This window comes from Klebsiella spallanzanii, from assembly GCF_902158555.1.
GTDB classification, from domain to species: Bacteria; Pseudomonadota; Gammaproteobacteria; order Enterobacterales; family Enterobacteriaceae; genus Klebsiella; species Klebsiella spallanzanii.
In genome coordinates, this window is sequence record NZ_CABGGS010000006.1 from 1 (window position 1) to 115343 (window position 115343).

A 115343-nucleotide genomic window follows, 5' to 3' on the forward strand; every position below is an offset into this window, starting at 1 on the left:
ACCGTTGCGAGGTCCCGTATAATACGTTTTCCTCATTCAGAGTCAAGCGTTTATTTTCGCTTTTCTCTGCCGGCGTTCATCGCTGAACCCCGCTAACCCGGCGGCCTGTAAGCCGTTGTTCCGTGTCAGTGGAGGCGCATTATAGGGAGTTCTGAGACGTTGACAAGCCCTGTTTTCAAAAAATATTTCAACCGTCTCTTTTTTGTGCAAAACGCCCTTAAAGCGGCAGTTTTTCCAGTGATTCGAATCCGTAACGCTGTAAAACAGGCAAAAGTTGTTCAGTTACTGCCGTCAACGCCATGCAGTACGCAATATTCGCATCGCCAGATTTTGCATCAGGTGCTTCGTGTTCCAACAACCAGGCCGTTCGGCGCGCAATCGCCGCGCCGGAATCAATGAGCCGTGTCCCTTCCGGCAGCACCAACTGCAGCTCTTCTTGTAATAGAGGGAAGTGCGTACAGCCCAGCACAACGGTATCTGGAGGTTCCTGCATCCTCAGCCAGGGACGCAGGATACGACGTAGTTCATCCAGAGGGACTGGTTCACCGTGTAGCTTAGCTTCCGCTAATTCCACTAGCTCAGCGGAACCGAGCATTTCAATGCGGCATTCATTGGCAAAGCGATCGATGAGTTCACGGGTATAAGGACGCTTGACGGTTCCACGCGTCGCCAGCAGGCCGACGATACCGTTCGCTGTTAAGCGAGCAGCCGGTTTAATCGCTGGTACTACGCCAACCACCGGGAAGGCGAACTTTTCGCGCAGCGCTGGCAATGAAACGGTACTGGCGGTATTGCAGGCAATGACGGCCAGCGCCAGCGGATAACGCTGCTGAACGGCAGTAACGATTTCCAAAACACGCTCAACAATAAACTCTTCACTTTTCTCACCGTATGGAAAAGCAACGTTATCAAAAGCGTAGATGTAATGTAGATTCGGCAAAAGATGCCGAATCTCATTGTAAACCGACAGCCCACCGACGCCAGAGTCAAACACCAGCACGGTGGGACGTGGATCAGAAGGTGTAGCTGCCAGACAAGGTGTATTCCCGTCCTGCAGTTGGGTAGCCATATGCTGTCTCGTAATCTTTATCGAACAGGTTGGCGATTTTACCACGAACTGTCAGGTGTGAGGTGACCGGATATGACAATCCGACATCCCATAGGCTTACGCCACCCAGTTTAACGCGACTAGAGGAGCTTGTTGTCTCATCATAGTCGTTGTCATAGCGCTGACCCAGATATTGGTAAGCGATATTCCAGCCGAGGTCATAAACCTGCCCGGTGACTTCATACTTCACCTGCTGTTTCGCTCGGCGAGCAAGAACCTGGTTGGTTTCATCGTCACGAGGATCAGTATATTGCAGCGTCAGGTGATGCTCTACCGGGCCAGTCGTGATGTTCCCTGTCCACTCCAGACCTTTAATGGTGGCCGACTTCACGTTGATATACTGGTTGACGTTGTTCGCGCTTTTATAATCAATCAGGTTTTGAATTTCATAGTGGTATGCTGATATTTTCCAATCCAGTGGCCCCGTAATCCCATCAATTCCCGCTTCCCACTGTTTAGACTCTTCCGGTTTTAGATCCGGGTTTGCTGCAATACCTGAATAATATTGCGATGCATAACGCGTCGCGCCGAATTGCTGCCCTAAAGATGGCGCCAGGAAGCTGGTACCATAAGAAAGCGTTGCGCGATAACCATCAACAAATTCCCAGCCCACCGCAGTTTGCCACGTGCCGTGCCAGCCGAACTGCTCATCGTGATCTTCACGACCCGAGGCTTCCAGCGTGACGGTATCGATCTGTTGCTGCCCGGTCAAATAAAGCCCTGTGGTGTCGCGTTTGTAGATATCAGATTTCGTCGTACTGCTGGAAGTCAGCTTTTCCTGTTTCCAGTCAACACCACCGCTCACTGAACCATGTCCTACTTCAAAGTTGTTACCCCACTGAATATAACGCTGTTCCATGTCATCCAGCGTAGCATCACCCGCATAGCGGCCAAGGTTGCTACTGTAGTTATAATTTTTAAGGTGCTGATAGTTCGCAATTAGCTGAGAGGAATAGATGCCCGAGTTATAACGCAGTCCAGTGTCCCAGGATTGGTTATAGTTCCGACCCTCGTCGTTACCAGCAGGAGAACCATACATCGTATCCTGATCGTAATCGTTGTTAGTCGTGTATCCATAACCACGGAAGAAACCCGAAAAACTCTCGTCAAACTTGTGCTGTACGGCACCCCAGAACAGTTTGTTGCGATAACCATCGCGGTCGCTATCGCCGCTGTAAGGGGAATCTGGTTTGACGTTAAAGCCCTTGGTCGTCTGATAGGCACCTGCCGCCGTCACCATCGTGTCGCCAAAACGTTTATTTACCGCTCCATCATAAGTCTGGTAGCCATTCGACCCCATCCCGGCATTGATCTGCGCGTGTTCATCGTCACTCATGGTAATGATGTTGACCACACCGCCAATCGCCCCGGAACCGTAAACAGCAGAACGCGGCCCGCGGATGTATTCGATACGCTGCACCAGGGATACCGGAATCTGGCCAATGTCAATGGCGTTACCAATACCTGCCCGCGCCATTGGGATCCCATCAATCAGCACCAGCACATGACGTGCTTCCGTGCCGCGAACGTAGAGAGAAGAACTGCTCCCCATCCCGCCGGTCTGCGAAATATCCACGCCCGGCAGGCGACGCATCACATCATTAAGATCTTTTGACTGCCAGCGCTGAATATCTTCCCGCGTAACAACATCGGTCGGCGCAAGGACCGTATTCACCGGCTGTTGAAAACGGTTTGCTGTCACCACTAACGTGTCTGAATTGCTGTCCTGCGCCCAGCCGGAAAATGCCGTGACGGAGAGCGCCGTCATCAGCGAAGCTTTTTTAATCATTTTAAAAGCATCCATAATATGCAAAGGATGCCGCCGGCTCTATCAGTAGCACGCGATGATAGAGGCCAAATGCGACGTATTCCGGCAGGTCTTCGGGCTTGGGGTGTTTAATAGATGAGGACTTCCCGCGAAAAACCGCAGTGTCTGCACAATGCGCTCATCCCACTTATCCTTACCGCTGCGCGTCAGCTCCAGATTTACACTGGATTCCCTATTAACTCATAGGACCGGTAACACGATGCTATAATTAGAAACATATAGATGTCCAGACTTCTACCGTTATATTTCCTTATATCATCAGGGCTGGACATCCCCGGCGCTTTCCCTACAATCCCCGCGTACTTATTTTATTCAGGATGCATCATGACCCCCGAACACCTTCCTACCGAACAATATGAAGCGCAGCTGGCAGAAAAAGTCGTCCGTTTGCAGAAAATGATGGCGCCTTTCGCCGCCCCGGTTCCGGAAGTGTTTCGTTCACCGGTCAGCCACTATCGCATGCGCGCAGAATTTCGCCTGTGGCACGACGGCGATGACCTGTACCACATTATGTTTGATCAGCAGACAAAATCCCGGATCCGCGTCGATACCTTCCCGGCCGCCAGCGAGCTGATTAATCAGCTGATGAGCGCCGTGATTGAAGGCGTACGCGATAACCCGGTGCTGCGCCATAAACTGTTTCAGGTCGATTATCTGACCACGCTGAGCAACCAGGCCGTTATCTCTCTGCTGTATCACAAAAAGCTTGATGATGAGTGGCGTCAGCAGGCGGAACGCTTGCGCGATACGCTACGGGCGCAAAACCTGAATGTGCACCTGATTGGCCGCGCAACGAAGACTAAAATCGAGCTGGATCAGGATTATATCGATGAGCGCTTACCGGTTGGCGGGCGTGAGATGGTCTATCGCCAGGTTGAGAATAGCTTCACCCAGCCGAACGCAGCGATGAACATCCAGATGCTGGAGTGGGCCATTGATACCACGAAAGGCGCAACCGGCGACCTGCTTGAGCTGTATTGCGGCAACGGCAACTTTTCGCTGGCGCTGGCGCGTAATTTCGATCGCGTGCTGGCAACAGAGATTGCTAAACCATCCGTCGCGGCGGCGCAATACAACATTGCAGCGAACCATATTGATAACGTGCAGATTATCCGCATGTCGGCGGAAGAGTTTACTCAGGCGATGAACGGCGTGCGGGAGTTTAACCGCCTGCAGGGAATCGATCTGAAGGGCTATAAGTGCGAGACGATTTTTGTCGATCCGCCGCGCAGCGGGCTGGATAGCGAAACGGAAAAAATGGTGCAGACGTACCCGCGCATTCTCTACATCTCCTGCAACCCGGAGACGCTGTGTCAGAATCTGGACACGCTAAGTAAAACGCACGACGTTACTCGCCTGGCGCTGTTCGATCAGTTCCCGTATACCCATCATATGGAATGCGGTGTGCTTTTAACGAGGAAGTAAAGCGGCGGAAGAAAGCCCGGCAACACTGCTATTGCCGGGCGATAGATTATTCGGCGATCGCGCTCTTGCGATTGCGCACTTTATAGCCAATCCAGAACACCATAATCACCGACAGAACCGCCGGGAAGAAGTTAGAGCCGATGTCCGGATATTCCGCGCGCACGACGGTGCTATAAACCAGCACGCCCAGGATAAAACAGGCTGCGGCCAGCCCCGGTAAACCCACCGGCATACTGCGATTCTGATAGCGCTGATGCAGGCAGTAAACCGTAAGCACCAACGACAAAATAGGGAAGATGGAAAAGGGGACAATTGAACTGAACAGCGCGGCGAAGGTTCCATTGATGGATAGACCTGCGATCAGCGCCAGCAGCAGCGTACCTCTATCTTGTACTGAGTGTTTCATTGCTCGTCCTTCACGTTATTCGGAATGATTTGATATTTTTTCTTGTTCACGGCGATACCAGTAATACGCGCCTTTCGAGATCATTCTGAGCTGCAGCACCAGTCGCTCCTCCAGCTGTCGGCGTTGCTCAGGACTCACATCCAGGGCCTCAGCGCCAGCGCTAAAAACGATGGTGACCATAGCTTCAGCCTGCGCTTCGGTAAAGGCGCGCGGCATATGGTTTTCGATTTCTAAATAGTCGGCAAGTTCCGCGATGAAATGCTGAATTTCACGCGCCACAGCGGCACGAAACGCCGCAGAGGTACCGGAACGTTCACGCAACAGCAGGCGAAAGGCGTTTGGGTTGTTACCAATGAACTCCATAAAGGTGGAAACAGAGGTACGAATGACGCTGCCGCCTTTAGCGATACGCTGACGCGCCTGACGCATCAGTTGGCGAAGCATCAGGCCGCTTTCATCAACCATGGTCAGACCAAGTTCATCGACATCGCGAAAATGCCGGTAGAAGGACGTTGGGGCGATCCCCGCTTCCCGCGCGACTTCACGCAGGCTCAAGCTGGCAAAACTCCGTTCAGCACTTAGCTGGCTAAATGCTGCTTCCACCAGCGAACGCCGGGTTTTTTCTTTTTGTTGCGCTCTTACGCCCATCACGTTGTCTGAATCCTTCCATAAGCCCTTCTGGCACTATACCAGAGATTAGAACTAATCGGTTTACACTGGATTGTGAATGATTGTTTACGAGCCGTTTCTGCTTTTATGCCGCAAAAAAGCACAACGATAATTGGGTTAAAGCGCGCCGAATGTTATCATCGTGTTTATTTTATGTATAAAACAGGTGAGTAATGCCATGTCACACTCTTGGGATTATGATGCAATTGTGATTGGTTCCGGTCCGGGCGGAGAAGGTGCTGCCATGGGGCTGGTGAAACAGGGAGCACGCGTTGCCGTCATTGAGCGCTACCATAACGTCGGCGGCGGTTGTACCCACTGGGGTACCATCCCGTCCAAAGCCCTCCGCCATGCCGTCAGCCGTATTATCGAGTTCAACCAAAACCCTCTCTACAGCGACCATTCCCGTCTTCTTCGTTCTTCCTTCGCCGACATCCTGAACCATGCCGACAGCGTCATTAACCAGCAAACCCATATGCGTCAGGGTTTCTATGAGCGTAACCACTGCGAAATCCTGCAGGGCAATGCCCATTTTGTTGATGAACATACTATCGCGCTGGAATGCCACGACGGCACAGTGGAAACGGTAACAGCGGAAAAGTTCGTGATTGCCTGCGGTTCACGCCCGTACCATCCAGCAGACGTCGATTTTCATCACCCACGTATTTATGACAGCGACTCCATTCTTAGCCTGCACCACGAACCACGTCATGTGATCATCTACGGCGCCGGGGTGATCGGCTGCGAATATGCGTCGATCTTCCGCGGGATGGAGGTGAAGGTTGATCTGATCAACACCCGCGATCGCCTGCTGGCGTTTCTCGATCAGGAGATGTCCGACTCGCTCTCCTACCACTTCTGGAACAGCGGCGTCGTCATTCGTCACAATGAAGAATACGAAAAGATTGAGGGCGTTGATGACGGCGTCATTATGCATCTGAAGTCTGGCAAAAAGCTAAAAGCGGACTGCCTGCTGTACGCCAACGGCCGCACCGGTAATACCGATTCTCTGGCGCTGGAAAATATCGGCCTGCAAACGGACAGTCGCGGCCAGCTGAAGGTCAACAGCATGTATCAAACCGCCTTGCCGCATGTTTATGCCGTCGGCGATGTAATTGGCTATCCGAGCCTGGCCTCCGCCGCCTACGACCAGGGGCGTATCGCTGCTCAGGCGCTAGTTAAAGGCGAAGCATCAGCGCATCTGATTGAAGATATCCCTACCGGGATTTACACCATTCCGGAAATCAGCTCCGTCGGCAAAACTGAGCAGCAGCTGACGGCAATGAAGGTGCCTTATGAAGTGGGACGCGCGCAGTTCAAACATCTGGCGCGAGCGCAGATTGTCGGTATGAGCGTCGGGACGCTGAAGATCCTGTTTCATCGCGAAACGAAAGAGATCCTGGGGATTCACTGCTTTGGCGAGCGCGCGGCCGAAATTATTCACATCGGCCAGGCGATAATGGAGCAGAAAGGTGGCGGTAACACTATTGAGTACTTCGTTAACACCACCTTTAACTACCCGACAATGGCGGAAGCCTATCGGGTAGCGGCATTAAATGGCTTAAACCGCCTGTTTTAACGCTTTGTCGAAATGGCCATCCATGGTTCCGCGGATGGCCTCCGCCAGATGTTCATAACGGCTGCGCAGCGGTGAGCCCGGGCGATACACCAGCCCGACGGTACGTCTCGGCTCCGGCTTGATGCATGGCACATAAACCACGCCATCGCGCTTTCTCTCTTGCGGTACGGCTAAGGCTGGCAGCAGCGTAATACCGCTACCGGCGGCCACCATGTTACGCAGCGTTTCAAGGCTGGTTGCCCGGAAATGCGTATCTTCATCAGCGCCCGCTTCAAAGCAAAAGCCCATCGCCTGATCGCGCAGGCAGTGGCCATCTTCCAGCATCAACAGCTTTTCACCGGCTAAATCCGACATCGGTACGCACTCGCGATTCGCCCACGGGTGATCTTCGTAGATAGCCAGCATCATTGGCTCATCAAACAGCGGCACCTCAATAAAGGCTTCGCTCTCTTTGACCAGCGCCAGAATCGCGCAGTCGAGCTTACCGCTATCAAGCTGCGCCAGCAGCTGATGGGTTTGCGCTTCATGCAGATACATTTCCAGCTTCGGAAAGGTCTGGTGCAGCATCGGGATAATCAGCGGCAGCAGATAAGGGCCAATCGTCGGGATTAGGCCGATATGCAGCGGCCCGGACATGGTCTCCCCCTGCTGGCTTGCCATTTCTTTAAGCACTTTGACTTCGCGTAACACGGTACGCGCTTGATCCACCAACAGCAGCCCTGCCTGGGTGAACAGAACCTTACGGCTGGTGCGCTCCAGCAACATCACGCCGAGTTCATCCTCCAGCTTGCGGATTTGCCCGCTGAGCGTCGGTTGGCTGACGTGACAAGAATCCGCCGCCCGGCGGAAGTGGCGGTGTTCGGCTAGCGCTACCAGATATTCAAGATCGCGAATATTCATTATTCATCCTCCATCGCCACGATAGTCCATGGCGATAGATAGAATAGCAACGAACGATTATCCCTATCAAGGTTTCTGTTCAATAATAAACCCATAAATGAGGAAAACTTCATAAAATCATTGAGCTTCCTCATCAATTCTCTACCCGAATAACTAAAGCCAACGTGAACTTTTGCGGACCTTGTGTCCGCTTTTTTTTTGCATAAAAAAGCCCGGAATTAACCGAGCTTCCTTTATTTGCCGCGCAAAGACAGCCTGACAGGAAATTTAAACCAAGCGCTGTTTGGCGTCAGCAATGGCCTGAGCTACCTGCTGCGGAGAAACGCCGCCTTTAGCCGCTCGCTTATCAAGACATGACTGCAGTGACAGAATCGGATAGACATCATCGGTGATAACGGGGCTAAACTTCTGCAAATCAGCCAGAGGCAGATCTTCCAGCGGCTTGCCTTGAGCAATAGCCTCAACCACCGCTTCGCCGACAATATGGTGCGCTTCACGGAACGGTACGCCTTTAGCCACCAGATAATCCGCCAGCTCGGTCGCATTCGCGTAACCCTGCTGCGCCGCTTCTTCACAACGCGGGCGCTTCACTTGAATACCGTCAAGCACCAGCGCCGCCATATGCAGGCAATCGAGCCAGGTATCGAGCGCATCAAACAGCCCTTCCTTATCTTCCTGCATATCTTTGTTGTAGGCCAATGGCAGACCTTTGAGGGTCATCATCATGCCGGTCAGCGCGCCCTGCACGCGGCCGCATTTACCGCGGATCAGCTCCAGCGCGTCCGGATTTTTCTTCTGCGGCATCAGGGATGAACCGGAAGTCACGCGGTCAGAAAGCTCAACGAAGCCCGCTTCGCCGGTATTAAAGAAGATCAGATCTTCGGCAAAGCGCGACAGGTGGACCATGCCGATTGAGGCATCGGACAACAACTCCAGCACGTGATCGCGGTCAGAGACGCTATCCAGACTGTTGCGAGTGGCTGAAGCAAAGCCCAGCCAGCCAGCCAGCTGTTCACGATCGATTTCATAGGCGGTACCCGCCAGCGCGCCGCAGCCCAGCGGGCTGACGTCCAGGCGCTTCAGCGCGTCCTGCAGGCGGCTTTCATCGCGAGCCAGCATTTCGACATAAGCCAGACACCAGTGAGCGAAAGTTACCGGCTGCGCGCGCTGCAGATGGGTATAGCCCGGCATGACCGCGTCCTGGTTGTTCTGTGCAGTCTCAACCAGCGCGCTTTGCAGCTGACGATTCGCCGACAGTAGCTCCACGACGGTATCTTTGCACCACAACTTCAGGTCAGTCGCGACCTGGTCATTACGGCTGCGCCCGGTATGCAGCTTTTTCCCCAGTTGACCCACTTTGTCAATCAGCTTGCCTTCCACCCAGCTATGAATATCTTCCGCATCGCTTTCGAGGATCTGCTGCGGATTGGCCCGCACTTCTTCCAGCAGAATATTCAGCGCCTCTTCCAGTTGCTGCTGTTCATCAGCGGTCAATACGCCAACCGTCACCAGCGCTTTGGACCAGGCGACAGAGCCAACGATATCCTGCTCCGCCAGGCGGTAATCAAAGCGCAAAGAGTCGTTGAACTGTTTGAACCGCTGATCCGCTGCCTGAGTAAAACGCCCACCCCAAAGTGCCATAACTTGCTTCCTTTATTCGTTAGTTCCGCCGGGTGGCGCTACGCCAACCCGGCCTATGGTCATTCAATTAAAACTTATGCCAGAATACGCGTGCCGATCGGCGTGCCGTTAAACAGCGCAGGCAGCTGCTCAGCATGACGCCAGGAGGCGATATCGACCGGGCGGCCTAGCGTGCGCGCGGCGTCCAGAGCAGCGTTCACTTTGACGATCATCCCGTCGGTGATAATACCCTGCTCAATCAGCTGTTCTGCCTTCGCCGCAGTCATTTCAGCAATGCGCTGACCTTTACCGTCGAGAATACCGCTCACGTCAGACAGCAGAATCAGGTCTGCGCCGAGCGTTGCCGCCAGCGCGGTAGCAGCCTGGTCAGCATTCACGTTCATCAGCTGTCCTTCATCAGTCACGCCGATAGAGCTGACAACCGGCAAATAGCCGCCCGCCAGCAACGTGTGAATCAGCGCCGGAGAGCCCGGCTGAGCGAAGCCGACATGGCCGAGTTCTTTATCAAGCTGAGTCACCTTAACGCTGTCACCATCACCAAGGAATAGTCCTACGGAAGCCAGACCGTGCTTTTTCGCCCACGCCAGCAGCGTCTTATTGGCAGTACCCGCCAGGGCGCCGGTAATAATGTCGATCTGATCTGCCGGCGTAACCCGCAGACCATTTTTCTTGTTCACCGGCAGGTTGAGCTGCTTCATCAGCTCATCCACCACGCAGCCGCCGCCGTGCACAATAATCAGCGGGCGCTGATGCGACTCGCGGTAGTTCACCAGCGCGGTAAACAGGCGCTCCAGCGCTTCTTCGCTATCCAGCAGGACGCCGCCGAGTTTGATAATTAAAGGATTCATCATCACACCTTAAATAAGAGACTGCGTCTCAGCGAAGCCGAAACGAATATTTGCGCACTGAACGGCCTGCGCTGCCGCGCCTTTCAGCAGGTTATCTTCCGCTGCCACAACGATGATGTGTTCATCCTGGACCGCAAAACCGATATCACAGAATGGCAGACCCACGACATTTTTCAATGCGGGCATGCCCTTATCATATAAACGCACCAGCGGTTTTTTCGCATAGGCCTGCTGGAACGCTGCTGCGACCTGTTCTTTGCTCACGCCAGGCTTCAGGCGGCAGGTGATGGTTTCCAGAATCCCACGCTTAAAATTGCCCAGATGCGGGGTAAAAATAACGTCCGCACCCAGATGAGTGGATATTTCAGGGTGATGGCGATGGTTGAAAACACCATAGGGCTGCAGGCTAACTTCGCAGAAGCTATTACCAATAGAGGCTTTACGCCCGGCCCCGCTAACGCCGCTGGTCGCGTTGATCACCGGCCACTGGTTTAGATCCAGCAGGCCCGCGTCGATCAGCGGTTTTAACGACAGCTGAGCCGCCGTCGGGTAGCAGCCCGGTACGGCAATCAGATTCGCCTCTTTAAGCTTATCGACGCTCCACTCGGCCAGGCCATAAACCGCCTGCTCCAGCAGATCAGGGTGCTGATGGGTGAAACCGTAATATTTTTCGTAGAAGGCGCCATCGTTAACGCGGAACGCCCCGGAAAGATCGAACACCACGCAGCCTGCCGCGAGAAACTGCGGTGCCAGATCGTGGCTCACTTCATGCGCGGTGGCGAGGAAAACCACGTCCACCCCGGCGCTAAACTCGCTGATATCGGACATCGGGTGCAGCGGCAGGTCGACAATGCCTTTCAACTGCGGATGCAAATCGGAAACTAATTTTCCCGCATCATTGCTTTGCGCGGAGACCGTCAAAGCGGTTATGGTCATATGAGGATGGCGATTTACATAGGCCACTAGCTCTGCGCCGGCATAACCGCTGGCGCCCACAATCAGCGTGTTCAACATTGGGGCTCTTCACCTTCTTACTTACGTCTATTTGCCCTGGAAGGCCGTTGCCTTCCCCACCCAATTGAGCCGTAAGAGCATCATCCTTACATTCGATGGGTTTTCTTACGCTCAACGATAATGTATTTTTATTCACAAATAATGCATGAATATTGATACTATCACGACCCGAGGTGTGTCAACAATGAAAAACAATTTACCGCCCTTTATCGAGATTTATCGCGCGTTGATCGCCACACCTTCCATCAGCGCAACCGAAGAGGCGCTGGATCAAAGCAATGAGTCTTTAATCAATTTACTGGCAGGCTGGTTCCACGATATTGGCTTTAACGTTGAAGTTCAGCCGGTGCCCGATACGCGCAATAAATTCAACCTGCTGGCCAGTACCGGTCAAGGTGCTGGCGGCCTACTGCTTGCCGGGCATACCGATACCGTCCCGTTTGATGATGGTCGCTGGACTCGCGACCCCTTCACCCTGACCGAGCACGACAACAAACTTTACGGCCTTGGTACCGCGGATATGAAAGGCTTCTTTGCTTTTATTCTCGACGCCCTGCGCGATGTTGACGTGACTCAGCTGAAAAAACCGCTCTATATTCTGGCGACCGCCGATGAAGAGACCAGCATGGCCGGTGCCCGCTACTTCGCCGAAACCACCCAGTTGCGACCGGACTGCGCCATTATCGGCGAACCGACTTCGCTGCAACCGGTACGTGCGCACAAAGGCCATATCTCCACCGCAGTTCGCGTCCAGGGGCAATCTGGCCACTCCAGCGACCCGGCGCGCGGCGTCAACGCCATTGAACTGATGCACGATGCCATTGGCCGTATTATGCAGCTGCGCGACGACTTAAAAGAGCGTTATCACTACGCTGCATTTACTGTCCCGTACCCCACGCTTAACCTCGGAGCCATTCACGGCGGCGATGCCTCAAACCGCATCTGCGCCTGCTGTGAACTGCATATGGATATTCGCCCGCTGCCTGGAATGACGCTCAACGATCTCAATGGATTGCTGAACGAAGCGCTGGCCCCGGTGAGCGAGCGTTGGCCTGGACGGCTGACCGTTTCCGAGCTGCATCCGCCGATCCCTGGCTATGAATGCCCGCCGGACCATAAGCTGGTTGAGGTGGTGGAGAAACTGCTCGGCGCGCAAACCGAAGTGGTGAACTACTGTACCGAAGCACCGTTTATTCAGACCCTCTGCCCAACGCTGGTATTAGGCCCAGGCTCTATCAACCAGGCCCACCAGCCAGATGAATACCTGGAAACGCGCTTTATTAAGCCGACTCGTGAGCTTATCACTCAGGTGGTCCACCATTTCTGCTGGCATTAAAAACACGCATTCTTCCGCTCTTTTTCATCGGCGCGGGAGAGTGACAATTATCACATTTTCATAAGCAACACTTATCAAGCGACCTCTGAGTTAAATTTCGCAAATTGCCGCGATTTATTCGTTTGCTGAAGCGATTTCGCAACAATTGACGTGGGGGTTTTTACGTGGCTTTATAAAAGACGGTTGCTTATCCACTGCTCAAATTATCGAGCGCCGGATATAACAAAATAAAATGAGATGGGGTGTCTGGGGTAACATGAACGAACAATATTCCGCTTTGCGTAGTAATGTCAGTATGCTCGGTAAGGTGCTGGGCGACACCATCAAGGATGCGCTAGGAGAAAACATTCTTGATCGTGTCGAAACTATCCGTAAGTTGTCCAAATCTTCTCGCGCAGGCAATGAAGCCAACCGCCAGGAACTGCTCACCACGCTGCAAAACTTGTCCAACGACGAGCTGCTGCCGGTGGCGCGCGCCTTTAGCCAGTTTCTGAACCTGGCGAATACCGCAGAGCAATACCACAGCATTTCGCCAAAAGGCGAAGCGGCCAGTAATCCTGAAGTGATTGCCCGCACCCTGAGAAAGCTCAAAGACCAACCCAATCTCAACGAAACAATTATTAAACAAGCAGTTGAATCCCTGTCTCTGGAACTGGTGCTAACTGCGCACCCGACCGAGATCACGCGTCGTACGCTGATCCACAAGATGGGTGAAATCAACAACTGCCTGAAGCAGCTCGATAACAACGATATTGCTGACTATGAACGCCATCAGTTCATGCGCCGCCTGCGCCAGCTGATTGCCCAGTCGTGGCATACCGATGAAATCCGTAAGCACCGCCCCTCCCCGGTGGATGAAGCCAAATGGGGCTTCGCGGTCGTTGAAAATAGCCTGTGGGAAGGCGTGCCGAACTACCTGCGCGAACTGAACGAACAGCTGGAAGCCAACCTCAACTATCGGTTACCGGTCGATTTTGTCCCGGTTCGCTTTACCTCCTGGATGGGCGGCGACCGCGACGGCAACCCGAACGTCACTGCCGATATCACCCGCCACGTGCTGCTGCTCAGCCGCTGGAAAGCGACCGATCTGTTCCTGAAAGACGTCCAGTTGCTGATTTCCGAGCTGTCGATGGTCGAGTGTACCGACGAGCTGCGTGAACTGGCAGGCGCGGAAGGCGCACAGGAACCCTATCGTTACCTGATGAAAAAGCTGCGTACGCAGTTGATGGAAACCCAGGCCTGGCTGGAAGCGCGTCTGAAAGGACAAAGACTGCCGAAACCGGCTGGCCTTATCACGCAAAACGAGCAGCTATGGGAACCGCTTTATGCCTGTTACCAGTCGCTGCAAGCCTGCGGCATGGGCATTATCGCCAACGGCGAACTGCTCGACACCCTGCGTCGCGTAAAAGCCTTTGGCGTACCGCTGGTGCGTATCGATATCCGCCAGGAAAGCACCCGTCATACCGAAGCCCTGGGCGAGATGACCCGCTATCTCGGCATCGGCGATTATGAAAGCTGGTCGGAAGCCGACAAACAGGCCTTCCTGATCCGCGAACTGAACTCCAAACGTCCTCTGCTGCCGCGTCAGTGGGAGCCGAGCGAAGAAACTCGCGAAGTGCTTGAAACCTGCAAAGTGATCGCCGAAGCGCCGCGCGGCTCTATTGCGGCCTATGTTATCTCAATGGCGAAAACGCCGTCTGACGTACTGGCGGTACATCTGCTGCTCAAAGAGGCCGGTATCGGCTTCGCGCTGCCGGTCGCCCCGCTGTTCGAAACCCTGGATGACCTGAATAACGCCGACGACGTCATGACCCAGTTGTTGAATATCGACTGGTATCGCGGCTTTATCCAGGGCAAGCAGATGGTCATGATTGGCTATTCTGACTCAGCGAAAGATGCAGGCGTGATGGCCGCGTCCTGGGCGCAGTATCAGGCACAGGACGCCTTAATTAAGACCTGCGAAAAGGCTGGCATTGAGCTCACGTTGTTCCACGGTCGCGGCGGTTCTATCGGTCGCGGCGGCGCACCGGCGCATGCGGCTCTGCTCTCTCAGCCTCCAGGAAGCCTGAAAGGCGGCCTGCGCGTCACCGAACAGGGTGAGATGATCCGCTTTAAATACGGTCTGCCGGAAGTCACCATCAGCAGCCTGTCGCTCTACACCAGCGCAATTCTGGAAGCCAACCTACTGCCGCCGCCGGAGCCAAAACCGCAATGGCGCGACATCATGGCCGAACTGTCAGACGTCTCCTGCGATATGTACCGCGGTTACGTGCGTGAAAATAAAGACTTTGTTCCTTACTTCCGTTCCGCTACGCCGGAGCAGGAGCTGGGTAAACTGCCGCTGGGTTCGCGTCCGGCGAAACGTCGCCCGACCGGCGGCGTCGAGTCACTGCGTGCGATTCCATGGATCTTCGCGTGGACGCAAAACCGCCTGATGCTGCCAGCCTGGCTGGGTGCGGGCGCCGCGCTGCAAAAAGTGGTGGAAGGCGGCAAACAGAGTGAGCTGGAAAGCATGTGCCGCGACTGGCCATTCTTCTCTACTCGCCTCGGCATGCTGGAGATGGTCTATTCAAAAGCTGACCTGTGGCTGGCGGAATATTACGATCAGCGTCTGGTGAAACCAGAGTTGTGGAAACTGGGTGAAGAGCTGCGCGAGCTGCTGTCTGCCGATATCAACGTGGTGCTGGCAATCGCCAACGACTCCCACCTGATGGCCGACCTGCCGTGGATCGCCGAGTCTATCCAGTTACGTAATATCTATACCGACCCGCTGAACGTACTGCAGGCCGAGCTGCTGCATCGTTCACGTCTGGCGGAAGAGAAAGGTGAAAAACCAGATCCGCGCGTTGAGCAGGCGCTGATGGTCACTATTGCAGGCGTTGCGGCAGGTATGCGTAACACCGGCTAATTTGCCGGAAGCGGTATCCCCGGAGGCGGCGCGTTGCGCCTGTCCGGGCTACCCGTCCGCAAACGGCAGTGAACCTGTAGCCCGGTCAGCGCAGCGCCACCGGGAAAAAACTGTAGCTCCGGCAAGCATCACGTTTACCGGAGCTATTTTTATTAATGGTGCAGCATCTCGTCAACGATCTGCTCTTTATGCAGCGCATGAGGATAATAGGTCGGCCAGTTATCCATCTCTTTCAGCAGCGCTTCTTGCGACTCATTCCCCATAAAGATATGGAAATGCTGAGACTTACGCGGCGCGATAGTGTGATCGCTGAACTGGACAAATTTCGGCGCTTTTGAATCCGCCTGCGAGCATTCGAACAGGTAGCGTACGCCTTTTTTACCGGATGCATAGGTCAGAATTTTGTAACCAGAATAAGTGTATTTGCAGGCGTTGACGGCTTTTCCGACGTGAAACTCCATAACGTTATCTTCAATATCAATCTGCTCCACATCCGTGGCATAGCCCTTCTTATAATATTCCCGGTACTCCGCCACGCTTTTACCGGCTTTTTTAGCTTTCTGCTCCAGTACCGGATCCAAATCGCCGTTCAGCAGATAGGGGTTAACCGACTGCCAGATACCATCCCAATCGCTTAACGCTCTGTCTTTTACATCCTGATCGGCAAAAATACCTTCACTCGCCTTTTGCTCCGCCTCGGTCAACGCCGGGCCATGGCTATGATGGCCGTGAGCAAAAACCTGGCTGCTCGCCATTACCAGGCCAATACCAAGCGCAAGGGCGGAAATCTTTTTGGTCATCACTCTCTCCTGAGTTTTCGTTTGCAATAATATGTTACGATATAACATATCAATTAAATCTTACAATACCCTTCGCAGAAAAACCGCTCGGCTTTTCCCTCTGTCAATTTGTTAGGTATGATGAAAAGAGAGCGCGCGATGCGGAGCAAGAATGGATATCGACATCAATCAGGCCATTGATTCCTTTATTAAAGGTCCAGCAATTATCGGAAAGATCCGCTTTTCCACGGAGTCCAGACCCGCTTCTGAGAAAGCCGTAAGCGTCGATTTTCCGCGCCTCGAAATCATGCTGGAGGGGCAGTTGCGCGATCCGGCGATTAAAGTCGACTCCACCCAGCTCATGCCGCACGATGTGCTGTACGTTCCGGCAGGCGGATGGAATGACCCGCAGTGGCTGATCCCCTCCACTCTGTTAACCATCTTATTTGGTAAGCAGCAGTTGGAATTCGTCCTGCGCCACTGGGACGGCAACGCGCTTAACGTGCTGGATAAACAACAGGTACCTCGTCGCGGCCCGCGGGTCGGTTCTTTCCTGCTGCAGGCGCTCAATGAAATGCAAATGCAGCCGCAGGAGCAGCACACGGCCCGCTATATTGTCACTAGCCTTCTCAGCCACTGTGCCGACCTGCTGGGTAGCCAGGTGCAAACGTCATCGCGCAGCCAGGCGCTTTTTGAAGCAATTCGTAAATATATCGATGCCCGCTTTGCCGACCCTTTAACCCGGGAATCGGTGGCGCAGGAGTTTTATCTCTCGCCAAACTATCTTTCACATCTGTTCCAGAAATGCGGGCCAATGGGTTTTAACGAATACCTGAATCACATCCGCCTGGAGCAGGCCAGAATGCTGCTGAAGGGCCATGATATGAAAGTCAAAGATATCGCCCACGCCTGCGGTTTCGCCGACAGTAACTACTTCTGCCGTCTATTCCGCAAAAACACCGAGCGCTCACCATCTGAATATCGCCGCCAGTATCATAGCCAGCTCACGGAAAAAACATCGCCCATAAAAAGCTAGATTTTTGTGTGTTAAGCCTGACTTTTGTACGCTCTTTTATCTCTGTATTAGCCCGTATATCCGGATAAACGTGATCTAAATCACTCTTAATCGTAATGCGTACATTTATCCAGTTTTTGGCAAATTTGTCATCTGGCAACCCTTCGAGTGAAAGCCGTATTCTTACCTCAACGACACTACCGAATTAAGCATTGAGGAAAGTACTATGGAACTCTATCTGGACACCGCAAACGTAGCAGAAGTTGAACGCCTGGCACGTATCTACCCGCTGGCTGGCGTCACCACCAACCCGAGCATTATCGCCGCCGGTAAAACTCCGCTTTGGGACGTCCTGCCGCGTCTGCAAAAAGCCGTTGGACCAGAAGGCATTTTGTTCGCCCAGACCATGAGCCGCGACGCTCAGGGCATGGTTGAAGAAGCCAAACGTCTGAGCAACGCCGTTCCCGGCATCGTGGTCAAAATCCCAGTGACTGCCGAAGGTCTGGCCGCTATCAAACTGTTGAAAAAAGAAGGAATTACCACGCTGGGTACCGCCGTGTACAGCGCGTCTCAGGGCCTGCTTGCCGCACTGGCTGGGGCAAAATACGTCGCTCCTTACGTGAACCGCGTCGACGCCCAGGGCGGTGACGGCATTCGCACGGTGCAGGAGCTGCAATCTCTGCTGGAAATGCACGCGCCGGAAAGCAAAGTGCTGGCCGCCAGCTTTAAGACTCCGCGCCAGGCGCTGGATTGCCTGTTAGCCGGTTGCGAAGCAATCACCCTCCCGTTAGACGTAGCGCAACAAATGCTCGGTACCCCTGCGGTAGAGTCAGCTATTGAGAAGTTTGAGCAGGACTGGAATAACGCTTTTGGAACTCTGAACCTGTAACCCGATCGGCGAGCCGCCCAAGGGGGCGGCATCACGGTCACCCAGGAGGAATAGAAATGGATCGCATTATTCAATCACCCGGTAAGTACATCCAGGGCGCAGACGCAGTAACTCGCCTTGGCGGATACCTCAAACCGCTGGCTGAACGCTGGCTCATCGTTGGCGATAAATTCGTACTCGGTTTTGCCGAAGAAAAACTACGTAAAAGCCTGGCGGATGCCGGCCTGGTGGCCGAAATCGCGCCGTTTGGCGGTGAATGCTCACATAATGAAATCAATCGGTTACGTGATATCGCCGGTTCAGCTCAGTGTACCGCCGTACTGGGTATCGGCGGCGGTAAGACGCTGGATACCGCAAAAGCATTAGCACATTTTATGAATTTGCCGGTAGTTATTGCTCCGACGATTGCCTCCACCGATGCGCCATGCAGCGCGCTCTCGGTTATTTATACGGATGATGGCGAATTTGATAGCTACCTGATGCTGCCGCGTAACCCAAACATGGTTATTGTTGATACGCAAATCGTTGCCGGAGCTCCGGCACGCCTGCTGGCCGCGGGCATCGGCGATGCGCTGGCAACCTGGTTTGAAGCGCGTGCCTGCTCACGCAGCGGCGCAACCACCATGGCGGGCGGCAAATGTACTCAGGCGGCGCTGGCGCTGGCTGAACTGTGCTACAACACGCTGATCGAAGAAGGTGAAAAAGCGATGCTGGCAGCGGAGCAGCACGTCGTTACTCCGGCTCTGGAACGCGTCATTGAAGCCAACACCTACCTGAGCGGCGTCGGTTTTGAAAGCGGCGGCCTGGCGGCTGCGCACGCTATCCACAACGGTATGACGGCGATTCCGGACGCTCACCACTACTATCATGGTGAAAAAGTGGCTTTCGGCACGCTCACGCAGCTGGTACTGGAAAACGCCCCGGTTGAAGAAATTGAAACCGTCGCGGCGCTGTGCCACAGCGTTGGGTTGCCTATCACCCTGGCGCAGCTGGATATTAAAGAAGATATTCCGGCCAAAATGCGTCTGGTGGCGGAAGCCGCCTGCGCTGAAGGCGAAACTATCCACAATATGCCTGGCGGCGCAACGCCGGATCAGGTCTATGCTGCGCTGCTTGTCGCTGACCAGTACGGTCAACGTTTCCTGCAAGAGTGGGAATAATCCCTCCTTACACCCGCCCTCCGGCGGGTGTGTTCTTTCATGTTCTTTTCACGCCCCATTGCCAGCCAGAATGATGTGCTTTATAGTGCGATTTTCCTTTGGGTGAATCGTAGATATGCAGTCATCAGATCGAAGAATGAGCATTTACGCCATTCTGCAACAGGACAAAAAAGTCGTTGTCAATGAACTCGCCGAAAAGTTCGGCGTCACCAAAATGACCATCCGCCGCGACCTCTCTTTCTTTGAAAAACAAGGTATTATAAAAACGACCTACGGCGGGGCCTATTTGACCAGCGGCGCCAGCGTTGAGCCAAGCTTTCAACTGAAATCGATACAAATGGTTGATGATAAGCACCTGATTGGCCAAAAAGCCGCCGAGTTGGTCGAAGATGGCGACACCATTATTATCGACTGCGGGACCACGCCGCTGGCCCTCGCTCAGTTTATTTTCGATAAGAAAATCATGGTGATAACCAACTCCATCCCGGTCGTTAATCTGCTGAAAGGGAGAAAAAACATTAAGCTGATCGTGGCACCCGGCGAGTATGAAGACGATACCCAGGGGATGATCTCTTTCAGCACCGCCGACTTTTTTCGCAATATCCACGCCGATAAGGTCTTCCTCAGCACTCAGGGCATCAACGAACTCGGCGAGCTGACGGTACCCAAAATGACCGACGCCCACGTCAAGCAAGCACTGATGCGGGCCGGGCGGCAAAAAATTCTGCTGGCGGATAGAAGTAAATTTGGCCAAACGTTCCTGGCAGGCCACGCGCGCCTGACAGACCTCGACCTCGTCATCAGCCAAACCGGCCTGCCCGCCGATACCCTCTCTCTGATCAATTCGCAAAACGTACAACTGCTGTTGGCTGATACTCATCTCTGATCGCTCAGACGTCTGGCAACAGGCGTCTGTGTTTTATTGTGTTCTGTTAATGTTCTTTTTAGATTTATTGATATCGAAAGAAACAAAATAGATCATTTTTAGATTGACAAAAACACACCTCAGGCGTGGAATAGGGATACCCACTCCAGAATTGAGGTCTTTATGAACGGATTACTGAGCTACAAACCCACCAACAACGATTGTGACTTTGATCGTATCGCCAAAAAACAAGATCAGATGTTTCATCGCGTGGCAACCATTTGCCCGGAACGCGCCGAGATCATCACCGAATCCTTCAAACGCTCCGAAGGCAAATCCATTGTGATTCGCCGGGCGCTTGCGATGGCCGATATTCTGGAAAAAATGACCATCTATATCGAACCGGACATGCTGATCGTCGGTAACCAGGCAAGCGCCAACTTTGCCGCACCGGTCTTCCCGGAATACTCCTTCAACTGGGTTATTGATGAGCTGGACGAATTCGACAAACGTTCAGGCGATAGTTTCCAGGTGTCTGAAGAGACCAAAGCTCGTCTGCGCGTACTGCAGGATTACTGGCAGGGCAAAACGCACCAGGATGAAGTGCTGACTAACCTGCCGCAAATTAACCGCCTGGCGGAAAAACAGGGCGTTCTGCACCGCGGCGGCATCAGTATGTCCGGCGACGGTCACATCATCCCGAACCATGATTTCGTGCTGGAAGTCGGCTACGGCGGCATGCGTGATATCGCGAAACAGCATCTGGCAGAAGACAAAGACCTGACCGAAGAACAAACTGATTTCTATCGGGCCGTCATTATCACCATGGATGCGGCGCTGAATTACTGCAAACGTTTCTCGCTGCTGGCTAAAGAAGAAGCCGGAAAAACCACCGATGCTAAACGCCGCGATGAGCTGCTGGCGATGAGCGATATGTTCGCCCACCTGATGGAAGGTAAAGCACAGAGTTTCTATGAAGCCGTCGAAACCGTCTACCTGACCCACCTGCTGATGATGATCGAAAGTAACGGTCACTCCTTCTCCTTCGGTCGTTTTGACCAGTACGTCTGGCCGTTCTACGAAGCCGATATCAACTCCGGAAAAATCAGCAAAGAGAAAGCGCTGGAGATCCTGACCCACTTCTTCATCATGACCAACAGCCTGAACAAAGTGCGTCCGTGGGGCCACACCCAATATAGCGGCGGCTATCCGCTCTACTCCAACCTGATGGTTGGCGGTATGAAGCCGGACGGCACGGACGGCACCAACGACCTTTCCTACCTGTCTCTGGAAGCGATGGCGTTGACCGGCCTGCCGGAGCCAAACCTGAGCGTGCGCTTCTCCAAAGATACTCCGCACTCGCTGATGCAGGACTCCGCTAAGCTTATCCGCAAAGGATTCGGTATGCCGTCCATCTTCTGTGACGAAGTGGTGATCCCGGCGATGATGACCCTCGGTCTGACGGAAGAAGTCGCTCGCGAATATGCCTCAATGGGCTGCGTGGAAACCGCTATTCCGGGCCGCTGGGGACACCGCGCTACCGGTATGACCTACGTGAACTTCGGTAAAATCCTTGAACTGGTGATGAACAACGGCTGCGATCCAGCGACCGGCGTACAGCTGGTGAAAGTGAACGGTAAAGAAGGTCGTGAGATCAATTATGAATCTTATGATGAAGTGTGGGCCGCGTGGAACCAGCTGCTGGAGTTCTATTCCGACCTGGCGGTGGATTGCGACCTGGTGTGCGACCGCGCGCTGAAATATCACGATGCCGATGCCTTTGCCTCCGCCACCATTAACTGTTCGCTGGATCGCGGTAAAACATTGAAAAACGGTGGCGCTGAGTATGACTTCGTCAGCTCCTCGAACATCGGCCCTTCCGTGGTGGGCGATAGCCTGGCTGCGGTGAGAAAACTGGTCTTTGATGACAAGGTGCTGACGCTCAAGCAGCTGCGCGACGCCATGGACTGCAACTTTGAAGGCATCGAAGGTGCCCGCGTACGCAAACTGTGCCGCAACGCGCCGAAGTTTGGTAACGATATCGATTATGTCGACCACATCGTCGCCGACGTGTTCGAGTCCTATCTGAAGCTGCTGCCGAAGTACAAAACCGACCGCTATGGTAAGGGTCCGAAGGGTTGTGGATACACCATGTCCACCTCCAACATCACCTCTTACGTGCCAAATGGTTTTGACGTTGGCGCGACCCCGGACGGTCGTCTGGCGACCCTGCCGCTGAACGAAGGCGCCTCACCGTGCCTTGGCGCAGACAAAGAAGGGCCAACGGCGGTGATCAACTCCGTGGCCAAGCTGCCGAACCAGAAAATCGCCGGTGGCCAGTTGCTGAATATGAAGTTCACCCCGAGCGCGCTGGAAGGCGATGACAACCTGGAGAAATTCACCAACTTCATGGAAGCCAGCCGTGAGAAGAACATCTTCCACAACCAGTTCAACATCATCGACTCGAATATCCTGCGCGCCGCCAAAGAGCACCCGGAAGATTATCCGAACCTGATGGTCCGCGTAGCCGGCTATTGCGCCCTGTTCTCGACGCTGATGCCGGAAGCGCAGGACGCGATTATCGCCCGTACAGAACTGGCCTGGTAAAAAGCCAGGGTATATATGGAGATAATATGAGAACTGGCCTGATTTCCCGCATTCAACGCTACTCGACCAAGGACGGTCCGGGGATACGCAGTACCGTATTTATGCAGCAGTGTAATTTGCGCTGCCAGTGGTGTGCGAATCCGGAGACGATCAGGCCAGGTTTCAACGTGTTCTGGTTTAAAGAGCGCTGCCGCCAGTGCGGCACCTGCGCTCAGGCCGCAGTCAATAACACAATTACCATGGCCGAGCCGGGCAATGGCGTCAATATCGACCGAAAAAACTGTACCAACCTGCTGGATATGGTCGATATGTGCCCCTATGACGGCTACGAAAAAGTGGGCAAAGAGATGACCTCCCGCGAGCTGGCCGTTCTGCTGCTGCGCGATAAGTCTTTTTACGATTCCAGCCACGGCGGTGTGACCTTTTCCGGCGGCGAACCGGCGCTCCAGGCTGAGTTCGTCAGGGAAACCGCCCTGCTGTTAAAAGAAGCAGGCGTTCATGTTTGCCTTGATACCGCAGGGCATATCCGTTGGGAGAAATTACGCCCGCTGATTGAAACGGTCGATTTGGTCTCTTACGACTTTAAAGCCTTTGATGCCGAGACGCATCTCGCCTGTACCGGCGTAGATAATCGGTTGATCCTTGAAAATGCTAAAGCGATTGCCGCGACGGGCACACCGATGCTTGCCCGGATGGTCATCGTTCCAACGCGCAATGATGACCCGGAAGATATCCGTAAACGCCTCGATTTTATCCGCAAGCTTGGCAGTGCCGTACTGCAGGTCGATATTCTGGAATATCACATCTACGGCGTTGGGAAGTATCAAAAACTTGGCATGCCCTATCTCCTCAACAATATTCCGGCATGTCAGCGAGAAATGACGGAACAAATAAAACATTACGCCGAAGAAATTGGTCTCAAAGCCACCATAGGCGGATAAAGGATGAACATGTTAAATTTTATTATTACCGAAACCTACAAAGAAATGAGTGAACTGGCGGCGAATAGAATAGCGATTGCGCTAGCGAAAAAGCCGGATTTAGTCATGGCTCTGCCAACCGGGGGAACCCCTGTTGGTCTTCTGGAAGAGATGTCCCGAATGGCAAAAAGTGGTGAAGCTGATTTTTCTCAGTCCAAATCATTTAACATTGATGAATATATTCCGCTAAAAAAAGACGATCCACAGAGCTATTATTGGTTTTTAGAACACTATTTTTATCAACCCGCCAATATTCCATCCGAAAACACCTTTGTACCCAACGTGCTGGCCGATGATTTAACCGCAGAATGCGCGCGCTATGAGCATGAAATACAGTCACACGGCGATTTTGATATCACCATTCTGGGAATTGGTCACGACGGGCATATCGGTTTTAACGAGCCTCATGCTACTCATAGCCCCGTCTGTCATATCATCAATCTCAATAAAGAGACGATCGAAGCAAATTCTCGCTTTTTCTCACGCAAAGAAGATGTCCCGCTGCAGGCCATTACCCTCGGCATGGGGACTATCCTGAGAAGTAAAGAGATAGTCCTGATTGCTAACGGAAAATCGAAGGCGGCGGTGATGAAACAGCTTCACGACTGCACCCGCATCGACCCGTTATTCCCGGCATCATTCTTACTGATGCATCCAGACGTCACTATTATTTGCGATCGTGAGGCAGCATCGCTTATCAACGCGTAAGGGGGAGATATGAAAATCCAGAGTGAGCGCGTCTGGCTAGCCGGTGGTTTCTTTCCGGCCCAGCTGACGCTGGAAAATGGAATTATCAGCGATATCACGCTGGGACTTAGCCCAAATGTTGACCACGACTATGGCAACCGGCGTATCATCCCCGGCCTGATCGATACCCACGCCCACGGCGCCTGGGATTACGATACCAATGAAAATGACCCTGAAGGGCTGCGGCGCTGGACATCCCGCTTACCGGAAGAAGGCGTTACCGCATTTTGCCCCACGACGGTGACCGATGAAGATACCACCCTGCTGGCCGCGCTGGAAAATATCTCGCGCGTAATGGATGACGGCTACCGGGGTGCCGAAATTCTCGGCGTCCATCTGGAAGGGCCATTCCTCAGCCACCTGTACCGCGGCGCGCAGCCGGAAAAACAGATCCGACCGGCCAGCATCAGCGCATTTCAGGCTTTCGAACATGCTGCTCGTGGACGAATTATCGCCATCAGCCTGGCGCCGGAAGAAGATGCTGGGTTTGCGCTAACGCGTTACTGCACGCAGAAAGGGATCGTGGTCAATATGGGCCATTCGGATGCTTCCTTTGAGCAGGCGCTGGAAGCCGTAGCCAACGGTGCCAAAAATGTTACCCATGTATTCAATGGGATGGCGAAATATGTCAACCGGGAACCGGGGCTTTTGGGCGCCGCGCTCCGCCTTGATGGCCTGTATGGCGAAGTCATCGCTGACGGCATTTTTGTCAGCCTGGTCTCCGCGGCTAATCTGTATCGCATAAAAAATGATGATGAAGTCATTATGATTAGTGATTCAATGAAATCAAAAGGTTGCCCGCCAGGCCGCTACATGTTCGGCGGAGAACCGATGATTCTGGGCGAAGATGGCGCAACCCGACGGGAAAACGGCGTGCTGGTCGGCAGTACTTTGAAGCTTAACCGTGGGCTCTATAATATGGTTGAAGGTGCAATGGTGCCGTTTGCTTCCGCATTAAAATCCTGCACCACTAATCCAGCACGACTTTTAGGATTAGACCATCGCAAAGGAAAATTACAGCGCGGCTTTGATGCTGACATTGTTATATTAGAAGATGATTACCAGGTTAATACAACATATTGCAAAGGGGTCATCGCTTATTCAGCAAATTAACTAAAGCTTTTATTTGCTGAGTGAAGAACAATTAAGCGATTATTGAGAAATAGCCGCCGTTTTTCTACGTCTTAAATTTATCTAAGATTAAGTATTATAAAGGATTTAATAAAATGCGACAGAGATAACATTAACCTTTTCGTTATTCCCTTAAAAATAAAACCACAAAAATAAAGCGGTTACTAATACCGTAATACCCATCGCAGGGTCAGCCAGTATAAATTCATGCTGGTTTCAGGATTTTATTTTATAAGGAACAACGATGAACATATTGGGTTATCTCCAAAAGGTGGGACGTGCGCTAATGGTGCCGGTCGCCACATTGCCCGCTGCAGCAATTTTAATGGGTATCGGATATTGGATTGACCCCAATGGTTGGGGAAGTTCTAACGCCCTTGCAGCGCTATGTATTCAGTCCGGCGCCGCCATTATCGATAATATGGGCGTACTCTTTGCCGTAGGCGTGGCATATGGCATGTCAAAAGATAAGGACGGTGCAGCAGCGCTGGCAGGTTTTGTGGGTTTTCTCGTCTTAACCACGCTTTGTTCTCCCGCAGCCGTGGCGATGATCCAGAAGATTCCAGCAGATCAGGTTCCTGCCGCCTTCGGCAAAATTAAAAACCAGTTCATCGGCATCATGGTGGGTATTATTGCCGCCGAACTTTATAACCGCTTCAGCAGCGTCGAATTGCCAAAAGCGCTCTCCTTCTTCAGCGGTCGCCGCCTGGTACCTATTATCACCTCTTTTGCCATGATCATCGTCGCCTTTATCCTGATGTTTATCTGGCCGGTGGTATTCAGCGGACTGGTGAGCTTTGGCGAGCATATTCAGAAGCTCGGCTCCCTGGGTGCTGGTGTCTATGCCTTCTTCAACCGCTTGTTAATTCCGGTCGGTTTACACCACGCGCTCAACTCGGTGTTCTGGTTTGATGTGGCCGGGATTAATGATATCCCCAACTTCCTTGGCGGCGCGCAGTCGCTGGCTTCAGGCAAAGCGGTGCTCGGCATTACCGGCCGCTATCAGGCAGGCTTCTTCCCGATCATGATGTTCGGCCTGCCGGGAGCAGCGCTGGCGATTTATCAGTGCGCGCGCCCGGAAAACAAAGCTAAAGTCATGGGTATCATGATGGCCGGCGCCTTTGCTGCCTTCTTTACCGGGATCACCGAACCGCTGGAGTTTTCCTTCATGTTCGTTGCGCCGGTACTGTACCTGATTCACGCTTTCCTGACTGGCCTCTCAGTATTCATCGCGGCCAGCATGCACTGGATTGCGGGTTTTGGCTTTAGCGCCGGTCTGGTTGATATGGTACTCGCCTCCCGTAACCCGCTGGCGACGCAATGGTATTTGCTGATCCCAATGGGTCTGGTGTTCTTTGTTATCTACTACCTGGTCTTCCGCTTCACTATCACCAAATTTAACCTGATGACGCCGGGTCGTGAGTTAGCCGTTGCCGGCAGCAGTGCTGACGGTGAAGACATCAATATTAGCGACAACAAAGAGCAAAGCGCCGCGACATTGGCCCGTCAGTACATTGCGGCTATTGGCGGTTCCGATAACCTGACCGCTATCGATGCTTGTATCACCCGCCTGCGTTTAGGCGTGAAAGACGCCTCTCTTGTTAACGACGCGCTGGCAAGGCGCTTAGGCGCCAGCGGCGTCATCCGCCTGAATAATGCCAACGTGCAGATTATCGTCGGATTTGTCGCAGAGAAAATCGCCAATGAGATGAAAACCACCGGTCACGTCGATGCTGCCGAAGCTCTGCCGCTCACCGTCGCGCCTGCACCGGCCAAACCGCGCGCAACCACCGGCTCCGCGATTATTGCCGAATTGCTTTCTCCGGTAAGCGGCGAGGTTGTCGCGCTGGAACAGGTACCAGATGAAGCCTTTGCCAGCAAAGCGGTGGGTGACGGCATCGCCATCAAGCCCACCAGCAACATCGTCGTCTCTCCTGCTGCAGGCACAATAGTCAAAATCTTCAACACCAATCACGCGTTCTGCCTTGAAACGGAAAAAGGTGCCGAGATTGTAGTCCATATGGGGCTGGATACCGTCGCGCTGGATGGTCAGGGCTTTAAGCGACTCATTGAAGAAGGTGCTGAAGTGACTGCGGGGCAACCGATCCTCGAGATGGATCTCGATTTCCTCAACGCGAATGTGCGTTCGATGATAAGCCCGGTGGTGTGTAGCAACATTGAAGACTTCAGCAGCCTGGAAATTAAGGCGCTGGGTCAGGTTATCGCTGGTCAAACGCCGTTGTATGAGATTAAGGGATAAACTTACAGACAAAATGAGACTGATGACAAACGTGGTTTAGCCAGGGGGCTGCATTCTTGTCGGGTGACAGCTGACGCCTTACCCGACCTACAAAACCATCAATATCATCAGGTTATGCACTCTCTGTAGGCCCGGTAAGGCACTAGCCGCCACCGGGCAATTCCTGAGATGCACACTTCGTCAGCAATCTGAGACTCTCGGTATCCGAACCTCACGTTTCTTCAGGCTGATTATCGTCAGCGCCAGGGCAATCAGCACAATACCTGCGCCTTCCACCAGGCCCGGGTTTTCCCCTAATAGCCACCAGGAAAACAGGACTCCACAGACCGGCACCGCCAGGGTACTCAGCCCCGCGACGCTGGCGGGCAAATTACGCAATACAAAAAGCCAGAGACACCAGGCCAGCGCAGTCGCCAGAATCGCGCTATATCCTAACGCCCAAAAAACGCCGGGCTGCCAGTCAATGCTGCGCTGCGGCACCAACCACGCCACCGCGCTCATCGCCAGCGCGCCATACAGCATCTGCCAGGTGGTCAAGGCCAGCAAATCGACGCGCGGATAGCGGGCGTACATTCGCTTCACCACAATCGCGCTGGCTCCCCAGCTTATGCCGGAGAGGATCGCCAGCAGGGCGCTTTTCATCGATGAAAAATCGAGCTGCCACGGCTGCAGCACCAGCAATAAACCGCAAGCCGCTAACCCAATGGCGGCATACTGTAGCCGTCGCATACGCTCGCCTAAAAACAGCGCCGCCATAATCACCACCCAAAACGGCATGGTATAGCTCAGAATAGCGACCTTGCCGGCCCCGCCGCTGACCAAAGCCCACTGAGCCAGCCCAACCATCCCGCAGGTCTGCAACAGGGCAATCGCCAACGTATAACCAAACGGCGTTGGCCGCATTCCGCGTCCGCGCAGCAGCAAAACGATAAGCAGCAGCACCGCCCCCAAAATACAGCGCAGCGCGGTGAAATCGAACGCGCCGATATAGAGCGTCACCTGCTTCATCGCAATCCAGCTGTAGCTCCAGATAAGCGTCAGAACAATCAGGCCGCCGAAGGCCAACGGGCTGTTTTTCCCTGCCATAGTTATCATCAATCCATCATGAATATTTTGCGGGCACTATACTCGCTTTGCTGACGGGGCGATAAACCAAAAGCGGCGACGAAGGGTGTTTTCGTCGCCGCAGAGCAGATGAGGAGGGAAATCTGAATCCAGATTAAGCCGGGCGCACGCCCAGGGTGTGGCAAATCGCGTAGCTCATTTCCGCACGGTTAAGCGTGTAGAAGTGGAAATCCTTGACCCCTTCGCGGCTTAAAATCTTCACCATATCCATCGCGATATTGGCGCCCACCAGCTGACGGGTTTCGGCGTCATTGTCCAGACCCTCGAACATTTTCGCCATCCAGGTCGGGATCCGCACGTTGGTCATATCGGCAAATTTTTTCGCCTGCTTAAAGTTGGAAACCGGCAGAATGCCCGGAATAATCTCTACATCGATACCCGCAGAAACACAACGATCGCGAAAACGCAGGTAGCTTTCCACATCAAAGAAAAACTGGGTAATCGCGCGATTCGCACCCGCGTCGACCTTACGCTTCAGGTTGAGCAGGTCCGCCTGCGCGCTTTTGGCTTCCGGGTGGACTTCCGGATAGGCCGCGACGGAAATATCAAAGTCCCCAACCTCTTTCAGCAGAGTGACCAGGTCGGCTGCATACATATCCGGCTTACCGCTGCCCGGCGGCAGATCGCCACGCAGCGCAACGATATGGCGAATCCCGCTGTCCCAGTAATCCTGGGCGATGGTACGCAGTTCATCACGGCTGGCGTCGATACAGGTCAGATGCGGCGCAGCCTCCAGACCGGTACGCTCCTTAATACCTTTGATAATGCTATGAGTACGGTCACGTTCACCAGAGTTGGCGCCGTAGGTCACGGAAACAAACTTCGGCTTCAGGCTGCTCAGGCGATCGATGGATTTCCAGAGGGTTTGCTCCATTTCACTGGTGCGCGGCGGAAAGAATTCAAAGGACACATTAATCTGACCCTGCACTTCCGCCAGGCTCTGATTCAGGGCTTCCCGCTGATTGGCGTGAAAAAAGCTCATACCTTACCTCATCAATCGCATTTTATTGTTTGTTGTGTCGCGAACTTCTATACGTTTAGACGTCCAGATGTAAAAATGACGGAAAAGAGCACAGACGTCAATAGAAAAATCTGCGCAAAGAGTGAGGAATATTCAGACAAGATGAAAAAATCTCATCTGCGTTTCGCTCCTTTCTCCCCGGTTGTCCACGAACAGCAGCAAAAAACCGACAAATTAGGATTTTGTGTCCGCACAATTTTGAAGCACTTCAAATAATCACAATTTCCCCCAATCCGATGATGAAAATGAGGTTGCGATGCCACCTACCTTGTTTCACGATAAGTAGAACGTTCTACTACAACGTTCTACCTAACAAAAATAACGCTATGTTGCGTCTTTATTCGGGGAAATCAGCATGAGTCTGATATCAGGGTTCATTAAGTCATTATCAAAACTGTCGATGATTGGTCGGGCGTTAATGCTGCCAATTTCACTTCTGCCTGCGGCAGGCTTACTGCTGGCTTTCGGCGATAAATTCCATCTACCGCTAATGATGAACGCGGGCGGGATTATCTTCGATAACCTGCCAATGCTGTTCGCTATCGGCTCGGCGGTAGGCCTGGCGTCGGAATCCGGCATCGCCGCGCTTTCCGCCGCCGTTTCCGTTTTCGTTACCAATATCACCATCGGTACGGTGCTGAACATTACGCCGGAGATGGCCTCCCAGGGCGGGAAATATGCCATGGTCGTCGGCATCCCGACGCTACAAATGGGGGTCTTTGGCGGATTGATTTGCGGTATCCTCGCCGCCTGGTGCTATAACCGCTTCCATTCAATGCAGTTGCCCGAATTCCTGGGCTTCTTTTCCGGTAAGCGTTTTGTGGCGATCGCCACGGCCTTTCTGTCATTTATTCTCGGCTTGCTGCTGCCGTATATCTGGGAACATATCCAGTCAGGAATCGATGCGTTATCGGTGGTTATCAACGGCAATAACCAGGCCGCCTCGACCTTTATTTTCGGCCTTGTTGAACGTGCGTTAATCCCGCTGGGCCTGCACCATATCTGGTATCCCTCTTTCTGGTACTCTTTCGGCGACTTTACGACCCAGAGCGGCCAGATGATTCACGGCGACCAGACTATCTGGTTCAAAATGCTGGAAGAAGGCGTGAAATCATTTAGCAGCGATAGCTACCAAAACGCCGGTAAATTCATGCAGGGTGAGTTCCCGCTGATGCTGTTCGCGCTGCCTGCGGCCTGCCTGGCGATGTACCACGAAGCGCATACCAAGAATAAGAAAATCGCCGCCGGTATACTCTTCTCCGCCGCCCTAACCTGCTTCCTGACGGGTATTACCGAGCCGGTTGAATTTACCTTTATTTTCGTCGCGCCGATTTTGTACGTCTTCAACGCGATCATGGCGGGCCTGTCCTATATGGCCATGTATCTGCTGCACGCGCATATTGCTAAGTCATTTTCCGCGGGGCTTATCGACTACATCTCCTTTGGTATTCTGCCATCGCTAAACGGCTACCAGACCAACTTCCTGAGCGCGGTGTTTGTTGGCGTGCCGATGGCGCTGATTTATTATTTCACCTTCCGTTTCGTTATCCGTCGCTTTGATGTTAAAACACCGGGCCGGACGGAAGTGACCGTAACCGCTGATGATAAGACCGATGCCGAACTGGCAACCGAGATCATCAGCTTGTTAGGCGGCGCGAAAAATATCGATTCTGTCGGTTCCTGTATTACCCGACTTCGCCTGGAAGTTGCCCAGCGAGACGCTGTCGACAAAGATGGCCTGAACGGAATTGGCGCACGCGGGGTGGTCTTTGTCGGCGATAATGGTATCCAGGTTATTTTTGGCGCCAGAGCGCAATTTATCGCACAAACCATGTCGGGGATGATTGGCAAATAATCAGAAGCTGTTATGGTGTGGAGATCGCTTGTCCCTGGCAGGCGATCTTTTTCTATCTGACTGTCATAAAAGCGTTTTCAGGGAGAGATTTTGAAGAAAGTCAGCATCATTGATGTCGCTAAAATGGCGGGCGTTTCCGTTTCTACGGTATCGCTGGTACTCCGTCAGAAAGGGAAGATTTCCGAAGCCACCATTGAAAAAGTCAATGCTGTTATCAACGAGCTGGGCTACGTCCATAACGTTGCCGCTGCCAACCTGCGTTCGAATACCTCCAACCTTATCGGCCTGATATTGCGCGATTTTAGCGACAGTTTCTCCATTAAAGTGATGGCCAGCATCGTGCAGGAACTGGAAACGCAAGGCTATATGGTTTTCCTCGGCCAGCCGCGCGACGATGGCGAATACCTCGAACGTTGTTTACTCTCCTTCAAGCAGCAGGGCGTCGCGGGGGTGATTTATCTGGCCTCCAATACCGCCACCTTGCCCGGCCCGCTGCTTCAATATCCGCTTCCGCTGGTTATCGTTTCCCAGACGCCGCTGGCGGAAAGTTGCAACCAGGTTATTCGCGACAACCGTCAGGCAGCAAGCCTTGCCACGCGCTATTTAATCGAGCGCGGCCACCGCTATATTGCCTATATCGGCGGACAGGAGAACGATCTTATTCGCCAGCAGCGCCTGCTTGGTTTTCGCTCCGTGCTGGAGAAATACGGTATGGCGATGCGCGATGAATTCATTCCCGCATGCAGTAACGATACTCAGGCCGTCAGCGTTGCCACGCGCCAGCTACTGGAGAAAAACAACGCCATCACCGCGTTACTCTGCCACTCTCCGGACGCCATGATCGGCTGCCTCAGCGGGATTAATCAGGTAGGGAGAACCGTCGGTAAAGATGTCTTCCTCACCCAGCAGGTTGCGCTGGTCGGCTTTGAAGACATGATGCACGTAAATCTGACCTCTCCATCTTTTACCTACGTCTCTTCCGCCAGCGAAGAGACCGGACGCCAGGCGGCAACGCTGATAACGCGCAAGATCAAAGAGCCCGCGCTGCAAACACAAAGTATTACCCTTTCCGGGCAGCTGGTGACCAGAGAGTCAGCCTGACGCTAAGTGGTTCTCCAGCAAAGGAAGCCATTCTTGAACGGATTTATCATTGTGCGGCGCGTATATAACACCGATGCTTAACGGCATTCGTTCCCCTTCATCCAGCGGGCAAAAAACCACCCCCTGACGCTGAATGGCGGAAAATGATGCCGGCAGCAGGATCATCCCTTCTCCACGCGCAATCCGTGCCAGCAGGACGTCATGCTCGGCAGGTTCCTCCACGTATGCGGGCGCATATCCTGCCCGGTCAAAAATGCGTCGCGTATAGTCAAAAAAGTCTGGATTGCGTTCGCGCTTAAACCAAAAAAGCGGCCGATGGTTAAGCGCGCTTAGCGTAAGATTTGCCGCACTGGCCTCTGGCCAGGATGCGGGTAATGCAGCAATTAGCGGCTCGTGATACGGCAAAGGATGCAGACTCAGCCCTTCGGTATTCAGCGGCAGCGCCACCAGCGCCGCATCGAGTTTGCCTTTGCGCACCAGTTGGGCCAACGCTGGTGATGATTGCCGGGTGATATGCAAAGCGCTCGAATAATCACTCAGAGCAGACTCTACGGCGGCAAAAATACCCTGCTCAAAAGCCGTCGTCAGCCCCAGACGCAGAGGATGTTGCGAATATTCAGAAAGCTGGCTCAGCGCGGCAAGCGTCCGGTCCTGAAGCTCCAGCAGCGGCCGAATGATGTCCAGCACCTGCCTTCCCTTATCGGTAAGAATCAGGCCTTTGGTATGGCGCAAAAATAGCGTCACTCCCAGCTGCGCTTCCAGATGGCGGATATGACGGCTTAGCGGCGGCTGCGAAATAAATAGCCGCTGCGCCGCCCGGCTGATGTTATTTTCCTCCGCGACCACGGCAAAATAGCGCAGCCAACAAAGAGGCAGCTTGAAGGATGAAGTGTATAAACGTGAATTTGTCATACTGAAAAGGTATCACGAAAAGGGTATTACTCAAGCCCGGCAAACTCCCCTAACCTTCCTCACAACGCATAATCACCATGAGGAAAAAGTTATGACCAGCGTTCGTTTTACCACCGGACAGGAAATGCTGCAGCGCGTGGATGGCAAAGGCGGCGATGCCGTCATCAATAGCCTGAAAGATATCGCCCCCGATTTTGCCCGCTATCTGATTGAGTTCCCCTTCGGCGATATCTACGCCAGACCGGGGCTTGATTTACGTAGCCGGGAAATCGCCACCATCGCGGCGTTAACGGCCCTCGGCAACGCCGCCCCGCAGCTAAAAGTGCATATCGCCGCGGGACTCAATGTCGGCCTGACGCAAGAAGAAATTACGGAGGTCATCATGCAGATGGCGGTCTATGCCGGGTTCCCGGCGGCCCTGAACGGCCTGTTTGCCGCCAAAGAGGTCTTCGCGACGCACTGATTATTTCAGGCCAGGCTAACCGCCCGGCCTGAGGTGCTTATTTCTTCACATCGATGACGCGCATGCCGTTAAGCTGTTCATCCATTATCTTATTCCCGGCCTTAAAGTAGTCTACTACCGCATTTGAAACGTAGTAGCCGCCGGAAGTGTTACGCGCCTGCCCTTGGGTAAACGCGGCAAACCCATCACCGCCATCGGCAAGGAAGCTATTGGTGGCAATATGATAAACCGCCGCATCTTCAACTGGTTTACCGTTCAGCATAAATGACACGACGCGCTGGCCCAGCGGTTTGCTGCTGTCATACTGCATCTCCAGGCCTTTGGAGACCTGCAGCACGCCGTTGCTCAGCCCTGCGCCGTGTTCCATCAGGCTGCGCAACTGCTTGCCGCTCAGATCCATGGTGACCAGCTCGTTCGGGAACGGGAAAGTACTGATAACAGCTCCCATGCTTACCGCCCCGGCAGGGATTTCATTACGGATACCGCCCGAGTTGGTTAACGCCAGCTGCGTCTCCTTACCTGCCGCCAGCATCAATGCATCCGCGGCAAGATTGCCCAGCGGCGAAGAGACGCCATAAGCGCGGGTCAGTTCAACAGGCGATTGAGTAATAACCTGCTGCACCACCTGATCCAGTTTCTTATTCCAGCCATCAATGACCTGCTTCGTTTGCGAGTCGGCCTGCCACTCATCGGCATAAATAGTTTTCAGCTCGAAGCTCTTCACCGCAAACTGATGCGGCTTCTCCTGATAATCCAGCACCAGTTTCCCCACATCGATGCCGCCGCTATCGGTGGAAAGAATCAGCGTATTGCCCACTTTAATGGGCTCCGGCGTCCCGACATGGGCGTGGCCGGTAATCAAAACGTCCAGCCCTTTGACTTGGCCTGCGGTCTGAATATCTTTATCCAGCGCGCGACGTACATCGGTTCCGCCCTGGCTTGACTGGCGCGCCGGGACGCCTTCATGAATCAGGGCAACGGTCAGATCCACTTTGCCCTTAAGCTCATCAATATAGTGCTGTAGCCATTTAACCTCATCACGTGCTTCGATACCGACCCGCGTCGCGGCGGAAACCGTATCGTCAAAAGCAAACACGCCGTGCAGGCCAATCACGCCGATTTTCACGCCGTCTTTTTCGATAATGGTATACGGCTTATCCCAGAACGCTTTATCGCTGTTCTGGTAGAAAATATTGCCCTGCACAATCGGGAATTTCGCCTGGCTAAGCTGGAGCAACGTATTGTCCCAGCCGTGATCAAACTCATGATTACCGATGGTTACCGCGTCGTAGGGCATGGTGTTCATAATATCGATGATCGCTTTGCCCTTGGTCAGGCTGCTGATATAGGGGCCGGTAAAATAATCACCGGCATCAAAAAACCAGGTCGCGCTATTTTTCGCTTTTTCCTGTTTCACCATCGTCGTGATATTCGCCCAGCCGCCGATATCCCGCTTACCGTCGGCAATCCACGGCACTTTATAGGGTTCGACATGGGCATGAAGATCGTTGGTGTAAATGATGGTGACATCTTTGGCGCATGCCCAGAAAGGCAAGGTCAGCAGGATAACGGCGCTCATTGTTTTTAATTTCATCGGAGTTCCTTTCAGAGAGGTAAAGAAGCGCTAAGTTACGTTCTGAAAGACTTTTTTATGTGAGAGCATTCACATTTGTATGCAACTTGAGCAAGGCAAAATTAACGACCTGCAAAAATCGTTGGTATTGGCCTGTAAATGGATAACCTTTTTACCCTTAACGCCTGCAAAACCTACGGCTGTCGCAATTTAGGCTTACCGTCTGCGGCCGACTACCATTCCCCGGACTATCGGCTGGGCTATCCCGCGCTGCACTGTTCAGCCTGCGGCAGCTATCCGCCCCTATTTAATGATGAGGAGTTCCGGCCCTGGCTGGCCGCTTATCTGACCGATTACGCCCAACGCGAGGGCTATTTTTGCCCGGCCTGTTACCAGCGGGACATTATTCGCTACGGCTACAATCCGAAGGGAACCCAGCGCCTTCAGTGCCGCCGCTGCGAAAAAGTCTGGACGCCGAAACTCCCGCGCCCCGCCGCGATTGCACTTCCGCGGCATATTTGCAGCGTGCCGCTGATCGTGCCATTCCAGGGAACTCATGAGGGGCAAAAGCTCTATGTTTTGCTGACTTTCGACGCCGTTCGCGGCAATGTGCTCCATCTGTCGACCAACTTTACCCCTTTTTCGGCTGGCGCATCATTACGTTATCGCTGGCGGGGAACGCCAGCGACGCAGGGCGCGGCTGGCGATATCGTTCAGCGAGTTTCGCAGACCGAAGCGGGCTTTTTGCAACGCAGTCAGTTCGATGAAATACAGTACGGCAGCGCCGCGCCAAAGCGAAATTCCCGCGGCAGTATTCTGCGTCCGGTTATCGCCGCGCACGGTCACTTCAAGCTGCTCAGCCATCGGTTTCCTGAGGTGAAAACGCACGTGATTGCCCATGAATGTTTTTTACGCGGCGCGGTAATCGTTGCCTGGGCTAAGGTGTTTCGCCAGCGGCAGGGAGAGTTGTGGTATGTGGAAGAAGAAATAAACAATCCTGCCAGCTCAGCCCCATGGCGGCTACAGGGAAAAACGCATCATGGTTGGTGGCAAAATCCGTGGCAGCTCTGGACACAGGAAGAAAACCAGAAAATGACCTGCCTGCTTGCCGGTGCTTCGAGTAAAAACGACTTCACGCCGGACCTCACGGCCAGCCGATGTTTCACTACGTGGCTAGAGCAGAGACCAGAGTTCGCGCAGAGCGCCCTGTTTTCAGCAGGGCGCGTGGCACAAATACTGGCCTCTCTGGCTAAGCAATATAATGCTCAGCTTACAGCAGCTGCGCCAGACGGTTGATATCGGACTGAATCGCCCCGGCGGTCACATCACGACCCGCACCCGGTCCGCGGATCACCAGCGGGTTATCGCGATACCAGCGACTCTCGATGGCAAAGACGTTATCGCACGGCAGCAGGGCAGCCAGCGGATGCTCTTCGCGCACCGCTTCAACGCCAACGCGGGCTTTACCGTTGGCGTCAAACCGCGCCACGTAGCGCAGTACCAGGCCCATTTCGCGCGCCGCCTCCAGACGCTGTAGCATCTGGTCATTCAGCTCTTCGCCGTTTTCAAAGAAGTAATCGACCGAACCTTCTTCACAGTGGGCAGGCACCAACGACTCAACGCGCACCTGATCCGGTTCGATGTCATAACCCGCTTCACGCGCCAGGATCACCAGCTTACGCATGACGTCTTTCCCGGAGAGATCGACGCGCGGGTCCGGCTCGGTCAGCCCCTGCTGCCAGGCCTGATCGACCAGGTCAGTAAACGGCACGGTACCGTCAAACTGCAGGAACAGCCAGGAGAGCGTGCCGGAGAAAATGCCGCTCAGCGCCAGAATGGTATCGCCGCTATCAATCAGATCGCGCACCGTGTGGTTAACCGGCAAGCCGGCGCCAACGGTGGCATTGTACAACCAGTGACGCCCGGTCTTCTCAAACGCGTCGTGGATCTGGCGATATTTGCTGCTACTACTGGCCCCCGCCAGCTTATTCGCGCTGATAACATGGAAACCATGGCTGGCGAAATCAAGATACTGATCGGCCAACTGCTCGCTGGCGGTCACGTCCAGTACCACTAAATCATCGTACGGATGCGCACGCATCCACAGGAACAGCGACTCTTCATCCTGCTCAACGGCTTCATCATTAAAGAAAGCGAGCGCGCGACTGGCGTCTAGCCCTTCATAATTGAGCAGACTGCGGCGGCTATCCACGACGCCGGCAAGGATGAATTCAAACCCGGTGCGGGCGGAAAGCGTGGTCTGCTCGCGAGCAAACAGCTCCAGCCAGCGGGAACCGATATTACCTTTACCAAACAGCACCAGGCCAATGCGCTTTTCCGCGCGAAACAGCGACTGATGCAGACCCTGAATCAGGCTTTCGGTCGGCCCGGCGCGCAGCACCGCGACCAGGCTGATGCCCTCTTCCGATTGCCAGGTAAACTCCACCGGCTGGCCTTTTAGCTGCTGCCAGAAACGGTGGCAGTGCAGCGGATTACGGGTCACGCCAGCGCCAACCATCGCCACCAGCGCCAGCTTCTGACGCAGGCGCAGCTCACCCGGCAGCCCTGCTTCATCCAGCAGCTTAAGCGCGCTATCGGCCACTTCCGAGGTGTAGCAGAACTGCAGCAGCTTACGGTCAGCATGTACGCCAACCGCCAGCGGACGCAACTGGGCGCGTTTTAAAATGGCATCCAGCTCTTTATGCGCCAGTTTGAAATCCTGACCGCCGGGCACCTGGAACTCAATCAGGCAGACATCATCATGACTGGTGACAATCCGCGCCCCGGTGCCGGAAGCCAGCACGCGCTCGATACGCGTCGACCCCTGATCCGGCGTATAGCTACAGCGTAATTGTAAATCGATATCGCTGCCGGATACCGGCTGCAATGTACGGGCATGCAGTACCGGAGCCGCCAGACGGGCCAGTTCGCTGGCTTCATCAAGACGCAGCAGCGGCAGCAGGCAGGCATCTTTTACTTTGCGCGGATCCGCGCTGTAAACCCCGGCCACATCGCTCCAGATAGTGACACGAGACGCCCCGGCCAGCGCGCCAATTTGGGTCGCGGAGTAGTCAGAACCATTACGTCCCAGCAGTACGGTTTCTCCGGCATTGTTGCGCGAGATAAAACCGGTCACCACCAGACGTTTATTTGGATGCTGCGCCATCAACTGCTGTAAAAGCGGGTAGGATAAACCCTCATCCACCTGCGGCTGTGCGGAGCGCTCGGCGCGTAAGAAGCTACGCGCGTCCAGCCAGGCGGCTTCTACGCCCAGATGATTGAGCACCGCCGCCATCAGGCGGGCTGACCAGACTTCGCCGTGGCCGACAACTTCAGCGTATACCGCGTCAGTCACTCCACTATCAAGCAGCCCGGCCAGACGTTCAAGATCCTGAATAAACGTGGTAATCAGCGTATCGGCAGCGTCTGCCGACAGCAGCCCGGAAATCAGCTCCGTCTGGTAACGACGGAGCGACTGTTGCACCTGATGCGCAGAGAGACGATCGGTCTGGCTGAGCTTAAGCCAGCTGATCAACTGGTTGGTGGTGCTGCCTGCGGCGGAAACGACCATCATATCGCCCGCCTGCGAATACTCCGTCATGATCCCCGCAACGCGCAGGTAACATTTTGCATCCGCTAAACTACTCCCACCAAACTTGTGCAGCTGACGACCTTTCGCCCCTGCCTGCGCAATCACACTCATGTTTATTCCTCGTTTGCTGCCCGGAAGCCATTTTCCAGGTCGGCAATTAAATCTTCACCATCTTCAATACCGGTCGAAATACGCAGAAGCGTTTCTGAGATTCCTGCCGCCGCACGCGCTTCCGGCGCCATGCCCGCGTGGGTCATCGTCGCGGCGTGGGAAATCAGACTTTCAACGCCCCCCAGCGATTCCGCCAGCGTAAACAGCGACAATCCGCTCAGGAAACGACGCAGCGTTTGCTCATCGCCATCCAGCTCGAAACTTAACATCGCGCCAAAACCTTTTTGCTGACGCGCCGCAATCTCATGCCCCTGGTTTTCCGGCAGAGACGGATGGTACAGTTTTTTCACCAGCGGCTGGGTTTTCAGATAATCGACAATCGCCAGCGCGTTACGCTGAGCCACTTCCATACGCGGAGAGAGCGTACGTAAACCGCGCAGCAGCAGATAGCTATCAAATGCCCCACCGGTGACGCCGATATTATTCGCCCACCATGCCAGTTCGGTGACAGTCGCCGGATCTTTGGCGATAACCACCCCGGCCACCACATCAGAGTGGCCGTTTAAATATTTGGTGCATGAATGCAACACCAGATCGGCGCCCAGCGCCAGCGGATTCTGCAAAGCCGGGCTCAGGAAGGTGTTATCGACCACGCTCACCGCTCCAGCCTCACGCGCCAGACCGCAGATTTTCGCAATATCCACAACTCTCAGCAATGGATTACTTGGACTTTCGACCAGAACCAGCTTCGGTTTTTCCGCCAGAGCAGCACTCAGCGCCTTCTCATCATTCTGATCGACAAACAGCACGCGATAGCAGCCGCGCTTCGCCAGACTATCAAACAGACGATAGCTGCCGCCGTAGCAGTCATGCGGCGCCACCAGCAGGTCGCCCGGTTTCAGGAACACGGTGGTGACAAGCAGAATCGCCGACATACCGGTATTGGTCAGAACCGCCCCCGCACCGCCCTCCAGCTCCGCCAGCGCACGCTGAACGACATCGCGAGTCGGGTTACCGCGACGAGAGTAGTCGTGGGCGCGTGGTTCGTTAAATCCGGTGAAGTTATAGGTGCTGGAGAGATGAATCGGCGGGACAACGCAACCGTACTGCTCGTCGTCATTTAAACCGCTACGCACTGCGATGGTGGCCTGTTTACGCGTCATGTTGGGGAGTTCCTGGGCTGAATCGGTGAAAAGTCAGGCTCAAGAGTAATCATTGTTATAATAGACGTCAATACATCTGGACATCTAAACTTCTTTGCGTATAGATTGAGCAAACTGGAAATAGCCGTTAAAATTATATGCATTAGCGCACATCCGTAGCGGCTTGTTGGGTGCCAGAAGCGCCCCTCTACGGTAAACTACGCGCAATTATGGCCAGGATTCGCGTTCAGGCCCTTAACTAATGAAATAGAGGATTAAAGGTAACTCATGGCTGAATGGAGCGGCGAATATATCAGCCCATACGCTGAGCACGGTAAGAAGAGTGAGCAAGTAAAAAAAATTACGGTATCCATTCCTCTGAAGGTGTTAAAAATCCTCACCGATGAACGCACGCGTCGTCAGGTGAACAACCTGCGTCACGCCACTAACAGTGAACTGCTGTGTGAAGCGTTTCTGCATGCCTTTACTGGTCAACCGTTGCCTAATGATGAAGACCTGCGTAAAGAGCGCAGCGATGAAATCCCGGAAGCGGCAAAAGAGATTATGCGTGAGCTGGGCATCGACCCGGATACGTGGGAATACTAAATCACTGAGAGCGGCCCAGCCGCTCTTTTTAGTTGCGTTTACCCTAAATAATTCGAGTTGCAAGACAAAACTGTTAACCGTTTTGAACAGCGCTTGCGCTGGCCCCGCCAGGGGCGAGGCCGCAGGCCGAGTAACGCGGCAACGCAGGGAATCTCCAGGAGCTTACTGAAGTAAGTGACTGGGGTGAGCGACAAATCTGTCCGGAACAGATTTGAACGCCGTGTAACGGCGGCCCGTCAGGGCGAGGCTCATGGATGAGCCGAGTAATAAAGCCAACGCGCATGCAACTTGAAGTATGACGGGTATAACAAGGATGTTATGCCATGAAGTATTGTGTTCTGGCCCTTAGCCTGGCGTTGACCTTCTCCGCGCATGCCTGGGAGCCGCAGACCGGCGATATCGTTTTTCAAATCTCCCGTTCATCGCAAAGCAAAGCAATCCAGCTGGCGACGCATTCTGATTACAGCCACACCGGCATGATCGTGATTCGCGATAAAAAACCCTACGTCTTCGAAGCCATTGGACCCGTGGTTTACACGCCGCTGCAAAAATGGGTCGCGCAGGGTGAGGACGGTAAATATATTGTCCGGCGGGTACGCGGCGGCCTTTCGATTGAGCAACGCAAGCAGCTGGCGCAAACTGCAAAGCGCTACCTCGGTAAACCTTACGACCTCTTCTTTTCATGGAACGACGAGCGTCAGTACTGCTCCGAGGTCGTGTGGAAGGTATATCACCGCGCCCTGAATCTACAGCCAGGTAAGTTACAAAAGCTGAGGGAGTTTGACCTCAGTTCCCCAATCGTGCGCGCCAAACTCAAAGAGCGTTACGGCCAGAAGATCCCGCTGGACGAAACCGTCATCTCGCCGCAGGCGGTGTTTGAGGCGCAACAGCTGGAAACCGTTGAGAAAAACTGGCCTCTACTCTCCTGGTAACAAATCATGAAAAACCTATTCATCGCATGGGTGTGCTTTCTACTTTACGGCTGCGCCACCTACCCGCAGGCCATCAAACCGACGTTAAATCAATCATCGTCCGGGTCGGAAATCTACATCGTCAGTCACGGCTGGCACACCGGGATCATCTTGTCTGCCGACGATATAAATACGGTTCTACCGCAACTTAAAGCGCGCTTCCCTCAAGAGGGACAGTGGTATGAAATCGGCTGGGGTGATAAAGGCTTTTATCAATCTCAGGAGATAACCACAAATCTTACGCTCCAGGCGATGTTCTGGTCATCCGGCGCGGTGATGCACGTTGTCGCCTTTTCCGACACCCCAACGCATTATTTTTCTGGCAGTGAGATAACCGCATTAAGCCTGAATGCAAGTCAGAACAGCAGCCTGCTTCGCTATATTGGCCGCAGCTTTGCCCGCGATGAAGCGGGTAGACTCATCCCGTTAAAAAATGGTATCTACGGCGACAGCCAGTTTTACGCAGCGAATGGTCGCTATGGAATACTCAATACCTGTAATAAATGGACGGCAAAGGGGCTGGAAAGCGCGGGAATGACGATTAACTCTTCGTTGAAGCTAACGGCGGGAAGCGTGATGACAGCAGTGGAAAAGAATAAAGCCTGTCTGAATGGGTACTGCTATCCTCTGTGAAACAGAGACAAAAAAGCCGCCCTGAGGCGGCTTCTTCAGCAAATTACTTGCTGGTACCCGGTACGCTGAAGCGCTTGTTGAAGCGGTCAACGCGGCCACCGGTAGCAACATCACGCTGTTTGCCGGTGTAGAACGGGTGGCATTTACCGCACACGTCGAGGTTCAGGTCGTGACCTACGGTAGAACGGATTTTCATGACGTTACCGCAAGAGCAGTTTGCAGTAACTTCTTCGTATTTCGGATGAATATCTTTTTTCATGGGAGAACCTCAGTTAAGGCCGCGTCGCTCTTCCAGCCCTAACGCCAGACACCACGCGATGTTAATAATTTCCCGGCGCAATCCCGGGTAATAGATTTTGATGCTATACAAAGCACATCAAAGGCGGCGAATCATACAGAATTTGACCAGCATATGCAAACTGATCCGCGAGCCCTTATCACAATGTGTATACTAACCCGCCAGATTTCAAGCCAGGAAGATTAAATGCCCGTCGCCCACGTTGCCCTGCCCGTTCCGCTGCCCCGCACCTTTGACTATTTGCTGCCTGATGGTATGCCGGTCAAAGCGGGCTGTCGCGTACGCGTCCCGTTCGGCAAACAGGAGCGGATAGGTGTTGTGGTGTCGGTCAGCGAGCGTAGCGAGTTACCTCTTAATGAACTCAAGCCGGTGGCTGAAGTCCTCGACGCCGACCCGGTATTCTCCTCTTCGGTCTGGCGGCTGCTGCTGTGGGCAGCGGACTACTACCATCACCCCATCGGCGATGTGTTGTTTCACGCGCTACCGATCATGCTGCGCCAGGGGAAACCCGCCAGCGCAACGCCAATGTGGTTCTGGTTTGCCACCGAACAAGGGCAAGCGGTTGATATCAGTAGCCTTAAGCGTTCGCCCAAACAACAGCAGGCGCTGGCGGCGCTGCGCCAGGGGAGGATCTGGCGTCATCAGGTTGCCGAACTGGAGTTTAACGATGCGGCCCTACAGGCGCTGCGCAGTAAAGGGCTAGCCGAACTGGCCAGCGAGGCGCCAGCCCTGACCGACTGGCGAACAAGCTTCTCGGTACCCGGCGAACGTCTGCGGCTCAACACCGAACAAGCGACCGCCGTTGGCGCGATTCACAGCGCCTCGGACAGTTTTTCTGCCTGGCTGCTGGCCGGGATCACCGGCTCCGGGAAAACAGAAGTTTATCTGAGCGTCCTCGAAAACGTGCTAGCACAAGGCCGCCAGGCGCTGGTGATGGTGCCAGAAATCGGCCTGACGCCGCAGACTATCGCCCGCTTCCGCCACCGTTTTAACGCTCCGGTAGAAGTGTTGCATTCCGGGCTGAACGACAGCGAACGCCTTTCCGCGTGGCTAAAAGCCAAAAACGGCGAAGCGGCAATTGTTATCGGTACCCGCTCATCGCTGTTTACCCCCTTCAAAAATCTTGGGGTTATCGTTATCGACGAAGAGCATGACAGCTCTTACAAGCAGCAGGAAGGCTGGCGCTATCACGCCCGCGACCTGGCCGTCTGGCGCGCCCACAGCGAGCAAATCCCGATTATTCTTGGTTCAGCGACCCCGGCCCTTGAGACACTCCATAACGTCCGCCAGGGTAAATATCGTCAGTTGAAGCTAACCAAACGCGCGGGCAATGCGCGCCCGGCGCAACAGCATGTTCTGGATTTAAAAGGTCAACAGCTTCAGGCTGGACTATCCCCTGCGCTGATTGGCCGTATGCGGCAACATTTGCAGGCCGATAATCAGGTCATTCTGTTTTTGAACCGCCGCGGCTTCGCGCCCGCACTGCTGTGCCATGACTGCGGATGGATAGCGGAATGCCCGCGCTGCGACAGCTACTACACGCTGCACCAGGCCCAGCATCATCTGCGCTGCCACCACTGCGACAGCCAGCGTCCGATTCCGCGCCAGTGCCCCTCCTGCGGCTCGACGCATCTGGTACCGGTCGGTTTGGGAACGGAACAGCTTGAGCAGGCGCTGGGGCCGCTGTTTCCCGATATCCCGATTTCCCGTATCGACAGAGATACCACCAGCCGCAAAGGCGCGCTTGAGCAATATCTTGCCGACGTTAATCGCGGCGGCGCGCGCATTCTTATCGGTACCCAAATGCTGGCGAAGGGCCATCACTTCCCGGATGTCACCCTGGTCTCTCTGCTGGACGTTGACGGCGCGCTTTTTTCCGCTGATTTCCGCTCAGCGGAGCGATTTGCTCAGCTCTATACGCAGGTTTCGGGCCGCGCAGGTCGTGCGGGCAAGCAGGGCGAGGTGATCCTGCAGACCCACCATCCGGAGCATCCGCTGCTGCAAACGCTGCTCTATAAAGGATACGACGCGTTTGCCGAACAAGCGCTGGCAGAACGGCAAAGTATGCAGCTGCCGCCATGGACCAGCCATGTGCTCATTCGCGCCGAAGATCATAACAACCAGCAGGCTCCGCTCTTTTTGCAGCAGCTGCGCAATCTGCTGCAGGCCAGCCCGCTGGCTGACAGCAAGCTCTGGGTGCTCGGCCCGGTTCCGGCGCTGGCACCAAAGCGCGGCGGTCGCTGGCGTTGGCAAATTCTCCTCCAGCATCCGTCGCGCACTCATCTGCAGCATATCGTCAGCGGAACGCTGGCGTTGATTAACACGCTGCCGGAAGCGCGCAAAGTAAAATGGGTTCTGGATGTCGATCCTATTGAAGGTTAAGGCTTCTCTTGCGAGGTGGATCGAAAAATTCAACCGCCATCACGTTTTTCATGAAAATTCTGTAACTCTCTGGATGTACTATCTGTTAAAAATGTTGCTGATGTCAGAACGCTAGGGATGTGTCTGCGCCAGTCAGCGAGGAGAAAACAGGTGAAGCCCAAAAAACAGGTCGTTGCCGCCACTATGAAAGACGTTGCCCTGAAGGCAAACGTCTCTACGGCAACCGTATCCCGAGCGTTAATGAACCCAGATAAGGTTTCGCAAAGTACCCGCCATCGGGTTGAGCAGGCCGCGCTTGAAGTCGGCTATTTACCGCAATCACTCGGGCGCAATATGAAGCGCAACGAGTCGAGCACCATTCTGGTCATTGTGCCGGATATTTGCGATCCCTTCTTCAGTGAGGTTATTCGCGGTATTGAAGTTACCGCAGCGGAACAAGGATACCTGGTATTAATCGGCGATTGCGCCCATCAGAACCAGAAAGAAAAAACGTTTATTGATCTTATCATCACCAAACAGATAGATGGCATGGTACTGCTCAGTTCACGCCTGCCGTTTGACGCCAGCGTGGAAGAGCAACGCAATTTGCCGCCAATGGTCATGTCCAACGAATTCGCTCCCGAACTGGAGCTGCCAACGGTACATATCGATAACCTGACTGCCGCATTCAATGCGGTGAATTATCTACAAGAACTGGGACACCGTCGTATTGGTTGTATCGCTGGCCCGGAAGACATGCCATTGTGTCATTATCGCCTACAGGGCTACGTCCAGGCGCTGCGCCGCAGTGGTATTACCGTTGACCCGCACTATATTGCTCGCGGCAATTTCACCTTTGAAGCCGGTGCCAACGCGCTGGAGCAGCTGTTAGCGCAGCCCGTTCCACCTACCGCCATCTTTTGTCATAGCGATGTCATGGCGCTGGGCGCGCTATCGCTGGCGAAGCGCCGCGGTCTGAAAGTTCCTGAAGATCTGTCGATTGTTGGTTTTGATAACATCTCTTTGTCTGAATTTTGCGATCCGCCATTGACGACCGTTGCGCAACCACGCTTTGATATTGGCCGCGAGGCAATGCTGCTTTTACTGGATCAGCTACATGGACACAGCGTTAGCAGCGGCTCCCGGTTACTCGACTGCGAGCTTATCGTTCGCGGCAGTACGCGCAAAATCCGAACATAACCATCAGGCTTTCGGGCCTGCTCTTCTGGTCAAAGGCCCGCCGCTTAAGTAACATAGCGGGCTGAAAAACGAATAAGACAGCGAAACGATAGTGGCACAACGAGATTATGTACGCCGCAGCCAACCGGCTTCTTCGCGGCGCAAAAAGAGCAATACCCGAAGCTCAAGGAATAAGCCAGGCGGCCTTTCGGCGGTTTCTCCCACTATGGTCGCGATCGCGGCGGCGGTGCTGGTGGCCTTTATCGGTGGACTGTATTTCATTACGCACCATAAGAAAGAAGAAGCTGAAGCGCTGCAAAATCGTCAGGCGGCGGGTAACGGTTTGCCGCCGAAACCGGAAGAGCGCTGGCGCTATATTAAAGAGCTGGAGAGCCGCCAGCCCGGCGTTCGTGCGCCTACTGAACCAACTGCCGGCGGTGAAGTCATGAAGCCGGAGCAACTGACCAACGAACAGCGCCAACTGTTGGCGCAAATGCAGGCAGATATGCGTCAGCAGCCCACGCAGTTGACCGAAGTGCCGTGGAATGAACAAACCCCGGCGCAGCGCCAGCAAACCCTACAGCGCCAGCGCTTAGCCCAGCAGCAGGTGCAGCAACAGCAGTTAGCACAGACCCAACAGCAAACTCAGGTTCAGCAGCCGCGAACTCAACCACGAGTTGTCGAGCAACCCAAACAGGTACAGCAGCCGAAGCAAACCGCTTCAACCCAACAGCCGTATCAGGATCTGCTGCAAACGCCAGCGCATACCAGCACCACGCAGCCTAAAACGCAGGCCGCCGCACCGGTAGCCCGCGTTGAGGAAGCGCCGAAAACCGCCGCGACGGAGAAAAAAGACGATCGTAACTGGATGATTCAGTGCGGGTCCTTTAAAGGCGCAGAGCAGGCGGAAACCGTTCGCGCGCAGCTGGCGTTTGAAGGCTTTGCTTCGCACATCACCACCAATAACGGCTGGAACCGCGTTGTGATTGGGCCGCTAAAAGGCAAAGAAAACGCTGGCAATATGATTGAGCGGCTGAAAATGGCCGGACACGCAAACTGCATTCGTCTCGCCGCCAGGGGTTGAAACCCTCAAAATCCCCCCCATTTATAATTGCATTCTGCCCCGCGTAAACCGCGGGGCCCCTATTCCGCTTTTGCAACCAAGGGGTCTGCTCGTGACTACAATTGTAAGTGTTCGCCGTAACGGCCATGTCGTTATTGCCGGTGATGGCCAGGCCACGCTGGGCAATACGGTAATGAAAGGCAACGTGAAAAAAGTGCGCCGTCTGTACAACGACAAAGTGATCGCAGGCTTTGCGGGCGGCACCGCCGACGCCTTCACGCTGTTCGAACTATTTGAACGTAAGCTGGAAATGCATCAGGGCCACCTGGTGAAAGCCGCCGTCGAACTGGCGAAAGACTGGCGTACCGACCGCATGCTGCGCAAGCTGGAAGCATTGCTGGCCGTGGCTGACGAAAACGCATCGCTTATCATCACCGGTAACGGTGACGTGGTGCAGCCAGAAAACGATTTGATTGCTATCGGCTCCGGCGGTCCTTACGCCCAGGCCGCGGCTCGTGCCCTATTGGAAAATACCGATATGGGCGCACGCGATATCGCAGAGAAAGCGTTGAATATTGCAGGTGATATCTGCATTTATACCAACCATTTCCATACCATCGAAGAATTGACCTCCAAAGCGTAAGGATCTCCCATGTCTGAAATGACCCCACGCGAAATTGTCAGCGAACTGGACAAACATATTATCGGCCAGGACGCAGCCAAGCGCTCCGTCGCTATCGCTCTGCGTAACCGCTGGCGTCGTATGCAGCTCAACGAAGAGCTGCGTCACGAAGTCACGCCGAAAAACATTCTGATGATCGGTCCAACCGGCGTCGGTAAAACTGAAATCGCCCGTCGTCTGGCCAAGCTTGCCAACGCGCCGTTTATTAAAGTCGAAGCAACTAAGTTCACCGAAGTGGGCTATGTTGGTAAAGAAGTGGACTCGATTATCCGCGATCTGACCGATGCGGCGATCAAAATGGTTCGCATGCAGTCCATCGATAAAAACCGTTACCGTGCGGAAGAACTGGCGGAGGAGCGCATCCTTGACGTGCTGATCCCTCCGGCGAAAAACAACTGGGGCCAGGCTGAACAGCCTCAGGAACCGTCCGCCGCGCGCCAGTCTTTCCGTAAAAAACTGCGTGAAGGCCAGCTCGACGACAAAGAGATTGAGATTGATCTCGCAGCCGCGCCGATGGGCGTTGAAATCATGTCCCCTCCGGGCATGGAAGAGATGACCAGCCAGCTGCAGTCTATGTTCCAGAATCTGGGCGGCCAGAAGCAAAAACCGCGTAAGCTGAAAATCAAAGATGCGATGAAGCTGTTGATTGAAGAAGAAGCGGCGAAGCTGGTCAACCCGGAAGAGCTGAAGCAGGATGCTATCGATGCGGTTGAGCAGCACGGTATCGTGTTTATCGACGAAATCGACAAAATCTGTAAGCGCGGCGGCAACTCTTCAGGCCCTGACGTCTCGCGTGAAGGCGTACAGCGCGACCTGCTGCCGCTGGTTGAAGGCTGCACCGTCTCCACCAAGCACGGGATGGTGAAAACTGACCACATTCTGTTTATCGCCTCCGGCGCGTTCCAGGTGGCCAGCCCGTCAGACCTGATCCCGGAACTGCAGGGTCGTCTGCCGATTCGCGTTGAGCTGAAAGCGCTGACCACGCACGACTTCGAGCGCATCCTGACCGAGCCGAACGCCTCCATCACCGTGCAGTATAAAGCGCTGATGGCGACTGAAGGCGTTAATATCGAGTTTACGGAAGATGGCATCAAACGCATTGCTCAGGCCGCCTGGCAGGTCAACGAAACCACCGAGAACATCGGTGCGCGTCGCCTGCATACCGTACTGGAGCGTCTGATCGAAGACATCTCCTACGATGCCAGCGAAATGAACGGCCAAACCGTCACCATCGATGCGGAATATGTTGGTAAACATCTGGATGTTCTGGTGGCAGATGAAGATCTGAGTCGTTTTATCCTATAATCCGGTTCAATATATTTTCATCACTATAGATGGGGCTATAGATACCCAAAATAATTCGAGTTGCAGAAAGGCAAATCCCCAGTCACTTACCGAACTAAGTGACTGGGGAGAATGACAAATCTGCCGGGAGCAGATTTGAACGTCGCTTGCGACGGCCCGTGAGGGCGAGGCCCATGGATGGGCCGAGTCGTCCGTAGCCAACGTACCTGCAGCTTGAAGTATGAAGGGTAGAGCCCCATTTTTATTGGCCGGAACCTATGACTGAACAAACGATAACCAAAACCCAGGCCTGGCTGGAAAGCCTGCGCCCTAAAACGTTACCTCTGGCCTTTGCCGCGATTATTGTCGGCTCCGCTCTTGCCTGGCATCAGGGCAGTTTCGACCCCTGGGTTGCCCTGCTGGCAATCATTACCGCCGGCCTACTGCAAATTCTCTCCAACCTCGCCAACGATTATGGCGATGCGGTGAAAGGCAGCGACAAGCCCGACCGTATTGGCCCCCTGCGCGGCATGCAGAAAGGAGCTATCACCCAGGCGCAGATGAAACGTGCGTTAATTCTGACCGTGGCGCTGATTTGTCTCTCCGGCCTGGCGCTACTGTTTTCTGCCTGGCAAACCATGGCCGACTTTATCGGTTTTCTGGTACTTGGCGTGCTGGCAATTGTTGCTGCCATCACCTACACCGTCGGTACCCGACCTTATGGCTATATTGGTCTTGGTGATATCTCCGTGCTGGTTTTCTTCGGCTGGCTTAGCGTCGTCGGGAGCTGGTACCTTCAGGCGCACAGCGTTGAAGCAGTCATTTTCTTACCTGCCACTGCCTGCGGACTGCTGGCTGCGGCGGTATTGAATATTAACAACCTGCGCGATATCGACAGCGATCGCGACAACGGCAAAAACACCCTCGCCGTACGCCTGGGGCCAGTTAACGCTCGTCGCTACCATGCCTGCCTGCTGATTGGCGCTCTGCTGTGCCTAGCGCTGTTTAACCTTATCTCGCTGCATAATCCGTGGGGTTGGCTATTCCTGCTGGCAGCGCCTCTGCTGATCAAGCAAGCACGTTACGTTTCACGTGAGCGCGATCCCATCGCCATGCGGCCGATGCTGGAAAGAACGGTCAAAGGAGCGCTGCTGACCAACCTCCTGTTTGTTATCGGAATTGTTTGCAGCAAGCTCGCAGGTTAACTGACAAATATCAATTAACAATTGATGATTTTGCCAACAACACGATTCACGAGATATACTGAAAATTCTCGCAGCAACTAAACGTTAAGCCTATGAAATACGATACTTCCGAGCTTTGTGACATCTACCAGGAGGATGTCAACGTCGTGGAACCGCTGTTCTCCAACTTTGGGGGGCGGTCGTCGTTTGGTGGACAAATTATCACGGTGAAATGTTTCGAGGATAACGGGTTGCTCTACGATATGCTCGAACAGAATGGCCGAGGTCATGTCCTGCTGGTTGACGGCGGTGGTTCCGTTCGGCGCGCATTAATTGACGCTGACCTGGCGCGCCTGGCCGTGCAAAACGAGTGGGAAGGACTGGTCGTCTATGGTGCCGTGCGCCAGGTTGACGACCTTGAAGAGCTGGATATCGGCATTCAGGCGCTGGCCGCCATTCCAGTAGGAGCCGCAGGCGAAGGCATCGGCGAAAGCGACGTTCGCGTTAACTTCGGCGGCGTCACCTTCTTCTCCGGCGACCATCTCTACGCCGATAATACCGGGATCATCCTCTCCGAAGATCCACTGGATATTGAGTAGCTTCCTCCGCCCATAAAAAAAGCCTTCTCTCTGAGAAGGCTTTTTTGTTTGCGTCGGAAAACTTAGTACAGCTTTTTAGCGCAATCCAGCCAGTCGCTTTTGAACGGACGCTTCATATTTTCGATAGCGTCGATAATGTCGTGGTGCACTAGCTTCTCGTTCTGAATACCAACGCAGCGGCCACCGAAGCCCTGCAGCAGCAGGTCAATGGCGTACGCGCCCATGCGGGATGCCAGAATGCGGTCATAAGGAACCGGAGAACCGCCGCGCTGAATGTGACCCAGTACGGTTGCGCGAGTTTCACGGCCAGTCTCTTTCTCAATGTAGTGCGCCAGTTCATCGACGTCGCACATATGCTCGGTGATCGCCACAATCGCGTGTTTTTTGCCTTTGGCGATACCAGCTTTGATTTCGGAAACCAGGTCGTCGCGAGTGTATTCAACTTCAGGAACCATGATGAACTCACAGCCGCCAGAGATTGCCGCAGCCAGGGTCAGGTCACCGCAGTAACGGCCCATCACTTCAACGACGGAAATACGCTGGTGGGAAGAGGAGGTATCACGCAGGCGGTCAATTGCCTCTACAACGGTGCTCAGTGCGGTAAAGAAACCGATGGTGTAGTCGGTGCCTTTAATATCGTTGTCGATGGTACCCGGCAGACCGATGCAAGGGAAACCCATCTCTGTCAGGCGCACGGCCCCCATATAAGAACCATCCCCACCGATAACGACCAGCGCATCCAGACCGCGCTTTCTCATATTTTCGATCGCAACTGCGCGAATATGCTCTTCACGGAATTCAGGAAAACGCGCTGATCCCAGGAAGGTGCCGCCGCGGTTGATCATGTCGGAAACGCTGTAGCGGTCAAGCTGAACCATGCGATCTTCATATAGCCCGAGGTAACCGTCATAGATTCCAAAAACTTCCAGACCTTCCGTTAATGCCGCGCGCACAACGCCACGAATTGCTGCGTTCATGCCCGGGGCATCACCGCCACTTGTCAACACACCGATTTTCTTAATCATGACTACCTCTGAACTTAGGAAGCAAAAAATAATCCTGTTGCCTGAAGCGCCCCTCACCAGGAGTGCACATCGATAATTGCAATAGTATATCAAACGCTTCTGGCTGAATTGATTCAGGTCAGACCAAATGGCGGTAATTTATACAAAAAATGCCGATCCGCCCCACACTTTTACATCGAGTTTACAGACTATAACCTAAAGCTCATAAAACACCCTGCTGCCCCAGCGGCACTACAGAGCATGGATCCTGATGGATAATCACATCGGAACCCGGAAAACGGAGCAGAATCGCCTGCTCTACCTGGTCGGCAATCACATGCGCCTGCACCAGCGGTAGGTTATCTTCCATTTCCAAATGAATCTGAATAAAGCGAGTCGGCCCTGACTGCCGCGTACGTAGATCGTGTGCCCCTCTGACGCCTGGCCATGCGGTCACGATATTGATAATTTCCTGGCGTTCCTCATCAGGAAGCGCGCGGTCTAACAACGACTGAACGGCGTCATAAGCCATGCGCAGCGCGCTATATAAAATATAGACGCCAATGCCTAATGCAAACAGCGCATCGGCACGATGCCAGCCATACCAGGAGAGGGCCAGCGCCAGCAGAATTGCGCCGTTCATCATAACATCAGACTGATAATGAAGCATATCCGCCCGCACCGCCTGACTCTGGGTTTTTCGCACGACCCAGCGCTGGAATGTCACCAGCACCAGAGTGCTTATCAGCGCAATGAGAGTCACAATCATACCGACCCCCGCCGCCTGCATCGGTTCAGGGCGCACCAGATGCTGAATACCGGTCAAAAACAGGAATAATGCCGACCCGGAAATAAACATACTTTGCGCCAGCGCGGCCAGCGATTCCGCCTTACCGTGGCCAAAAGTATGTTCTTCATCGGCAGGCTGCAGCGAATAACGCACGACCAGCAGGTTGGTTAACGAGGCGGCAATATCCACCAGCGAATCAACCAGCGCCGCCAGAATACTCACTGAGCCGGTATACCACCACGCAAAAATCTTGATCAAAAGTAACGCAGAGGCCATCACCGTCGCCGCAATCGCTGCGCGGCTGACTAACTGCCCATAGGATTGATTCATAAACGCTCCTTACTTCGCGATGCGCTTAGTATAACCCGATCTTTTACCGGGACGGGGAGCAGGAAGGAGTTGAATAACAGGCAAAAAAAACCCCCACATCATGTGGGGGAAGACAGGGATGGTGTCTATGGCAAGGAAAACAGGGTTTGTTACTGGGGTTGCAGGGTGTTGCTACTACTGGAAAGCATCATCGCTGAGCCTTTTTGCATCCTTGCAACCTCACGCAACTGATCCATTCGTTGCTGGTGCTTAGCGTTTAAAACCGCTTGCTGCTCTGGCGTTAACAGGTGGTACATCTGGTTGCGAACTTTTGCCATTTCAACCTGGCGGGCAACCTGTTCCTGCGCCATCTTATCTGCCTGAGCGCGTACAGCGTTTTCATCAAAATTTTCTGCGGTGACAAGGCGATGCATTGTCTCCATTTCGCTAACATTAACAGGTGGCCTGTCGTGGCGTGCCCGTTGCATAAGATCTCGTAACTGCTGCCGTTGGTGTTCAGTTAAACTTATGCCGTCAAACATATGGCTCTGGCTGCTGCGCTGGACCCCGTCGTCTCCGGGAAGCCAGTTAACGCTGGTGACGACTTCAGCGGCTTGGCTATATGCACTTAGCGCCAGCGTTGAGGCCATGACGGCAGCGATAACATTGCGCATCACATACTCCCAAAACGTTTGTGTCGCGATTCAACGAGAGAGAGTTTACGATGCAGGCTGCAAACATGCGTCAGGGGGTGTAAAACAACGTAAAGTCATGGATTAGCGAGCCTTGATGACGTAATTTCTGCCTCGGAGGTATTTAAACGATGAATAAAATCCTGTTAGTAGATGATGACCGGGAGCTCACCTCCCTGTTAAAAGAGCTGCTCGATATGGAAGGTTTTAATGTGCTCGTGGCCCATGATGGGGAACAGGCGCTGGCCCTTCTGGACGACAGCATCGATTTACTTTTGCTTGATGTGATGATGCCGAAGAAAAACGGTATCGATACACTCAAAGAGTTGCGTCAGACGCACCAGACACCGGTTATCATGCTAACGGCCCGCGGCAGCGAGTTGGATCGCGTTCTCGGCCTTGAGCTGGGCGCGGACGACTATTTGCCTAAGCCATTCAACGATCGTGAGCTGGTGGCGCGTATACGCGCTATTCTGCGCCGTTCGCACTGGAGCGAGCAGCAGCAAACAACCGAAGCCGGTTCGCCAACGCTGGAAGTGGATGCGCTAAGCCTTAACCCTGGTCGCCAGGAAGCCAGCTTTGATGGCCAGACGCTGGAACTGACCGGTACTGAGTTCACCCTGCTTTATCTTCTGGCGCAACATCTTGGCCAGGTGGTATCGCGTGAGCATCTTAGCCAGGAAGTATTAGGTAAACGCCTGACGCCGTTCGATCGCGCGATCGATATGCACATCTCCAACCTGCGGCGTAAGCTACCGGAGCGCAAAGACGGTCATCCGTGGTTTAAAACCCTGCGCGGACGCGGCTATCTGATGGTATCGGCTTCATGATTGGAAGTTTAACCGCACGCATCTTCGCTATTTTCTGGCTCACGCTGGCATTGGTGTTGATGCTGGTTCTGATGCTGCCCAAGCTGGACTCGCGCCAGATGACCGAGCTGCTGGAGAGCGAGCAACGTCAGGGCATCATGATTGAACAACACGTCGAGGCCGAGCTGGCGAACGATCCGCCGAACGACCTGATGTGGTGGCGTCGTCTGTTTCGCGCCATCGATAAGTGGGCTCCGCCGGGCCAGCGCTTGCTGCTGGTCACCAGCGAAGGTCGCGTTATCGGCGCCGAACGCAACGAAATGCAGATTATCCGCAACTTTATCGGCCAGGCGGATAACGCCGATCATCCGCAGAAAAAGCGCTATGGTCGTCTGGAAATGGTCGGGCCTTTTTCCGTCAGGGATGGGGAAGATAACTATCAACTCTATCTGATCCGCCCTGCCAGCACGTCGCAATCAGACTTTATCAACCTGCTCTTCGACCGCCCATTATTGCTGCTGATCGTCACGATGCTCGTCAGCGCCCCGCTGCTGTTGTGGCTGGCGTGGAGCCTGGCAAAACCCGCACGTAAGCTGAAAAATGCCGCCGATGAAGTCGCCCAGGGCAACCTGCGTCAGCATCCGGAGCTGGAAGCCGGTCCGCAGGAGTTTTTAGCCGCCGGGACCAGTTTTAACCAGATGGTCACCGCGCTGGAACGCATGATGTCCAGCCAGCATCGTCTGCTGTCCGATATCTCTCACGAGCTGCGCACGCCGCTTACCCGCCTGCAACTAGGTACCGCATTGCTGCGCCGCCGCAGCGGGGAAAGCAAAGAGCTGGAGCGTATTGAGATGGAGGCGCACCGGCTGGATAGCATGATCAACGACCTGCTGGTGATGTCGCGCAATCAGGCGAAAACCGCGCTGGTCAGCGAAACGGTGAAAGCTAACCAGCTGTGGGGCGAGGTGCTGGACAACGCCGCCTTTGAAGCCGAACAGGTGGGTAAATCGTTCACCGTGGAATATCCGCCGGGGCCGTGGCCGCTATACGGTAACCCCAATGCGCTGGAGAGCGCGCTGGAGAACATCGTGCGCAATGCGCTGCGCTACTCGCATACCAAAATTTCGGTGAGCTTCTCGGTGGATAAAGACGGGATTACGGTTAACGTCGATGACGACGGTCCGGGCGTGAGTCCAGAGGATCGCGAGCAGATTTTCCGTCCGTTTTATCGTACCGATGAGGCGCGCGATCGCGAGTCTGGCGGCACCGGCCTGGGGCTGGCGATTGTCGAAGCTGCGGTTCAACAGCATCGCGGTTGGGTGAAAGCCGACGACAGCCCGCTGGGCGGTTTACGCTTAACCATCTGGCTGCCGCTGTACAAACGCACTTGATAAGTTTCTCCCGGCGGTAGCCCGGACAGGTGCGCCAGCACCGCCTCCGGGAAATGCGCCGGGCGATGCATTGCATTGTTGCGGCTTCTTCCCGGCTCGCGCTGCGCTCAGTCGGGCTACGGGTTCACAGCCGCCTGCAATCGGGTAGCCCGGATAAGTCGCAGCGCGACGCCATCCGGGGGAATCATTTCCCCCACAACCTCCGGGAGTTGTCTTCTATCTGCCCGCTTAAACGCCGTTTCTGCATGGTACGACTCCAGCTCACCGATAGCCCCGCCGCCGAGAGCAGGCGGTGATACTGCTCGTCATCGAACGGCATATTCCACGCTATCGCACCCGCCTCATGGACGCTGACGTCGCTTAGGCGGGAAACCAGCTCCAGCGGCGCATCGCCGGATACCTGCCCGCCCGCGACGATCCGATACAGCCAGCCGGTTTTACCGCTGTTTTGCATCAGCTGCGCCATATCGCTGACGCCAAAGTGATAGTTGAGCTTAAAGCACGGTGAACGCGGCTGCGTTACCTGAATCAGCGCCTCTCCCCAACGGAAGATATCGCCAATATAGACGTTTTTTTCCGTCAGCCCTTCAGTCGAGAGGTTCTCGCCAAACGCCGGAGCGCAGAAAAGGTCTGCCTGCTCAGGCAGCTCGCGAGCCCAGTGGGCATAATGTTCACGCGGATAGTGGCACAGCGCGCGATCCGGCCCGCCGTGAATTTTCTTCTCCGCCTGCTCATCGCCTTCCAGCCCCAAATCGCCGAGGGTCAATTCACCATCGACCTGAATTTTACCGATAGCGCTTGGACGGCTGCCGTCGTAATCCCTTACCTTGCCCACAAAGACATTCACCGGATAGTGCATCGCTGCTCCTTTACTGCACATATAAAAAAAGCGAGCCATCAGACTCGCTTCTCGCTCAGCACAATGCAACCTTATTTTTTGGCGGCAAAACGCGCTGCGGCTTCGTCCCAGTTAACCACGTCCCAGAATGCTTTGATGTAGTCCGGGCGACGGTTCTGGAATTTCAGGTAGTAAGCGTGTTCCCACACGTCCAGACCGACAATCGGGAAACCGGAAGCGCCGGAGATAGCTTCGCCCATCAGCGGGGAATCCTGGTTAGCAGTAGAAACTACAGCCAGTTTATCGCCTTTCAGCACCAGCCATGCCCAGCCGGAGCCGAAACGGGTAGCAGCCGCTTTTTCAAATTCCGCTTTGAAGTTGTCAACGGAACCGAAATCGCGCTCGATAGCCGCTTTCAGGTCGCCCTGCAGCGTAGTACCGGTTTTCAGGCCTTTCCAGAACAGGCTGTGGTTCGCGTGGCCGCCTGCGTTGTTACGCAGAACGGTTTTTTTGTCTGCCGGCAGTTGATCCAGTTTGGTGATCAGCTCTTCAGCGGACAGGCTAGCGAATTCCGGCAGGCTTTCCAGCGCAGCGTTGGCATTGTTAACGTAGGCCTGGTGGTGTTTAGTGTGATGGATTTCCATCGTCTGCTTGTCAAAGTGCGGTTCCAGGGCGTCATAAGCGTACGGCAGGGCTGGCAGTGTATAACTCATAATCATCTCCATTATTGTCGAGCGGCGGAAGGTGTTAATGCCGCGTAAGCAGTTGGTTCATTATAGTTAATTAAATGATATTGAAAACGCTTATCAATGCCGTATTTTTAATAAGGTTATAACAGTCGGTTATAGATGTGTTTTTGTGATATAGAACAACTAATTAAGTTTTTGGTTGCCAGGATTAAGCGTCTAGTGGCAACAGCTTAAAGGCGGAAAAACTGACCGATTTTTACACTCATTGGGTCGGAAGAAGATTTATCCGATAAAAAATAGATGAGGATAAAATCAATGAATCACGCGATTACGATGGGTATTTTTTGGCATTTGATAGGTGCGGCCAGTGCAGCCTGTTTCTATGCTCCGTTCAAGAAAGTTAAACATTGGTCCTGGGAAACTATGTGGTCGATCGGCGGTATCGTCTCCTGGCTGATCCTGCCCTGGGCTATCAGCGCCATGCTGCTCCCCGATTTTTGGGCCTATTACGGCTCGTTTGATGCCTCTACGCTTCTGCCCGTCTTCCTGTTCGGCGCCATGTGGGGAATCGGCAATATCAACTACGGCCTGACTATGCGCTACCTCGGCATGTCGATGGGCATCGGCATCGCCATCGGTATTACGCTGATTGTCGGCACGCTAATGACCCCAATCCTCAACGGTCAATTCGATGTCTTAATTAACACCAAAGGTGGCCAGATGACGCTGCTCGGCGTGCTGGTGGCGGTGATTGGCGTGGGTATCGTCACCCGCGCAGGCCAGCTTAAAGAGCGAAAAATGGGCATCAAAGCTGAGGACTTCAACCTGAAAAAAGGGCTGATGCTGGCGGTGATGTGCGGTATTTTCTCGGCCGGGATGTCATTTGCGATGAACGCCGCGAAACCGATGCATGAAGCCGCCGCCGCGCTCGGCGTTGACCCGCTCTACACCGCGCTGCCAAGCTACGTGGTGATTATGGGCGGCGGCGCGCTGGTCAACCTCGGTTTCTGCTTTATTCGCCTGGCCAAAGTGAAAGATCTGTCGATAAAAGCCGACTTCTCGCTGGCAAAACCACTGATCATCAGCAATATCCTGCTGTCCGCCCTGGGCGGCCTGATGTGGTACCTCCAGTTCTTCTTCTACGCCTGGGGCCACGCCAGCATTCCGGCTCAGTACGACTACATGAGCTGGATGCTGCATATGAGCTTCTATGTCTTGTGCGGCGGGCTGGTTGGCCTGGTGCTGAAAGAGTGGAAAAACGCCGGTCGTCGTCCGGTTGGCGTACTGAGCCTCGGCTGCGTGGTGATTATCATCGCCGCCAATATCGTTGGGCTGGGAATGGCGAACTAATTCTCGCCCCTGCCGCATCGGCAGGGGCAAGGTTTTAACGCGCGGAGATTTCCCCCGTTTCGCTATTCAGGTGGAAATTCCGTGACGGGTTACCCCGCAGGTATTTATCTATCACGCTAAAAATGCTGCCGAAACGCAGGCGGAAGATAGCTTCGAAATCGCTATCCGCCGTCACCGCTGAGGCCTCAGCCGGCAACGACTGCGCCAGCGTGCGAGTCAACAGTTGATACTCGCGTAAGCGTTGCGCGGAAATATCGCGCAGCGCTAGCTCATCAGCATTGCGCAGGCGATAAAAATCCACCGCCAAATCAAATCCGTTCCAGGATGCAAACTGATCCAGCGTCATGCCAGCATCCCGCGCCAAAGCTTGTGCTTTTTGCTGCGCAAGCTGCCATGCTCCGGCATTTTTTTGCAGATAGATTTGCCCGATAGCCCTGACTGGAGGCTCGTCTCCTTTAGCGCACACGGCACGATCGCTGCTCATCGGTACCGTCAGAACATCATGATAAGAGGTATGGCTGCTCAACTGGCTCAGCGTCAGCATCTCCGCGCCGTTCAGGCTAAAAAGCATCTGCCGAATTTCACACGGCCACTCTTCGGGAATAAAGCGCAGCCGGGTAAGTTCGGTGATGTGCCAGTTAGTAAAGTCGTAATAATTCTTCGCCCCCAGCACCGCTTTATTCCATAAATGCGCAGAGCCTGTCGCTTTCAGATGCTCCCATTCTTGCTGATAATGTTCAAAAAGCTCATTAAAGCGCGGTACGCTGTCCAGGATAACGGTCTGAACATCGATTTCGCTACGGTTAGCGAAATTAAGGATTTTATATGCCGGAACGTAGGCCGCCATGGAAGGCGCCTGGATGTTAAATAGCAGGCTGCCGTCAGGATATTTACGCACGCCGGTATCGTTAAAGTGCATATGTCCGCCAACGTGTACGCCAATACCTGTCTTCGCTAACGCATGGCTGGTATCCTCCTTCGGGGCCCGCTTCAGCTGAAACTTACCTTCGCCAAAAATAGATTCCAGATCGCCAGCAGCGCCGTTATCGAACTCCACCATTGGGAAATGGCTAAAGGTGATCAGCGTTTTTTTCTGCTCTTTTGCCCGCATGGCAACGGACGTCATCCACGCCACCACCTGCTGCTTGTGAGTGAGCATTTTGTTGTAGCCAGCATCACCTGAACCCGCGAAGTTTTTAGCGGACTGCGGATTCGCCATATCCGCATCCTCCCGCGGCACATAGACATTCGCATCAACGGCCAACAGCCATAGACCCGGTATCGGCTCAACAAGATAGCTGCTGTCAGCGACGGTAAAACAAGGGCCATAGCCTGGTTGCCGATACGAACCTCCGGTTCCCTGGGCGCAAATCTCATACTGCCGCTGGCGGAAGTCGCTGGCCTGTTTGGCTTTGTCAAACGTGTAATCCTGCTGCCCGTAGGATGAATAAGGCGTTTCCCAGTAAATATCCTGAGGCTGCGGATCGATACCAAACGGAGCCATCATGTTCATGATGTACTCATAACCGCGGCTCACCATCTCCTCGCTGCAGATGGTTGGCAGTTCCGCACCTGTCGGAATAAGCGCGGTTTTCCCCTGATAGCCCGTACACTCTTTGGCGCCAAAACTAAAAATACGCTGCGTTTTTCCTCCCTGCCCTAAGAAATCCTCTTCTCCATCGGGTAAATCAAAGGGCCGGTTAGGATCATGATTGCCCGGTGTTGCAAAGAATCGCATGGAATATTTTTGCTCATACTCCTTCAGCAAGGTCACCAATCCACGGATATGCACAGACTGCCCGTCATCGCTAAAATCACCAGGAAGCGCGATCAGTTTGATCCCCTTTTTCCCGGCATCGTCCAGCGCCGCGCGCAGGGCAAAGTAGTTTTCATTAAATAATCGCGTTGACGTAAGCTGTGCATACATGGTGCGAATCATCGCATTCTGCCCGCTCTTGCTATTCTTCAGCCCGCTAAATGCGCCGTCCTGAAATTCGCCGTACACATCATGAAAATGGATATCCGGCATAAACGCGACACGATATTGATAATTTTCGGTAGCCGCAACGGTATGGCTACAGAGGAAATTTAGTGGGTGCAGAATAAACGTTTCAGAAAATACATTACTAAAGCTAATCAATCAGGCGATTATGCGACTGCGCTGCCGCCACTGCCCCGGCGTCATACCGATCTCACGGTTAAACACCACCGAAAAGTAATTGCTGTCTTCAAACCCGCACTGCATCGCCACTTCGCCAATCAGGCGTTCGGTATGCTGTAGCAGATATTGTGCGTGGCAGATACGCAGCTGGCGCAAGTAGTGGTTGATGGTCATTCCGGTCTGCTGACGAAACTGCTGACGCAGCGCGCGTTCGCTGCACCCTTCGCGCTCACAAAATTTATCCAGAAAGAAAGGACGGTTCAGGCTGCCCGCCAGCTCGGTAAGCAGCTTATCCAGCAGCGCTTCACTTTGGGTTGCCGCCAGATTATCGGTAGCATAGCGATAGCGCTGGAGAATAAGCACCAGCTGAGCAAACAGCAGTTCAGCCATGCTATTGGCCTGCGCATCGCTGCGGCTACTCTCGTGCTCCAGTTGGGTAATCACCTGTCTGACCTGTGCCATTCCGCTACTGCCAATCCGCCAGTGCGGAACCCATGGCGTACCGAACAAGCCGGGAATATGCGCCGCCCAGTCAAAATTAAGCCGCAACCGGTCCGGGCAATAGATCACGTTTTGTAGGACGAGATCGTTCACCGAGGCATAGGTGTGTTTATCTTCAGCGCGGATATAAAACAGGTCGCCGCGGGTAATACGCCATGGACGATCGTTAAGGACGTGCAGGCCGTTGCCCCGCCACACCAGCACCAGCTCACAAAACTCATGGGTGTGCTCGGCGAAGACGTTTTGCGGATAGCGATCCGCCACCGCCACCGCCTGGGCGGGGGAGGCAAAAAATTCACTTTTGCGAAGAATCAGCTGACCTGCCACAACATCAACTCCAGACGCGAAAAACCGAATCATTATTCGCGTTTATGCCTGTTAATACGTTGACTGCTCTCGCGTTACTGAAGAATGGCGTCGCGTCCCTGGCGAATATCGCGCGGAGACCAGTCAAACTCACGGCGGAAAAGCGTCGAAAAGTGGTTACTGTCGCCGAATCCGCAGCGATAAGCGATATCGGTCACGCTGTCATCGCTGTGGCGTAGCAGGTGGCGGGCTTTCATCAACCGCACCCGGTTGAGATAGCGCTGCGGCGTCAGCCCGGTTTGCTGCTTTAACTGGCGATGCAGAGTGCGCAGCGATAGCGAAAACTGCGCCGCCACCTCTTCCCAGCAGACATCTTCGGCAAAATGATCTTCCAGCCAGGCCATTAAATGGTTCAGCCGCGCATCATTATCAGACGCCCCTTCCGCAAGGCGGCTTTTACGCAGGAGCACCAGCAGCTGCATAAAGTAAATCTCACGGCTGGCGATGGCGTGCATATCCGCATCAGTGCCAACGTTCTCCATCTGCTCCACAATCTGGCGCACCTGCTGCAATGCATTCTGATTCACCCGCCAGTGCGAGAGATAATTCCCCTCCTGCTCCTGCGGTAGCAGCTCGTGCAGACCGGACAAAAAACGAAACGCGTCCGGCGCGCGATAAAGCACGTTGGTCAGGCATAAATTATCCGTGTGCTCGTAGAGATGGCGATCGTGATCGCGAATAAAGCAGACCGAGCCGCCGCTAATGGTATAGGGCTGACCGTTGAAAACATGAATCCCGGTACCGTGCTCCACGATAACAATTTCATGAAAATCATGATGATGCTCGGGAAAGGCGGATTGCGGGAGCCGCGGCTCAATGGCGACAGCTGAAACGCCGGACTTAAAGAAATCCACACTGTGCAACATGGTCATAGCAGCTCCTCAAGATGAGAAATGTTATCAATCAGTGGAGCAAATAGTAATTAAGGGTCGACGATCCGGCCTTCAATTTTTGACCGCAAAATTCGTAAAGCCTGCCGCTTTTTCAAGAAATGGCGGGAAAGATCGGGAACTGCGGACAACATCACATCCCCGGATAAAACGAAATTGTGACCTCTCTCACGGTCATCTTTGCTTTCTTGCCAGTGGCGAATTTTCCCTGTCAGTAACAAGAAGGTGAGCTTGACGCGACTTTTTTAGACTGCATGCAATGATTTTCACAAGGATCTTCCCATGAGTTTTCGTCATTGTGTCGCCGTCGATTTAGGCGCCTCCAGCGGGCGGGTGATGCTCGCCAGTTATCAACCCGGCCAGCAAACGCTGGCGCTGCGCGAAATTCACCGCTTTACCAATAGCTTAAAAAAGGTGGATGGCTTCGACTGCTGGGATATCGATAGCCTGGAAGCTGAAATTCGCTGCGGGCTGGTGAAAGTATGCGAACAGGGCATCCTGATCGATAGCATCGGTATTGATACCTGGGGCGTGGATTATGTCCTGCTGGATAAACAGGGTCAGCGCGTTGGTCTGCCGGTTTCCTATCGCGACTCCCGCACTCAGGGCTTGATGCGCCACGCTGAAGAGCAAATGGGTCGGGCGGAAATCTATCGCCGCAGCGGCATTCAGTTTCTGCCGTTTAACACCCTTTATCAGCTGCGCGCGCTGGTTGAACAGCAGCCGGAACTGGTCAGCCAGGCCGCGCACGCGCTGCTGATCCCGGACTACTTTAGCTTCCGCCTGACCGGTCAAATGAACTGGGAATACACCAACGCCACCACCACGCAGTTGGTCAATATTAATAGCGATAACTGGGATGAAGAGCTGCTGAACTGGACCGGCGCGCCGCGCGAGTGGTTCGGTACGCCGACGCATCCGGGCAACGTTATCGGCCACTGGATTTGCCCCCTGGGCAATCATATTCCGGTCGTTGCCGTCGCCAGCCACGATACCGCCAGCGCGGTTATCGCCTCGCCGCTGGCCAGCAAAAACGCCGCCTACCTCTCTTCCGGCACCTGGTCGCTGATGGGCTTTGAAAGCAAAACCCCCTGCACCAGCGATGAGGCGCTAAAGGCCAACATCACCAACGAAGGCGGGGCTGAAGGTCGCTATCGGGTACTGAAAAATATTATGGGCCTGTGGCTGCTGCAGCGGGTGCTCAAAGAACAAAACGTTAGCGATCTACCGGCGCTGATCGCCCGCACCGCTGCGCTTCCAGCCTGCCGCTTCGTCATTGACTGCAACGACGACCGCTTTATCAACCCGGACAATATGAGCGCTGAAATCCAGGGTGCCTGCCGTGAATCCGGACAGCCGGTGCCTGATAACGATGCCGAACTGGCGCGCTGCATTTTCGACAGCCTGGCGCTGCTCTACGCCCGGGTACTCAACGAGCTGGCAGCGCTTCGCGGTCAGCCGTTCAGCCAGCTGCATATCGTCGGCGGCGGTTGCCAGAACGAACTGCTTAACCAGCTCTGCGCCGACGCCTGCGGCATCACGGTGGTCGCAGGGCCTATTGAGGCTTCCACGCTGGGCAATATCGGCATCCAGTTAATGACCCTCGACGAGCTGCATAACGTCGATGAATTCCGTCAGGTGGTGCGGCAAAACTACGCCCTCACCACCTTTACCCCTAATCCTGAAAGTGAAATTGCCCGCTTCGTCGCGCAGTTTCAGCCACAACAGACCAAGGAGCTTTGCGCATGACCACTCAACTTGAACAAGCCTGGGAAATTGCCAAACAGCGCTACGCCAGCGTCGGCGTGGACGTCGAGGAGGCCTTGCGCCAGCTGGACCGCCTGCCCGTTTCCATGCACTGCTGGCAGGGTGATGACGTCGTCGGTTTTGAAAATCCGGAAGGGAGCCTGACCGGCGGTATTCAGGCCACCGGCAACTATCCGGGTAAAGCGCGTAACGCCACCGAGCTGCGCGCTGACCTTGAGCAGGCGCTGAGCCTGATCCCTGGACCAAAACGCCTGAACCTGCACGCGCTCTATCTGGAGTCCGAAACGCCGGTACCGCGTAATGAAATCAAGCCAGAACACTTTAAAAACTGGGTTGAGTGGGCGAAAGCCAACAAGCTGGGGCTGGATTTTAACCCTTCCTGCTTCTCGCATCCGTTGAGCGCCGACGGCTTTACGCTGTCGCACGCCAACGATGAAATCCGCCAGTTCTGGATCGATCACTGCAAGGCCAGCCGCCGCGTTTCCGCGTATTTCGGCGAGCAGTTGGGCACACCGTCGGTGATGAATATCTGGATCCCTGACGGCATGAAGGATATCACCGTTGACCGTTTCGCTCCGCGCCAGCGTCTGCTGAATGCGCTTGATGAAGTGATCAGCGAGAAACTCGACCCGGCGCATCACATCGACGCCGTGGAGAGCAAGCTGTTCGGGATCGGCGCAGAGAGCTACACCGTCGGCTCCAATGAGTTCTATATGGGATACGCCACCAGCCGCCAGACCGCTCTGTGCCTGGATGCTGGTCACTTCCACCCGACGGAAGTGATCTCCGACAAAATCTCCGCCGCGATGCTCTACATCCCGCGCCTGCTGCTGCACGTCAGCCGCCCGGTACGCTGGGACAGCGACCACGTGGTGCTGCTGGATGACGAAACCCAGGCCATCGCCAGCGAAATTATTCGTCACGATCTGTTTGACCGCGTGCATATCGGCCTCGATTTCTTCGATGCCTCGATCAACCGCATCGCAGCGTGGGTGATTGGTACCCGCAATATGAAGAAAGCGCTGCTGCGCGCTCTGCTGGAGCCGACCGCACAGCTGCGCCAGCTGGAACTCGATGGCGATTACACCGCCCGTCTGGCGCTGCTGGAAGAACAGAAATGTCTGCCGTGGCAGGCCATCTGGGAGATGTACTGCCAGCGTCACGATACGCCAGCAGGCAGCCAGTGGCTGGATAACGTCCGGGCTTACGAGAATGCGGTTCTGAGCCAGCGCGGTTAAACCCTCACCCCGGCCCTCTCCCTGGAAGGGAGAGGGAGAAAACCCAAACAGCCAGAGCGCACCGAACAGTTCCCTCGCCCCTTTGGGGAGAGGGTTAGGGTGAGGGGCTAACCCCGCACCGAATTAACAGGAAACACAAGACTATGCAGACCATTATCGACTCCTGGTTCGTCCAGGGCATGATTAAAGCCACTTCCGACGCCTGGCTGAAAGGCTGGGACGAGCGCAACGGCGGCAACCTGACGCTGCGCCTCGATGAAGCGGATATCGAACCTTACGCGGCGGATTTCCACGCCAAACCGCGCTATATCGCCCTGAGCCAGCCGATGCCGACGCTGGCTAACCAGCCGTTTATCGTGACCGGTTCCGGCAAATTCTTCCGCAACGTTCAGCTCGACCCGGCCGCTAACCTCGGCGTAGTAAAAGTCGACAGCGACGGCGCGGGATACCATATTTTGTGGGGCCTGACTCACGACGCGGTACCGACTTCCGAACTGCCAGCGCACTTCCTGTCGCACAGCGAGCGCATCAAGCTGACCAACGGCAAAGACCGGGTGATCATGCACTGCCACGCCACCAACCTGATCGCCCTGACCTACGTGCTGGAAAACAACAGCGATCTGTTCACCCGCAAACTGTGGGAAGGCAGCACCGAATGTCTGGTGGTGTTCCCGGACGGCGTCGGCATTTTGCCGTGGATGGTGCCGGGTACCGACGAAATCGGCCAGGCCACCGCCGAGGCCATGCAGCAACACTCGCTGGTGCTATGGCCGTTCCACGGCGTCTTCGGCAGCGGCCCAAATCTGGACGAAACGTTCGGCCTGATCGATACCGCCGAGAAATCTGCCGAGGTGCTGGTGAAAGTCTATTCAATGGGCGGCATGAAACAAACCATCACCCGCGAAGAGCTGGTCGCCCTTGGCAAACGCTTCAATGTTCAACCTATGCAATCCGCGTTAGATCTTTATCAATAACAACATCGCGCCCCGCTCACCGAGACGGGGCGAAAAATCACCTGCAAACCCTACAAAACTGACTCATGTGGAGTAAAAGCAATGAAAACAAAGACAAGCTTGATCCTCACCGTTGCCATCCTGGCGTTGTCCGGTTCCGCTTTAGCTGAAGTTAAAATCGCCCTCGTGGCGAAATCATTGGGAAATGGATTCTTCGAAGCAGCGAACGTCGGCGCGCAGGAGGCGGCCAAAGAGTTAGGCGATGTAAAAGTTATCTATACCGGCCCGACCACCACCACCGCCGAAGCGCAGATCGAAGTGCTGAATGGATTGATCGCCCAAGGGGTGGATGCGATCGCCATTTCCGCTAACGATCCCGACGCCGTGGTGCCGGTGCTGAAAAAAGCGATGCAGCGCGGCATTAAGGTGGTCTCCTGGGATTCCGGCGTCGCGCCGGCGGGCCGCCAGATCCATCTGAATCCATCCAATAACGCCTTGATTGGCGAAACCAACGTCAAGCTCGCCGCTGATGCGCTGAAAGCGCTGAACGTAGAAAAAGGCGATGTGGCGATTTTAAGCGCCACGCCCACCTCCACTAACCAGAACATCTGGATTGAGGAGATGAAAAAGGTGCTGCCGCAGTACCCGTCCGTCAATCTGGTCACCGTCGCCTACGGTGACGATCTGTCCGATAAAAGCTATCGCGAAGCGGTGGGCCTGCTGAAATCATATCCGGACCTGAAAGTCATTGTTTCCCCGTCATCGGTGGGCATTGTCGCCGCTGCGCAGGCGGTGAAGGATCAGGGCAAAATCGGCAAGGTGTACGTGACCGGGCTGGGGCTGCCGTCGGAAATGGCCGGAGCGATTAAGTCCGGCGCCAGCAAAAGCTTTGCCATCTGGAACCCGATTGACCTCGGTTACGCCGCCACCTACCTGGCGGATGATTTAGTCAAAGGCACGGCGACCAAAACTGAAGCCAATATGGGCAAGCTGGGCAAAGTGAAGCTGGATAGCGACGGTAACGGCGCGATGGCCGAGCCGTTCGTCTACGATGCCAGCAACATCGATAAGTTCTCGAAGATTTTCTAATCCCTGTTCCCTCACCCCGGCCCTCTCCCAAAGGGTGGGGCGCTAACCATTCCCTCTCCCCTCTGGGGAGAGGGTTAGGGTGAGGGGCGATTTTACGGAGAACTATCATGTCAGCATCCACCCCACTGCTGTCGCTGAAGGGCATCACCAAGATTTTTCCCGGTGTGCGCGCCCTTGAGAACGTGCAGCTCGATCTGTGGCCCGGCAAAGTGACCGCCCTAATCGGTGAAAACGGCGCAGGCAAATCCACGCTGGTCAAAGTGATGACCGGTATTTATCAGCCCGAAGAGGGCGAAATTCTCTATAAAGCGATCTCAATCCAACTGCCGAACCCGGAGTCGGCGCATAAGGTGGGGATCACCGCCATTCATCAGGAAACCGTGCTGTTTGATGAGCTGTCGGTCACTGAGAATATTTTCGTCGGTCAGTATCTGTATACCGGCCTGCTGAAAAAGCTCGACTGGCCCGCCATGCACCGCAAAGCCAGCGAAATTCTCACCCGCCTTGAGGTGCAGATTGACCCGCGCGCGACGCTAAAAACCCTCAGCATCGCCCAGCGCCATATGGTCGCCATTGCCCGGGCGCTCTCCTTTGAAGCCCAGGTGGTGATCCTCGATGAACCGACCGCGGCGCTCTCGCAACATGAAATTCTGGAGTTTTATCAAATCGTTGAGCGCCTGAAGCAGGACGGCAAGGCGATTCTGTTTATCTCGCATAAGTTCGATGAGATTTTCGAGCTGGCGGACTACTACACCATTCTGCGCGACGGCGTGTACGTCAGCTCCGGGGCGATTAACGAGATAACCGAAGAACGAATGGTGGCAATGATGGTCGGTCGCGCCATTACCCAAACCTACCCGAAAGTCGACTGTAGCCCAGGGGAAACGGTGCTGGAGGTGAAAGACCTCTGCCATCCGACCGAGTTTGCCCATATCAACTTCAGCCTGCGCAAAGGGGAAATTCTCGGCTTTTACGGCCTGGTGGGCGCCGGACGTACCGAGCTGATGCAGGCGCTCTCCGGGGTTTCGCATCCCTCTTCCGGCGAGATCGTGCTGAAGGGCAAAGCGATGCGTTTTCGCCAGCCTGCCGACGCCATCAACGCCGGTATCGTCTGCGTGCCGGAAGAGCGACAGAAACAAGGGGCGATTATCGCCCTGCCGATCGCTCAGAACATCAGCCTGCCGCAGCTCAGCAAACTCAACCCTAACGGCGTGCTGAACGACGCCCGCGAATGGCGGCTGGCGGATGAGTACGCCTCGCGCTTACAGGTCAAAGCCTTTAGCTGGAGACAGGCGGTAGAGACCCTCTCTGGCGGCAATCAGCAAAAAGTGGTGATCGGCAAATGGCTGGCGACCCATCCGGAGGTGATTATCCTCGACGAGCCGACCAAAGGTATCGATATCGGCTCCAAAGCGGCGGTGCACCAGTTTATGTCCGAGCTGGTCAGCCAGGGGCTGGCGGTGATTATGGTCTCTTCGGAGCTGCCGGAAGTCATGGGTATGGCCGACCGGATTATCGTGATGCACGAAGGGCTGATGGTCGCCGAGTATCGCGCCGGTGAGGCCACGGCGGAAACCATCGTCAGCGCCGCCAGCGGCGTCAGTCAGGAGGCCGCGTAATGGGCAAACAACTGCTTAAACACCGCGAAGCGCTGCTGGCGGCGGTGATCATTTTGATGATCGGCGCTATCGGCAGCCGGGCGCCATCGTTTATCGCCCCTGGCAATCTGGTGGAGATGTTTAACGACACCTCGATTCTCATCATCCTCGCCCTCGGTCAGATGATGGTGCTGCTCACCAAGGGCATCGATCTGTCGATGGCCGCCAACCTGGCGCTCACCGGGATGATCGTCGCCCTGCTCAACGCCCACTATCCAGGGATTCCCGTGGTGGTACTGCTGGCGCTGGCGACCCTGCTTGGGCTGCTGATGGGGGTGATTAACGGCCTGCTGGTCTGGCGGCTCGGCATCCCGGCTATCGTGGTCACGCTCGGTACGATGAGTATTTACCGCGGGATTATTTTTCTGCTTTCCGACGGCGGTTGGGTTAACTCGCACCAGATGAGCGCTGACTTTCTCGGCCTGCCGCGCGCCTCGTTGCTGGGCCTGCCGCTGCTGAGCTGGTGCGCCATCGCCGCGCTATTGCTGGTCGGCTATTTCTTACGCTTCAGCCGCACCGGGCGAGCGTTGTACACCGCTGGCGGCAACGCCACGGCGGCGTACTACACCGGGATTAACGCCGGGAAAATGCAGTTCATCAGCTTCTGCCTCTCCGGCGCGCTGGCCGGGTTCTGCGGCTATTTGTGGATCTCACGTTTTGCCGTCGCCTACGTCGATGTCGCCAACGGTTTTGAACTGCAGGTGGTCGCAGCCTGCGTCATCGGCGGTATCAGCACCATGGGCGGAACCGGTCGGGTGCTCGGCTGCCTGTGCGGTGCCTTGTTCCTCGGCGTTATCAATAACGCGCTGCCGGTGATCGGCATTTCGCCGTTCTGGCAAATGGCGATTTCCGGCGCGGTTATTGTGATTGCGGTGCTGCTTAACGAGCGCGGTAATAAAGGCAACGGGCGGTTAATCCTGCGCAATGCGGCGTTAGCCCGGCAAAAACAGGCGGTGAAATCATGAGCAAAATGATGATGTCTGAAGAGATGAAAAGTCCGCCGGTCGCGCCGTCGCCGCTGCGCCGCCTGCTGTGCTGGGAAGGATTTCTGCTGGCGGTGACCCTGGCGGTCTTTATCGGCAACGCCCTGACTTCCCCCTATTTCCTTAATATCTGGAACCTGTCGGACGCCACGTTTAACTTCACCGAAAAAGCGATCATCGTGCTGCCGATGGCGATGCTGATTATTGCCCGCGAAATTGACCTTTCGGTAGCGTCAACGATGGCGCTGAGTTCAACGGTGATGGGCTTCTGCGCGGCGGCGGGTATGGATACGCCGCTGCTGGTGGTGGTCGGGCTGGGCGTGGGGCTGCTGTGCGGCCTGTTCAACGGCATTCTGGTGACGCGCTTTAACCTGTCATCGATTGTGATAACCATCGGCACCATGAGCCTGTATCGCGGGATGACCTACATCCTGCTGGGCGACAAGGCGCTCAATCACTACCCGGATAGCTTCGCCTGGTTCGGTCAGGGCTACGTGTGGGGGGCGCTCTCTTTCGAGTTCGCGCTGTTTATCCTCCTCGCCGCCGCCTTTACCTTCCTGCTGCATAAAACCAACTTTGGCCGCCGGACCTACGCCATCGGCAATAACCCAACCGGGGCCTGGTTCTCCGGGATCAACGTTAAACGCCACAACCTGATGCTGTTCGCGCTGGTCGGGCTGATGGCCGGACTGGCGGCGGTCCTGCTGACCTCAAGGCTTGGCAGCACCCGCCCGACGCTGGCGATGGGTTGGGAGCTGGCGGTCGTCACCATGGCGGTGCTCGGCGGCGTCAATATTCTCGGCGGCTCCGGCAGCATGCCTGGGGTGATTATCGCCGCCTTCCTGATGGGGCTGGTGACCTTCGGGCTGAGCCTGCTCAACGTGCCCGGCATCGTGATGTCAATCATCATCGGCGCGATGCTGATTGTGGTTATCTCGCTGCCGATTATTACCCGGCGGATGATGCAGCGAAGACGAATTTAATTTCCCCCTCACCCTCAATCCCGGAGGCGGTGCTACGCATCTGTCCGGGCTACGAAATGGGCCGGGTGAGGGGAAACGGATTACCCAAATCGACATTAAGGAGAATTATCATGAGTTTTATGTTGGCACTGCCCAAAATCAGCCTCCACGGCGCGGGCGCAATCGGCGATATGGTCAAGCTGGTAGCGGGCAAACAGTGGGGCAAGGCGCTGATCGTCACCGACGGTCATCTGGTTAAAATGGGCCTGCTCAACAGCCTGTTCAACGCGCTGGATGAACAGCAGATGTCTTACCATCTGTTTGATGAAGTGTTCCCCAACCCAACCGAAGCGCTGGTGCAAAAAGGCTACGCGGCGTATCAGGAAGCAAACTGCGACTTTATTATCGCCTTTGGCGGCGGCAGCCCAATTGATACCGCCAAAGCGGTGAAAATCCTCACCGCTAACCCGGGGCCGTCAACCGACTACTCCGGCGTTGGCAAAGTGAAAAATGCCGGCGTGCCGCTGGTAGCAATCAACACCACTGCCGGAACGGCGGCGGAGATGACCAGCAACGCGGTGATCATCGACGCCGAACGTCAGGTTAAAGAAGTGATTATCGACCCGAATATTATCCCGGATATCGCCGTTGATGACGCCAGCGTGATGCTGGATATTCCGGCTTCCATCACCGCCGCCACCGGCATGGATGCCCTGACTCACGCCATTGAAGCCTTCGTTTCCATTGGCGCTCATCCGTTGACCGATGCAAACGCCCTGGAAGCGATTCGCCTGATTAACCTGTGGTTGCCGAAAGCCGTGGACGACGGACATAACCTCGAAGCCCGCGAGCAGATGGCGTTTGGCCAGTATCTGGCGGGCATGGCGTTTAACAGCGCCGGTCTTGGCCTGGTGCATGCGCTGGCTCATCAGCCGGGGGCAACCCACAACCTGCCGCACGGCGTGTGCAACGCCATCCTGCTGCCGATCATCGAAAACTTTAACCGCCCGAACGCCGTCGCGCGATTTGCCCGCGTGGCGCAGGCGATGGGCGTCGAGACCCGCGGCATGAGCGATGAAGCTGCCAGCATGGAGGCGATCAATGCCATCCGCGCCCTGAGCAAACGCGTGGGTATTCCGCAGGGCTTCAGCCAGCTTGGCGTCAGCAAAGAGGATATTGAAGGCTGGCTGGACAAGGCGCTGGCCGACCCGTGTGCGCCTTGCAACCCGCGCACCGCCAGCCGCGATGAAGTCCGCGAACTCTATCTGGAGGCACTATGATCCGCAAAGCTTTCGTGATGCAGGTAAACCCTGACGCCCATGAAGAGTACCAGCGCCGCCATAACCCTATCTGGCCAGAGCTGGAAGCGGTGCTAAAAGCCCACGGTGCGCACCACTACGCGATTTATCTCGATCAAGCGCGCAACCTGCTGTTCGCCACGGTGGAGATTGAATCGGAAGAACGTTGGAACGCCGTTGCCAGTACCGAAGTGTGCCAGCGTTGGTGGAAATATATGTGTGATGTGATGCCAGCGAACCCGGACAATAGCCCGGTCAGCGCGGAGCTGAAAGAAGTGTTTTATCTGGAGTAAATCCATGGCTGCCCCGCTGCGCTAAGCGGGGCAATCTTTCAGGACGTTAGAAGAAATACTTAAAGCGCAACCGCGCGCCGTAGCGGTCGTCGTCATCGCCCTGGCTCAATTTATTGTCACTGTCCAAAATAGAGTAATAAGCCCCGAGATAAATATTAAAGTTCTGCATATTCATCACGTTCGGGATTTGATACGAGGCGTGGAAGGTATGAATATTGTAGGTGCCTTCGTCTTTAATCCAGCAGTCGTTATCGCAAATCACCCCGGCATAATCGCTGATTTTGTTATGCGCATAGATATACCCCAGTTCAAAGCGCCGCCACAGCGCATTCACCCCAGCGGTAAAATCCTTCTCGTTGCTGGCGTCCATATAAGCGGTATTCAGGTTTACCACCACGCCGTCCTCCGGGTCGCTCTTCAAGCCGTTCCAGGTCATGGTCAGGCCGTATCCGGTACGATCGGACTGATCGACAAAGTTGCCCTGCGCATCTTTATACCCGTAGGCATTCTGCACCACGTTGGCCTCCATTGCCGCCGCAACGGAGAATTCATCCTTCGCCCAAGAAACCACCGGGCGCAGGTACGCAACGTTCTTTTTCTGCTCCATATCGCGGCCGTGGTAGCCGCCGTCGTTGTACAGCGAAGTGCCGTCCTCCAGCAGCGTGTTAAGCTCAAAATACCAGTTGTCTATCTGCTTACTCAGCAGGAAGTTGCCGCCTGCGTCAGAGCGACCGCGCCCCTCTTTCATCATATAGATGTAGCCATGGCCGTCGCTGTAGAGGTCGTTGGCGGTATTCCCCGAGTGCTCAACGAAGGTATCCTGATTTAACGGGAACATATCGTAAGCTTCAAAGCGCCCCACTTTGACCTTCCAGTCGTTCTCCTGACCAAAGAAGAAAACGGCATCATCCAGATTCATCGATCCTGTCATATCCGCCAGCGGCTGAATGGAGAATCCGGCAAAATAGCCCTTGTCCATCTTACGGATGCCGTCAAAGCCCAGCAGAATGCGACCGTTTAAATCCCAGTTGTCGTAGGTTGGGTCGCTGCCGATATCAGCGTTGGTCATCGCCAGCAGGCCATGTTTACTTTCCGCATCCATATTAAATTCAACATCGCCATAAATTTTCAGGTCGCCATACCCGGATAATTTAAGCTCAGGAGCCGAAATATTCTTTTTACTCTCCGCGACAGGGGTCTGGCTTTTTACCGGTACCGTATTTTGTGCGACCTGCATAGAGGCATTCTGTTTATCCTGTAATTCTCGCACCTGACTTTCCGCGATGTTCGCCCGACTTTCGGCGGCGGCAAGCCGCGCTTCAAGCTGTTCCATTCGTTGTTCCAGCGTCAGTGAATTATTTTTCGCCACCGCTGAACCTGCTATCAGACATAAACCAATCGCTATCGATAATACTTTTTTATTCATTTTTATATTCCGGAGGTAAAAGAAGGTCAGGTGAGCAGAAAACTCACCTGTGTTTATTTCTAATTATTTATATGATACGGAAAGTTTAAATTTTTATTTTATATATTATCACTCCACAAATAGCTGATATTTATTTTTATCCTCATCGGTAATGTTTCTTAATACCCGGCAAGGTATCCCGGCGGCGACCACGTTTGCCGGTATTGAGCGATTAACCACGCTGCCGGCGCCAATCACCGAGTTTTTGCCGATGGTGACGCCCGGGTTGATAATCACCCCCGTGCCCAACCAGACGCCATCCTCAATAACCACTGGCTGCGAGAAGAACTGTTGCGTGTGGCGCAGCGTCGGATGGACCGGGTGTCCGGCGGTGGAAATCGTCACGTTTGGCGCAAACATCACGTCATTGCCAATAGTAATATCAGCGTCATCGACCAGCGTCATATTGAAATTAGCGTAGAAGTTATCGCCAATAGTCGTGTGAATACCGTAGGCAATATAAACCGGCGGTTCGATCCAGCATTTTTTACCCACGCTGGCAAACATCCGTTGGATAATATCGTTTCTTAATTCCTGGTTAAAAGGGTGCGAATGATTATATTCATAGGCTCGTGCTTTTCCCATTAACCGCTGTTCGGGTAATCCATGACCCGCATCAGAATAGAGTTCTCCGCTATTCATGATTTTTCTCATATCCATCGTTTAACTATTCCTAATTTATTTAACACATCCCTGTGAAGTCATTAATTCATCTTTTTATCAAACCGTCATGGCATTATCGCTAATATTTTCCGATTTTCTCTTCCCCGACAAGGTAAAGGCGGAGATTAACGTGACGGCCAGGGCGATTCCGCCAAGGATCATATAGGTATCCTGAAAACCGATCCGGTCATACATATTGCCAGCGAAAGCAGAGAGGAAAATCGCCGCCACCTGTTTGGAAAACTGGAAGCCGACCAGATAAATCGTCGCCGACAGGCGGACATCAAATACGCCGGTAATATATTTAAACGCACCCACCAGCAGGAACGGCACTTCCAGCGCATGGAGCATTTTCAGGGCCACTACTTCCGCAGCGGTCGTGGCGAACGAGGAACCAATCATCCTTGCCGCCATCACCATCCCAGCAATCAGCAGCGTGTTCTTCGCCCCGATGCGGTTAATAATCCACGGCGAGCTGAACATAATTATCGCGTTACAAATTTCCCCGGCGGTGGTCGCAAAACCAAAGGCGCGGGTGCCTGATTCCGGAGTGGCAAAGAAGGATTTAAAGAAGGTGGCAAACTGCTGATCGAAGACGTCATACACACAGGCTACGCCAATCACGTAGAGGATAAACATCCACATTTTACGCTGGCGGAACATGCTCACGGCGGTTTTTAAATCCACCGCCGGGCGATTCGCGCCCAAAGAATCCATCACCTGGGCGCTCTGGCTGGCCTGCGGTTTAGCGATAGCCACCAGCACAACCAGCACCAGCGCGGCGGCCGATCCCATCCAGAACACCCACTCCGGGTTTACGCTAAACAGCATCCCGGCCGTGGTCGCGCACAGCGCCCAGCCGAGGCAGCCAAAAGTACGCGCCTTGCCGTACTCGAACCCGCTATTGCGGCTCACGCGTTCGATATAGGCTTCCATCGCCCCGGCACCGGCGGAGAAAACAAAGCCAATATAAGCACCGCCGCTTAGCGCGCCGAGCCAGATATTGGTTTTCAACAGCGGCGCAAAAACGTAGAGGAAAAAGGGAGCAATCAGCACCAGCAGCACGGTCACTATCCACATCAGGTGCTTTTTCAGCCCGAGCTTGTCGGAAATCACGCCCAGGATGGGCTGAAAGCAGATAGCGAACAGCGACAGGCTGGAGAAAACGATACCGGTCTCGGTTTTATTCAGGCCGATGACATCCGATAGCCAGATCGGCAAAAACGGAAAGCAGGTGGCCATAATGAAAAAGTAGAGAAAGAAGAACAGCCCGAAAATCCAGAAATTGGGGTTGTTTTTATGGGTACAGACGGTCGGGTTCATTGTGTTTTCCTCAAAAAGGGCCGACGCGCGGCCCGTCGCCATCACACGCGTTGCAGGCCAATCAAAATGGCGCTTTCCGGGTCAAGGATTGGCAGCGCCAGTCCCGCCTGTTGTAACCACTCGCCGCTTACGGTCTGCGGCGTCGTCATCCATTCCGGCAGCTTACGCATCGTATGGCCACCCTCTCCTGTAATTTGAATATTCGGATGATCGAGCAGCGTCACCTGATAGCGCGCGCCCGCGTCCAGGCCCGCCACGCGCAGCGGCGCCATCAGGGTGTAGTCCGGCATCGCCAGCTGGCTGACGAGGAAAATAGCCTGGCTCTTATCTTCACTGACCACGCCGTGCGCGAGCGTCGTGGAGTCCGGCATATCTGCCCGCCACTGCACGCCGTGATGGATTAAGTCGCGCCACTGCTTATGCAACGCCGCATATTTGCGATAACCCGCGCGCTCTTGTTCGTCAGCGTTCACCGGGTCCAGCTCAAGGCCCATATGGCCGAACAGCGCCGTCAGGCCGCGAAAAGCAATACTGTGCTGGCGGAAGGTGGCGTGGCAGTGGTGGTTGCCGATGTGCGCGCCCATCACTTCCGGTGGGAAGAAGTAGCTCATGCCGCGCTGAATGGTATTGCGCTCCAGGGCATCGTTATTGTCGGAAGCCCAGAAGCGGTGGCTGCGCTTCAGCACTTCATAGTCGATACGCCCGCCGCCGGAGGAGCAGGATTCAAACTCGATATGCGGGAAACGAGCCACCAGCGTATCCAGCAGGCGGTAGAACTGACGGGTCTGCGCGTCGGCGGCGGCTTTGCCGTTATGCCCTGGCTGCACCAGCTCGCGGTTCATATCCCACTTCACATAGTCCACGGCGTGCTCGCCCAGCAGCCAGCTCATCCGCTCCAGCAGATAGTCAAAGGCTTCGGGGATATTCAGGTTCAGCACAAACTGATGACGCCCAGGGATCAGCGTATAGCCCGGCAGCGCCAGCACCCAATCCGGATGTGCGCGATACAAATCCGAATTCGGGTTAATCATTTCCGGCTCAACCCAGATACCAAACTCCATTCCCAGCGACTTCACGTGGTCGATAACCGGGGCCAGGCCGTTAGGGTATTTTTTCTCGTCGAGATACCAGTCGCCGAGCGCCGCCCAGTCGTCATTGCGCCCTTTAAACCAGCCGTCATCGATGATAAAGCGCTCAACCCCCAGCTCCGCCGCCTCATCCGCCATGCGCATGATGTACTGCGGGTCGTGGTCGAAATAGATCCCTTCCCATGTATTGAGGTGCACCGGGCGCGGTTTGTTGCCGGGGAAACGAATAATCTGCTCGCGCAGGTAGCGGTGGAACTGCTGGCTCATGCCGTTCAGCCCTTGCGCGGAGTAGCTGGCGTAGAGATTCGGGGTCCACAGCGTTTCGCCTTCCGCCAGCGCCATTTCGCCCGGCAGGTAGAGGGCTTCCGCCTGCAGATAGCGGCGACCATCGGTTTTGGCCTCCGCCCGCAGACGGTGGTTGCCGCTCCAGCCCAGATGCACGCCCCACACTTCTCCCTGCATCTCGCTAAAGGCTTTGCTACCGGTAATCAGCGCCGGAAAATGTTCATGAGAGGTGCGTCCGCGGCGGTTTTCCAGCACGAAGCTGTCATGCTCCAGAATCAGACGATGGGGCTGGAATTCACGGATCCAGCGGCCATGAAAGGCCATCACTTCGCGGGCGCGCTCGGCGACCGGCAGCGTAATCGCCAGACGGTCCACCTGCCAGGGCTGCGCGCGCAGGTTGGTTAAACCATGACGAACGCTCAGTACGCCGCTGCTGTCGAGCTGGATTTCACTGCATAACCGCAGGCCTGCCTGCGAGTCTTCGCTGGTAATCGTTAAATTTTGCCCATCCTGCACCACATCGGTGGTGGTAAAAATCGGCGAGGCGTCCAGACCCTGGCGATGACCTTCAATACCCGGCGCGCCGAACAGACCGTGGCCCAGCTCGGCCATTAACGTTACCGGTGAATCAACGTCCACGCGGCTATTGGCGACCGGACGAGCCAGACTGACCGCATCCTGCGGCGAAAAGTGGCTTAAATGCGGCCCCCAGTAGATAATTTCGGCGAACGGATGGGTTTTTATCACCACATCAGCTACAGCGCTTTGCAGGCGTAAAATCGAATCAGACATCAGACATCTCCACAACAAGGAATGCCTTACTGTTGATCCGAAACGTTTCGGACGCCAACCAAAACGTTTCGGATCCGTGATCGAGTTCAGGAAATTAATCTGATGGCAAGGGAATCAGGCGGTTTCGCCGGGGATAAATTCAGGCTGCCAGAGCACCTGGAGAGAGGCGAGATCGTCACCGGCAATCAAGCGACGAACCATGCTGGCTATCTGGCGCCCAACGCCCTGCCGGGTAGATTGAATCACCGCGCCAACCGGGGTTTCAATGATGCTGTCCTGCGGCAAGCCGTCGTAAACCACCAGCGAAACGCGATTTTCGCCGGTAAGACGTCCCTGCTGGGCAAGAGCCATCGCCGCGCCGTCACCGTGGCTGTTGCAATCGGTGACAATCGCCGTGGGCGGTTCAGGCAAACGCAGCAGCTCCATCGTTGCCTGAAACCCACTGCGGCGGGTTGGCGACACGCTGCGCAGCCAGTCCTCGGCTAATCCGGCTTCGCGTAGCGCTTGCAGATAACCGTTGCGGCGTTGAGTAATAAACGCCTGATTATTATTTTCGCTCAATAACGCGATGCGCTGATGCCCCTGGCTAATCAGGTGGCGGGTAGCGCGATAGGTTCCGGCCTGGTTGTCGAAATCAAACCAGGCGTAGGGTTGCGGCAGGCGGCTGCGGCCCAGGGCCAGAAACGGAAAACCCGATGAGAGCAGCTGCGCCAGACGCGGATCGTCATCGAGGGTATGCGCGACAATCAACGCATCAACGCGACGACTCTGCACCATACGCATATACCCGTGCTTGTCGGCTTGTTCATCATCGGCAATCAGCAGTAAATCAATCTCATAGCGCGCCAGCTCGTGGCTGATTTCACCGACCATATCGAGAAAAACGTTGTTATTCAGCGGCGCAGGACGCACGGGGAAAACGAGGCCAACGGCGTCAATTTTGCCCATCTTCAGACGACGGGCGAAGGTATTCGGGCGATATCCGCGACGCTGCGCTTCGGCTTCCACGCGGGCGCGCGTCTCCTGCGACACGTCGTCGTAGCCGTTTAACGCACGGCTGACGGTCGTGACCGAGATCCCAAGTTCTTTAGCAATGGCTTTCAACGACATAAGTATCCCTGTCTTCGCGGGAGAATGCGGCTAGTGTCCCGCAATACGGCCATGGCGTCCAGCATGCCGCCGTGACTAGTTTTGCTCGGCCACCAGCAGCGCCTGAGTATCCGGCTCCAGCGCCTGGAAAACGTGCTCCCGGTCTGCGGGATAGCAAATGTAATCCCCTTCGCCCAGTTCTTCCGGCGCTTCCGTCAGGCCAACCCGCGCTCGCCCCTGGGTGACAATAATATGCTCCACTGAACCCGGCGGATGCGGCTGCGAAATACGGTCCGCTCCCGGCTGGGTCAATAAGAGATAAATATCGCGCCGTGCGCCCGGCGGGCAGGCAGCCAGGAGGATCGCCTGATAGTTTGCCTGCTCGGCGATAACTTTCGTCCCCTCGCCACGACGGATCACCTGGGTCGTATTGACCTGCGGCTCCAGCAGACGAGCGAAGGGAATATCGAGAGCCACGCACAGCGCCCACAGGGTTTCCAGGCTCGGGTTGCCGTTGCCGGACTCCAGCTGCGATAACGTCGATTTGGCAATCCCCGCCCGCCGCGCAACTTCGGCGAGGGAAATCCCGGTACGCGCACGTTCACGTACCAGACTTTTGGCTATCAGACTAATTGGCTGAGTCATACACTGCTCCGTGTTTTTTATAACGAACGATTCGTTCGTCTTGAAATGCGATTCTGTTGCGTTCATTATAATGGAAATTCGTTCGATATGGCTAAAGAGTATGAAGCAGCACTTCGCCAGCCTCAAAGGCGACACCATCAAAGCAATTGTATTAGTCTGCCTGGCGGTCGGCATCGTCGGCATGTCCTACGGCTCGCTGGCTATCGCCTATGGCTTTCCCATTTGGGTGCCTTTTGTCCTCTCAGTTTGCGTGCTGGCGGGTGCTTCTGAGTTTATGTTTATTGGGATTGTCGCCAGCGGCGGCAACCCGTTGGCAGCGGCAGCGGCCGGTTTACTGGTTAACGCCCGCCATATTCCTTTCGGCGTCACGGTACGCGATCTGGTCGGCCAGCGCGCCGCCAGCTTCCTCGGTTGCCACATCATGAACGACGAAAGCGTGGTGTTTGGTCTGTCGCAGAAAACACCCGAACAGCGCCGGGCTGCCTACTGGCTATGCGGTCTGGGCGTGGCGCTGATTTGGCCGCTGGGGGCGTTATTGGGCGCGGGGGTCGGCAAGCTGCTCCCGGCACCGGAGACCATCGGCCTCGATGCGGTATTCCCGGCGATTCTGTTGGCGCTGGTGGTTCCGGCATTTAAAAACCGCACGACGCTTATTCGCGCCTGTAGCGGAGCAGCGCTATCGCTGGCCGCGGTACCCTTTTCGCCGGTTGGCCTGCCGGTCCTGCTGTCGCTGTTTGGCCTGCTGACGAGGAAAAAATAATGGGCAATATGACGCTATTTATTGCCGGTATTGCCGTGCTATCTCTGGGAACCTATTTAATGCGTTTAGGTGGGGCAAAGCTCGGCAACCGTTTAGCCTTTTCCGAACGCTCCCAGGCGCTGCTTTCCGATGCGGCGACGGTGCTGCTCTTTTCCGTGGCGCTGGCGACCACTTTTTATGAAGGGGAGCATTTTGCCGGGATGGCGCGGGTGTTGGGCGTGGGCTTTGCGGTGTTCCTCGCCTGGCGCAAGATGCCGTTGATCGTGGTGATTATTGCCGCGGCCGTGGTGACGGCACTGTTACGAATGGCGGGGATACATTAAAAAACGATTTTGCATTTAGACGATGTGCGTGCATTTCTGCCGGGTGGCGGCTAACGCCTGACCCGGCCTACAAAACCCGATATATCAAAAAATTATACGTCTTACTGTATTTGTGCTTCGATCCAACGGGTAACGGATGCAATCTCCAGCGGCTGCTGCTGATCAACCGTAAACACCGGCCCCAGGCGCATCGGTTCCACCCGTTGCGCCAGTAGCGCCAGCTCCGGGAGATACTCTTCACCCGGATGTCCCGGTTTGCGATCCTGCAACCGCGCGGCGTAGCGCGATACCGCAAGTTCTGGCGAGATGTGATTCCAGACCTCAAGGACCTTTTCAACGCCAGCCTGCTGAAGCAATTGCTGCAATGTTTCACGCGGCTGAAAACCAAACCAGGCGTCGACCAGCCAGACGCAGCCCGCCGGAGACTGACCGACAATCGACCAAATAACCTCATAGGCGGCGCAGCCCAGCTGCCGATTGAAGGGTCGATCAATGTCAGTAAAGCGCGCCATAAAGGGCTCTTTAATACCGTCAATGGTCAGCAGCGGCAGATTAAATGTTGCCGAGAGCTGCCGGGTGACGGTGCTTTTACCCGATGCGGGAATGCCGTTAATTAAAATCACCGTTTTGCAGCCGGGAGTGAGATGTCTGTTCATAACAGCGCGACGACCTCCTCCCGGCTGCTGGCGGCCCGCAGCTTAGTCATCGTTTCGTTATTATCGAGCAACGCGATAATCGCGCGGATCCCCTCCTCAATATGGGCATTGCTGTCCTGCGCGCCGAACATAATGACAATATCCGCCTTCTCGCTATCGGCAAACTGAATCGGTTTGTTCAGCACCACCAGGCTAAAACAGTTACGCCTTACGCCGCATTCGGGCCTGGCGTGGGGGATCGCCACCCCTTCATCAAAAACGTAATACGCACCATGGTGCAGGGTATTATCAATCACCGCCCGGCCGTATTCTGCCGAGATATACCCTTTTGCGACCAGCGGACTGGCCGCCAGGTGAATCACCTTCTGCCAGTCGGACTCCGTGACGCCGACCTGAATGGCATCGGCCTCAATAAGTAATTCTTTTATCGTCATGATGACTCCCTAAGAATCTAATCCTAAATATTGCGGCGAATAACATTGCGCAACTCATCAATACGAATAAAAAGCGCATCTATTTCTTGCCGATGTGTTTTGCTTTTGGCATACACCGACAGCGCCCGGTTATACATCAGCATTAACGCTTTCTGTACTTCGCCATTACCTGGGTTGCCCTGTAATTCGCCTTCCAGCCGGACTATTTCCTCCGCCAGCTGGCGGGACTGTTGGTCATAATCCTGCGGCGGATTATTTTCTTTTTTCCACAGCGTTTTCAAAGATTCAAACATAGCGAGCTCCTCCCTGGCGAACTACAGGGCAACGGAATACCATTAAATAACGAAGGTTTATTTAAACAGAGCGATTTTTTCCATTAATACATGAGTGACCGCGTTATTCGCCGGAATTAAAAACTTGCGCACGCTGTCATTCACTTTGCCTTTTTCAAAGGTAGTTTTGCATTGATCGACCCACTGGACGTTCATTTCCGTGCCGACATTCACTTTATTGATGCCCTCGGTAACGGCCAGGCGCATGTCCTCATCGCTGACGCCGGTACCGCCATGGAGCACTAACGGCACGCCGGTGGCGGCGCTAATTTCTTTCAGCCGCTGGTGCTGGATCTGCGCCTTGCCGGTATACAGGCCGTGTACCGTCCCCACGGAGACCGCCAGCATATCGACCTGTGTCTCATCAACAAAGCGTTTGGCATCTTCCACCGTGGTAAAGCAGATATCTTCCGCAGCCACCGCTTTACCATCTTCCGAGCCGCCGATAGCGCCAAGTTCGCCTTCTACCGTGATATTTCGCGGGCGCGCCATCTCTACCACTATCCGCGTATTGCCAATATTTTCCTCCAGCCCTAAATGGGAACCGTCGTACATTACGGAAGAAAACCCGGCATCCATTGCTGTTTCAATAGCGCTAATATCGGAGCAGTGATCCAGATGCAGGCAGGTCGGCACATTTTCACTTTCCGCTAATGAACAAACGGCATCCACCAGTAAACGATAACCAAGATATTCCGCCGTCCCGGTCGAGATTTGAATCATTAATGGGCTATTGCTTTTTTGCGCCGCTTTAAAAAAAGCGGGCAGCATTTCAATACAGTGCAAATTAAACGATCCAATGGCTTTAAATTTTCTTTCCTGCGCAATTTTCAGAATATCGTTGAAGTTATACAGACTCATGAACATTTTCCCCTTTTGGCTTCGCTGATTTACCGTTTACGAACCATGCCAGTGCGGCAACAAAAACAATGAATAAGGCGACAAACAACCAGTTATTCTGGAAAGCGTGGCCTAATACCAGACCGGAACTGATCACGTCCGAATCGCTAAAGGTGACGCCGGTAAAGCCGTAGCTTTCCAGCATCGGCACCAGAATCGCAGGCAGGAAGGTGATAAACAGGCCATGAACCACGCCGCCAATCATCGCCCCGCGGCGGCCTCCCAGCGCGTTACCAAATACGCCCGCCGTACCGCCAGCAAAGAAGTTGGTTAACAGACCGGGCAGAATCATCGCCAGGCCGAACATCGGGAACACCAGCATGCCGATGATGGAGCCGACGGTGGTCGCCAGGAAACCGACAATCACCGCATTGGGCGCATAGGGGAACAGAACCGGGCAATCCAGCGCGGGCTTGGCGTCCGGGACAATGCGCATTGCGATACCGCGAAATGCCGGAACCAGTTCATTAAGCAGTAAGCGAACGCCGCTGTAGAGCACGAAGACGCCCGCCACAAACTGAATGGACTGCATAAAGGCGTACATCAGGTAATTAATACCGTTGGAGAACTGACCAATATATTCCGGGCCCGCCGCGACCGCCGGGATGAGGTACATCGGCACCATCACCACCGCCATCGCGAGGTAGGTATCCTGGAGGAACTTAAAGTTATCCGGCAGTTCAAGGTCTTCCGTTGAGCGGGAACCTTTACCCACCACTTTCGCCACCGCCGCCTGAACAAGATAACCAATGGTACAGAAGTGCCCCAGCGCCACGTCATCAGAGTCGGTAATCCGCCTGACCACCGGCTGTGCCAGCGCGGGCATCAGCACCGCCATTACGCCGCCGAAAATCCCGCCAGTTAAAATTAACGGCAGCCCGGTCAGTCCGGCTTTATAGCCAATCACCGCGCCAATAGTCGCCATCCATAGCAGCGCTTGCCCGGTCAGGAAGATATATTTCAGCGGCGTGAGGCGGGCGATAATAATATTGACGGCAAAGATCACCAGCAGCGTCAGCGCCACTTCAGAACCTAATTCCCGATTGGCTAATCCGGCAATAGCGGCAACATCGGTAATGTAGCCTTTCATGCCAAATCCCTGGGTAAAGATATCGTTGAGGAACGTTAGCGTGGCGACAATAATGTTGATTCCGGCCATCATGATTAAGAAGCCGAGCAGCGTTTTAAACGTTCCTTCTGCCGTTTTGCCCGGTGATTTTTTTTGCAAAATCAGGCCCAGCATCGCAATAAAGGCGATTAATATCGAAGCCTGACCGAGCAAGTCTTTGACGATAAACTCTACAAAGCTATTCATAGTCCGCTACCTTCAGGTTATGCTCTTTTAAGAATGCAACGATCTTAGTTTCAATCTCATCTTTATCCGTGAGCTTATTCAGTACGACGACGCGCTTAATTTCCTCCTCGCTGGCATCGGCCGTTAATATATCGGCAAAGGTTTTTTGCGTCAGGATCATATCGGATTTAAATGCCCCAGCTTCAGAAACGGTGGTGTGTTCAATATGCGCCGGAATTTCCAGTTTCTTTAAAACAGCTTTTGCCGTCATTTCAATGGCAAAGCTTGAACCGAGGCCGCAGCCACATACGCAAAGAATTTTTAGCATGTAGGGTCTCCTCAAATAATATTGAGTTGTTTGGCAAGTTTATAATGGTGTCCTTCGGTATCAACCAGACGTTTTTTCATACTAACTAAATCAATCGGAATCGGTTTGTTACTTGAATTAATTATAATGGCTTTATTTTTCATCCCGGACTGGATACAACGAACCACTTCGCTGGCCATAATCGTGCCCTGATAAATTTCTTCGCAGGTTGGGTCACCACTGCGTAAACCGTAGCCCACGATGGTTTTACGAATCCGTACGCCAATTCTCGGTTCAAGCTGCTTTATCATGGTATCAATGGCCCCCTGGAATCCGGGGGAGTACTCCCTGGTGTAGCCTTCGGAGCAGAGAATCACAACGCTGTTCTGCCTGGCCAGTTTCTGCTTTACGCGCTCGGCCAACGTTTCCAGCGGCATCTGTGATTCCGGGATAAGGGCAATATCAGCATTACATTTTATCGCCGACTGCAACGTTAGCTCTCCACAATAACCTCCTAATATTTCAACCATAAATACGCGGCCCGGCAATGCTCTTCCGGTATTTCTTAAACGGGAGACTTCTTTAATAATCTGCTCACAAGCGGTAGAGAAACCAATGGTATAATCGCTACCGTACACATCGTTATCAATCGTCATCCCAACGCCAAAACAGTTAATATCAAATTCGCTGAGGGTATTAAGAAACTGGAGGCTACCGTCACCGCCGGCCATAATCAGCACATCAACACGCAGTGATTTAATTTTTTTGGCAATAACTTCATATTCACTACGCTGTAGTTTTCGGCTAGTACGTCCGGAGGTAATAATCGGAATAGCGGCAATCGAGAAATCGACCAGATCGCGCCAGGCGACCACTTGATGTTTTTTATCCAACAGTCCAGGTATTCCACCATTAAAAATGGTGATCTCAGCATTCGCCATTTTGGCAATCTGGAATATAAAATTATTAATTCCAGAGACATCTCCACCACTAATAACAATGCCAATTTTCATTGCCCGCCTCCGTTGTTTTCTCTGCCAACATTTTTCCTCGACTTCAAGCCTGTTATTTGCAATAGAGATCACAATATGCCGATAATTTCGCTCCAGCCTAATATTGACAACCGATTTATTACGCTATTTTTTGTGATCAATATCTCTTTTATAAAGTGAGATCGGCTTAACAGTTAATTTTTTATTCTGTTTAAGATCATTAAGTTACTTAATTCGATAATTCCCTGTGCTGGCTGCGTGTTTCTGCCAATAAATCCTTTTTTGCGGAAAGAAAGAAATGTGATAAACCGCGCATTTTTTTACGGCAGGAAGGTTTTCCTCTAACCTGCCCGCTCTGAATTTGTGTGCCTGCGCACAAAGTACGCTTGAGCTTACCGGGCAAAATGTCACCGAGCGCTGACATATTGCCGCTCATCTCTTCATCGTCTCACCGTTAAAATCGTATGAAACAGGTTTTAACGGAGTCTCACCATGGCAGCCCTTACAGCGAACTGTATTGACCTGAATATTCAGGGCAATAGCGTTTATTCCATCCTCAAGCAGTTGGCGGACATAGCCTTTCATAATGGTTACGTCAGCGACCGTAATCAGTTTTTGCAAACGCTGTTGCTGCGCGAAAAGCTGCACTCTACCGGATTTGGTTCAGGCATCGCCGTTCCTCACGGCAAAAGCGCCTGCGTGAAGCAGCCCTTCGTGCTGTTTGCGCGTAAATCAGCAGATGTTGACTGGAAGGCCAGCGACGGCGAAGACGTCAACTGCTGGATCTGCCTCGGCGTGCCGCAAACCGGCGAGGACGATCAGGTCAAAATCATCGGCACCTTGTGCCGCAAAATTATCCATCAGGATTTTATCAACCAGTTGAAACAGGGCGACGCCAACCAGGTACTTGCCCTGCTCAATCAGACCTTAACCTCATAAGGAAGCGGCTATGGAGTCATCCTTACGTTTAGTGGCGATCACCAACTGTCCTGCGGGAATCGCCCACACCTATATGGTGGCGGAAGCGCTGGAGCAAAAAGCGCGTTCGCTCGGCCATACCATTAAAGTCGAAACCCAGGGTTCAAGCGGCGTGGAAAACCGGCTGACCAGTGAGGAAATTGCCGCCGCGGATTACGTGATTCTGGCAACAGGCCGCGGCTTAAGCGGTGAAGACCGCGCGCGCTTCGCCGGGAAAAAGGTCTACGAGATCGCCATTTCTCAGGCGCTGAAAAATATTGACCAGATTTTTATGCAGTTGCCTTCACATTCACAGCTGTTTGCCGCCGATAGTGGCGTCAAGCTGGGTAAACAGGATGTACAGCAGGGAAGCGTGATGAGCCACCTGATGGCGGGCGTTTCCGCCGCGCTGCCGTTTGTTATCGGCGGCGGTATTCTGGTCGCCATCGCCAATATGCTGGTGCAGTTCGGTTTACCCTATACGGATATGTCGAAAGGCGCGCCGTCTTTTACCTGGGTCGTCGAATCCATCGGCTATCTCGGTTTCACCTTTATGATCCCGATTATGGGCGCATACATCGCGTGGTCGATTGCCGATAAACCGGCGTTCGCCCCGGCGTTTCTGGTGTGCTATCTGGCGAACGATAAAGGATTGTTAGGTACCCAATCCGGTGCGGGATTTCTCGGCGCGGTCGTGCTGGGGCTGGCAATCGGCTACTTCGTGTTATGGTTTCGCAAGGTACGTCTCGGCAAGGCGCTTCAGCCGCTGCTCGGCTCGATGCTGATCCCGTTCGTCACTCTGCTGGTGTTTGGCGTGCTGACGTACTACGTCGTCGGACCAGTGATGTCCGACATCATGGGTGGTCTGCTGCACTTCCTGAACACTATTCCGCCATCAATGAAAATGGGCGCAGCTTTCCTTGTTGGCGCAATGCTGGCGTTCGACATGGGCGGACCGATCAACAAAACCGCGTGGTTCTTCTGCTTCTCGCTGCTGGAAAAACATATCTATGACTGGTACGCCATCGTCGGCGTGGTGGCGCTGATGCCGCCCGTCGCCGCAGGCATCGCTACCTATTTAGCGCCAAAACTGTTTACCCAGCAGGAGAAGGCCGCCGCCAGCAGCGCGATTGTGGTCGGTGCAACCGTCGCCACCGAACCGGCGATCCCTTACGCGCTGGCCGCGCCGCTGCCGATGATTACCGCCAATACACTCTCCGGAGGCATTACCGGCATGCTGGTGATCGCCTTCGGAATCAAACGTCTTGCGCCGGGTTTAGGTATCTTTGACCCGCTGATCGGCCTGATGTCGCCTGTAGGTTCATTTTATCTGGTGCTGGCAATAGGCCTGGCGCTAAACATTTCGCTAATCATCATTCTGAAAGGATTGTGGCTCAAACGTAAAGCCGCGCAGCAGGAGCTTGCCCATGAACATTGAGTTACTACAGCAGTTATGCGAAGCCAGCGCCGTCAGCGGTGATGAACAGGAAGTCCGCTCGATTTTGATCAATACGCTGGAACCGTGCGTGGATGAAATCACCTTTGACGGCCTCGGCAGCTTTGTCGCCCGCAAAGGGACGCGCGGGCCGAAAGTCGCCATCGTCGGGCATATGGATGAAGTGGGCTTTATGGTGACGCATATCGACGAGAGCGGTTTTATCCGTTTCACCACCATTGGCGGGTGGTGGAACCAGTCGATGCTTAATCATCGGGTCACCGTTCGCACTCGCACGGGGGCTAAAATACCCGGCGTGATCGGCTCCGTGGCACCACATGCCCTGACGGAAAAGCAGAAACAGCAGCCGCTGTCGTTTGACGAGATGTTTATTGATATTGGCGCAAGCTGCCGCGCAGAGGTGGAAAAACGCGGCATTGCGATCGGCGATTTCATCAGCCCGGAAGCAAACTTTGCCCGCTGGGGCGAAGATAAGATCGTTGGCAAAGCGCTGGATAACCGCATCGGCTGTGCCCTGATGGCGGAGCTTTTACAGGCAGTGGATAACCCGGAGATCACCCTGTACGGCGTTGGCAGCGTGGAAGAAGAGGTCGGGCTGCGCGGGGCGCAAACCTCGGCGGAGCATATCAAGCCCGACGTGGTTATCGTGCTGGATACCGCCGTTGCGGGCGACGTGCCCGGCATCGACAGCATCAAATATCCGCTGAAACTCGGCGATGGTCCGGGGCTGATGCTGTTTGATAAACGCTATTTCCCCAACCAGCAGCTGGTCGCCGCGTTAAAACAGAGCGCCGGAGACAGCGGTGCTCCATTGCAGTTCTGCACCATGAAAACCGGGGCAACGGACGGCGGACGTTACAATGTGATGGGCGGTGGTCGTCCGGTGGCTGCGCTGTGCCTGCCGACCCGCTATCTGCACGCCAACAGCGGTATGATTTCAGCGACGGACTATAAGGCGTTGTTCACCCTGGTGCGCGAACTGCTGACCTCGCTGACAGCGGATAAAGTGAAAGCCTTCACCGACTTTCGCCAGGTGAGATAATGCTATCGGAACGCCAGTTAAAGGTCGCGGAGATTCTCGAACAGCAGCCCTGCCTGCTGGGCGAACTGGCGCGACAAACTGGCGTATCGAGCCGCACTATCCTGCGCGATATTGATTACCTCAACTTTACCTTCAGCGGTAAGGCCCGCATTCACCCCGGCGGCGGAGCGGGCTATCAGCTGGATATTGTCGACCGGCGCGGCTATTTCCAGCTTTTACAACGTCATGATAATGATGACCGGTTGCTGGCGATATTACTGCTTAACCCATTTACTACCCGCGTGCAGCTCGCCGCGACGCTGAATTTACCGGAGACCTGGGTCGCCGACAGGTTGCCGCGCCTGAAGCAGCGCTACGCACGCGCCTTCTGCATCCAGAGCCGTCCCGGCGTCGGGTACTTTATTGATGAGCCTGAAGATAAGCGCATTATCCTGCTGGCGAATCTGCTGAAAAAAGATCCACTGTTGATTCCGCTGCCGGGCATGACGCGCGAGAACATCGATCGGCTTCAGCAGGCCTGTGAAAATCTGCATGCTTTTGCGCTGGTTTCCGGGGAGTATCTCGCAAGCGTGGTGCTTGCCGTTTATGCCCTGCGCAACCAGCTCGTCGCCGCCTGGCCTGAGTATCAGCATAGTGCGCTTAACAATGCGGTGGAGCAGGCGGGAATTTATCTCGGTGGCGAGGCGTTCAGCACGCTGGTTGGTTTGTTAGAAATGCAGCAACAGCATACCGCTACGATTTCCGAAGAGGGCGTCGTGTCGCTGCTGAAATCCCTGCCCGGCGTTGCCCCGCTGAATATTATCGACGAACAGCTAGTCGAAAATATTACCGGTCACCTCCTGCGCTGCGTCGCCGCCCCGGTGTGGATCCCGGAGCATCGTCAGGGCAGCATGAATAACCTGAAGGCCGCCTGGCCCGCCGCCTTCGACATGAGCCTGCGTTTTATCGCCCGGCTTCGCGAACAGTTGGATATTCCTCTGTTCGACAGCGACCTGATTGGGCTCTATTTTGCCTGCGCTCTGGAGCGGCATCAGAACGAGCGCCAGCCGATTATTTTGCTCTCCGATCAGAACGCCATCGCCACCATTAACCAGCAGGCGATTGAGCGAGACGTGTTGAACTGTCGAGTGATCATTGCACGTAGCGCAGGTGAAGTGAGCGCTATCAGCGAAGAAATCACCCCGCTGTTAATCATCAATAATAGCCACTATCTGCTTGATGACGCTTTAAAAAATGTTCTTACTATCAAAAACATTATCACCGCAGCCGGTACCGAGCAGATTAAAAACTTCCTCGCCACGGCCTTTATCCGCCAGCAGCCTGAGCGTTTCTTTTCACAGCAGGGCAGCTTCCATTACACTAATGTGTTGGGCGAAAGCTGGCAGGAGATTATCGGCCGGATCTGCGGACAGCTTGTGGCGCAGAACCATATCACCGAAGACGAGGCGCTGCGCATCTGCGCCAGGGAACATGAGGGTGAAAACCTGATTGTGAATCATCTGGCGATCCCCCACTGCTGGAGCGAGCAGGAGCGCCGCTTTCGCGGATTCTTTATCACCCTCGCGTGCCCCGTGCAGGTCAATAACGAGCCGGTCAGCCATGTGCTCATCGCCTGCGCCGCCGCCGATGCGCGGCATGAGTTAAAAATCTTCAGCTATTTATCCAGCGTGCTGTGCCGTCACCCGGCAGAGACCATTGCGGGGCTGGCCGGGTATGAAGCGTTTATTACGCTGCTCCGCCAGTAAATCTCTGTAGATCTGTTTTCTCCCATAAAAAATGTGTGGCGATCTTCATCACATTCCAATCAAAACATAGTTTCATTTTTAATTCATGGCGTGGAAAGTACTCAGTGTCTAATAAAAACAGTAGTGTCTAGTGTCTAAATTAAATCGACGCTATTTTCTACTCTATGCGGAACACTGAAAAATGGCGCTGTCGGCGAAAGAAAAGTTATTTCACAAAATACTCACCCATTATGCGCAGAAACCCGCGGGCTTCACGGCTCAGGACTGCGCGGACTTTATGCAGGTTAACCGCAGCGTCATCAGTCATTACCTCAACAGACTGTGCGACGATGGCCATCTCAGTAAAGAAAATACCCGCCCGGTCCGCTTCTTTGTGCAGCAAAATGGCGTAAAAAACGCGCAGGCGTCTCGCATAGTGTCGAAAAAGCACGATGCCTTTCAGCAGTTGATCGGCGCACAGGGCAGCCTGGCTGAAGCTATCGCGCTTTGTCGCTCGGCGGTGGATTATCCCGGCGACGGTCTGCCTGTCCTGCTCTCCGGAGAAAGCGGTGTCGGGAAAAGCCATCTGGCGGCGCTGATTTATCAATATGCCGTCGAGCGCAGCGTGATCGCGGCAGATAAACCCTTTGTGGAGCTTAACTGTGCCGATTACGCCAACAACCCGGAGCTGCTTTCGGCGACGCTTTTCGGCTATACGCGCGGTGCGTTCACCGGGGCCGACCGCGAAAAGCGTGGGGCCTTTGATGATGCGGATGGCGGATTTCTGTTCCTCGATGAGGTCCATCGGCTATCAGCTGAGAACCAGGAAAAATTATTCCTGTTTATGGACAAAGGCTATTTCTATCGTCTTGGCGATAACCGCACGCGCCATCCGGCGTCGCTGCGCTTTATCTTCGCCACCACGGAGAATATCGACACCGTCCTGCTCAACACCTTCCGCCGACGCATCCCGGTTCGCGTAACGCTGCCCAACTATATTTCGCGCCCGCTTACCGAGCGCGTCGCTCAGGTTAGCCATTTTTTGCATCAGGAAGCGCTCAGCCTGCGCCGAAATATCCATCTCGATAATCAGCTGATGCATCAGTGGGTCACCTCGCCGGTGCGCGGCAATATCGGTGAGTTAAAAAATCAGATCAAAGTGATGTGCGCCAGCGCCTGGAGCGATAATCGCGATGCCGACGTCATTACGCTACAAGACCACTCATCCGGCGGCGAAATAATTAGCATTACCGCCAACCCTCATGATGAAGTACTGAATGCCAGCCAACTGCTGCCAAAAGCGATGCGCGATGAGGTTATTTTTCGCGACTTTTGCCACAGCGGTAACGTGCTGTTACTGAATCGCAAAATGGAGCAATTGCTAACCACGGTTAGCGGCACGGTTGCCGCCGAGTCGCTGTACAGCGGTTATATCTGGCAGAACACCGTTCATGCCCTGGAGGAGCTGGAGAGTTTGACCGGCATCTCCTGTAGCCTGGAGATCCGCAAAGCCGTCTGGCTCTGCGTCAGCTATGCGCTGCATGCTCCTCAGGAGGCGGTTAAAGCTGGCGAACTGCAGGCGATTGCCGACTATGTTTCCGCAAAGGCGCGGCTGCTCGCCGAGGAGTGCCTCGCTTTGCTGAGCAAACATGTCACCCGCCAGCCGCTGCCCCTGCTGCTTCCGCTATTAAGCTGCGCTTTTCATACCCTGGCCGGTGAAGACGACCCCATTCAGGGCATTATCGTTTCCCACGGTCGCGCCACCGCATCGAGCATTGCCGGTATCGCCAATCAGTTGACCGGCGGCTACTACTTTAAAGCCTTCGATATGGCCAACGCGACCTCCACCAGAGAAATCATCGACCTGCTGATCGCCCACGTTTCCCGCCTTAAGCAAGGAGCCGGGCTGATTATCCTGGTGGATATGGGATCGCTGAAAGAGATCTACGAAGAGATTAAGCTCCACCTGCATGGTGAACTGTTGGTTATCAACAACGTCAGCACCGCTATGGCGCTGGATATTGCCGCCAAAATTCAGGACAAGCTGTCGATGGAAGCGATTATTGAGAGCGCCAAAGGGGCCTATGAGGTTGAAACTCGCTACTACGCCGGGATTTTACCGGGGAATAAAATCATTATCTCCTGCATCTCCGGCGAAGGGATCTCCCGCAAGCTGAAAGATATCGTCCAGCGATTTCTGGCGCAGGAAGAGATCGACATCATTACGATGGAGTATGACGATCTGAAATGGAAAATCGCCCACGCTGACCCGGCGCTGAACGGTACCAGGCTTATCATCACCACGACCGATCTGGAAGCGGGCTATATTCCACTGCTAAGCGTAGAGCAGTTGATTAAAGAAAAGTCGCTGGTGTTAAAACGCGATTACTTCAACGGGCTGCTGATGGAAGGTGGTCTGGAGCCGATGATTGACGAGGTAGTGAAGCTGTTTACCGTCGAAGGCGTCGCCAGCCGTCTCAACTTCCTCAATCCGGTGGTGATTATTGATGAAGTCGAAGCGGTGATTAAACAGTATGAATCCTTCTACAAAATCCATTTTGAAAGCTACCTGCGCATCAATCTGTTTATGCATATCGCGCTGATGATCGAGCGAGTGATGGTGAATAACGGCGTGCGCCATCGCGAAGAAGCGGGGCTGACGCTGGAACAGCAGGCTTTCGTCGCCGTCCATGACACCTTTTTCCTGGCGCTGAACCGCAAATACAACATTACCCTGCCGCTCACCGAAGTGCTGATGATTTATGAAATCATGGAGCCGTGGATCGCTTTTGACCCAAGCAATTAACCCTTCGCGGCCAGCGTCGACTGGCCGCTCTCGACACTGCATAAGCGGGCAATTCCAACACTGAAAACAGCGTCCAAAAAACAAATTTTATTCTTTAAAAACATACAAATAAAAACATGGCACGCTGATTGCAAAATCCCTGGCAGATACCTGAAAAGATTAAGGAACGCGAAATGCGAGAGATGTACATCGCAACTCATGGCCGCTATGCCGAAGGGATTGTCTCAGCATTGAATTTGCTGATTGGTGACGATCATGGCGTCACGCCTGTCTGCGCCTATTGCGGCGAAATTGGTTCGACAGCTGAACTGGCTACGCGCTTTGACGCTTTCGCCCGCCAGGCTGCCGGTCGCGGCAACGAACTGGTGCTGTTTACCGATATGCCCGGCGGCAGCGTCAACAATACCGCCGTGCAGATGATGGTCAAATATCCCCACGCTCACGTTATCAGCGGCGCCAACCTGATTATGTTGATGGAGTTTTGCATGTCGGAACATGCCGATACCGCGCAGCGGCTTCAGGATGCGGTTGCCGCCGCCAGTGGGGCGATGCAGTACATGAATCTGTTGCCAGAAATCATCTCGGCGCGCCAGGCAACGCAGCAGCAGACCCAGGACGATATTGACGATTTTTTTGCCGGGGAGGAAAACCTGTGACTATCGCACTCGAAGTGCTTGATGCCCGTTACCTCACCTCTCAGCCGGGGTTAGATAATGTCTGGCTTAATGAGGCCATCAGTGAAGTTCTGATCCAACTCGATGCCATGCTGCCGCGCTTTACGGCAACTTTTCCCGCCGCCAGCGCCACCGATGGGCGCTACGAAGACGTGGAAAAAGTCGACTGGACCGAGGGATTCTGGACCGGGATGCTGTGGCTCGCCTGGGAAGTGACCGGCGATGAAAAATACCGCGCGGTGGCGGAAAGCCTGCTCGACAGCTTTGAAGAGCGGCTCGATAAGCAGATCAAAGTGGATACCCACGACCTCGGCTTTCTCTATCTGCTCTCCTGCGTTAATGCCTGGAAGCTCACCGGCAACCTGCGCGCGCGCGAACTCGCCCTGCGCGCCGCCGAGCAGCTGTATCGCCGCTTTAACGCCACGGCGGGCGTGATTCAGGCATGGGGAGATTTAAACGACCCGGCGCGTCAGGGGCGGATGATCATCGACTGCAACCTCAATGTCCCCCTGCTGTTTTGGGCTGCCAGTGAAACCGGAAATCAGCAGTGGCGCGAAGCCGCCAGCCGTCATCTGGCGCAGGCCGCACGCTACCTGGTGCGTGAAGACGCGTCGACCTTTCATACATTTTATCTGGATATAAACAGCGGCCAGCCGCTGCGCGGCGATACGCATCAGGGGTTCAGCGACAGCTCCTGCTGGTCGCGCGGTCAGGCGTGGGGAATTTACGGTTTCGCGCTGGGATATGCCCATACCGGCGATGCCTGGCAACCCGAGCTCTCTCGCCGCCTGGCACACTATTTTCTTAACCGCCTACCGGACGATTTTGTCTGCTACTGGGATCTGATCTTTACCGCTGAAGATAACCAGTATCGGGACACATCTGCGGCGGCGATCGCCGCCTGCGGTCTGGCGGAATTGCTGAAGCTGCTGCCGCTAACCGACCCGCTGCGTCATGCCTACGCCAACGCTGTCGACTTGATGATGCGCAATTTACGCGAGCGCTACTTTGCCCACGCTCAGGACGGCCTGCTGCGCGAAGGCGTTTACAACTTTGGCCGCAATATGGGTATTAACGAACCAAACCTCTGGGGCGATTATTTTTATTTCGAAGCCCTGGTTCGCCTTTCCCGCGTCTGGGCCCCCTACTTTTGCTAACTGGAGCTACACATGATTTCTTTAGTACGTATTGACGATCGTTTGATCCACGGACAGGTTGCCGTGGTCTGGACCAAGCATCTGGGCGTGAACCGCATTCTGGTCGCCAATGACCAGATCGTGAATAACGAAGTGCAAAAAATGTCACTGCGCATGGCGGCTCCCGATACCGCCAAGTGCGCCATTATGGCGGTGAAAGATGCGGGCGATGTGCTTAACGACCCGCGTTCAGAAGCCATGAAAATTATGGTGATCGTAAACAATTCTGCCGATGCCCGCCGTCTGGTCGAGCAGGTGTCGGGGATAAAAACCCTGAACGTCGCCAATTTTGGACGCATTACCGACAATTTGGCGGCGAAAAAGCGCATAAGTGACACCGTCTACGTGACGCCGGAAGATGTGGCGGATTTCCACGCCATCGCCGACCGCGGCGTGGCCGTTGAATATCAGGTCCTGCCTTCTCACCCGGTGAAAAACCTGATTGAGATGCTGGATAACGCCGCCAGCTAAGCGAGGTTGCTATGTTAACGTCTGCATTACTTGTTGCGCTGGTGATGTATATCGCCAAATTCGCCGACCACACTCTAGGGCAACCGTTAATCGAACGACCGCTAATCTGCGGTGCGATGGTCGGCTTTGTGCTGGGTGATTTCGAACAGGGGATTATTATCGGCGCCACGCTGGAGCTCATTTTTCTTGGCACGATTACCATCGGCGGTTCCGTCCCGGCCGATCTGGCAGTAGGTTCGGTACTGGCGACCGCCTTCACTATCCTGACAAAAGCAGAACCTGCCGTCGCAGTGGCGCTGGCACTTCCCATCAGCCTGCTGGCGGTGTTCGTCTATCAGGTATTAAAACTGGTCTATACCGCGCTGGTCGAGAAATACGATGCATTGCTTGAAGAGGGGCGCGACCGCGCCGCGCTTGGCATCACGCTAGGTATGACGATGTTTTACGGCGTGCCGTTCGCGGTGCTGGCGTTCTTCGGCATTCTGTTCGGTACTGATGTGATCCGCAGTTTAGTGGAAAGCATTCCGGGTACGGTGATGCGTGGAATGACCGCCGTTGGGGGCATTTTACCTGCGCTGGGCTTCGCTATTCTTTTAAAAGCACTATGGAACCGCAATATTGCCGCCTTTTTCTTTATCGGCTTTGCGATGGCGGCCTATCTGCAACTGCCAATTATGGGCATCGCGATTATCGCTGCTTCCGTTGCCGTCTATCTCTGTTTCAACGAATTCAACCAGTTGAAAGTGAACAAACAATCAGTAACCGCCGCCCCGGCATCGGTTGACGATAAGGATGGGTTCTTCAATGACTGATATCCAACACAGCGCGTCTGGCGCGAATGATGATAGCAAAAGCGAAAAAAAGATGTTCCGTCAGCTTTTTTTTCGCCAGTTCCAGTTACTGGGCTCCATGAACTTCACCCGCATGGAAGGGTTGAGCTACGGCTGGATCCTTGCGCCGCTGCTAAAAAAAATCTATACCGGCAATCCGCACGGCTATATTGAGTCGCTAAAACGCAATAGCCAGTTCTTTAATACCAACCAGCATCTGGCTCCGTTTATTATGGGCCTGACGCTATCGATGGAGAAAGAGAACGCCACGAACCCGAACTTTGATACTTCCAGTATTAACGGCATCAAAGTGGCCTTAATGGGACCGTTCGCTGGCGTGGGTGATTCATTCTTTTATGGCGTACTGCGTATTATCGCAACGGGGATTGCTATCGGCCTGGCGTCACAAGGAAATCCGCTGGGGCCACTGCTGTTCCTGCTCATTTATAATATTCCCAGCTACCTGCTGCGCTATTACGGCGGGGTAATGGGCTATCGGCTGGGCTCGAAATATATTGCAGAGGCAACGCAGTCGGGACTGCTCTCCTGCATCACCAAAGCCTCAGCGATGATGGGTTTGATGATGGTGGGGGCGATGAGCGCCAGCATGGTGAAGTTTACCACCACCTTTAAAACGACGATTGCCGGGCAGCCCTTTGTGCTACAGGAGATCCTCGACAAAATATGCGTTGGCTTAATTCCTCTGCTTTTAGTATTGGGCTGCCTGAAGCTGCTGAATAAAAAGGTTAGCCCAAATAAGGTATTAATTATGCTGATTGTCTTTGGCTTTGCGGCCGCGGGCATTGGGGTTATTTAATTTATCATCAGGCTCCCTGTAATAAAGGGATAGAACAGGTAGTCCGGACAGAACCACGCTGCTGGTTATTTCCCGGAGGCGGCGCGTTGCGCCTGTCCGGGCTACAAAAGCCCTATAAATGGTTAATGTTTAAATAGAAAAACCGTCAGCATCTAATAGCAACAAAAATATTATAATCAATATATTTATTTTAAGGATTTTATATCCTGAGGCAATAATTGTATTTATTCGCAAAATAATGGCAGTCAATAAACTCTACAGGAATAAAAATGAAAATATTACGCACGCTGTTGATAGGCATACCGCTGTCCTGCTTTACGCTAAATGTATTTGCCGCAGCCACCTGGGTTGATAATCGCTACGCGCACACTACGGCATCTGAGAAAAATCAGTATAAAATTGGCCTTGGTCATATATTTGATAATGGTGCGGGCATTCTGGCTTCCGCCATGTACGATCTCGGGCAAGACTTTAATCAGATGAAAAGCTCCTTTCAGGAGTTTGAAGGTTGGTACCCAATTCCGCTTAATGAAAAATGGACGCTGACGCCGGGGGGGCTAACCGATATTGACAGTAATGGAACGAAGCTGGCTCCTTATATCAGTCTCGATTATAAAATCAGTAAAACATTAAGTTTTAGCAGCCGCTATCGCTATAACCATATGACCCATAAAGAGCGCGATTATAATGGCGAGATGGATTATAACGACAGCCATCAGTTCGACCTGTTCCTTAATTACCAGGCGACAGAGAAACTGTGGCTCCAGCTCAACCCGGAATTTTTCGTTAACACCAACGACTTCAATGCTTCTAACGGGCAGAAAACCCACTGGGAGCCGAGCATTGTAGCGCGCTATCGTGTTGATAAGCACTGGCTTCCCTATGCGGAAGTCGCCTGGCTGGATCAGGACCAGAATCATGACGATCAGATAAGATTCCGCCTCGGAATTCGCTATTACTTCGATTAAATGCAACCAGGACACAAGCTATTGTGCCCGCATTTCTGCCGGGCGGCGGCTAACGCCTTGCCCGGCCTACAATATCAATTCATTGCACTTCAGACACAAAAAAAGCGCCCTGAGGCGCTCTTTCGACAGTAGCTTGAAGCTTATTTGTTCAGTTCCGCTGTCATATGCACACGGTTACCGGTAAACGCTTCGGTAATTTTGTAAGATGATGCGCCAGCGGCCTGGGCCTGAGCGGCGATTTTCGCTTCTGCACCGTCGATAGTCATAGCGGTAGCGGTCACGGTTTCAGCGGCAAAGGAACCGAAAGAAGCGGCCAGAGCGATAACTGCAACAAAAGTTTTGATGCTTTTCATGATATAAACCCTTTACGTTAGTTGTTTGTATAAGGCGTTGTGCCTTGATGTGATAAATAGTAGCCTTCACATTGGCAAACAAAAAGCGGAAGGATTTGTTGTCATCATTCAAAAAAATTGACTTAGAATTAACCTGCAATTAATCGCTGTGGATGGGTATAGATAGTTGCCCTGCCCGGCTTGCAGAACCCTACCAGCGTCAGGTTGCAGCGCTCGGCAACGTCGACTGCCAGCATCGTCGCCGCAGAGACCGCAAACAGGATTTCTACTCCGCACATGGCCGCCTTCTGCACCATTTCATAGCTGGCGCGGCTGGAGACTAAAGCGGCGCCATTGCGCCAGGTATCCCCGAGTTCCGCGCGGCGTCCGAGGAGTTTATCCAGCGCCACGTGACGGCCCACATCTTCATAGCCACCCGACAGGTCGCCGGAAGGACTCACCCAGGCCGCGGCATGCGTACAGCCGGTCAGGCGGCCTATCGGCTGGAAATCATTCAGATGCGCCAGCGCGCGATCGAGGTTCGCCAGGTCGAACGTCTGGGTAAACGGCAGCGGCTGCACCGGCTTACCGATATCGTTGAGCTGCTCCACGCCGCAGACGCCGCAGCCGGTGCGCCCGGCCAACGCGCGACGGCGCTCTTTCAGCCCCATAAAGCGGCGGCTGGACAGCTCAATTTGTACTTCCAGACCGTTGCAGGCCTGCACAACGTCCATGCCAAAAATCTCGCGCCGACTTTCTATAATCCCTTCGGATAAGGAAAAGCCCACCGCAAACTGCGGCAGATCTTTCGGCGTCGCCATCATTACGACATGCGAGATACCGTTGTAGACTAGCGCAACCGGAACTTCTTCAGCCAGATAATCTGCCTGAGCGGCGTCCATACTGGCTCGCGACCAAATAAGACGCGAATCTGCGCCAGCGGGAGAAAGGGATTGAGACATGGTTTTACCTGGAAGTCGTAACAATAACGCGGTTATTTCAGCACGGATAGTCGGCCGTAGCAAACCCGATACCCAAAGTGAACTTGCGCATCATCAACGATACTTACAAAGCTAAAGCGCATAGCGTTATATAAATTGATACATATCACTCGGCACATTTTAATAACTCAACTTTTTGCGCAGAAATGAGCTAAAAACAACATTATCTTCCCCCTCAGTATACATACCGGAAACATTCTCAAAAATTGTGATATTCTAAATAGGGTTATTCCACTGGCTACCTGACAAATATCAATCCCTCAGAAGTGGTACGCATCAGCGGCAGGCAGCCAGAAAAATCATAACAATTGATGAGCAATGTCGAAACAAGGAGCGAACCATGCAGGTCAGCAGAAGGCAGTTCTTTAAGATCTGCGCTGGCGGTATGGCAGGAACCACGGCGGCTGCGCTGGGCTTTGCCCCCGGCGTAGCGCTCGCGGAAACACGGCAGTACAAGTTGCTGCGCACCCGCGAAACCCGTAACACCTGCACTTACTGTTCCGTTGGCTGTGGGCTGTTGATGTATAGCCTCGGCGACGGCGCAAAAAACGCCAAAGCGTCTATCTTCCATATTGAAGGTGACCCGGACCACCCGGTCAACCGTGGCGCGCTCTGCCCTAAAGGGGCCGGTCTGGTGGACTTCATCCACTCCGAAAGCCGCCTGAAGTTTCCAGAATACCGCGCGCCAGGCTCCGATAAATGGCAGCAGATCAGCTGGGATGAAGCGTTCGATCGCATCGCTAAGCTGATGAAAGAGGACCGCGACGCCAACTTTATCGCGCAAAACAGCGCAGGTACCACCGTCAACCGTTGGTTGACCACCGGTATGCTGTGCGCCTCCGCGTCCAGTAACGAAACCGGCTATTTAACCCAGAAATTTACCCGCGCGCTCGGTATGCTCGCGGTCGACAACCAGGCGCGTGTCTGACACGGACCAACGGTAGCAAGTCTTGCTCCAACATTTGGTCGCGGTGCGATGACCAACCACTGGGTCGACATCAAGAACGCCAACCTTATCGTGGTGATGGGCGGCAACGCCGCTGAAGCACACCCGGTAGGATTCCGCTGGGCGATGGAAGCCAAAATTCACAACGGCGCTAAGCTGATTGTGATCGATCCGCGCTTTACGCGTACCGCGTCAGTGGCTGATTTCTATACCCCAATTCGTTCCGGTACTGACATTACCTTCTTGTCAGGCGTCATCCTGTACCTGTTGAACAACGAAAAGATTAACCGTGAATACACCGAAGCCTATACCAACGCCAGCCTGATCGTGCGTGAGGATTACGGCTTTGAAGACGGTCTGTTCAGCGGCTACGATGCCGAAGCCCGCAAGTACGATAAAACGTCCTGGAACTATGAGCTGGATGAAAACGGCTTTGCCAAACGCGATACCACGCTGCAGCATCCACGCTGCGTCTGGAATCTGCTGAAGCAGCACGTTTCCCGCTATACGCCGGAAGTTGTCGAAAATATCTGCGGCACGCCGAAAGCTGACTTCCTTAAAGTCTGCGAGTACATCGCGGAAACCAGCGCCCACGATAAAACGGCGTCGTTCCTCTACGCGCTGGGCTGGACGCAGCACTCCATCGGCGCACAGAACATCCGTACGATGGCGATGATCCAGCTGCTGCTCGGTAATATGGGGATGGCGGGCGGTGGCGTAAACGCCCTGCGCGGTCACTCTAATATTCAGGGTCTCACCGACTTAGGGCTGCTGTCGCAGAGCCTGCCTGGTTATATGACGCTGCCGAGCGAAAAACAGACCGACCTGCAAACCTACCTCGCCGCCAACACGCCAAAACCGCTGTTGAAGGACCAGGTAAACTACTGGGGCAACTACCCGAAATTCTTCGTCTCCATGATGAAGGCCTTCTTTGGCGATAAAGCGACGGCGGAAAACAGCTGGGGCTTTGACTGGCTGCCGAAGTGGGACAAGGGCTACGACGTGCTGCAGTACTTCGAAATGATGAACCAGGGCAAAGTGAATGGCTATATCTGCCAGGGCTTTAACCCGGTGGCCTCGTTCCCGAACAAAAACAAGGTTATCGCCTCGCTGTCGAAACTGAAGTTCCTGGTGACTATCGATCCGCTCAACACCGAAACGTCGACCTTCTGGCAAAACCACGGTGAATCGAACGATGTCGATCCATCAAAAATCCAGACTGAAGTGTTCCGCCTGCCGTCCACCTGTTTTGCCGAAGAGAACGGTTCTATCGTTAACTCCGGCCGCTGGCTGCAGTGGCACTGGAAAGGCGCGGACGCCCCGGGGATTGCGACCACCGACGGTGAGATCCTTGCGGGTATCTTCTTACGCCTGCGTAAGATGTACGCCGAACAGGGAGGTCCAGCGCCGGAGCCGGTGCTGAACATGACCTGGAACTACTCCACTCCGCATGAACCGGCCTCGGAAGAAGTGGCGATGGAGAGCAACGGTAAAGCGTTGGCGGACATTACCGACCCGGCAACCGGCGCGGTTATCGTCAAAAAAGGCCAGCAGCTCAGCTCGTTCGCACAGCTGCGTGATGACGGTACGACGTCCAGCGGCTGCTGGATCTTCGCCGGTAGCTGGACGCCGGACGGCAACCAGATGGCGCGTCGTGATAACGCCGACCCGTCGGGCCTTGGCAACACGCTGGGCTGGGCATGGGCATGGCCGCTGAACCGCCGCATTCTCTATAACCGTGCCTCCGCGGATCCGCAGGGTAAACCATGGGATCCGAAGCGCCAGATCCTGAAATGGGACGGCGCAAAATGGGCCGGTATGGATATTCCGGACTACAGCGCCGCCGCACCTGGCAGCGATGTCGGGCCGTTTATCATGCAACCGGAAGGGATGGGGCGTCTGTTCGCTATCGATAAGATGGCGGAAGGGCCGTTCCCGGAACACTACGAACCGTTTGAAACGCCGCTAGGAACTAACCCGCTGCACCCGAACGTGGTCTCTAACCCGGCCGCTCGCGTCTTTAAAGGCGACCTTGAGCAGATAGGTAAAGCGGAGAAATTCCCTTACGTCGGTACCACTTATCGTCTGACCGAGCACTTCCACTACTGGACCAAACACGCGCTGCTTAACGCCATCGCGCAGCCGGAACAGTTTGTGGAGATCGGTGAGAAGCTGGCGAACAAACTCGGCATCGCCCATGGCGATACCGTGAAGGTCTCCTCTAACCGCGGCTACATCAAAGCCAAGGCGGTGGTGACCAAGCGTATTCGCACGCTGAAAGCAGACGGTAAGGATATCGATACTATCGGTATTCCGATTCACTGGGGCTACGAAGGGGTGGCGAAGAAAGGGTTTATCGCCAATACCCTGACGCCGTTCGTCGGTGATGCGAATACGCAGACGCCGGAATTCAAGGCTTTCCTCGTGAACGTGGAAAAGGCGTAACGGAGACGACTTATGGCTTATCAATCGCAAGACATTATCCGTCGTTCCGCGACTAACGGCTTCACCCCCGCGCCGCGTGCGCGGGATCATCAGGAAGAGGTGGCGAAGCTTATCGACGTCACCACCTGCATCGGCTGTAAAGCCTGTCAGGTGGCCTGTTCCGAGTGGAACGACATCCGTGATGAAGTGGGTCATAACGTCGGGGTGTACGATAACCCCGCCGATCTGACCGCCAAATCCTGGACGGTGATGCGCTTCTCGGAAGTCGAGCAGAACGACAAACTGGAGTGGCTGATCCGTAAAGATGGCTGTATGCACTGCGCGGACCCGGGCTGCCTGAAGGCCTGCCCGGCGGAAGGGGCGATCATCCAGTATGCCAACGGCATCGTCGACTTCCAGTCCGAGCAGTGCATCGGCTGCGGCTACTGCATCGCCGGCTGTCCGTTTAACGTGCCGCGACTCAACCCGGAAGACAACCGCGTCTACAAATGTACGCTGTGCGTCGACCGCGTTAACGTTGGCCAGGAACCGGCCTGCGTGAAAACCTGCCCGACCGGCGCTATCCACTTTGGCTCCAAAGAGGATATGAAAACGCTGGCGGCAGAACGCGTGGGCGAGCTGAAAACCCGCGGTTACGACAACGCAGGGCTGTACGATCCGGCCGGTGTTGGCGGCACGCACGTGATGTACGTGCTGCACCACGCCGATAAGCCGAATCTGTACCACGGCCTGCCGGAGAACCCGGAAATCAGCGCTACGGTTAAGTTCTGGAAAGGTATCTGGAAACCGCTGGCCGCTGTCGGTTTTGCGGCCACCTTTGCCGCCAGCATCTTCCACTACGTCGGTGTCGGCCCGAACCGCGCGGAAGAGGAAGAAGACAACCTGCATGAAGAGAATGACGAGGTGCGCAAATGAAAAGACGTGACACCATCGTGCGCTATACCGCGCCGGAGCGAATCAACCACTGGGTTACCGCCTTCTGCTTCGTGCTGGCGGCGGTGAGCGGGCTAGGCTTTTTCTTCCCGTCCTTCAACTGGTTGATGCAAATCATGGGAACCCCGCAGCTGGCACGCATTCTGCATCCGTTCGTGGGCGTGATCATGTTTGCCTCGTTCATCATTATGTTCTTCCGCTACTGGCACCATAACCTGATCAACCGGGACGATATTTTCTGGGCGAAGAACATTCGCAAGATTGTCGTCAACGAGGAAGTGGGCGACACCGGACGCTATAACTTCGGCCAGAAATGCGTGTTCTGGGCGGCGATTATCTTCCTGCTGCTGCTGCTGGTGAGCGGGGTGATTATCTGGCGTCCGTACTTTGCGCCAGCGTTCTCCATCCCGGTTATCCGTTTCGCGCTGATGCTGCATTCGTTCTCTGCGGTGGCGCTGATTGTGGTTATCATGGTGCATATTTACGCCGCGCTGTGGGTGAAAGGTACGATTACCGCCATGGTGGAAGGCTGGGTCACGAAGACGTGGGCGAAGAAGCATCACCCGCGCTGGTACCGTGAAGTTCGCGAAAAACAGGATAAGAGCCAATCGTAAGCGGAAGCGTTTTATGGTTCTCTGAAATGGCGTCGTTTATCGACGCCATTTTTTTAGCGGATAACGTTCAGTTTTGACAACTTTTTGACAACTTTATACAGATAACAGACCAATCGGGGTTCAGGCCGCATAAGAATGGAGTCGATTCTTTTGACAAGGAGACGTATCGTGAATCTGAAGCACCTCTTCGCAGCCCTGACCCTCAGTCTGCTGGCAACAACTGCAGGCGCACAGCAGCCTGCGCCAAAAGTGGCTATCAAGTCTGAGCTGGCCTCACCTGTGGTACTGGAAAATACGCAGGATAAAAACTATCTCAAAGTGTCGCTAACGGGATTCCCCCTGAGCGTCACTAAACGCAGTCCGATTAACCTCGCGCTGGTTATCGACCGCTCCGGCTCAATGGGCGGCGACCGCATTGAGCAGGCCACCGAAGCGGCGGTGATGGCGGTAAACACCTTAAACGCCCAGGATACGCTTTCGGTGGTGATTTACGATGACGTCGTGGATGTCATTGTGCCTGCGGCTAAACTCAACAATAAAGATAAGCTTATCAGCCAGATCCGCGAGCGACTGACCGCCCGCGGCGGCACCGCGCTATTTGCCGGCGTCAGTCGTGGCATTAAAGAAGTCAGTAAATACCTCGATAAAGCCCATGTTAACCGCATTATTCTGCTCTCAGACGGCCAGGCGAACGTCGGCCCGTCATCGACCAGTGAGCTGGCAGAGCTGGGTAAAATTGCGGCCCGCAAAGGTATCGCCATCACCACGATGGGCATCGGTAACGGCTACAACGAAGATTTGATGGCCGCCATTGCGCAGTACAGCGATGGCAACCATGTTTTTGTGCAAAATACCGGCAGTCTGGAAAAAGCGTTCACCCATGAATTTGGCGATGTCATGTCCGTTGTCGCCCAGGATGTGGTCGTTGAAATTAAAGTCGCCGACAACGTTAAGCCGCTGCGCCTGCTGGGGCGCGAAGGCGACATTCACGATAATACGGTGACGGTGAAGCTAAATCAGCTTTACGCCAACCAGGAGAAATACGTCATGCTGGAAATGCTTCCGGCAAAAGGCAAAGCTGCGCAAAGCAAGCCGCTGGCGGATGTTAATGTTCGCTACAATAACCTCGCCACTCGCCAGAAAGAAAACTGGGATGAGAAAATGGCCATTCGATACACTGCGTCTGCCAGCGAAGCGCAAAAAGCGCAGGTGGAAGATGTGATCGTCGATTCGGCCATTCAGAAATCCGCAATTCAAAACGAGCAGGCTTTAAAGCTTATCGATGAAGGCAAAATGGATGAAGCGAAAGCCGTGCTGCGTGAAAGCACAAGCCTGATGGGTTCCCTGCAGCTCAGCGCGCCAGCGCCAAAAATGAAAGCGCAAGAAAGCGCAGAAGAGAACCGCCAGTTGCTGCAAAAACTGGAAACTGAAAGCAAAGAAGCGTCTCGTAAATCACTGAAAGAACAGAACTACCGAACCAAAAATCAGAGTTCGAAAGCGGACTAACCCACAAGGAGTGCTGGATGCTCAGAAGCAAGCTGATTTACCTCATCGTCACGCTGATGTTCTTTATTCTGCTTGCTTATCTGGGTATCCGCACTCTGGAGCATGAAGTGTTATTGCGCCAGTACCAGACTCAGACTCTGGCCAAAGCCCAAACCACCAGCATTGTTGCGAGCATTGAGAACCTCCTGCAACAAAAGGCCTCACGTTTGCACACCATCAGCGATTTTATCGAACCTGAAAATGCTGCTGCTCTGCGCACCCTCAAAGAGAATGACGGCGATATTGCCGCCGTGTTTACACTGCGTAAAAACCAGCTTCTCTACCCCGATGAGCATCAGTCATTGAGCAATGAGGATAAGGAGTGGGTACGCCAGTTGACCTCGCTGGTTAACGATCCCAGCCAATTAGCCAGCCATATCCCCCACGGCGAGCAGGAAACGCCTCAGGCCGGTTGGTTTATCGCCAATGAAACTCAGGAGCCTTTACTGATCTACTGGCGCCAAAAAGGCGGCACGATAGTTGGGTTTCGCCTTTCTTATGTGCAGTTGATGATGGATATTGCGAACAACGTACAGGCCAATCCGCAAGAACGGCAGATCGTCCGCGTCACTGAAAACGGTCGTCAGCTTTATCAGAACGAAACCGCCGATTTGAACCCGCTGACGCTGCTGGATTCACGTACGCTGGATTATCCGCTCACCACGTGGCAAGTCAGCGTTTATGGCGTAAAGACACCGCTCTGGCACGTCTGGCTATGGGGGAGCCTGTTAATCATCCTGTTACTTACAGCTGTCGCCCTGTTGGGTTATTCACTGTGGCGGGAGTATACGCGCGCCGCGCGCCAGGCGCGTCAGCAAGTGGATTTTGTCAGCCAGGTGTCACATGAGCTGAAAACCCCGCTGACCAATATCACGCTCTACGCTGAACTGCTGCGTGAAGGTCTGGATGACGAACAAACCCAGGAGCAGCGGTATCTGGACGTTATCACCCAGGAAGGGCAGCGTTTAACCCGGCTGATTCAGAACATCCTGACCTTTACGCGAGCGCCAAAGCTGCATTTCCAGACGCTGGATATCTCGCAGCTTATTACGGAGATTGCCCATATCTTCACCCCTGCGCTACGGGCAAAGGAAATGGAGATTCATATTTCCTGCCCTCAAAATGTCACATTACAAAGCGATCGCGACGTGATCACGCAAATTATCAGCAATTTCTTGAGCAATAGTGAAAAATACGCGGCCAGGGGGCATCAGGTCGATATCCAGGTCAACACCACTGCGGAGCAGGTTGAGATTGCCGTTCGTGATTACGGCCCGGGCATTGCGGAGAAAGAGATGAAGATGATTTTCCACCCGTTTTATCGGGTTAAAACGTCCATCACCGAAGGAGTTTCAGGAACCGGAATTGGCCTGACTATTGCCTCTCAGCTGGCGCAACGCCTGCAAGGACGAATTCTCGTGACGGCGGAAAATCCCGGCGTCCGTTTTGCCCTGATACTGCCTCAAGGATGAGAACATGAAAATATTAATTGCTGAAGATGACGCCAATATCCGCCAGGGCCTGGTCGACGCCCTGTCGCGTGAAGGCTACACATTGATTGCCGCTCCTGACGGCGGCGCGGCGCTGACGCTCTACCATCGAGAAATGCCGGATTTCGTTCTGCTGGATATTATGATGCCCGAAATGGATGGTTATAGCGTTTGCCGCGAAATTCGTCGCCACAACGAGCATATCCCGATCGTGTTCCTCTCCGCAAAGGATGAAGAAATCGACCGTGTGGTTGGCCTGGAACTGGGAGCGGATGATTATATCAGCAAGCCTTTTGGTATCCACGAGCTGCGAGCGCGGATAAAAACCATTGCCCGGCGCTGCTTAAGCCACAACACCTCGCAGAGCAGGCTCAGTTTTCCCTTCGGCGATTTAACCGTGTTTCCCAACGAACTCTGCGCATGGCGCGGCGAACAAAAGCTGGAGCTTTCTCTGCGAGAAGTGCGAATTTTAAGTTGTCTGGAGCAGTATAAAAATCAGGTGGTTACCAGAGATATGCTTTTTGACGCCGCCTGGGGCTACGATTATGTCCCCAACAGCCGCACGCTGGATCAGCACATTTCCCGGTTACGTAAAGCCATTGAGCAGGATGCTAACCATCCCCAACTAATCCGAACGGTGCATGGTCTGGGGTATCGATATCAGGTATCGTAGCGCACACATTGCGATGTCTTAGGTATATCCCGTACGCCGATTGCGGTTATCATTAATGACATTCATCAGAGCGGGCGCATGATGCCCGCCAAATCACAGAGCGGACGCGACCATAGCCGAATCTGCTGAAATCAGGAAGTGACTAAATGAGCATTCGTATCATCCCGCAAGATGAGCTGGAAAAGAGCGAGAAACGCGCGACGGATATGATTCCACCGTTATTATTCCCCCGGCTCAAAAATTTGTATAACCGTCGTGCCGAACGCCTGCGCGAACTGGCTGAAAATAACCCGCTGGGAGATTACCTGCGTTTTGCCGCGCTCATCGCCCACGCGCAGGAAGTGGTGCTGTACGACCATCCGTTGCAGATAGACCTGACTGCACGTATTAAAGAAGCAAACGAGCAGGGCAAGCCGCCGCTGGATATCCACGTTCTACCGCGCGATAAGCACTGGCACAAGCTGCTGCATTCGCTGATCGCTGAGCTAAAGCCCGAGATGAGCGGCCCGGCGCTGGCGGTGATCGAGAACCTGGAAAAATCCTCAGAGCAGGAGCTTGAGCTGATGGCAAGCGCGCTGTTTGCGTCCGATTTTGCCTCTGTCAGCAGCGATAAAGCGCCGTTTATCTGGGCCGCGCTGTCGCTTTACTGGGCGCAAATGGCCAGCCTGATCCCGGGCAAAGCCCGTGCCGAATACGGCGAACAGCGTCAGTTCTGCCCGGTGTGCGGCTCTATGCCGGTCTCCAGTATGGTGCAAATTGGTACCACCCAGGGCCTACGCTATCTGCACTGCAACCTGTGCGAAACCGAGTGGCACGTGGTACGTGTAAAATGCAGCAACTGCGAACAGACTCGCGATCTGCACTACTGGTCGCTGGATAACGAGCAGGCGGCAATTAAAGCGGAAAGCTGCGGTGACTGCGGCACCTATCTGAAGATCCTCTATCAGGAAAAAGACCCAAAAGTGGAAGCCGTGGCCGACGACCTCGCCTCACTAGTGCTGGACGCGCGCATGGAACAAGAGGGCTTCGCCCGCAGCTCCATTAACCCGTTCCTTTTCCCGGGTGAAGGGGAGTAAAGTTGGCGTTATGTCGGGCGGCGCTTGCTGCCCGACTCACAAATAATAAGGCGTCATTACGCCTGGAATCCTGGCAAAATCTTTAGTGTTGCGCGTGACCCGTTCATACCACTCCTCGCGCAGTTTCTTTTCATATTCAACACCATCTTCCTCGCGGCTTTGCCAAAGCCCCAGCGCATTGGAAATAACGGCTTCAGCTTGCCTCTCCAGGTACTGTTCAACCGCTTCGCGCAACAGTTCCGCTCGCGGAAGATTGCGCTGCTGCTTGAGGTCTTCAAGACGTTTGATAACGTCATCTGATAAGTCGAATAGTATTCCGCCCATATCCATCCCTGCGATCATGTTCACATATGCCTCAGCTGTATCCTGGGCGACTAATTTTCAAACAACATACACCTATGGCAGACAGGGGAAAAGTGTCGTCTGAAACGATTTTCACTTTTGCGAGCCGCTTTCCATAAGATAGCAATCCGTCTGCTCGTTACAATCACCAGCGACAAAAACCCAGCCAACATCCAGAGTTGGCCGGGTAATATTTAGATTAGTAGTAGTATTCGTCAGGGTAGTTATCCGGGCACCAGTTCATCCCTTCGGGATCGGTCCCTGATAATACAGCTCGCAGGTTTCGGTGATCGTTTGCACGACGATAAAGAGTGGTATACAGCCGTTTCCAGTCATGCGGACCCGGCGTGTTCCAGTTACGCTGCCAACTATCCCCCTCTGCTGAGTGATGCCATTTACCGTTAAGACTGGCGCATTTAGTATGTTTATGCGGTTTCGCTTTACCCTCGCGAGTTCTGTCTCTGCGGGTATTAAAAGTCGACATTTTTAGTCTCCTGTTAAGGTTTCTAAAAATGCGCCTCCTTGAAATAGTTCATCTTCACTCCTCAATCCGTATATCGCGCTCTGGCGCGTATTTCCTGCATCCGTGGACCATGATGAGCGCGCTGATGACCACACATCCAGCAGGAACAACCACATGGCGAGTGAAGACAAATACCAATCTGCCTCTCGCTTCCATAACCCGCATTACGATATTTACTGCGGATTTTCTTTAGTCTTACATTATGATGCCGACGCTCGGCACGCGTTCTGACCATTTCATCACTCCTGAGTTGGCGGCACTATGCCGCATTCACATGAGTTCTGAGTACTGAAACTTCCGATTCATCATTATGTCTATCTTCCCTTAGCTAAGCGCCGGAATGACGTGCAATGGATCATTGGCGATCGCACGTAGCAGCGCTTTAGCAGGCCCCGTGGGGGAGCGCCTTCCCTGCTCCCAGTTACGTAACGTATCTACGCTTACCGATATTAACTCTGCAAATTTAGATTGTGATAATCCGGAAGACTGACGGATTTCTTTGATTTTCATAGCATCAATATGAAAGGTTCGCGAAGGCTGGCGATCTCCTTCGACTATCTCACCCATTTGGCTCATGCTTTTGGTCAATCGCTCAAACAGCGCCTTATCCATCTACCACCTCTCATTTAACATGCGGAGTACCGCCTTTTCCTGCGGAGTCAAGTCATCCTTGATGCCTTTCTGATAAATCAGTAATAACCGAATCTCAGATTTCCGGCTTTGATAAAAATAGATAACTCGTGTACCACCTCGTTTCCCCTTTCCTCGAGCACCCCATCGAATTTTTCTCAGACCACCGGTTTCTGATATCAAATCGCCTCCCTCTGGTTGTATCGCGAGGAACATTTGAAATCAGTGGTATTCATCGTCATCGAGTAATTTTTTGACGTCTTCAGTAAAGATTTCCGTTTCGATAAATAGCATTTTCCCTACGCCATTGGCTTATAGTAATCGAAATCAACTATACGTCAATGGCGTATAGCTCATATCTCTTAACATTACGATGCAGAATCAGGCAAAGCCACCAGTGCTCAATGAACATTTCACTTTTGCGAGCCGCTTTCCATAATCCTTCTGCAACCCAAATCCCCCATTTTCTTTTGCTAAGAACCAGGCTATAACACTGTATATCCAAACAGTTTAAGGGAATGGAAATGGCGCTTGAAAAAGGTATTGCAGAGCTGGTTCGGGAATTTATCGCTGCGGGTCGCCCCTCTTCGCGCGAACAGAATATTGATGACCGGAGAAACGGTTACGTCGCCAGCACCGTGTTAGCCGGGGAACAAGAAGAGCGCGTACAGGTAGAAGATATCGAACTCGAAGGCATGATTTTTCGCGTCGTCTCCCCCCTGAATGCTACTGGCGCACTGCCAGCCGTTATCTATTTTCACGGCGGCTGCTTTATCAGCGGTGGTTTTACCACGCATGACAATCAGCTCCGTCAGCTGGCGTATTGCAGCGGCTGTCGGGTAATCGCCGTACAATACAGGCTTGCGCCTGAGCACGCTTTCCCTGCTGCACATGACGATGCGGAGAAAGGTGCGCTGATTATTCAGCGCCATGCGGAGCAGTTGGGTATCGACGCTTCTCGTATTACGCTGGCTGGCGATAGCGCTGGCGGCCATCTGGCATTAGTGACCGCTCTGCGCCTTAAGACCGCCCATCTCTGGCAACCCGCACAGCTGGTGCTGATTTACCCAATGCTGGATGCCACTGCCAGCATGAAGAGCTATATCGATAACGGTAAAGATTACATCATTACCGAGGATACGCTGCTCAGCGGCTATGAAATGTACCTTTCATCAACGGAGCTCCACCATCCGGAAGCCAGCCCGCTCTGGCGTAAAGACTTTAACGGCTTACCGCCGGTGCATATTCTGACGGCAGAATACGACCCTTTGCGTGATGAAGGCGAAGCGCTATATCAGCGTATGGTTGAGCAGGGCGTTGACTGCACCTGTCAACGCTATCTCGGCGTGATTCACGGCTTCTTTCAGTTAGGCGATATTAGCGTAGCGGCGCGAAGCGCAATGAGGGATATCGCCTGGCGGGTTAAATCACCAGGCCAATAGATAAGCACAGCGGAAGGTTACTCTTCCTCGTTACCGCCCTCTTCATACGAGCCGAACGGTTTTGCGGGAAGAACGATGTAGATACCCTCAAAAACAGCGCCCAACTGGTCGTCGCCAAATAGCTCAACCTGTAACTGGACGCGCGCTTTGCGCCCTCGCGCCAGGCGGTCGAGATCGCCGCTCAATGAGCCGAGATCGGCAACGGCGCTGGGGCGACCGCTGATAGGCTGGCTATAACGAATATGAGCGTCGGCGAGGATAATCGTCCCGCCAAGGTGCCGCTCGCGCAGCATCAGCCAGATAAGCCCCCAACCGGTTAACGTTGCCTGTGAAAACAAGCTGCCGGCAAACAGCGTATGGTGCGGATTCTGGTTACCAGCCTCCGGCATGGTGGTGATAAATTTTTGCCCGGTGTACTGCTGAATGCGCACGCCCATTTTCTCGCTGAGCGGGATGTGCTGATACCAGGCCTGCTGCAGCTGCGCGCACCAGTCGCCGCGATGCAAAATATCGTCCAACGAGGCTATCGGCTTAATCATCAGAAAATGGCGAATCGGCGTGGTGGTCGGCGTGGTAATTTCACCCTGATTAACAAAACCGAGCTTAGCAAAAAACTCTACCGCATCTTCTCGTGCGCTACAGGTCACACGCTTAACGCCTTCCTGTCGAGCTACGGATTCCAGCGTCATCGCCATCAGCGTGCCCAGACCTTTATCCTGCACCGATGGGTGAACGGCCATAAAACGAATAGAGGCTTCATTCTCCGCATTGACATACAGTCGCCCAACGGCAACCAGATTACCCTCTTCATCGACCACCATCTGGTGGTGCGCCATCGCATCCCACGCGTCTCGCTCGGACCCTTTCGGCTGATGCAGCGGTTTACGCAGCATCTCCCAACGAAACTGATAGTAGCTCTCTAACTCTTCTTCTGTTTGCGGTACACGAAGGTGATACATAGCTGTACTCTCTTTTGTTACCCGCAGCCTACCCGGAAGCTGGCTCATACCTGCAACCAAAAGGTCACAGGACCATCATTCACCAGAGAAACCTGCATATCGGCAGCGAATCTTCCGGTCTGTGTATTCATTTCCTGCTGGCGACAGCGCTCAACAAAATATTCGTACAGCGCTTCCGCTTTCTCCGGTGCCGCCCCTTTGGAAAATCCAGGACGCATTCCG

General features: G+C 54.2%; 104 protein-coding genes, 2 pseudogenes and 1 riboswitch (1 of these 107 running past the window's edge). Of the genes and pseudogenes, 60 read left to right on the top strand and 46 right to left on the bottom strand.

From position 1 onward, the window contains the following. Positions 1-217: 217 nt before the first annotated feature. Both murI and btuB read right to left on the bottom strand, forming a co-directional pair. Complete coding sequence (gene murI, locus FN082_RS08415) at positions 218-1069, bottom strand: glutamate racemase (protein ID WP_139537327.1); 852 nt, start codon at positions 1067-1069, stop codon at positions 218-220. Next, positions 1014-2897: a TonB-dependent vitamin B12 receptor BtuB gene (btuB, locus tag FN082_RS08420; RefSeq protein WP_139537326.1), complete on the bottom strand. Its 1884-nt coding sequence runs from the start codon at positions 2895-2897 to the stop codon at positions 1014-1016. Before btuB ends, murI begins: the two co-directional genes overlap by 56 nt. 67 nt (positions 2898-2964) lie before the next feature. Further along, a riboswitch (cobalamin riboswitch) is annotated at positions 2965-3144 on the bottom strand. Between the two features lie 116 nt (positions 3145-3260). Here btuB and trmA point away from each other — a divergent pair. Continuing rightward, on the top strand, positions 3261-4361 hold the full coding sequence (gene trmA / locus FN082_RS08425; RefSeq protein WP_139537325.1) for a tRNA (uridine(54)-C5)-methyltransferase TrmA: 1101 nt from the start codon (positions 3261-3263) through the stop codon (positions 4359-4361). 46 nt (positions 4362-4407) lie between these two features. Here trmA and FN082_RS08430 read toward each other — a convergent pair whose 3' ends face one another. Both FN082_RS08430 and fabR read right to left on the bottom strand, forming a co-directional pair. Next, the gene (locus tag FN082_RS08430; RefSeq protein ID WP_139537324.1) at positions 4408-4767 is read right to left on the bottom strand and encodes a YijD family membrane protein; all 360 of its coding nucleotides are present in this window, start codon (positions 4765-4767) and stop codon (positions 4408-4410) included. Between the two features lie 15 nt (positions 4768-4782). Beyond that, positions 4783-5418 (bottom strand): HTH-type transcriptional repressor FabR, encoded by a 636-nt coding sequence (fabR, locus tag FN082_RS08435; RefSeq protein ID WP_139537323.1) that lies wholly within the window; start codon positions 5416-5418, stop codon positions 4783-4785. 196 nt (positions 5419-5614) lie between these two features. On the opposite strand from fabR, the gene sthA reads away from it, so the two are divergent. Beyond that, positions 5615-7015, top strand: coding sequence for a Si-specific NAD(P)(+) transhydrogenase (gene sthA / locus FN082_RS08440; protein ID WP_139537322.1), 1401 nt, complete (start codon positions 5615-5617; stop codon positions 7013-7015). Here sthA and oxyR read toward each other — a convergent pair. From oxyR to argC, 4 genes are all read right to left on the bottom strand, one after another. Then, positions 6998-7915, bottom strand: a complete 918-nt coding sequence (gene oxyR / locus FN082_RS08445) for a DNA-binding transcriptional regulator OxyR (RefSeq protein WP_139537321.1) — start codon at positions 7913-7915, stop codon at positions 6998-7000. The genes sthA and oxyR overlap by 18 nt on opposite strands. 267 nt (positions 7916-8182) lie before the next feature. Continuing rightward, the gene (argH, locus tag FN082_RS08450; protein WP_139537320.1) at positions 8183-9556 is read right to left on the bottom strand and encodes an argininosuccinate lyase; all 1374 of its coding nucleotides are present in this window, start codon (positions 9554-9556) and stop codon (positions 8183-8185) included. 74 nt (positions 9557-9630) lie between these two features. Beyond that, positions 9631-10407: an acetylglutamate kinase gene (gene argB / locus FN082_RS08455; RefSeq protein ID WP_139537319.1), complete on the bottom strand. Its 777-nt coding sequence runs from the start codon at positions 10405-10407 to the stop codon at positions 9631-9633. Between the two features lie 6 nt (positions 10408-10413). Continuing rightward, positions 10414-11418: an N-acetyl-gamma-glutamyl-phosphate reductase gene (gene argC / locus FN082_RS08460; protein WP_142981433.1), complete on the bottom strand. Its 1005-nt coding sequence runs from the start codon at positions 11416-11418 to the stop codon at positions 10414-10416. Positions 11419-11602: 184 nt separating this feature from the next. Between argC and argE the strand changes: the two genes are divergently transcribed. Together argE and ppc are read left to right on the top strand one after the other, a co-directional pair. After that, positions 11603-12754, top strand: a complete 1152-nt coding sequence (argE, locus tag FN082_RS08465; protein ID WP_142464782.1) for an acetylornithine deacetylase — start codon at positions 11603-11605, stop codon at positions 12752-12754. Between the two features lie 256 nt (positions 12755-13010). Then, the gene (gene ppc / locus FN082_RS08470) at positions 13011-15662 is read left to right on the top strand and encodes a phosphoenolpyruvate carboxylase (RefSeq protein WP_139537316.1); all 2652 of its coding nucleotides are present in this window, start codon (positions 13011-13013) and stop codon (positions 15660-15662) included. 152 nt (positions 15663-15814) lie between these two features. Here ppc and zinT read toward each other — a convergent pair whose 3' ends face one another. After that, positions 15815-16462 (bottom strand): metal-binding protein ZinT, encoded by a 648-nt coding sequence (zinT, locus tag FN082_RS08475; protein ID WP_142462242.1) that lies wholly within the window; start codon positions 16460-16462, stop codon positions 15815-15817. A 151-nt stretch (positions 16463-16613) separates the two neighbouring features. Here zinT and FN082_RS08480 point away from each other — a divergent pair, with 151 nt between their 5' ends. The 9 genes from FN082_RS08480 (at position 16614) to nagE (ending at position 28095) form a co-directional block, all read left to right on the top strand. After that, a complete protein-coding gene (locus FN082_RS08480; RefSeq protein WP_139537314.1) occupies positions 16614-17477 on the top strand; it encodes a helix-turn-helix transcriptional regulator in 864 nt (287 codons plus the stop codon). A 205-nt stretch (positions 17478-17682) separates the two neighbouring features. After that, on the top strand, positions 17683-18345 hold the full coding sequence (gene fsa / locus FN082_RS08485; protein WP_139537313.1) for a fructose-6-phosphate aldolase: 663 nt from the start codon (positions 17683-17685) through the stop codon (positions 18343-18345). Positions 18346-18401: 56 nt separating this feature from the next. Further along, positions 18402-19505 (top strand): bifunctional L-1,2-propanediol dehydrogenase/glycerol dehydrogenase, encoded by a 1104-nt coding sequence (gene gldA, locus FN082_RS08490; RefSeq protein WP_139537312.1) that lies wholly within the window; start codon positions 18402-18404, stop codon positions 19503-19505. Between the two features lie 136 nt (positions 19506-19641). Beyond that, positions 19642-20391, top strand: coding sequence for a DeoR/GlpR family DNA-binding transcription regulator (locus tag FN082_RS08495; protein ID WP_142462243.1), 750 nt, complete (start codon positions 19642-19644; stop codon positions 20389-20391). Between the two features lie 162 nt (positions 20392-20553). Then, entirely contained in the window at positions 20554-22977 is a 2424-nt protein-coding gene (locus FN082_RS08500) for a glycyl radical protein (RefSeq protein WP_142981434.1), read from the top strand. Between the two features lie 26 nt (positions 22978-23003). Further along, a complete protein-coding gene (locus FN082_RS08505) occupies positions 23004-23918 on the top strand; it encodes a glycyl-radical enzyme activating protein (protein ID WP_142981435.1) in 915 nt (304 codons plus the stop codon). Positions 23919-23927: 9 nt separating this feature from the next. Beyond that, on the top strand, positions 23928-24665 hold the full coding sequence (nagB, locus tag FN082_RS08510) for a glucosamine-6-phosphate deaminase (RefSeq protein ID WP_139537308.1): 738 nt from the start codon (positions 23928-23930) through the stop codon (positions 24663-24665). Positions 24666-24674: 9 nt separating this feature from the next. Then, positions 24675-25817 carry an N-acetylglucosamine-6-phosphate deacetylase gene (nagA, locus tag FN082_RS08515; RefSeq protein WP_142981436.1) on the top strand — a complete coding sequence of 381 codons (1143 nt, stop codon included), beginning with the start codon at positions 24675-24677 and terminating at the stop codon, positions 25815-25817. A gap of 262 nt (positions 25818-26079) precedes the next feature. Further along, entirely contained in the window at positions 26080-28095 is a 2016-nt protein-coding gene (nagE, locus tag FN082_RS08520) for an N-acetylglucosamine-specific PTS transporter subunit IIBC (RefSeq protein WP_139537306.1), read from the top strand. Positions 28096-28275: 180 nt separating this feature from the next. Here nagE and FN082_RS08525 read toward each other — a convergent pair whose 3' ends face one another. Both FN082_RS08525 and metF read right to left on the bottom strand, forming a co-directional pair. Then, positions 28276-29181 (bottom strand): DMT family transporter, encoded by a 906-nt coding sequence (locus FN082_RS08525; RefSeq protein WP_180349515.1) that lies wholly within the window; start codon positions 29179-29181, stop codon positions 28276-28278. Between the two features lie 133 nt (positions 29182-29314). Then, positions 29315-30202, bottom strand: a complete 888-nt coding sequence (gene metF, locus FN082_RS08530) for a methylenetetrahydrofolate reductase (protein ID WP_139537305.1) — start codon at positions 30200-30202, stop codon at positions 29315-29317. A 394-nt stretch (positions 30203-30596) separates the two neighbouring features. Here metF and FN082_RS08535 point away from each other — a divergent pair, with 394 nt between their 5' ends. Together FN082_RS08535 and malI are read left to right on the top strand one after the other, a co-directional pair. Continuing rightward, positions 30597-32096 carry a PTS transporter subunit EIIC gene (locus FN082_RS08535; protein ID WP_139537304.1) on the top strand — a complete coding sequence of 500 codons (1500 nt, stop codon included), beginning with the start codon at positions 30597-30599 and terminating at the stop codon, positions 32094-32096. A gap of 90 nt (positions 32097-32186) precedes the next feature. After that, complete coding sequence (gene malI / locus FN082_RS08540; RefSeq protein ID WP_142981437.1) at positions 32187-33197, top strand: Mal regulon transcriptional regulator MalI; 1011 nt, start codon at positions 32187-32189, stop codon at positions 33195-33197. On the opposite strand, the gene FN082_RS08545 is transcribed toward malI, so the two are convergent. Continuing rightward, entirely contained in the window at positions 33189-34109 is a 921-nt protein-coding gene (locus FN082_RS08545) for a LysR family transcriptional regulator (protein WP_142981438.1), read from the bottom strand. The two genes, malI and FN082_RS08545, sit on opposite strands and share 9 nt — an antisense overlap. Before the next feature lie 91 nt (positions 34110-34200). Between FN082_RS08545 and FN082_RS08550 the strand changes: the two genes are divergently transcribed. Then, positions 34201-34572 (top strand): carboxymuconolactone decarboxylase family protein, encoded by a 372-nt coding sequence (locus FN082_RS08550; protein WP_139537301.1) that lies wholly within the window; start codon positions 34201-34203, stop codon positions 34570-34572. 37 nt (positions 34573-34609) lie between these two features. Here the strand turns inward: FN082_RS08550 and FN082_RS08555 are convergent, their stop codons facing one another. After that, positions 34610-36166 carry a bifunctional metallophosphatase/5'-nucleotidase gene (locus tag FN082_RS08555; RefSeq protein ID WP_142981439.1) on the bottom strand — a complete coding sequence of 519 codons (1557 nt, stop codon included), beginning with the start codon at positions 36164-36166 and terminating at the stop codon, positions 34610-34612. Positions 36167-36304: 138 nt separating this feature from the next. Between FN082_RS08555 and FN082_RS08560 the strand changes: the two genes are divergently transcribed. Continuing rightward, positions 36305-37441, top strand: a complete 1137-nt coding sequence (locus FN082_RS08560) for a cytoplasmic protein (RefSeq protein WP_142981440.1) — start codon at positions 36305-36307, stop codon at positions 37439-37441. Here the strand turns inward: FN082_RS08560 and FN082_RS08565 are convergent. Further along, the gene (locus FN082_RS08565) at positions 37416-39848 is read right to left on the bottom strand and encodes a bifunctional aspartate kinase/homoserine dehydrogenase II (protein ID WP_139537298.1); all 2433 of its coding nucleotides are present in this window, start codon (positions 39846-39848) and stop codon (positions 37416-37418) included. The two genes, FN082_RS08560 and FN082_RS08565, sit on opposite strands and share 26 nt — an antisense overlap. 2 nt (positions 39849-39850) lie before the next feature. Next, the gene (metB, locus tag FN082_RS08570) at positions 39851-41011 is read right to left on the bottom strand and encodes a cystathionine gamma-synthase (RefSeq protein ID WP_139537297.1); all 1161 of its coding nucleotides are present in this window, start codon (positions 41009-41011) and stop codon (positions 39851-39853) included. 267 nt (positions 41012-41278) lie between these two features. On the opposite strand from metB, the gene metJ reads away from it, so the two are divergent. The 3 genes from metJ to FN082_RS08585 all read left to right on the top strand — a co-directional run bounded on the left by metJ (position 41279) and on the right by FN082_RS08585 (position 43200). Further along, positions 41279-41596 (top strand): met regulon transcriptional regulator MetJ, encoded by a 318-nt coding sequence (metJ, locus tag FN082_RS08575; RefSeq protein ID WP_004107547.1) that lies wholly within the window; start codon positions 41279-41281, stop codon positions 41594-41596. A 323-nt stretch (positions 41597-41919) separates the two neighbouring features. Beyond that, the gene (locus FN082_RS08580; protein WP_142981441.1) at positions 41920-42528 is read left to right on the top strand and encodes a YiiX family permuted papain-like enzyme; all 609 of its coding nucleotides are present in this window, start codon (positions 41920-41922) and stop codon (positions 42526-42528) included. A 6-nt stretch (positions 42529-42534) separates the two neighbouring features. Continuing rightward, positions 42535-43200 (top strand): TIGR02117 family protein, encoded by a 666-nt coding sequence (locus tag FN082_RS08585; protein WP_142981442.1) that lies wholly within the window; start codon positions 42535-42537, stop codon positions 43198-43200. A gap of 43 nt (positions 43201-43243) precedes the next feature. On the opposite strand, the gene rpmE is transcribed toward FN082_RS08585, so the two are convergent. Beyond that, a complete protein-coding gene (gene rpmE, locus FN082_RS08590) occupies positions 43244-43459 on the bottom strand; it encodes a 50S ribosomal protein L31 (protein ID WP_045853658.1) in 216 nt (71 codons plus the stop codon). A 225-nt stretch (positions 43460-43684) separates the two neighbouring features. On the opposite strand from rpmE, the gene priA reads away from it, so the two are divergent. From priA to rraA, 7 genes are all read left to right on the top strand, one after another. Further along, positions 43685-45880, top strand: a complete 2196-nt coding sequence (gene priA / locus FN082_RS08595; RefSeq protein WP_142981443.1) for a primosomal protein N' — start codon at positions 43685-43687, stop codon at positions 45878-45880. A 150-nt stretch (positions 45881-46030) separates the two neighbouring features. Next, positions 46031-47059, top strand: a complete 1029-nt coding sequence (gene cytR, locus FN082_RS08600; protein ID WP_139537294.1) for a DNA-binding transcriptional regulator CytR — start codon at positions 46031-46033, stop codon at positions 47057-47059. A 91-nt stretch (positions 47060-47150) separates the two neighbouring features. Continuing rightward, complete coding sequence (gene ftsN / locus FN082_RS08605) at positions 47151-48122, top strand: cell division protein FtsN (RefSeq protein WP_139537293.1); 972 nt, start codon at positions 47151-47153, stop codon at positions 48120-48122. 91 nt (positions 48123-48213) lie between these two features. After that, on the top strand, positions 48214-48744 hold the full coding sequence (hslV, locus tag FN082_RS08610; RefSeq protein WP_139537292.1) for an ATP-dependent protease subunit HslV: 531 nt from the start codon (positions 48214-48216) through the stop codon (positions 48742-48744). A 9-nt stretch (positions 48745-48753) separates the two neighbouring features. Continuing rightward, positions 48754-50088, top strand: a complete 1335-nt coding sequence (gene hslU, locus FN082_RS08615) for an HslU--HslV peptidase ATPase subunit (RefSeq protein ID WP_004127247.1) — start codon at positions 48754-48756, stop codon at positions 50086-50088. 257 nt (positions 50089-50345) lie between these two features. Further along, positions 50346-51272, top strand: a complete 927-nt coding sequence (menA, locus tag FN082_RS08620; RefSeq protein ID WP_139537291.1) for a 1,4-dihydroxy-2-naphthoate polyprenyltransferase — start codon at positions 50346-50348, stop codon at positions 51270-51272. 92 nt (positions 51273-51364) lie between these two features. After that, positions 51365-51850, top strand: coding sequence for a ribonuclease E activity regulator RraA (gene rraA / locus FN082_RS08625; protein ID WP_139537290.1), 486 nt, complete (start codon positions 51365-51367; stop codon positions 51848-51850). A 62-nt stretch (positions 51851-51912) separates the two neighbouring features. Here the strand turns inward: rraA and pfkA are convergent, their stop codons facing one another. From pfkA to cpxP, 3 genes are all read right to left on the bottom strand, one after another. Continuing rightward, the gene (pfkA, locus tag FN082_RS08630) at positions 51913-52875 is read right to left on the bottom strand and encodes a 6-phosphofructokinase (RefSeq protein WP_004127238.1); all 963 of its coding nucleotides are present in this window, start codon (positions 52873-52875) and stop codon (positions 51913-51915) included. A 202-nt stretch (positions 52876-53077) separates the two neighbouring features. Then, entirely contained in the window at positions 53078-53974 is an 897-nt protein-coding gene (gene fieF / locus FN082_RS08635; RefSeq protein ID WP_139537289.1) for a CDF family cation-efflux transporter FieF, read from the bottom strand. Positions 53975-54123: 149 nt separating this feature from the next. After that, positions 54124-54627: a cell-envelope stress modulator CpxP gene (cpxP, locus tag FN082_RS08640; protein WP_139537288.1), complete on the bottom strand. Its 504-nt coding sequence runs from the start codon at positions 54625-54627 to the stop codon at positions 54124-54126. A gap of 149 nt (positions 54628-54776) precedes the next feature. Between cpxP and cpxR the strand changes: the two genes are divergently transcribed. Beyond that, entirely contained in the window at positions 54777-55475 is a 699-nt protein-coding gene (gene cpxR, locus FN082_RS08645) for an envelope stress response regulator transcription factor CpxR (RefSeq protein ID WP_139537287.1), read from the top strand. Then, positions 55472-56845 (top strand): envelope stress sensor histidine kinase CpxA, encoded by a 1374-nt coding sequence (gene cpxA, locus FN082_RS08650; protein ID WP_142462254.1) that lies wholly within the window; start codon positions 55472-55474, stop codon positions 56843-56845. Before cpxR ends, cpxA begins: the two co-directional genes overlap by 4 nt. A 184-nt stretch (positions 56846-57029) precedes the next feature. Here the strand turns inward: cpxA and yiiM are convergent, their stop codons facing one another. Both yiiM and sodA read right to left on the bottom strand, forming a co-directional pair. After that, positions 57030-57704 (bottom strand): 6-hydroxyaminopurine reductase, encoded by a 675-nt coding sequence (gene yiiM, locus FN082_RS08655; RefSeq protein WP_139537285.1) that lies wholly within the window; start codon positions 57702-57704, stop codon positions 57030-57032. Between the two features lie 71 nt (positions 57705-57775). Then, positions 57776-58396, bottom strand: a complete 621-nt coding sequence (gene sodA, locus FN082_RS08660; RefSeq protein ID WP_110276139.1) for a superoxide dismutase [Mn] — start codon at positions 58394-58396, stop codon at positions 57776-57778. 291 nt (positions 58397-58687) lie between these two features. On the opposite strand from sodA, the gene rhaT reads away from it, so the two are divergent. Next, positions 58688-59722, top strand: coding sequence for an L-rhamnose/proton symporter RhaT (gene rhaT / locus FN082_RS08665; RefSeq protein WP_139537284.1), 1035 nt, complete (start codon positions 58688-58690; stop codon positions 59720-59722). 34 nt (positions 59723-59756) lie between these two features. Here the strand turns inward: rhaT and FN082_RS08670 are convergent, their stop codons facing one another. The 3 genes from FN082_RS08670 to rhaS (FN082_RS08680) form a co-directional block, all read right to left on the bottom strand. Continuing rightward, positions 59757-61751, bottom strand: a complete 1995-nt coding sequence (locus FN082_RS08670) for a metallophosphoesterase family protein (RefSeq protein ID WP_142981444.1) — start codon at positions 61749-61751, stop codon at positions 59757-59759. Positions 61752-61862: 111 nt separating this feature from the next. After that, a complete protein-coding gene (gene rhaR, locus FN082_RS08675; protein WP_142981445.1) occupies positions 61863-62711 on the bottom strand; it encodes an HTH-type transcriptional activator RhaR in 849 nt (282 codons plus the stop codon). A gap of 74 nt (positions 62712-62785) precedes the next feature. Further along, a complete protein-coding gene (gene rhaS, locus FN082_RS08680; RefSeq protein ID WP_139537275.1) occupies positions 62786-63622 on the bottom strand; it encodes an HTH-type transcriptional activator RhaS in 837 nt (278 codons plus the stop codon). A gap of 300 nt (positions 63623-63922) precedes the next feature. Here rhaS (FN082_RS08680) and rhaB point away from each other — a divergent pair, with 300 nt between their 5' ends. From rhaB to rhaM, 9 genes are all read left to right on the top strand, one after another. Next, complete coding sequence (gene rhaB, locus FN082_RS08690) at positions 63923-65389, top strand: rhamnulokinase (protein WP_142981446.1); 1467 nt, start codon at positions 63923-63925, stop codon at positions 65387-65389. Further along, on the top strand, positions 65386-66645 hold the full coding sequence (gene rhaA / locus FN082_RS08695; RefSeq protein WP_142462262.1) for an L-rhamnose isomerase: 1260 nt from the start codon (positions 65386-65388) through the stop codon (positions 66643-66645). Before rhaB ends, rhaA begins: the two co-directional genes overlap by 4 nt. A 143-nt stretch (positions 66646-66788) precedes the next feature. Continuing rightward, positions 66789-67619 (top strand): rhamnulose-1-phosphate aldolase, encoded by an 831-nt coding sequence (gene rhaD / locus FN082_RS08700; RefSeq protein ID WP_139537271.1) that lies wholly within the window; start codon positions 66789-66791, stop codon positions 67617-67619. A gap of 81 nt (positions 67620-67700) precedes the next feature. Further along, entirely contained in the window at positions 67701-68687 is a 987-nt protein-coding gene (rhaS, locus tag FN082_RS08705) for a rhamnose ABC transporter substrate-binding protein (protein ID WP_142462264.1), read from the top strand. A gap of 107 nt (positions 68688-68794) precedes the next feature. Continuing rightward, positions 68795-70306 carry a sugar ABC transporter ATP-binding protein gene (locus tag FN082_RS08710; RefSeq protein ID WP_142981447.1) on the top strand — a complete coding sequence of 504 codons (1512 nt, stop codon included), beginning with the start codon at positions 68795-68797 and terminating at the stop codon, positions 70304-70306. Beyond that, the gene (locus FN082_RS08715) at positions 70306-71310 is read left to right on the top strand and encodes an ABC transporter permease (RefSeq protein ID WP_142981448.1); all 1005 of its coding nucleotides are present in this window, start codon (positions 70306-70308) and stop codon (positions 71308-71310) included. The genes FN082_RS08710 and FN082_RS08715 overlap by 1 nt, the downstream gene beginning before the upstream one ends. Continuing rightward, positions 71307-72311, top strand: coding sequence for an ABC transporter permease (locus FN082_RS08720; RefSeq protein WP_142981449.1), 1005 nt, complete (start codon positions 71307-71309; stop codon positions 72309-72311). Before FN082_RS08715 ends, FN082_RS08720 begins: the two co-directional genes overlap by 4 nt. A 110-nt stretch (positions 72312-72421) precedes the next feature. Then, positions 72422-73570 carry a lactaldehyde reductase gene (gene fucO / locus FN082_RS08725; RefSeq protein WP_139537266.1) on the top strand — a complete coding sequence of 383 codons (1149 nt, stop codon included), beginning with the start codon at positions 72422-72424 and terminating at the stop codon, positions 73568-73570. Next, the gene (gene rhaM / locus FN082_RS08730) at positions 73567-73881 is read left to right on the top strand and encodes an L-rhamnose mutarotase (RefSeq protein WP_139537265.1); all 315 of its coding nucleotides are present in this window, start codon (positions 73567-73569) and stop codon (positions 73879-73881) included. The genes fucO and rhaM overlap by 4 nt, the downstream gene beginning before the upstream one ends. A 46-nt stretch (positions 73882-73927) precedes the next feature. Here rhaM and FN082_RS08735 read toward each other — a convergent pair whose 3' ends face one another. The 6 genes from FN082_RS08735 to FN082_RS08760 form a co-directional block, all read right to left on the bottom strand. Beyond that, entirely contained in the window at positions 73928-75307 is a 1380-nt protein-coding gene (locus FN082_RS08735; protein WP_142981450.1) for a carbohydrate porin, read from the bottom strand. 108 nt (positions 75308-75415) lie between these two features. Then, positions 75416-76006 carry a maltose acetyltransferase domain-containing protein gene (locus tag FN082_RS08740; RefSeq protein WP_139537263.1) on the bottom strand — a complete coding sequence of 197 codons (591 nt, stop codon included), beginning with the start codon at positions 76004-76006 and terminating at the stop codon, positions 75416-75418. Between the two features lie 60 nt (positions 76007-76066). Then, entirely contained in the window at positions 76067-77332 is a 1266-nt protein-coding gene (locus FN082_RS08745; RefSeq protein WP_139537262.1) for an MFS transporter, read from the bottom strand. Between the two features lie 41 nt (positions 77333-77373). Beyond that, entirely contained in the window at positions 77374-79497 is a 2124-nt protein-coding gene (locus FN082_RS08750; RefSeq protein WP_139537261.1) for an alpha-galactosidase, read from the bottom strand. A gap of 114 nt (positions 79498-79611) precedes the next feature. Continuing rightward, entirely contained in the window at positions 79612-80607 is a 996-nt protein-coding gene (locus FN082_RS08755) for a substrate-binding domain-containing protein (protein WP_142462268.1), read from the bottom strand. Between the two features lie 75 nt (positions 80608-80682). Then, positions 80683-81231: a helix-turn-helix domain-containing protein gene (locus FN082_RS08760; protein ID WP_142981451.1), complete on the bottom strand. Its 549-nt coding sequence runs from the start codon at positions 81229-81231 to the stop codon at positions 80683-80685. 100 nt (positions 81232-81331) lie between these two features. Between FN082_RS08760 and FN082_RS08765 the strand changes: the two genes are divergently transcribed. Together FN082_RS08765 and FN082_RS08770 are read left to right on the top strand one after the other, a co-directional pair. Further along, positions 81332-81991 carry an AzlC family ABC transporter permease gene (locus FN082_RS08765; protein WP_139537259.1) on the top strand — a complete coding sequence of 220 codons (660 nt, stop codon included), beginning with the start codon at positions 81332-81334 and terminating at the stop codon, positions 81989-81991. Then, positions 81991-82314: an AzlD domain-containing protein gene (locus FN082_RS08770; protein ID WP_142981452.1), complete on the top strand. Its 324-nt coding sequence runs from the start codon at positions 81991-81993 to the stop codon at positions 82312-82314. Before FN082_RS08765 ends, FN082_RS08770 begins: the two co-directional genes overlap by 1 nt. A 101-nt stretch (positions 82315-82415) precedes the next feature. Here FN082_RS08770 and FN082_RS08775 read toward each other — a convergent pair whose 3' ends face one another. The 8 genes from FN082_RS08775 to FN082_RS08810 all read right to left on the bottom strand — a co-directional run bounded on the left by FN082_RS08775 (position 82416) and on the right by FN082_RS08810 (position 87665). Further along, a complete protein-coding gene (locus FN082_RS08775; RefSeq protein WP_142981453.1) occupies positions 82416-82970 on the bottom strand; it encodes an AAA family ATPase in 555 nt (184 codons plus the stop codon). Continuing rightward, on the bottom strand, positions 82967-83404 hold the full coding sequence (locus FN082_RS08780; RefSeq protein ID WP_142981454.1) for a PTS sugar transporter subunit IIA: 438 nt from the start codon (positions 83402-83404) through the stop codon (positions 82967-82969). Before FN082_RS08780 ends, FN082_RS08775 begins: the two co-directional genes overlap by 4 nt. Before the next feature lie 23 nt (positions 83405-83427). Further along, positions 83428-83697, bottom strand: coding sequence for a hypothetical protein (locus FN082_RS08785; RefSeq protein WP_139537255.1), 270 nt, complete (start codon positions 83695-83697; stop codon positions 83428-83430). A gap of 57 nt (positions 83698-83754) precedes the next feature. Further along, complete coding sequence (locus tag FN082_RS08790; protein ID WP_139537254.1) at positions 83755-84597, bottom strand: class II fructose-bisphosphate aldolase; 843 nt, start codon at positions 84595-84597, stop codon at positions 83755-83757. After that, positions 84584-85951 carry a PTS sugar transporter subunit IIC gene (locus FN082_RS08795; protein ID WP_139537253.1) on the bottom strand — a complete coding sequence of 456 codons (1368 nt, stop codon included), beginning with the start codon at positions 85949-85951 and terminating at the stop codon, positions 84584-84586. Before FN082_RS08795 ends, FN082_RS08790 begins: the two co-directional genes overlap by 14 nt. Then, on the bottom strand, positions 85944-86258 hold the full coding sequence (locus FN082_RS08800) for a PTS sugar transporter subunit IIB (RefSeq protein ID WP_139537252.1): 315 nt from the start codon (positions 86256-86258) through the stop codon (positions 85944-85946). Before FN082_RS08800 ends, FN082_RS08795 begins: the two co-directional genes overlap by 8 nt. Positions 86259-86269: 11 nt before the next feature. Beyond that, positions 86270-87250 carry a 6-phosphofructokinase gene (locus tag FN082_RS08805; RefSeq protein WP_139537251.1) on the bottom strand — a complete coding sequence of 327 codons (981 nt, stop codon included), beginning with the start codon at positions 87248-87250 and terminating at the stop codon, positions 86270-86272. Positions 87251-87458: 208 nt separating this feature from the next. Continuing rightward, complete coding sequence (locus tag FN082_RS08810; protein WP_142462270.1) at positions 87459-87665, bottom strand: hypothetical protein; 207 nt, start codon at positions 87663-87665, stop codon at positions 87459-87461. 56 nt (positions 87666-87721) lie between these two features. Here FN082_RS08810 and FN082_RS08815 point away from each other — a divergent pair, with 56 nt between their 5' ends. From FN082_RS08815 to FN082_RS08865, 11 genes are all read left to right on the top strand, one after another. Continuing rightward, on the top strand, positions 87722-88168 hold the full coding sequence (locus FN082_RS08815; RefSeq protein ID WP_142462271.1) for a PTS fructose transporter subunit IIA: 447 nt from the start codon (positions 87722-87724) through the stop codon (positions 88166-88168). A gap of 10 nt (positions 88169-88178) precedes the next feature. Next, positions 88179-89624, top strand: a complete 1446-nt coding sequence (locus tag FN082_RS08820) for a PTS fructose-like transporter subunit IIBC (protein ID WP_142981455.1) — start codon at positions 88179-88181, stop codon at positions 89622-89624. Continuing rightward, a complete protein-coding gene (locus FN082_RS08825; RefSeq protein WP_142981456.1) occupies positions 89614-90684 on the top strand; it encodes an aminopeptidase in 1071 nt (356 codons plus the stop codon). The genes FN082_RS08820 and FN082_RS08825 overlap by 11 nt, the downstream gene beginning before the upstream one ends. Then, positions 90684-92429 carry a putative frv operon regulatory protein gene (locus FN082_RS08830; protein WP_142981457.1) on the top strand — a complete coding sequence of 582 codons (1746 nt, stop codon included), beginning with the start codon at positions 90684-90686 and terminating at the stop codon, positions 92427-92429. The genes FN082_RS08825 and FN082_RS08830 overlap by 1 nt, the downstream gene beginning before the upstream one ends. A 181-nt stretch (positions 92430-92610) precedes the next feature. Continuing rightward, on the top strand, positions 92611-95214 hold the full coding sequence (locus tag FN082_RS08835) for a sigma 54-interacting transcriptional regulator (protein WP_142981458.1): 2604 nt from the start codon (positions 92611-92613) through the stop codon (positions 95212-95214). Between the two features lie 173 nt (positions 95215-95387). Next, positions 95388-95870: a PTS sugar transporter subunit IIA gene (locus FN082_RS08840; RefSeq protein WP_142462276.1), complete on the top strand. Its 483-nt coding sequence runs from the start codon at positions 95388-95390 to the stop codon at positions 95868-95870. Further along, positions 95867-97045: a glycoside hydrolase family 88 protein gene (locus FN082_RS08845; RefSeq protein ID WP_142981459.1), complete on the top strand. Its 1179-nt coding sequence runs from the start codon at positions 95867-95869 to the stop codon at positions 97043-97045. The genes FN082_RS08840 and FN082_RS08845 overlap by 4 nt, the downstream gene beginning before the upstream one ends. A gap of 12 nt (positions 97046-97057) precedes the next feature. Then, positions 97058-97555, top strand: a complete 498-nt coding sequence (locus FN082_RS08850) for a PTS system mannose/fructose/N-acetylgalactosamine-transporter subunit IIB (RefSeq protein WP_142981460.1) — start codon at positions 97058-97060, stop codon at positions 97553-97555. An 11-nt stretch (positions 97556-97566) separates the two neighbouring features. Next, a complete protein-coding gene (locus tag FN082_RS08855) occupies positions 97567-98367 on the top strand; it encodes a PTS mannose/fructose/sorbose/N-acetylgalactosamine transporter subunit IIC (protein WP_142981461.1) in 801 nt (266 codons plus the stop codon). Beyond that, complete coding sequence (locus FN082_RS08860) at positions 98360-99202, top strand: PTS system mannose/fructose/sorbose family transporter subunit IID (RefSeq protein ID WP_142981462.1); 843 nt, start codon at positions 98360-98362, stop codon at positions 99200-99202. The genes FN082_RS08855 and FN082_RS08860 overlap by 8 nt, the downstream gene beginning before the upstream one ends. A gap of 269 nt (positions 99203-99471) precedes the next feature. Next, complete coding sequence (locus tag FN082_RS08865) at positions 99472-100170, top strand: oligogalacturonate-specific porin KdgM family protein (protein WP_142981463.1); 699 nt, start codon at positions 99472-99474, stop codon at positions 100168-100170. Between the two features lie 140 nt (positions 100171-100310). Here FN082_RS08865 and FN082_RS08870 read toward each other — a convergent pair whose 3' ends face one another. After that, positions 100311-100523 carry a YdgH/BhsA/McbA-like domain containing protein gene (locus tag FN082_RS08870; RefSeq protein ID WP_139537250.1) on the bottom strand — a complete coding sequence of 71 codons (213 nt, stop codon included), beginning with the start codon at positions 100521-100523 and terminating at the stop codon, positions 100311-100313. A gap of 128 nt (positions 100524-100651) precedes the next feature. Continuing rightward, on the bottom strand, positions 100652-101404 hold the full coding sequence (fdhD, locus tag FN082_RS08875; RefSeq protein ID WP_235891675.1) for a formate dehydrogenase accessory sulfurtransferase FdhD: 753 nt from the start codon (positions 101402-101404) through the stop codon (positions 100652-100654). A gap of 439 nt (positions 101405-101843) precedes the next feature. Between fdhD and fdnG the strand changes: the two genes are divergently transcribed. The 7 genes from fdnG to fdhE all read left to right on the top strand — a co-directional run bounded on the left by fdnG (position 101844) and on the right by fdhE (position 111225). Then, complete coding sequence (gene fdnG, locus FN082_RS08880) at positions 101844-104894, top strand: formate dehydrogenase-N subunit alpha (protein WP_142981464.1); 3051 nt, start codon at positions 101844-101846, stop codon at positions 104892-104894. Between the two features lie 12 nt (positions 104895-104906). Further along, positions 104907-105809: a formate dehydrogenase subunit beta gene (gene fdxH, locus FN082_RS08885; protein ID WP_139537247.1), complete on the top strand. Its 903-nt coding sequence runs from the start codon at positions 104907-104909 to the stop codon at positions 105807-105809. Then, positions 105806-106441, top strand: coding sequence for a formate dehydrogenase cytochrome b556 subunit (gene fdoI, locus FN082_RS08890; protein ID WP_142462284.1), 636 nt, complete (start codon positions 105806-105808; stop codon positions 106439-106441). The genes fdxH and fdoI overlap by 4 nt, the downstream gene beginning before the upstream one ends. Positions 106442-106609: 168 nt before the next feature. Further along, on the top strand, positions 106610-107947 hold the full coding sequence (locus tag FN082_RS08895; RefSeq protein ID WP_139537245.1) for a vWA domain-containing protein: 1338 nt from the start codon (positions 106610-106612) through the stop codon (positions 107945-107947). A gap of 17 nt (positions 107948-107964) precedes the next feature. Then, complete coding sequence (locus FN082_RS30155) at positions 107965-109458, top strand: sensor histidine kinase (protein WP_142464731.1); 1494 nt, start codon at positions 107965-107967, stop codon at positions 109456-109458. 4 nt (positions 109459-109462) lie between these two features. Further along, positions 109463-110149 carry a response regulator transcription factor gene (locus FN082_RS08905; RefSeq protein WP_142462286.1) on the top strand — a complete coding sequence of 229 codons (687 nt, stop codon included), beginning with the start codon at positions 109463-109465 and terminating at the stop codon, positions 110147-110149. Between the two features lie 146 nt (positions 110150-110295). Continuing rightward, positions 110296-111225 (top strand): formate dehydrogenase accessory protein FdhE, encoded by a 930-nt coding sequence (gene fdhE / locus FN082_RS08910; RefSeq protein ID WP_139537242.1) that lies wholly within the window; start codon positions 110296-110298, stop codon positions 111223-111225. 108 nt (positions 111226-111333) lie between these two features. Here fdhE and FN082_RS08915 read toward each other — a convergent pair. From FN082_RS08915 to FN082_RS08935, 4 genes and pseudogenes are all read right to left on the bottom strand, one after another. Next, a pseudogene (locus FN082_RS08915) lies at positions 111334-111567 on the bottom strand (ribbon-helix-helix domain-containing protein); the annotation flags it as partial. A 199-nt stretch (positions 111568-111766) separates the two neighbouring features. Next, the gene (locus FN082_RS08920) at positions 111767-112051 is read right to left on the bottom strand and encodes a hypothetical protein (RefSeq protein WP_139537240.1); all 285 of its coding nucleotides are present in this window, start codon (positions 112049-112051) and stop codon (positions 111767-111769) included. 363 nt (positions 112052-112414) lie between these two features. Beyond that, complete coding sequence (gene nadS / locus FN082_RS08930) at positions 112415-112702, bottom strand: NadS family protein (RefSeq protein WP_139537238.1); 288 nt, start codon at positions 112700-112702, stop codon at positions 112415-112417. Then, positions 112703-113014 (bottom strand): annotated as a pseudogene (locus FN082_RS08935) (type II toxin-antitoxin system RelE/ParE family toxin). Positions 113015-113244: 230 nt separating this feature from the next. Here FN082_RS08935 and FN082_RS08940 point away from each other — a divergent pair. Next, positions 113245-114162, top strand: coding sequence for an alpha/beta hydrolase (locus FN082_RS08940; RefSeq protein ID WP_142981465.1), 918 nt, complete (start codon positions 113245-113247; stop codon positions 114160-114162). A gap of 17 nt (positions 114163-114179) precedes the next feature. On the opposite strand, the gene fabY is transcribed toward FN082_RS08940, so the two are convergent. Further along, a complete protein-coding gene (gene fabY / locus FN082_RS08945) occupies positions 114180-115121 on the bottom strand; it encodes a fatty acid biosynthesis protein FabY (RefSeq protein WP_167492841.1) in 942 nt (313 codons plus the stop codon). A 44-nt stretch (positions 115122-115165) separates the two neighbouring features. Next, positions 115166-115343 carry the final stretch of a D-aminoacyl-tRNA deacylase gene (dtd, locus tag FN082_RS08950; RefSeq protein WP_139537235.1) on the bottom strand. It continues 260 nt past the right edge of the window, so only the last 178 of its 438 coding nucleotides appear in the window; its start codon lies off the right edge, out of view — the gene reads right to left on this strand; its stop codon occupies positions 115166-115168.

What these genes read in the sequence shown, in the direction of transcription:
- fabY (WP_167492841.1), bottom strand. Translation starts at nt 115,121, where the DNA reads ATGTATCACCTTCGTGTACCGCAAACAGAAGAAGAGTTAGAGAGCTAC.
- rraA (WP_139537290.1), top strand. Translation starts at nt 51,365, where the DNA reads ATGAAATACGATACTTCCGAGCTTTGTGACATCTACCAGGAGGATGTC.
- argB (WP_139537319.1), bottom strand. Translation starts at nt 10,407, where the DNA reads ATGATGAATCCTTTAATTATCAAACTCGGCGGCGTCCTGCTGGATAGC.
- FN082_RS08430 (WP_139537324.1), bottom strand. Translation starts at nt 4,767, where the DNA reads ATGAAACACTCAGTACAAGATAGAGGTACGCTGCTGCTGGCGCTGATC.
- zinT (WP_142462242.1), bottom strand. Translation starts at nt 16,462, where the DNA reads ATGACCAAAAAGATTTCCGCCCTTGCGCTTGGTATTGGCCTGGTAATG.
- FN082_RS08805 (WP_139537251.1), bottom strand. Translation starts at nt 87,250, where the DNA reads ATGAAAATTGGCATTGTTATTAGTGGTGGAGATGTCTCTGGAATTAAT.
- nagE (WP_139537306.1), top strand. Translation starts at nt 26,080, where the DNA reads ATGAACATATTGGGTTATCTCCAAAAGGTGGGACGTGCGCTAATGGTG.
- cpxR (WP_139537287.1), top strand. Translation starts at nt 54,777, where the DNA reads ATGAATAAAATCCTGTTAGTAGATGATGACCGGGAGCTCACCTCCCTG.
- cpxP (WP_139537288.1), bottom strand. Translation starts at nt 54,627, where the DNA reads ATGCGCAATGTTATCGCTGCCGTCATGGCCTCAACGCTGGCGCTAAGT.
- FN082_RS08790 (WP_139537254.1), bottom strand. Translation starts at nt 84,597, where the DNA reads ATGAGTCTGTATAACTTCAACGATATTCTGAAAATTGCGCAGGAAAGA.
- fdhD (WP_235891675.1), bottom strand. Translation starts at nt 101,404, where the DNA reads ATGGACGCCGCTCAGGCAGATTATCTGGCTGAAGAAGTTCCGGTTGCG.
- FN082_RS08545 (WP_142981438.1), bottom strand. Translation starts at nt 34,109, where the DNA reads ATGACAAATTCACGTTTATACACTTCATCCTTCAAGCTGCCTCTTTGT.
- ppc (WP_139537316.1), top strand. Translation starts at nt 13,011, where the DNA reads ATGAACGAACAATATTCCGCTTTGCGTAGTAATGTCAGTATGCTCGGT.
- FN082_RS08780 (WP_142981454.1), bottom strand. Translation starts at nt 83,404, where the DNA reads ATGACGATAAAAGAATTACTTATTGAGGCCGATGCCATTCAGGTCGGC.
- fdoI (WP_142462284.1), top strand. Translation starts at nt 105,806, where the DNA reads ATGAAAAGACGTGACACCATCGTGCGCTATACCGCGCCGGAGCGAATC.
- murI (WP_139537327.1), bottom strand. Translation starts at nt 1,069, where the DNA reads ATGGCTACCCAACTGCAGGACGGGAATACACCTTGTCTGGCAGCTACA.
- sodA (WP_110276139.1), bottom strand. Translation starts at nt 58,396, where the DNA reads ATGAGTTATACACTGCCAGCCCTGCCGTACGCTTATGACGCCCTGGAA.
- FN082_RS08710 (WP_142981447.1), top strand. Translation starts at nt 68,795, where the DNA reads ATGTCAGCATCCACCCCACTGCTGTCGCTGAAGGGCATCACCAAGATT.
- FN082_RS08525 (WP_180349515.1), bottom strand. Translation starts at nt 29,181, where the DNA reads ATGGCAGGGAAAAACAGCCCGTTGGCCTTCGGCGGCCTGATTGTTCTG.
- FN082_RS08755 (WP_142462268.1), bottom strand. Translation starts at nt 80,607, where the DNA reads ATGTCGTTGAAAGCCATTGCTAAAGAACTTGGGATCTCGGTCACGACC.
- nadS (WP_139537238.1), bottom strand. Translation starts at nt 112,702, where the DNA reads ATGGATAAGGCGCTGTTTGAGCGATTGACCAAAAGCATGAGCCAAATG.
- FN082_RS08770 (WP_142981452.1), top strand. Translation starts at nt 81,991, where the DNA reads ATGGGCAATATGACGCTATTTATTGCCGGTATTGCCGTGCTATCTCTG.
- FN082_RS08750 (WP_139537261.1), bottom strand. Translation starts at nt 79,497, where the DNA reads ATGTCTGATTCGATTTTACGCCTGCAAAGCGCTGTAGCTGATGTGGTG.
- FN082_RS08800 (WP_139537252.1), bottom strand. Translation starts at nt 86,258, where the DNA reads ATGCTAAAAATTCTTTGCGTATGTGGCTGCGGCCTCGGTTCAAGCTTT.
- FN082_RS08940 (WP_142981465.1), top strand. Translation starts at nt 113,245, where the DNA reads ATGGCGCTTGAAAAAGGTATTGCAGAGCTGGTTCGGGAATTTATCGCT.
- hslU (WP_004127247.1), top strand. Translation starts at nt 48,754, where the DNA reads ATGTCTGAAATGACCCCACGCGAAATTGTCAGCGAACTGGACAAACAT.
- FN082_RS08860 (WP_142981462.1), top strand. Translation starts at nt 98,360, where the DNA reads ATGACTGATATCCAACACAGCGCGTCTGGCGCGAATGATGATAGCAAA.
- rhaB (WP_142981446.1), top strand. Translation starts at nt 63,923, where the DNA reads ATGAGTTTTCGTCATTGTGTCGCCGTCGATTTAGGCGCCTCCAGCGGG.
- oxyR (WP_139537321.1), bottom strand. Translation starts at nt 7,915, where the DNA reads ATGAATATTCGCGATCTTGAATATCTGGTAGCGCTAGCCGAACACCGC.
- FN082_RS08795 (WP_139537253.1), bottom strand. Translation starts at nt 85,951, where the DNA reads ATGAATAGCTTTGTAGAGTTTATCGTCAAAGACTTGCTCGGTCAGGCT.
- FN082_RS08830 (WP_142981457.1), top strand. Translation starts at nt 90,684, where the DNA reads ATGCTATCGGAACGCCAGTTAAAGGTCGCGGAGATTCTCGAACAGCAG.
- FN082_RS08580 (WP_142981441.1), top strand. Translation starts at nt 41,920, where the DNA reads ATGAAGTATTGTGTTCTGGCCCTTAGCCTGGCGTTGACCTTCTCCGCG.
- fdhE (WP_139537242.1), top strand. Translation starts at nt 110,296, where the DNA reads ATGAGCATTCGTATCATCCCGCAAGATGAGCTGGAAAAGAGCGAGAAA.
- rhaA (WP_142462262.1), top strand. Translation starts at nt 65,386, where the DNA reads ATGACCACTCAACTTGAACAAGCCTGGGAAATTGCCAAACAGCGCTAC.
- FN082_RS08745 (WP_139537262.1), bottom strand. Translation starts at nt 77,332, where the DNA reads ATGAACCCGACCGTCTGTACCCATAAAAACAACCCCAATTTCTGGATT.
- FN082_RS08850 (WP_142981460.1), top strand. Translation starts at nt 97,058, where the DNA reads ATGATTTCTTTAGTACGTATTGACGATCGTTTGATCCACGGACAGGTT.
- FN082_RS30155 (WP_142464731.1), top strand. Translation starts at nt 107,965, where the DNA reads ATGCTCAGAAGCAAGCTGATTTACCTCATCGTCACGCTGATGTTCTTT.
- argH (WP_139537320.1), bottom strand. Translation starts at nt 9,556, where the DNA reads ATGGCACTTTGGGGTGGGCGTTTTACTCAGGCAGCGGATCAGCGGTTC.
- FN082_RS08495 (WP_142462243.1), top strand. Translation starts at nt 19,642, where the DNA reads ATGAGCATTTACGCCATTCTGCAACAGGACAAAAAAGTCGTTGTCAAT.
- FN082_RS08840 (WP_142462276.1), top strand. Translation starts at nt 95,388, where the DNA reads ATGCGAGAGATGTACATCGCAACTCATGGCCGCTATGCCGAAGGGATT.
- FN082_RS08585 (WP_142981442.1), top strand. Translation starts at nt 42,535, where the DNA reads ATGAAAAACCTATTCATCGCATGGGTGTGCTTTCTACTTTACGGCTGC.
- trmA (WP_139537325.1), top strand. Translation starts at nt 3,261, where the DNA reads ATGACCCCCGAACACCTTCCTACCGAACAATATGAAGCGCAGCTGGCA.
- pfkA (WP_004127238.1), bottom strand. Translation starts at nt 52,875, where the DNA reads ATGATTAAGAAAATCGGTGTGTTGACAAGTGGCGGTGATGCCCCGGGC.
- FN082_RS08505 (WP_142981435.1), top strand. Translation starts at nt 23,004, where the DNA reads ATGAGAACTGGCCTGATTTCCCGCATTCAACGCTACTCGACCAAGGAC.
- FN082_RS08905 (WP_142462286.1), top strand. Translation starts at nt 109,463, where the DNA reads ATGAAAATATTAATTGCTGAAGATGACGCCAATATCCGCCAGGGCCTG.
- FN082_RS08815 (WP_142462271.1), top strand. Translation starts at nt 87,722, where the DNA reads ATGGCAGCCCTTACAGCGAACTGTATTGACCTGAATATTCAGGGCAAT.
- menA (WP_139537291.1), top strand. Translation starts at nt 50,346, where the DNA reads ATGACTGAACAAACGATAACCAAAACCCAGGCCTGGCTGGAAAGCCTG.
- FN082_RS08855 (WP_142981461.1), top strand. Translation starts at nt 97,567, where the DNA reads ATGTTAACGTCTGCATTACTTGTTGCGCTGGTGATGTATATCGCCAAA.
- FN082_RS08550 (WP_139537301.1), top strand. Translation starts at nt 34,201, where the DNA reads ATGACCAGCGTTCGTTTTACCACCGGACAGGAAATGCTGCAGCGCGTG.
- FN082_RS08740 (WP_139537263.1), bottom strand. Translation starts at nt 76,006, where the DNA reads ATGGATATGAGAAAAATCATGAATAGCGGAGAACTCTATTCTGATGCG.
- nagB (WP_139537308.1), top strand. Translation starts at nt 23,928, where the DNA reads ATGTTAAATTTTATTATTACCGAAACCTACAAAGAAATGAGTGAACTG.
- FN082_RS08715 (WP_142981448.1), top strand. Translation starts at nt 70,306, where the DNA reads ATGGGCAAACAACTGCTTAAACACCGCGAAGCGCTGCTGGCGGCGGTG.
- FN082_RS08535 (WP_139537304.1), top strand. Translation starts at nt 30,597, where the DNA reads ATGAGTCTGATATCAGGGTTCATTAAGTCATTATCAAAACTGTCGATG.
- fucO (WP_139537266.1), top strand. Translation starts at nt 72,422, where the DNA reads ATGAGTTTTATGTTGGCACTGCCCAAAATCAGCCTCCACGGCGCGGGC.
- FN082_RS08500 (WP_142981434.1), top strand. Translation starts at nt 20,554, where the DNA reads ATGAACGGATTACTGAGCTACAAACCCACCAACAACGATTGTGACTTT.
- FN082_RS08560 (WP_142981440.1), top strand. Translation starts at nt 36,305, where the DNA reads ATGGATAACCTTTTTACCCTTAACGCCTGCAAAACCTACGGCTGTCGC.
- FN082_RS08480 (WP_139537314.1), top strand. Translation starts at nt 16,614, where the DNA reads ATGGATATCGACATCAATCAGGCCATTGATTCCTTTATTAAAGGTCCA.
- sthA (WP_139537322.1), top strand. Translation starts at nt 5,615, where the DNA reads ATGTCACACTCTTGGGATTATGATGCAATTGTGATTGGTTCCGGTCCG.
- nagA (WP_142981436.1), top strand. Translation starts at nt 24,675, where the DNA reads ATGAAAATCCAGAGTGAGCGCGTCTGGCTAGCCGGTGGTTTCTTTCCG.
- FN082_RS08720 (WP_142981449.1), top strand. Translation starts at nt 71,307, where the DNA reads ATGAGCAAAATGATGATGTCTGAAGAGATGAAAAGTCCGCCGGTCGCG.
- cpxA (WP_142462254.1), top strand. Translation starts at nt 55,472, where the DNA reads ATGATTGGAAGTTTAACCGCACGCATCTTCGCTATTTTCTGGCTCACG.
- FN082_RS08870 (WP_139537250.1), bottom strand. Translation starts at nt 100,523, where the DNA reads ATGAAAAGCATCAAAACTTTTGTTGCAGTTATCGCTCTGGCCGCTTCT.
- FN082_RS08735 (WP_142981450.1), bottom strand. Translation starts at nt 75,307, where the DNA reads ATGAATAAAAAAGTATTATCGATAGCGATTGGTTTATGTCTGATAGCA.
- fdxH (WP_139537247.1), top strand. Translation starts at nt 104,907, where the DNA reads ATGGCTTATCAATCGCAAGACATTATCCGTCGTTCCGCGACTAACGGC.
- FN082_RS08775 (WP_142981453.1), bottom strand. Translation starts at nt 82,970, where the DNA reads ATGAACAGACATCTCACTCCCGGCTGCAAAACGGTGATTTTAATTAAC.
- metB (WP_139537297.1), bottom strand. Translation starts at nt 41,011, where the DNA reads ATGACGCGTAAACAGGCCACCATCGCAGTGCGTAGCGGTTTAAATGAC.
- metJ (WP_004107547.1), top strand. Translation starts at nt 41,279, where the DNA reads ATGGCTGAATGGAGCGGCGAATATATCAGCCCATACGCTGAGCACGGT.
- FN082_RS08765 (WP_139537259.1), top strand. Translation starts at nt 81,332, where the DNA reads ATGAAGCAGCACTTCGCCAGCCTCAAAGGCGACACCATCAAAGCAATT.
- rhaD (WP_139537271.1), top strand. Translation starts at nt 66,789, where the DNA reads ATGCAGACCATTATCGACTCCTGGTTCGTCCAGGGCATGATTAAAGCC.
- fieF (WP_139537289.1), bottom strand. Translation starts at nt 53,974, where the DNA reads ATGAATCAATCCTATGGGCAGTTAGTCAGCCGCGCAGCGATTGCGGCG.
- FN082_RS08785 (WP_139537255.1), bottom strand. Translation starts at nt 83,697, where the DNA reads ATGTTTGAATCTTTGAAAACGCTGTGGAAAAAAGAAAATAATCCGCCG.
- btuB (WP_139537326.1), bottom strand. Translation starts at nt 2,897, where the DNA reads ATGATTAAAAAAGCTTCGCTGATGACGGCGCTCTCCGTCACGGCATTT.
- FN082_RS08555 (WP_142981439.1), bottom strand. Translation starts at nt 36,166, where the DNA reads ATGAAATTAAAAACAATGAGCGCCGTTATCCTGCTGACCTTGCCTTTC.
- argE (WP_142464782.1), top strand. Translation starts at nt 11,603, where the DNA reads ATGAAAAACAATTTACCGCCCTTTATCGAGATTTATCGCGCGTTGATC.
- fsa (WP_139537313.1), top strand. Translation starts at nt 17,683, where the DNA reads ATGGAACTCTATCTGGACACCGCAAACGTAGCAGAAGTTGAACGCCTG.
- FN082_RS08810 (WP_142462270.1), bottom strand. Translation starts at nt 87,665, where the DNA reads ATGAGCGGCAATATGTCAGCGCTCGGTGACATTTTGCCCGGTAAGCTC.
- FN082_RS08565 (WP_139537298.1), bottom strand. Translation starts at nt 39,848, where the DNA reads ATGAGTGTGATTGCGCAGGCAGGGGCGAAAGGTCGTCAGCTGCACAAG.
- yiiM (WP_139537285.1), bottom strand. Translation starts at nt 57,704, where the DNA reads ATGCACTATCCGGTGAATGTCTTTGTGGGCAAGGTAAGGGATTACGAC.
- argC (WP_142981433.1), bottom strand. Translation starts at nt 11,418, where the DNA reads ATGTTGAACACGCTGATTGTGGGCGCCAGCGGTTATGCCGGCGCAGAG.
- FN082_RS08835 (WP_142981458.1), top strand. Translation starts at nt 92,611, where the DNA reads ATGGCGCTGTCGGCGAAAGAAAAGTTATTTCACAAAATACTCACCCAT.
- metF (WP_139537305.1), bottom strand. Translation starts at nt 30,202, where the DNA reads ATGAGCTTTTTTCACGCCAATCAGCGGGAAGCCCTGAATCAGAGCCTG.
- priA (WP_142981443.1), top strand. Translation starts at nt 43,685, where the DNA reads ATGCCCGTCGCCCACGTTGCCCTGCCCGTTCCGCTGCCCCGCACCTTT.
- FN082_RS08825 (WP_142981456.1), top strand. Translation starts at nt 89,614, where the DNA reads ATGAACATTGAGTTACTACAGCAGTTATGCGAAGCCAGCGCCGTCAGC.
- rpmE (WP_045853658.1), bottom strand. Translation starts at nt 43,459, where the DNA reads ATGAAAAAAGATATTCATCCGAAATACGAAGAAGTTACTGCAAACTGC.
- rhaS (WP_139537275.1), bottom strand. Translation starts at nt 63,622, where the DNA reads ATGACCATGTTGCACAGTGTGGATTTCTTTAAGTCCGGCGTTTCAGCT.
- FN082_RS08820 (WP_142981455.1), top strand. Translation starts at nt 88,179, where the DNA reads ATGGAGTCATCCTTACGTTTAGTGGCGATCACCAACTGTCCTGCGGGA.
- rhaT (WP_139537284.1), top strand. Translation starts at nt 58,688, where the DNA reads ATGAATCACGCGATTACGATGGGTATTTTTTGGCATTTGATAGGTGCG.
- FN082_RS08865 (WP_142981463.1), top strand. Translation starts at nt 99,472, where the DNA reads ATGAAAATATTACGCACGCTGTTGATAGGCATACCGCTGTCCTGCTTT.
- gldA (WP_139537312.1), top strand. Translation starts at nt 18,402, where the DNA reads ATGGATCGCATTATTCAATCACCCGGTAAGTACATCCAGGGCGCAGAC.
- FN082_RS08920 (WP_139537240.1), bottom strand. Translation starts at nt 112,051, where the DNA reads ATGTCGACTTTTAATACCCGCAGAGACAGAACTCGCGAGGGTAAAGCG.
- FN082_RS08670 (WP_142981444.1), bottom strand. Translation starts at nt 61,751, where the DNA reads ATGCCGGATATCCATTTTCATGATGTGTACGGCGAATTTCAGGACGGC.
- FN082_RS08760 (WP_142981451.1), bottom strand. Translation starts at nt 81,231, where the DNA reads ATGACTCAGCCAATTAGTCTGATAGCCAAAAGTCTGGTACGTGAACGT.
- rhaS (WP_142462264.1), top strand. Translation starts at nt 67,701, where the DNA reads ATGAAAACAAAGACAAGCTTGATCCTCACCGTTGCCATCCTGGCGTTG.
- rhaM (WP_139537265.1), top strand. Translation starts at nt 73,567, where the DNA reads ATGATCCGCAAAGCTTTCGTGATGCAGGTAAACCCTGACGCCCATGAA.